Origin of the sequence: Buchnera aphidicola str. G002 (Myzus persicae), assembly GCF_000521565.1 — a bacterium.
In the GTDB taxonomy this organism is placed as follows: domain Bacteria; phylum Pseudomonadota; class Gammaproteobacteria; order Enterobacterales; family Enterobacteriaceae; genus Buchnera; species Buchnera aphidicola_C.
In genome coordinates, this window is the sequence record NZ_CP002701.1 from 519,041 (window position 1) to 634,383 (window position 115,343).

The following is a 115,343-nucleotide window of genomic DNA, read 5'->3' on the forward strand; positions in this document are numbered from 1 at the left end:
ACTAAAAAATTAATTCCTGTTAATGTCGTTCCAACACCAGAAATTTGCAGACTCCAAATCCAATAATCTACTCCTACACCTGGACTATATTTTATACCAGATAATGGAGGATAAGCTAACCAACCTGTTTGCGCAAATTCCCCAATTCCTAAAGATAAAGTTAATAATACTGCACTACTAGCATTTAACCAAAAACTTAAATTATTAAGAAAAGGAAAAGCTACATCACGAGCTCCAATTTGTAAAGGTACGACTAAGTTCATTAAACCAATTACAAGTGGCATAGCCACAAAAAAAATCATTATTACGCCATGTGCTGTAAATATTTGATCATAATGATGGGGTGGTAAAAATCCTTTATAACCAGCTGATGAAATTACTTGCTGGGTGCGCATGAGCATTGCATCAACAAAACCACGAAACAACATAATAAATGCAAGTATTCCATACATAATAGATATTTTTTTATGATCAACTGTAGTAAACCATTCTGACCATAAATACTGCCATTTTTGATAATAAGTAATACCTGATACAAGACATAATGCAATCATAATAATACCAATATAAGTCACCATTATAATTGGTTCATGATAAGGTATAACGTCAAATGTCAATTTTCCAAACATTTTATTATTTCTCCACCGTAGCATTTTTCATCAAAATTTTATTAATAGATTCTTTTTTGTTGATTTTTAAACAATGTACAGAAGATTGATAGATAATTTCATTAAATAAATTTTTTTTAACATTTGAAAAATATTCTACAGGATGATTTTCATCTGGACTAGATATTGCATTAAAAATTTTTATTGTGTTTAGTTTTTTAGATGAATTTGTTATTACTTTCAACCATTTTGTAAAAGTAGTGTTGTTTGATACAGATATTGCAGTAAACTTCATATTAGAAAAACCTCTACCGCTATAATTAGAAGATATTCCTTTATATTTTCCCGGACTATTAGAAATCAAATTTAATTTTGTTATCATTCCAGGCATAGCATATATCTGACTACCTAGAGAGGGAATAAAAAAAGCATTCATAACAGAATTAGAAGTAATTCGAAACTCTATAGGTCTATTGACTGGAAACATAATTTCATTAATCGTTGCAATATGATAATCTGGATAAATAAATAACCACTTCCAATCTAAAGCAATTGCATCTATTTTAAGAGGCTTATACAAAGATACTAGAGATTTTTTCGGTTCTAACTTATGACTATAATGCCAAGATAAAAATGCTAAAACAGAAACTATTAAAATTGGAATAGTCCAAACTACAATTTCTATTTTTTTTGAATCACACCAATTAGGTTTGTATATCTGATTGATATTAGTTGAACGATACTTAAATGAAAAATATAAAGTCATAAAAATTACAGGAACAATAACAAACAACATCATTATAAATGATATAAATATTAGTGAACACTCTTCTATAGCAATAAATCCATGAGGGTTTAATAAAAAACTATTGCATCCATTTAATATAAAAAACATTGAAATTAATGATAATATTTTAAAAAAATTATTATAATTTAAACATGTCATTAAAAAACCTTACTTAATATATTATCAAACATTTTAGATTCAAAAGTTTTAAAAACTATTTTAAATAAAATGTTATTTAAAAATATGTGGAAAAATTATACTTTTGATAAAAGTTAATAATTTGTGAAATAATTGAATTATTTTCTAAAAATTGATAAAATTTAAAATAAAAATTTTTAATCATCTTTCATTTTAAAAAAACTTTAATATGCCTTAAATAATTTAAAAAAAGGATTAAATATTTATTAATGATTCTAAAAAAAATAAAAAAACATTTAACTGATAGAATAAACGTACATTTTATTATTATTAATGATAACAGTTTGTTACATAATTACTCAAAAAAAGGTTTAACACATTTAACCATTACTATTATTAGCAACGATTTTATCAAACAAAAACTCATAACAAGACATCGTATGATTTTTTCTATTTTATCAGAAATAATAAAAGAAAAAATATATTCAATGACATTAAATACTTATACTCCTATAGAATGGGAATATAAAAAATATAAAAAAAATAATATTTCTCATTGTTTTAAAAAAAATAAAAGTTAAAAAATACTATAAAGAATTTATGAAAAATTAAAAAAATCACTATTTTTTATAAGAACTATAATAAAAAATATTGCTAAAATTTTTTAGAAGATAGAATATCTAAAATATACTCATAAAATAATTGTTTGAGGTAATAAGATGAAATTTTTTATAGAAAAAAATAAAGATGCAGGTCATCGCGTTACAATTAATATTCCAAAAATAATTGTTAATAATGCAATTTTTAGAGAACTTATAAAAATTAGTAAAAAAACAAATATGAATGGATTTAGAAAAGGAAAAATTCCAATAAAAGTTGTACAAAAAAAATATGGTGAAACAATTTATTATGATGTATTTAAAGAACTAATGCAAAAATTTTTTTATGAATTTATTCAGAAAGAAAAAATAAAAATAATTGGTTTGCCAAAATATTATATGAGTTCAAATTTAGATAAAGAAAAAGAATTCTTTGAATATTCTGTAAATTATGAACTATATCCACAATTTGAAATAAAAGATATAGAAAATATAAAAGTAACAAAAATTAATACTAACATTACCGAACATGACATTAAAAAAAAAATAGAAGAATACCAAATAAAAAACAACGTTTGGCATATAGTTAACCAACCGATTAAATCTTATGATCGTGTTACCATTAACTATAACATTTATGAAAAAAATAAAAAAATAAATAAATTTAACAGAGAAAACATCATCTTTATTGTATCTGATAATCAACTTTTATCCCTATTAAATCATAAAATAATTAATCATTTAACTAATGATATTATTTTTTTAAAAGTTAAACTTCATCCATATCATCCAGAAAAAGAATTACAAAATAAAGAAATTACATTCAAAATTAAAATAATAAAAATTGAAAAAAGACTATTACTAGAATCAGACGAAATAAGAAAAAAAGAAATATTCACTCAAAAAGATCATGAAAACATAAAATACAATCTTAAAAATCAAATTAATCAAATTATTCAAAATAATTTAGAAAAACAAATTATAGAAGAAATAGTTAAAAAAAATCCTATTTTACTACCTCCTCTGTTATTGAAAGAAGAAAAAGAAACTTTATACAAACAATTACAACAACAATATAAAGAAAATAACAATCTTTTAGAAAAAAAATATTATATAGATATAAAATTAAAAGCAAAAAAAAGATTATATAATAAAATAATTTTAGAAAAAGTTATTTCTGATAATCAATATTTTAAAAACGAAAAAAATATAGAAAACATAATTAAAAATATTACTTTAGATTACGAAAGAGAAATGAAAATACATGACTTATATAATAATAAAAGTGTAAAAAACATAATAAAAAACATAGCATTACAAAAACAAGCGCTGCATTGGCTAATAGAAAGAGTGAGCATTATCAAAAAAAATTGGACGTTTGATCAATTTATCAAACATAAATGGGAAAATGATGAAGAATTTTTTGCATAATATTTACTATACTGTCTTATCTTGAATAATTTAAAATATTTTAATATATTCATATTGATTTAAAAAATATCATATAATATAGAAAATATTCTTTAAAAATTCCATATTTGTTATGTTAAAAACGTCCAGTCTTTTCAGGAAAAAAACATGTTACAGAGTCACAATCAAAACATCAAAAAAAATTCTAATTCAATATTAATTCCTATGGTTATTGAGCAGCATTCTAGAGGAGAGCGTTCATATGATATATACTCGCGATTATTAAAAGAACGAATCATCTTTATCACAGGAAGTATAGAAGATAGTATGGCTAATAATATAGTTGCTCAAATATTATTTTTAGAAGCTGAAAACACAGAAAAAGATATCTTCTTATATATAAATTCTCCAGGAGGAATTATCACCTCAGGTATGTCTATTTATGACACAATGCAATTTGTTAAACCAGACATTAATACTATTTGTATCGGACAAGCATGTTCTATGGCAGCTCTATTATTAACATCTGGTACAAAAGGAAAAAGATTTTGTTTACCAAATTCTAAAGTTATGATTCATCAGCCGTTAGGTGGATACCAAGGACAAGCTTCAGATATTGCTATTCATGCACGCGAAATAATAAAAATGAAAAAAAAATTAAATAAATTAATGTCATATCATACTGGTCAATCTATAAAAAAAATAAATAAAGATACAGAACGTGATTGTTTTTTATCATCAGATGAATCTATTCAATATGGTTTAATTGATTGTATTTTAACTAAACGTCAATAAAAAATTATATACATTTCATAATATCTTTCGTTTATTAAAATATATGGAATCTATTTACTCAAAAAAGAAAAAATATAATAAGAATAAAAAAGAGGTCAAAATATGACAGACAAGAGTAAAGACAATTCTAATAAACTTCTTTATTGTTCTTTTTGCGGAAAAAATCAAAAAGAAGTACGAAAATTAATAGCTGGACCAACAGTATATATATGTGATGAATGTGTAAGATTATGTAATGATATTATTACTGAAGAAATTATTAAAAATAAAGCATTAGAAAAAGAGAATCAAATAAATTACTTACCAAAACCAGAAGAAATTAAAAAACATCTTGATAATTATGTAATTGGACAAGATCATACGAAAAAAGTACTATCTGTTGCGGTATATAATCATTACAAACGTCTACGTAATTTGAATCATTCAAATAGTGTTGAATTAGGTAAAAGTAATATTTTATTAATAGGACCTACTGGTAGTGGAAAAACCTTATTAGCTGAAACTCTCGCTAAATTATTAGATGTACCATTTACCATTGCAGATGCTACTACTCTGACTGAAGCAGGATACGTAGGAGAAGATGTTGAAAATGTCATACAAAAATTATTACAAAAATGTAAATACAATGTAAAAAAAGCAGAATTAGGTATTGTATATATAGACGAAATAGATAAAATAGCACGCAAATCTGATAATCCATCTATTACTAGAGATGTTTCTGGAGAAGGAGTACAACAAGCTTTATTAAAGTTGATTGAAGGAACGTTGGCATCTGTTCCTCCTCAAGGAGGTCGTAAACATCCACAGCAAGAATTTTTACAAGTCAATACTGCAAATATTTTATTTATCTGTGCCGGTGCTTTTTCAGAGTTATCCAGAATTATTTCTAAAAGACTTGAAAAAGGAACAGTTATTGGTTTTAATGCAATGATAGACAGAAAACAGAAAGAAATATCAGAAGAGGCATTATTAAAACTAGTAGAACCTAAAGATCTCATAAAATTTGGTCTTATTCCAGAATTTATTGGTCGGTTGCCTATAATTACTATATTAAATGAATTGAACGAAGATGCATTAGTTAAGATACTTTGTGAACCCAAAAATGCTTTAATTAAACAGTATCAAACATTATTTCAATTAGAAAAAGTACATCTTGAATTTAATAAAAAATCTATCTTATCTATTGCAAAAAAAGCAATGCATAAAAAAACAGGTGCAAGAGGATTAAGATCTATTGTGGAAAACATTTTGCTAGATGTAATGTACGAATTACCATCTATGACAAATATAGAAAAAGTATTGATTAATGAATCAGTTGTAACTACTAATTCGTCGCCAAAAATAATATATGGAAAAAACAAATCAAAAAAAGCATCAGGTGAATAAAAAAAAAGACATCCGATGATCTAAAAAATAAAAAAAGTAAATCACTTTTATTTTATCAAACGCTTAGCATAAAATGTCAAGCGACCATTCCGATATACTTGACTAATTTTACAGGTGTAACTGCATGTTTTATTACATCTTGCAGTTTTTAAATAAATAGCGGAAATTCAACTAAGAGAGAGCTCTATGAATTCTGAGCGTTCTGAACGCATTAAAATCCCCGTCTTGCCATTAAGAGATGTAGTAATATATCCTCATATGGTAATTCCATTATTTGTAGGCCGTAAAAAATCAATAAAATGCATTGAAACCTCTATGGATAATGATAAAAAAATCATGCTAATTGCACAAAAAGAAGCATCTAAAGACGAACCTACAAAAAATGATTTATTTAATATAGGAACTATTAGCTCCATTTTACAAATGTTAAAATTACCAGATGGTACAGTAAAAGTATTAGTAGAAGGATTGCAACGTGCCTGTATTAAAAACTTAGTAAATAATGGAGAACATTTTATTGCAGAAGTAGAATTAATTATTTCCCCTACTATTTTAGATAAAGAGCAAGAAGTATTAATTCGTACAACAATCAATCAATTTGAATCTTATATCAAACTTAACAAAAAAATTCCATCAGAAATTTTAAATACTCTAAATAACATTAAAAGCTCAGAAAGACTAGCAGATACTATCGCTGCTCATATGCCATTAAAATTAAATGACAAGCAATCAGTCTTAGAAATACAAAATATAAATGAAAGATTAGAATTTTTAATGGCTATTATGGAAACTGAAATAGATTTGCTACAAGTAGAAAAAAGAATTAGAAATCGTGTTAAAAAACAAATGGAAAAAAGTCAAAGAGAATACTATTTGAATGAACAAATAAAAGCTATTCAAAAAGAACTTGGTGACATGGATGAAATTCCAGATGAAAATAAAATTTTAAAACGAAAAATAAAAGCAGCAAAAATGCCCAAAGAAGCAAAAGAAAAAACAGAATCGGAGTTACAAAAATTAAAAATGATGTCTCCGATGTCTGCAGAAGCGACGGTAGTAAGAAGTTATATTGATTGGATGATACAAGTTCCATGGCATATTAGAACAAAAATCAAAAAAGACATTCAACAGGCAAAAAAAATTCTTGATATAGATCATTTCGGACTAGAAAAAGTTAAAGATAGAATTTTAGAATACTTAGCAGTACAAAGCCGAAAAAATAAAATAAAAGGTCCTATTTTATGTCTGATTGGTCCTCCAGGTGTAGGAAAAACATCTTTAGGAAAATCTATTGCAAGATCAACAGGTAGAAAATATGTCAGAATGGCTTTAGGAGGTATAAGAGACGAGGCCGAAATTAGAGGTCATAGACGCACATATATCGGTTCTATGCCAGGAAAACTCATTCAAAAAATGGCAAAAGCTAAAGTTAAAAATCCATTATTTTTATTAGACGAAATTGATAAAATGTCTTGTGATATCAGAGTCGATCCAGCATCTGCTTTGTTAGAAGTATTAGATCCTGAACAAAACATGACTTTTAATGATCATTACCTAGAAGTAGATTATGATTTATCTGATGTTATGTTTGTAGCAACTTCAAATTCTATGAACATACCTGCACCATTACTTGATCGCATGGAAATTATTCGTCTTTCTGGTTATACTGAAAATGAAAAATTAAATATCGCAAAACGATATCTCTATCCTAAACAAATAGAAAGAAATGGATTAAAAAAAGACGAATTAATTATTACTGATTCTGCCATAATCAGTATTATTCATTATTATACTCGTGAAGCAGGAGTCCGTAGTTTAGAACGTGAAATTTCTAAAATATGTCGAAAAGTAGTGAAAAACTTGTTATTAGATAAATTATTAAAACATGTAGAAATAAATAGTACTAATTTAAAAAAATATTTAGGAGTAAAACGTTTTGACTACGGAAAAACTAGTAATCAAAATCAAATTGGTCAGGTGATTGGATTAGCATGGACAGAAGTAGGTGGAGAATTACTGACAATTGAAACTGCTTGTGTATCAGGAAAGGGAAAACTAACTCATACAGGTTGTTTAGGTGAAGTCATGCAAGAATCTATTCAAGCAGCAGTAACTGTAGTGAGGTCTCAAGCTGATAAATTAGGGATTGAAAAAGATTTTTATGAAAAACATGATATTCATGTTCATGTTCCAGAAGGGGCAACACCAAAAGATGGACCTAGTGCAGGTATAGCTATGTGTACAGCTATAGTTTCATCATTAACAAAAAATCCTGTAAAATCGAATGTAGCGATGACAGGAGAAATAACATTACGAGGACAAGTCCTTCCTATCGGTGGATTAAAAGAAAAACTATTAGCAGCACATCGTGGAGGTATTCAAACAGTCTTAATTCCATATGAAAATAAACGTAATCTAGAAGAAATTCCAAAAAATATCATTGAAGGATTATTAATCTATCCTGTTAAACATATTGAAGAAGTTTTAAAATTAGCATTAGAGAATATACCTTATGTTTCAACACATAAAAAATAATATTATATAGCTAAATAAAACTTGGCTGACAAAAAAATTGTCAGCCTTTATATTTAAATAACGTTCTTTTTTTATATAATATTTTAAATATCTAGGATCGTCATATTATGACAAAATATTTCAAATTAAGATCAACTCATATTATAGTGAAATGTATTTTAGGAATGATTATTTTATCTTTAGTATTCAGTACTCTAAACATGTATAGAAATCAAGATTTTGAAAAATATATAGCAATAGTTAACGGTGAAAAAATTAGTTTTAAAACATTTCAAAATATGTATTTGATTGAAAAAGAAAAACAAAAAAAAATATTCGGAAAAAATTTTTTTAAATTAAGTCATAACAAAAAATTTATGAAAGAAACATATGATTATATTCTTTCTCAATTAATCAATAATGTTCTTTTAGAACAATATACAAAAAAAATGAAATTACACGTAAACGAATTTAAGATAAAAGAAATTATATTAAATTCTCCTATATTTCAGAAAGACAAAAAATTCAACAAAGAAAAATATTTTAATTATCTTGCATCTATAAATCTTAATAATCATGAATATATCAATATAATTAAAACAAAAATAAATACTCAAAACTTAATAAATACAATTGAAAAAACAAACTTTATTTTAGAAGATGAACAAAAAAATATTATCAATCTACTTTCTCAAGAAAGAAACATCAAACGAGCAACATTGAAAATTGACAGTTCTATTAATAAACAAAATGTTACTGATGCTGAATTAAAAAAATACTTCCATGAACATGAACATAATTTTTATATTCCCGAAAAATTTAAAATTAGTTTTGTTGAATTGAAATCGGATAATTTTAACACAAACTGTAGTAAACAAGAAATTTATCAATGGTATCTAAAAAATATTAAAAAATATTCAACAAAAGAAAAAAGAAAATATAGTATTATTCAAAGTAAAAATGAAACTGATGCAATATCAATATTATCTGAATTAAATCAAAAACCTGAAAATTTTTCAAAAATTGCCAAAGAGAAATCTACAGATCCTATATCATCAAAAAAAGGTGGAGATATTGGATGGATCTCAATTGATTTAATACCATATGAAATTAAAAATGCTAATTTAAATCGAAAAAAAGAAATATCTAACATTATTCCATTTCATAATAATTTCTTAATTATTAAATTAGACGATATTTTGTTTAGCAGGCAAAAAACAATAAATGAAGTATATAATACTATTAAAAAAGAAATAAAAAATAAAAAATCATTAGATTTATATAATAATTTAAAAAATCAAATATATGAAGTTATAAAAAAAAATCCAAATCAATTAAATTCAACTCTTATAAAGAGTAATATATTTTTTAAAGATACAAATTGGTTTGATAAAAATTCTATTCCTAAAGTATTAAACATTCCTATATTAAAAAAAGCAATTTTCAATAAAAAATTATTTAAAAAATATAATGGAAAAATAGAAACAAACTCTATTTTTTTTATTTTAAAAAACAATCAATCTTTTTTAATTAAGATTATAGATTTCCAAAATAGAAAAAAAGAAACATTTAACAATGTCAAAGAAAAAATAACACAAAAATTACAAATAATAAAAGCAATAAAAGAAAATAAAGTAAGATCAGAAAAAATTATTTTTGAATTAAAAAAAGGTAATACAAATTTGTTTAAACAATCAAAATTACATTTTGGAAAAACTGAAACTATATCCCGTTATAATGAACAACCTATTACGTCAATAGTATTTTCTTTGCCACATCCGAAAAAAGGAAAAAAAATATATGCTTTATATCAAGATAAAAATAAAAATTTTGTAATTATATTACTTCAAAAAGTTTATAATAAAAATTTTTCGAAAAAAGAAAAAAAAATTATTTTAGAATATTTAGAAAAAAACAATACTGAAATAATTTTTAATTCTATTCTTCGAAATCTTTATGAAAAATCAACGATAAAATATGGAGAAAAACAAGAAATATAAAATTACCATAAAAAAAGTTATTCGATCATAAATTTATTAATTAATCAATACGAATAACTTTATTAAATATATAAATATTTTTTATAATTTCATTTTTTGCTTAATACTATCCATATAATAAGAGCGATTTAAATGCCATTTATCAAATCCTTGTTTGCGAAGAATACACGCTTGACATTTATTGCAACCTTTTCCTTGAATACCATTATAACAAGTCACTGTATCATTTAAAATTATATCAATAGAATTCCAATAATCTGATAAAGCCCATATTTCTGATTTATTAAGATTCATTAAAGGTGTTAAAAATTTAATATTACAATTCATACCTATATTAATCACATTATTCATTTCTTGAATAAATTTATTTCTACAATCAGGATAACCAGAGAAATCTACTTCATTAACACCTAAAATTACTGAATTAATTTTATGACTATAGGCATATATAGAGGACAAAGTTAAAAATAAAATGTTACGACCAGGAACAAAAGTACTCGGTAAAATAGAATCTATTGGATGAATATCATTAATTAAAAATTTGTTATTAGTTAAACTACTCATAGAAATATTTTGTAAATATTTAATATCTAAAATTATATGATTTTTTATACCTAATTTATTTGATATTAAGAGAGAACAATCAATTTCAGATTTATGTAATTGATTGTAATCGAAGGTAATACAATGAATTTCGTCATATATATGCGTATAATGTATTAAACAAGTTGTTGAATCTTGTCCACCACTAAAAACTACTAATGCTTTTTTCATTTTTTTTATAAGTTTTGATTTTCAAGACTATATTCTTCTAAAAATTAATTTTTAACTTGAATATAAATAAAAAATCTTTTTGTAAAAATATTTTTATATTATCACATAAAATAAAATTATTTTTAATAAAACATGTTGTAGATAATAAAAAATTACAATATTAAAAAAAAATTATAAATATTTAACTTATAGGATTTTTGTTGTGAAATTGTTTAATCAATTAAGATGGTTTTTTATACGAGAATGGAAACGATATTTTGGAGCAATTTTACTATTAATAATAATTGCTATTTTACAATTATTACCTCCTAAAATAGTGGGGATGTTAATAGATTTAATTATAAAAGAAAAAATACATGGCATCCAAATATTACCATGGATTTCTATCATTCTTTTAGTCGCTATTATTGTATATATATTGCGCTATTTATGGAGAATACTATTATTTGGTGCTTCTTATCAATTAGCAACAGAATTACGAGTAAAATTTTATTCTTACTTTAGTCAACAGAGTCAAAAATTTTTTTTAAAAAATAAAACTGGAGATTTAATAGCAAGAGCAACAAATGATGTTGATCGTGTAGTTTTTGCTGCAGGAGAAGGTGTGTTAACACTAGTCGATTCATTAGTTATGGGATTGTCTGTTTTAGTTGTAATGAGTACTCAAATTAGTTTTTTATTAACAGTAATTTCTTTAATACCTATGCCAATAATGGCTATCTTAATTAAAAAATATGGACAAGAGTTACATGAAACTTTTCGTCATGCACAAGCTTCTTTTGCTTTATTAAATAATAAAACACAAGAAATATTAACAAGTATTCGTATGATTAGAGCCTTCGGATTAGAAAAAAATCAATCTGATAAATTTGATGAAATTGTAAATAATGCAGGAAAGAAAAATATGGAAGTAGCAAAAATAGATGCCCGATTTGATCCGGTTATTTATTTATCAGTAGCCTTTTCTAATTTATTAGCTATTATAGGCGGAGGATGGTTAGTATGGAATAATTATATCACCATAGGTCAATTAACTAGTTTTATAATGTATTTAGGATTAATGATTTGGCCAATGTTAGCATTAGCATGGATGTTTAATATAGTTGAAAGAGGTAGCGCTGCTTGGGATAGAATAAATTCAATTATCAATAAAGAATTATGTATTCAAGATGGCAAAAAAATACTTCCATCTTCTTCTGGTATATTAAAAGCTAATATTAATTTATTTTTTTATCCTAAAAATAACATCCCATCTTTAAAAGATATACACTTTATTCTAGAACCAGGAAAAACTTTAGGTATTTGTGGTCCTACAGGTTCAGGAAAAACTACTTTGTTAAAACTAATTCAAAGACAATTTAATATTAAAAAAGGTGATATTCTTTACCATTCTATCCCATTATCAAAATTAAAAATTGATAATTGGAGAAGTCGTATTGCAGTTGTAAATCAAACGTCTTTTTTATTTTCAGAAAGTATTGCAAACAACATTTCTTTAGGAAAACCTACTGCATCTCAAAAAGAAATTGAAAAGGTTGCAAAATTAGCAGATATACATAAAGATATTATCTATTTGCCAAGAGGATATGAAACTCAAGTAGGAGAACGTGGTGTAATGTTATCAGGTGGGCAAAAACAACGTATTTCTATTGCACGAGCATTGCTTTTAAATGCAGAAATATTAATATTAGATGATGCTTTATCTGCTGTTGATAGTCAAACAGAAAATAATATATTAAAAAATATTAATCAATGGAAAAAAAACGGACATTCTTTAATTATTACAGCACATCGTTTATCCGCATTAATTAATTCAGATGAAATTATAGTAATAAAAAATGGTTTAATTATACAAAGAGGAAATCACTCACAATTAAGTCAAGAAGAAAATTGGTATAAAGCTATGTATTATTATCAAAAATCAGAAATGGAACTTGAGGACAAATAAAAAATAGGTGAAAAATTTATAATATGAATCATTTAATCGAGTTTTGGCCAATTTTAAAGCGTTTACTAACTTATGTTATACCTTTTAAAAAGTCACTAATATTAGCATTTTTTTTACTTTTAAGTGGATCACTATCAGAAGTTTTAGGTCCTATTTTAATAAGCTATTTTATTAATAATATTTTATCTAAACATCAATTGCATTTTAAAATTATATTTCTAATAATAGTATTATATATACTATTGCAAATTTTATCAGTATTTTTTAATTATTTTCAAAGTATTTTGTTTAACAAAATAGCGGTAAAAACTATTAATAAATTACGTCAAGATGTAATGAATTCTGCATTAAGACAGCCTATCAGTCAATTTGATTCTCAACCAATCGGTCAAATGATTTCAAAAGTGACTAATGATACTGAAGCAGTAAAAGAATTATATGATACAGTAGCTCCTACTTTATTTAGAAGTATCGCATTAATTTTGGTGATATTATTTGCAATGTTTAGTCTAGAATGGCACATGGCGATAATAGCTTTATTTATTTTGCCATTAGTTATTATAATTATGTGCGTTTATCAATACTACAGCACTCCACTTTTAAGAAAAGTACGATACTATTTAGCTGAAATAAATAATAAATTTAATGAAACAATTAATGGTATCAATGTAATTCAACAATTTCGTCAACAAAATAGATTTGAAAAATATATAGAAAAAAGTAGTCAGTTACATTATATGGCACGTATGAAAATATTAAGATTAGATGGTATTTTATTAAGACCATTATTAAGTTTATTATCTGCTTTAGTATTATGTAACTTTATATTTTTATTTAGTTATTTCTCTATTGGAGCCTTTGAAGTAGGTATATTATACGCATTTATTACTTATCTTGGAAGACTAAATGAACCTTTGATTGCTATTACCATCCAACAAGCTATATTACAACAATCTATTGTCGCAGGAGAACGAATATTCTCACTTATAGATTCACCAAAACAAAAATATGGTAAAAACAAACAAACATTAAATAGTGGGGAAATACATATTGATAATCTTTGTTTTAATTATCAAAATGATACTAAAAATGTTCTTGAAAATATCAATATTAATATTCCTTCAAACAGTTTTATTGCATTTGTAGGACATACTGGTAGTGGTAAAAGCACTCTAGCAAATTTATTAATGGGATATTATCCTATAAAAACTGGTCAAATATATTTAGATGGAAAATCGATTGATTCAATCAGTCATACTGTTTTAAGAAAAAACATACTTATGGTACAACAAGATCCAATAGTTCTTTCAGATACTGTTTTTGAAAATATTACATTAGGAAGAAAAATATCTGAAGATCAAGTTTGGAAAATATTAGATACTGTATCTCTGACACCTTTAGTAAAATCTATGCCTAAAGGAATTTATTCTTTATTAGGAGAAGAAGGTAATAATTTATCTGTAGGTCAAAAACAATTATTAGCAATTGCTAGAATACTAGTTATGCATCCTAAAATACTGATATTAGATGAAGCAACTGCTAATATCGACTCCGGAACAGAACAATTAATTCAAAAAACGTTACTATCTATAAGAAAAAAATCTACCTTAGTTGTTATTGCACATAGACTTTCAACCATTATCGATGCAGATTTAATTGTTGTATTAAAACGAGGGAAAGTTGTTGAAATTGGTAAACATAAAAAATTATTAAAAAATAAAAGCTGTTATTGGAAAATGTATAAATTTCAACTGTCTAAAATTTAGGAGAATCTGTTAGCTGTATCAGAACACCTGTATTAGCTGATGTGGCTGCTTCCTTCCGAATCTGACCAAATATTCAATTTTACAGTGTTTGAGGCTAACAGAAAACTCCATTTTATATTTGATAAACTATATTTATTAGATCTATCAAAAGTTATTTTTATTAAAATTAAAAAGTACATTTTATATATAAAATTTAAAATTTACAACTAGTATTTATCATTAAAAATATTTTAAAAATAAATAAGAATACTTTCATAATATAATAAATATTGATAGCATAGTCTTTTTTATAAAATATTATATCATAATATATGAATTATCAAATATTAGCAAGAAAATGGCGTCCACAATCTTTTCAAGATATAATTGGTCAAGCTCATATTGTAACTGCCATCTCTAATGAATTATCTTTAAATCGTATTCATCATTCGTGGTTATTATCTGGTACACGAGGAGTTGGAAAAACTACAATTGCTCGATTATTAGCTAAAAGTTTAAATTGTCAAAAAGGTATTACAGCAAATCCTTGTAGAAAATGCATTATTTGTCAAGAAATAGAAAAAGGATTATGTCTAGATTTTCTAGAAATTGATGCTGCCTCTCGAACAAAAGTAGAAGACATACGAGAAATTTTAGATAATATTTATTATTCTCCAGTTAAAAGTCGTTTTAAAATATATTTAATTGATGAAGTTCATATGCTTTCTCGACATAGTTTTAATGCTTTACTTAAAACACTTGAAGAGCCACCTAAACATATAAAATTTATCTTAGCGACTACAGATATAGAAAAAATACCTAAAACTATTATTTCTCGTTGTTTATATTTTAAATTTAAAATACTTTCTGAAGAAAACATTTTTAATCTATTAACATATATTTTAAGAAAAGAATGTATTAAATTTGATAATAATTCTTTAAGAAAAATATCAAATCATGCTAAAGGAAGTATAAGAGATGCACTGAATTTATTAGAACATGGTATAAATTTAGGCAATGGAATTGTTAATATAAAAAATATAACAAACATGTTAGGAATTCCTGCTGAAAAACATTCTTTTTTATTAACTGATGCAGTTTTAAAAAAAGATGTAAAAAAAACAATGTTTTTATTAAATGAAATAAGTAATATAGGAGTAGAATGGGAAGAAGTTTTAATAGAAATGTTACATTTGTTATATCAAATTAATATGTCACAATCTTTACCACTAGAGTGGGAACAAAGTGTTACAGAAATTTATAAAAATGAAATTAAAAAAATAGGAAAAAATATTAACAAAAATAAAATTCAATTATGTTATCAAATATTAATAAATGGAAGAAAAGAATTAAAATTTTCGCCTAGTCAAAAAATAGGAGTCGAAATGACTTTGCTGCGTGCTATTGATAGCATATAAAGAATAAAAAACATCAAAAAAATTTTTCTCATTTACACTTTATAATAAAAATGATTACTCTAAATAAAAAAAAGACATGCAATAAAAACAAGATTTTCGACACAAATATCATTTTAAAAAATAGATTTGAATTATTACAAAATAAAAATAAGATTATATCTATTAAAAAAAATATTCAAAAAATACATTTGAATGAAAAAAAAATACGTTTGACATCTGAAAATTTTTTTTATCAATCAAAGATGTTAAAAAATGAAAAAAATGAAATAATTCTCAAAAAGATTCAAGAAATAGATCCTTGGTATAGAGAAATATATAAATTAAAAAATTTACCAAAAATAGTTCAAAAATTAGCTATACATACTTCATATAAAAATACTTTAAAATATTGGTATGTATTTTTAAATAAAAAAAATAAAGATTTAATAAAATATGATGCATGGATTATATTTAAAAAAGAGCTTAGTACAATAACAGAAAAAAAAATAAAACTAATTATAAAAAAAACAAAGATACTAAATATTTTAACTCCTTATGAATGGTTCAAAAAAATATATAAAGAAAGAACATTAAAAGAATATTTATTATTAATAAAAGATCCAAATATTCAGTTTTTTAAAAAAAATTTTAATGCCAAACTTAATAGAAAAAATGTTAATTTCATTTCAGTGTTATAAAAAATTTTTATCTTTATAATAGAGAGAATAAAAAACATGTTTACTAAAAACGGTTTAGGAAATTTAATGAAACAAGCACAACAAATGCAAGAAAAAATGGCAAAAATACAAGAAGAAATAGCAAAAATGGAAGTAACAGGAGAAGCTGGTGCTGGATTAGTTAAAGTCACTATTAATGGTGCACATAATTGTAGACGAGTAGAAGTAGATCCTAGTTTACTTAAAGATGATAAAGACATGTTAGAAGATTTAGCAGCAGCTGCATTCAATGATGCAGCACGAAGAATATCTGAAGTGCAAAAAAAGAAAATGTCTGATATATCTACAGGCATGCAACTTCCAACTGGTTTTAATATGCCTGTATAAATGATATATAAATACTAGATTTAAAAAATATAATTACGATTATAAAAGAGATGTTTTTATGAAAACAGAAAAAAAAGAAGTATATAATTTTCAATCAGAAGTTAAACAATTGTTGCATTTAATGATTCATTCCTTATATTCTAATAAAGAAATTTTTTTACGAGAATTAATATCTAATGCATCAGATGCAATTGATAAATTAAGATTTGAATCTCTATCATTACCAGAATTATATGAAAATGATAGTGATATGAAAATTCAAATATCTATTAATAAAGCACAAAGAACACTCATTATCAGTGATAATGGAATTGGGATGACACGACAAGAAACAATTGAAAATCTTGGAACTATTGCTAAATCAGGAACAAAATCTTTTCTGCAATCTTTAGAAAACAAACAAAATAAAAAAAATGAACTGATTGGAGAATTCGGAGTTGGTTTTTATTCATCTTTTATTGTATCAGAACAAGTATCTGTCAGAACTAGATTTGCTGGAACAAAAACAAATGAAGGAACATTATGGGAATCTTCAGGAGAAGGAAAATATAATATTACAAATATAAGTAAAAAAACAAAAGGAACCGAAATTACTTTATTCTTAAAAAAAGAAGAAGAAGAATTTTTAGAAATATGGCGGATTAAAAACATAATTAGTAAATACTCTGATCACATTACTGTACCAGTATACATTCAAAATTATGATGACAAAAATAAAACATATTTTTGGGAACAAATTAATAAAGCTAAAGCTTTATGGACAATGAGTCAATCTTCTATCACTGATGATGAATATAAAGATTTTTATAAACATTTAACTAATGATCAAAATAATCCACTCGTGTGGAGTCATAATCGAGTAGAAGGCAATCAAGAATACATTAGTTTATTATTTATTCCAGAAAAAGCAGCTTGGGATATATGGAATAGAGACAATAAACATGGTTTAAAACTATATGTAAAACGTGTTTACATTATGGATAACTATCAAGAATTTCTTCCTAGTTATTTACGATTCATTAGAGGATTAATTGATTCAAACGATTTACCTTTAAATGTTTCTAGAGAAATCTTACAAAATAACTCTATTACAGAAAATTTAAAAAAAGCACTGATTAAAAGATCATTAAATATGCTAGAAAAATTGTCTAAAAATTCTAAAGAGAAATATCAAATTTTTTGGAATCAATTTGGACTTATCTTTAAGGAAGGACCAGCAGAAGATCATGATAATTTAGCAAGAATTGCTAATCTTTTACGTTTTGCATCTATCAAAAATAATAGTGCGGAACAAAAAATATCATTAAAAGAATACGTAGATAGCATGAATTCACAACAAGAAAAAATATACTATATTACTGCAGATAGTTATGAAGCTGCAAAAAATAGTCCCCATTTAGAATTATTCAAGAAAAATAATATTGATGTTCTATTACTATCAGATCGAATTGATGAATGGATGATGAACTATCTTACTGATTTTGATGGGAAAAAATTTCAATCTATTAGCAAAGAAGATTTGTCTTTAAATAAATTAACTCAAGATAAAAAAATAAAAAATGATGAACTTTCAACAGAAATGATTGATTTTTTAAAAAAAGTTAAAAAAATACTAGGGGATAAAGTAAAAGACGTAAGATTAACGAATAGATTAACAGAAACACCATGCGTACTTTTAAGTGATTCTAATGAAATGACTACACAAATGGCAAAACTTTTTTCTGCAGCAGGACAATCTGTTCCAGAATTAAAATATATTTTTGAAATTAACCCAGAACATATGTTAATAAAAAAAGTGTCTTTAATACATGATGAAAAAAAATTAAACGAATGGATTAATTTACTATTAGATCAAGCACTATTAGCTGAAAAAGGTAACTTAGAAAATCCACATAAGTTTATTTCTAGAATGAATAAATTATTGATTCTTCCATAATAAAATATATGATTACTACTATACTAGTAGTAATCTTAAGATTAATAAATATGTATCTAACATTAAAATTAGATAAAATAAATAAGAAATCATCATGCGTATTATTTTACTAGGTGCACCTGGTACAGGAAAAGGAACACAAGGAAAGTTTATTACAGAAAAATATAATATTCCAAAAATATCTACAGGTGACATATTAAGAGAAAGCATCTATGCACAAGATACATTTGGGAAAATGATTCAAAAAACAGTTGAAAAGGGCAAATTAGTTTCTGATAAAATTGTTTGTGATTTAATTAAAATTAGAATTCAAAAAAAAGATTGTATTAATGGTTTTATATTAGATGGTTTTCCAAGAACTATTGAACAAGCTCATTATTTATCCAATAATAAAATTAAAATAGATTATGTTTTAGAATTCATAGTCCCATACAAATTAATATTAGAACGTATTTCAGGAAGGAGAATACATCTTCAATCAGGAAGAATATATCATATAAAATTTCATCCACCTAAAATTGAGAATCAAGATGATCTAACTGGAGAGTCATTAATTACAAGAGAAGATGACAAAAAAGAAAGTGTAGAAAAAAGATTAAAGGAATACGAAAAATTGACTCACTCAGTTGTTAATTATTATAAAAATCAAAAAAAAATAGGAAATATAAAATTTTTTAAAATTAATGGAATAAATTCATCATCAATTATTAAAAATCAAATAGAAGGAATATTAAAAAAACACTTTTAATGGATAACAAAAAAAATATAAAATATTTTGCGTTCTACAGGATTTGAACCTGTGACCTACGGCTTAGAAGGCCGTTGCTCTATCCAACTGAGCTAAGAACGCATAAATAATTATTATATTAAAATCTCAAACATTAATATAATATATATGAAACTAAATTGCTATTAATATTTTTTAATATCTCTAATAATCTGTAAATATATTAAACTAATCTCTTATATATTTATCTTTAATAATACATAAAAATTAATCGAGTTATTTACTAATGTCAGCAATAATTATAGATGGTAATAAAATATCAAAAAAAATACAATTGAATATTTTAAAAAAAGTTAATAAAAGAAAAAAAAATGGTAAAAAAATACCGGGATTAGCTATGATTTTAGTAGGGGAAAATACACCCTCTAAAATTTATGTAAACAAAAAAAAAATAGCATGTAAAAACGTTGGATTTTTTTCAGAATGTTGGAATTTTCCTGAAAACGCTAATGAAATTGATATACTAAATTTGATTAAACAATTAAATAATAACAAAAATATAGATGGAATTTTAATACAACTACCACTACCTCAACAAATTAACCATGTAAAAATTCTAAGTAGTATTAATCCAGATAAAGACGTAGATGGTTTTCATCCATATAATACAGGCTCTTTATGTCAAAGAACACCAAAGCTAAGAGCGTGTACACCCAAAGGTATTATAACCATGTTACAATATTATAATATTAAAACTCATGGATTACATGCCGTCATGGTCGGAGCATCGAACTTAGTTGGAAGACCTATGAGTCTAGAACTATTATTGGCAGGATGTACAACAACTGTTACACATAAATTTACTCATGACTTAAAAAAACATGTAGAAAATGCTGATTTATTAATTGTAGCAGTAGGTAAAGCAAAATTTTTAAAAGGGGAATGGATTAAAAAAGGCTCTATAGTTGTAGATGTTGGTATTAATCGTTTAAATAACGGGAATATAGTTGGTGATGTAGATTTTGAATCAGCATATTTAAAAGCATCTTATATCACACCTGTTCCTGGAGGTGTTGGTCCTATGACTGTGGCCACATTATTACAAAATACATTAGAAGCATGTGAAAAGTATCATGATCATTAATAAAAATAATATAATAGTTTTTTATTATTTTTTACGCCATATTGTTTTATCATGTAAATCTTCTAAAACTATATCTAAAGATAGAAGCGTTTTTCTTAAATTATCTGCTTCTTTCCATAATTTACACTGTCTAGCAATGTTTCTTTTATTTATTAAATATTCAATTTTTTTAATCATAGATTCAGTTAATCTAGATTTTTCTTGTAAAAAACTTTCTGGATCTTGTAATAAAAAACCTAAAGTATTAGCTAAATTTCGTAATATAAAAGATAATTTATTTGCTTTGAACATATTTTGTTTTTTTAAAAAATTAATTTCTTTTGCTAATTTAAAAAAAATAGAAAAAACTGTAGGAGTATTAAAATCATCATTCATCGCTTGATGAAAATCATCAATAAAATGACTGCCTTCAATAGTATCAGAATTTGGATTAGTATTATATAATGCTGTATATAAATATTTTAATGATGTATATGATTGTTGCAAATTTTTTTCAGAATAATCAATAGGATGTCGATAATGCGTTGATAGAAAAAAATAACGTAAAACTTCAGCATTATAGTTTTTTAAAACATCTCTAAGAAGATATACGTTACCTAAAGATTTAGACATTTTTTTATTATTGACCATTAAAACACCAGTATGCATCCAAAAATTTACTATTGATTTTTTATTAAAACATATCGATTGAGATCTTTCATTTTCATGATGAGGAAAAAGAAGATCAGATCCACCTCCATGAATATCTATAGAATTTTTAAAAAAAACACTAGTAATAGTACTACATTCAATATGCCAACCAGGACGGCCTTTTCCCCATGGAGAATGCCAAGAATGTTCTTCTTTTTTAGAATTTTTCCACAGAACAAAATCTAAAGGATTTTTTTTAAAATTATTTAATGGGACACGCGATCCAGATTTTAGTGATTTTAAAACTTGACCAGATAAAATTCCATAATAAGGATAACTATCCACGGAAAAAATAACATCATTTTTTTCATTTATATATGCATGTTGTTTTTTTAATAAAATGAGGATCATATTAATAATATGATTAATATGATTTGTAACACACGGTTCTTCATCAGGAGGTAAAATACCTAATGAAAAAAAATCTTTATGCATTTCTTTTATCATTGAAGAAGTTAAAACATTCAAATCAATTTTTTCTTTTATTGATTTTAAAACAATCTTATCATCAATATCAGTAATATTACGAATATATTTTACTTGAAAACCAGAATAACGCAAATAACGCATTATCATATCAAAAGCAACAAAGGTACGTCCATGACCAATATGACAAAAATCATATACCGTTACTCCGCATACATATAAATTAATCTTATTTTTTTCAATAGATTTAAAAATTTCTTTTTTTCTAGTAAGTGTATTAAAAATTTTTAACATGATGTATATCCTAAAAAAATATATTTATAGAAAATAACATAAAATATATTATTTTCTATATTATCAATATGTTAAACTGATAATTTATTATTTATTAGAAGCATTAATACAAGAATATTTTAAAAATCTTTTAATATGTTATATAGATCAAGTTGCTATTATTTAAATAAAAAATAGATTATACATTAACTTAATTATATAATTATTCAAATACTTTAAAAATTTTATTAAGAATCAATAAAAAATAGTTTTTTAACTATAGAATATTTTATTGTAAAAAACAAATATGGAATTCATCATGCAAACAAAATTAAGAGAAATGTTAAAATTCCCTTGTTTTTTTACTTATAAGATCATAGGCTTAGCTCAGCCTGAACTTATTGACCAAATAATAAAAGTCATTCAGATTCAGATTCCTGGCGATTACACACCTCAAGTTAAATCAAGTAACAGAGGCAATTATCTTTCTGTTTCTATTACAATATGTGCTAAAAATTTTGAACAAATTGAAATTTTATATCATGAAATTAGCAAAATTAATATAGTTAGAATGGTTTTATAAAAAATATTTTTTTAATATAGTACAGCCCTATTAAAGAGCCGTACTATAAATAACATATTTATATTTAATACAAAAAAAAAGATTTATTTGAATACTATTTTAAAACTTTTAAAAGCTTATAAACTGACTACATTAGCAGCAGATGGTCCTTTTGCTCCTTCGGTAATTTCGAATTCCACACTTTGACCTTCTGCTAAAGTTTTGAATCCATTGCTTTGTATAGCTGAAAAATGAACAAATACGTCCTTACTTCCATCTTCTGGTGTAATAAAACCAAAACCTTTAGATTCATTAAACCACTTCACATTACCTTTAATCTTGGACATCTATATTACCTTCACATAAAAAATATACTAAATTGAAAAAACAGATTTATAAATGATTTTTTTTGATAAATACTTAATCTAAAAAATCATTATTTAAAAAAAATTAAATTCTAAATAGATTAACATGTAAATGAGCTCTTAGCTAGAAAGTAATTTATTTTAAATACAAAAAAACCCGAAAAAAATTTCGGGTTTTTTTTGCCTGGATTGGACCTACTCTCACACGGGGAGACCCCGTACTACCATCGGCGTTGAAGCGTTTCACTTCTGAGTTCGGAATGGATTCAGGTGGTACCACTACACTATTTTTACCAGGCATTTTAATAAATTTTGTGTTATTAAAATACATTCATACAGTAATAAATTCAGTAAAACAAGCTTTTTTATTAAATTTATTTTAAAAACACCTCTGGTGTTGTAAGGTTAAGCCTCTTGGGTCATTAGTACTAGTTAGCTCAACATATTGCTATGCTTACACACCTAGCCTATCAACGTTGTAGTCTTCAACGTCCCTTCAGTAAACATTTCTGTTTCAGGGAAGATTCATCTTGGGGCAAGTTTCGTGCTTATATGCGTTCAGCGCTTATCTTTTCCGCATTTAGCTACCGGGCAATGCCATTGGCATGACAACCCGAACACCAGTGATGCGTCCACTTCGGTCCTCTCGTACTAGAAGCAGCCCCCCTCAATCTTCCAGCGCCCACGGCAGATAGGGACCGAACTGTCTCACGACGTTCTAAACCCAGCTCGCGTACCACTTTAAATGGCGAACAGCCATACCCTTGGGACCTGCTTCAGCCCCAGGATGTGATGAGCCGACATCGAGGTGCCAAACACCGCCGTCGATATGAACTCTTGGGCGGTATCAGCCTGTTATCCCCGGAGTACCTTTTATCCGTTGAGCGATGGCCCTTCCATTCAGAACCACCGGATCACTAAGACCTGCTTTCGCACCTGCTCGCGTTATCACGCTCACAGTCAAACTGGCTTATGCCTTTGCACTAACCTCACGATGTCCGACCGTGATTAGCCAATCTTCGTACTCCTCCGTTACTCTTTGGGAGGAGACCGCCCCAGTCAAACTACCCACCAGACACTGTCTCTGTACCGGATTACGGCACTAGGTTAGAATACCGAATTTTAAAGGGTGGTATTTCAAGTTTGGCTCCATTAAAACTGGCGTTTTAATTTCATAGCCTCCCACCTATCCTACACATTAAAATTTAGAATTCAGTGTCAAGCTATAGTAAAGGTTCACGGGGTCTTTCCGTCTTGCCGCGGATATACTGCATCTTCACAGCAATTTCAATTTCACTGAGTCCCAGGTGGAGACAGCCTGGCCATCATTACGCCATTCGTGCAGGTCGGAACTTACCCGACAAGGAATTTCGCTACCTTAGGACCGTTATAGTTACGGCCGCCGTTTACCGGGGCTTCAGTCTAGAGCTTTAAGTTTCCTTTGACTCCTTCGATTAACCTTCCGGCACCGGGCAGGCGTCACACCGTATACTTCCACTTTCGTGTTTGCACAGTGCTGTGTTTTTAATAAACAGTTGCAGCCAGCTGGTATCTTCGACTAGTTTCAGCTACAGAAGTAAATTCTTTTACTTAGTACTAGCGTGCCTTCTCCCGAAGTTACGGCACTATTTTGCCTAGTTCCTTCACCTGGGTTCTCTCAAGCGCCTTAGTATTCTCTACCTAACCACCTGTGTCGGTTTAGGGTACGATTTAATTTTACCTGATGCTTAGAGGCTTTTCTTGGAAGCGTGGTATTAGTTACTTCATCACCTTAATGATTCGTCGTCATGCCTCAGATTAAAGATAATCGGATTTGCCTAATTATCATACCTACACATTTAAACCAGGATAACCGTCACCTGGATAACCTAACCTTCTTCGTCCCCACTTCGCAGTAATATTAAGCACAGGAATATTAACCTGTTGTCCATCGACTACGCTTTTCAGCCTCGCCTTAGGGGTCGGCTTACCCTGCCCCGATTAACGTTGGACAGGAAACCTTGGTTTTTCGGCGAGCAGGTTTTTCACCTGCTTTATCGTTACTCATGTCAGCATTCGCACTTCTGATACCTCCAATATATTTTACAATATATCTTCATTGGCTTACAGAACGCTCCCCTACCCAGCAAAAAAATATAATATTTTTTGCTGCCGCAGCTTCGGTGCATAGTTTGAGCCCCGTTACATCTTCCGCGCAGGCCGACTTGACCAGTGAGCTATTACGCTTTCTTTAAATGATGGCTGCTTCTAAGCCAACATCCTGGCTGTTTATGCCTTCCCACATCGTTTCCCACTTAACTATGACTTTGGGACCTTAGCTGGCGGTCTGGGTTGTTTCCCTTTCCACAACGAACGTTAGCACCCGCTGTGTGTCTCCCGTGATAGCATTCTACGGTATTCGGAGTTTGCATCGGGTTGGTAAGCCGGGATGGCCCCCTAGCCGAAACAGTGCTCTACCCCCGTAGATGAATTCACGAGGCGCTACCTAAATAGCTTTCGGGGAGAACCAGCTATCTCCCGGTTTGATTGGCCTTTCACCCCTAGCCATAGGTCATCCGCTGATTTTTCAACATCAGTCGGTTCGGTCCTCCAGTTGGTTTTACCCAACCTTCAACCTGCCCGTGGCTAGATCACCGGGTTTCGGGTCTGTACCCTGAAACTTAACGCCTATTTAGGACTCGGTTTCCCTTCGGCTCCCCTATTCGGTTAACCTTGCTACAGAGTACAAGTCGCTGACCCATTATACAAAAGGTACGCAGTCACAAATTATTTTAAAAAATATGCTTCCACTGCTTGTACGTACACGGTTTCAGGTTCTATTTCACTCCCCTCGCCGGGGTTCTTTTCGCCTTTCCCTTACGGTACTAGTTCACTATCGGTCAGTCAGGAGTATTTAGCCTTGGAGGATGGTCCCCCCATATTCAAACAGGATTTCTCGTGTCCCGCTCTACTTTTTGAACTCACAATATAAATTATTTTGTATACTGGGCTATCACCTTGTATCGCTGAATTTTCCAAATCATTCTACTATAATTTAAATTGATGATGGTTCTGGGCTGCTCCCTTTTCGCTCGCCACTACTAGGGGAATCTCGGTTGATTTCTTTTCCTCAAGGTACTTAGATGTTTCAGTTCCCTTGGTTTGCTTTATTAATTTATTTAATTCAATTAATAATGATGCATTTAATTGCATCGGGTTTCCCCATTCGGATATCGACGGTTATTGCGCTTCATATCAGCTTACCGACGCTTTTCGCAGATTTGCACGTCCTTCATCGCCTCTGACTGCCAAGGCATTCACCATGTACGCTTATTTGCTTAACCTTACAACCCACAGGTGTTTTTCTAAAAATAAGTTATTTATGCTTGTTTTCCGAATTTTTAAAGAGCTTTGTTATTTTTTAATTTTAACTTATTTTAAAAGTTATCTTGAGAATAACATAATAATTTAAATTAGTATATATTTATTTCATAAATAATTTTTATTTATCGTCCCCTAGGGGATTTGAACCCCTGTTGCCGCCGTGAAAGGGCGATGTCCTAGACCTCTAGACGAAGGGGACTAGTTTTTTCTATATTTTTAAAATTATTGTTTTTTTATTAAATAACACTATAAATAATACAGATCGAAAAAAAAGAGTCAAGTATTTTCTTCTTTATTAGTAAAAAATTAAAATATTTATAAAAATACAATTACAAACTGTTAATATTTAATAAAAAAATCTTTTATATATTAAAATTTTTATTTAGATGATCAATAATATAATCTGTTTCTGGAAGCTTGTTATGCCATAAAAAAAAAGAATGAGCAGCCTGAAAAACTAACATGCCTATTCCATTAGAAAAAAAAGTAGCTCCTATTTTAATACACCAATTAATAAAAGGTGTGTTATCTTTTTGATAATTCATATCATAAAAAAAAGTATTAGAAGAAAGAAAAGATAAAGGAACAAAATTATCTTTTTTTTCAATATTTTTCGATGTTGCGTTAATAACTAAATCAAAATATTTTATTTGTGATGAAAATTGATCAAATATATTTATATTTCCATATTTATTAAATTGAAAAACTAATTTTTGAGCATTTGAGAAAGTTCTATTTGAAATAAATATTGAACAACCAAATGATAAAAGAGGAAAGATAACACCTTTTACTGCTCCACCAGCACCAATTATTAATATTGAATATTTTCTTTTTATAAAATTTAATCGAATTAAATCAGATAATAATCCTATACCATCTGTATTATCACCTAAAATACATGTATCATCTATTTTTTTTAATGTGTTAACAGATTGAGCAATTTTAGCTCTTTCAGTTAATTTATTAGAGAAAAGATAAGCTTGTTCTTTAAACGGTGCAGTAATATTAGCTCCTTGACCATTTTTTTTAAAAAAATTACATAAAACAAAAGCAAAATCACTGAACGAAACATTCACTGCTGTATAAATATGAAAAAAACCTGTTTGTTTTGAAAAAAAATGATGAATTTGAGGAGATTTACTATGATCAATAGGGTTTCCAAATAAAGCGTAATTAAATTTTTTATATTTAAACATTTCGGATCAATTTTCCATTAATAATATTAATTATCTGAGAAGGATTTTTTTCATTTCCTATCTTTCCATTTAACAATGGAAAATCTTTACCAAAATTTTTTAAAACTTCTTCACGAGTCATACATGGACTCATATTCGTAATATTAGCACTTGTAGATATTAAAGCTTTTCCAAAAGCATTACATAATTTTATTATGTCAATATGAGCACTTATACGAACGGCGACAGTATTAAATTTCCCAGTTAGCCAGTAAGGTACTCGCGGATGTGCTGGAAGTAAAAAAGTAAATGGACCAGGCCAATGAAAAAAAATTTTTTCTTTTTGTTTTTTTAATAAATTGTTTTCATTAATATACATTTTTATTTGATTAAAATCTGAAGCTACTAGTATGAATCCTTTTTCTATATTTCTTTTTTTTAAATATAATAATTTTTTTACAGCTTTCTCACTATTAGGATCACAACCGAGTCCAAACATAGATTCTGTAGGATATGCTATTACATTTTCACTATTTAGCATATACACACAATAAAGCAATGAATTTGGAAAATAATATTCTTCCATTAATGTTTTCTCACCATAAAAAAATTATATTATTTTTTTATTAAAATAAAATTTTTAATGAATTATTTCTGATTGAAAATTAAATAATAAATTTTCAAGTTTATGATAAATTTCTTTGCATCCCGGTACATTGAATAATACAATTAATATAATCCATTTTAAATCTTCAATATTTAATTCATTCACATCTAAATCCATAATTCTTTCAATAATCATTTCACGTGTGTCTAACTTTAATATTTCTAATTGTTCTAAAAAAAGTATGAAGCCACGACAATCAGAATTTAATTTAAAAGATTCTTCTAGCGTATAAATTCGAATTGAAATCTGATTAGATAATGAATTCATAGGAGAAATAATATTTTTTTTATAAGAAGATAAATTTTTTAACCAACGTAAAGCATCATAAATATCTTTTTGTTGAAATCCGATATCTGATAAATCATTTGTTAAACTGTCATAATCAATGGCAATTTTTGATTCACCATGTACATAATTTTCAAACAAATATATTAATATATCAAACATTACATCCTCAAACACATATTAAAAAATTTAAATATTTAGTAATATATTCTACATATAGATTTTTTATAAATATTATTAATATATATAACATGTAAAATATTGTGATGTATTGTAAATAAATTTTACTCAAAATTGTATTATCAAAAACAATACCTTTTTAAAAATAAAACGATAGTAAACTTTTAATTATAATAAAAAAGTTTATACTAATATATAAAATTCAATAATTTTACATTTAAATATATGTCTTTGTTAAAAATACTACATTATCCAGATGAACGTTTAAGATTGATTGCAAAACCTGTACATAAAATCAATAAACAAATACAAAATATTGTCAATGATATGATTGATACCATGCATCAAGAAGAAGGCATCGGTTTAGCAGCAATTCAAGTTAATATTCCCCTACAAATTATAGTTATTAGTAAAATAGAACAACAAAAAGATTATTTAATACTTATTAATCCAAAAATCATTAAAAAAGAAGGAAAGATTAGTATTGAAGAAGGATGTTTATCAATTCCAGAATATCGTGCTTTTGTACCAAGAGCGGATTATATAAAAGTTCAAGCAATAAATTTATATGGTCAAAAAATAGAAATAGAAGCACATTCTATAGTATCTATTTGTATACAACACGAGATAGATCATCTTAAAGGTAAACTTTTTATTGATTATTTATCACAGTTCAAGCAAGAAAGAATTAAAAAAAAATTACAAAAATCTGTGAAAAGAAATCAAAAAAAATATTAAAGGAATTAAGGAAATTTGAATAAATTAAAAATTATTTTTGCTGGAACTGCATATTTTTCTGCAGAACATCTAAAAGCATTAATTAATTCTTCACATAATATAATATTAGTCATTAGTCAGCCTGATCTTCCCTCTGGAAGAGGGCAGAAAATTATTTTTTCTCCTGTTAAAAAAATATCTATAAATAATAAAATTCCCATTTATCAACCCAAAGATTTAAATGATAAATGTTTTCAAAAAAAACTCTTGCAATTAAATGCAGACATTATGATAGTAGTATCTTATGGTCAAATAATACCAAAAAAAATTCTGACCATGTTTCCAAAAGGTTGCATTAATGTTCATGCATCACTATTACCTAGATGGAGGGGAGCAACTCCGATTCAATCAGCAATTTTATATGGTGATAAAGAAACAGGTATTAGTATTATTAAAATGAATGAAAAAATTGATTCCGGTACTATCATACATCAAATAAAATGTAATATATCAAGTCAAGATACTACTTATAGTTTATCTTTAAAACTAATAAAAATTGGAATTCAAGCATTATTCGAAGTCCTAGAAAAAATTATTAAAAATAAAATTGTTGAAAAAAAACAAAATCAAAAAAACGTAATTTTATCAAAAAAAATTTATAAAAAAGATGGACTCTTAAACTGGAATGATAAAGCTAAAAAATTAGAACGATTAATAAGAGCATTTAATCCTTGGCCTATTTGTTATTTTATAATAGAAAATCAATTAATTAAAGTATGGCAAGCAAAACTCGTTCCTCTAGAAAAAAAAAATTTTCATATAGGAGAAATTATATCAGCTAATGATGATGGAATTCAAATAAATACATCTTATCAAATATTAAAAATTGAAAAAATACAATTATCTGGAAAAAAAATTATGGATGTTAAAAATATACTTCTTTCAAAAAAGAAATTATTTAAAATTGGAACTATTATATAAAAAAATATCTTGTCTAAAACAGATAAGCAAACGGTATCTTTCCGTTTGCTATAAATTATTTTTTTACTAATAAAAATTATTATATTAAATATTTTTGCAAATATAGAGATCTTATTAAATTTTATTGTTCTATAATTTTTTCTTTTTTATTTTTTTTAACACGATCAACTAATTCAATATAAGCCATAGGAGCTTTATCACCAGATCGAAATCCGCATTTTAAAATACGTGTATAACCTCCTAATCTAGAAAAAAAAGAAGGTCCTAGTATCTTAAATAATTTTGATACGATTTCATTATCACGTACACGAGAAAAAATTAATCGTCTACGAGAAACTGTATCTATTTTAGATAGAGTTATCATAGGTTCGACAATACGACGTAGTTCTTTTGCTTTTGCTAACGTTGTTTTTATAATTTCGTGCATTAATAACGAGCATGCCATATTTTTTAACATAGCTTTAAGATGGCTACTATTTCGATTTAATTGACGACCACTTTTTCGATGTCGCATAAATTTATTCCTTTTTATTTCAATATTAATTTAACATTAGATAGACATTATTCATCAAGAATACTTGACGGCGGCCAATTTTCTAATCTCATACCAAGAGATAAATTACGAGAAGCTAATATATCTTTGATTTCAGTTAAAGATTTTTTACCTAAATTAGGCGTTTTTAAAAGTTCTACTTCAGTTCTTTGGACTAAATCACCAATATAATGTATAGCTTCTGCTTTTAGACAATTAGCAGAACGAACTGTTAATTCTAAATCATCTACTGGACGCAATAAAATTGGATCAAATTCAGGTTTTTCTTCTTTAATCTCAGGTTCTCGTACGTCTCTTAAATCAACAAAAGCTTCTAATTGTTCAGCTAAAATAGTGGCTGCACGTCTAATAGCTTCTTCTGGATCAATAGTTCCATTAGTTTCCATTTCAATAATTAATTTATCTAAATCTGTTCTTTGTTCTACACGTGCTGCTTCTACATTATAAGAAATTCGATCTATAGGACTATAACAAGCATCAACTAATAAACAACCTATTGGTCGTAAATCATCTTCAACATGTATTCTGGAAGAAGCAGGAATATAACCTCTTCCGCGTTGTACTTTTATTCTCATTTTAATTGAAGCATTCTCATATGTTAAGTTACAAATGACATGTTCTGGCTTGATAATTTCTACATCACCATCGTGTATAATATCTGCTGCAGTGACAGAACCAATTCCAGATTTATTTAATGTAAGAAAAACTTCATCTTTACCATATACTTTTACAGCCAATCCTTTTAAGTTTAACAATATTTCTAAAACATCTTCTTGTATTCCTTCTTTAGTACTATACTCATGAAGTACGCCATCTATCTCGACTTCAGTAACTGCACATCCTGGCATAGAAGAAAGAAGAATTCTGCGCAGCGCATTACCCAGTGTATGGCCAAAACCTCTTTCTAATGGTTCTAAAGTAACTTTAGTATGAGTATCACTAATTTGTTCAATATCAACTAACCGTGGTTTTAAAAAATCCATAATAGAATTCTGCATATGATCCTCTCTTTGAATAGTTAACTTTACTACTTGGAATAAAGTTCAACAATCAAGTATTCATTAATTTCTGCAGATAAATCGGATCGTTCAGGAACACGCTTAAAGACACCTTCCATTTTGTTTAAATTCACTTCTAACCAAATTGGTTTTTCTCTTTGCTCAACTAATTCTAAAGAAGCTTTTATTCGCGCTTGATTTTTAGATTTTTCTCTGATAGAAACTCGATCATTAGGAGAAATTTGATACGAAGCAATATTAACAATTTTATTATTAACTAAAATAGATTTATGATTGATTAATTGTCTTGATTCTGAACGAGTACAACCAAAACCCATACGATAGACTACATTATCTAATCTACTTTCTAGTAAAAGTAATAAATTTGCTCCAGTATTACCTTTTAGACGAGCTGCTGTTCTATAATATATTTTAAATTGACGTTCTAATACGCCATACAGACGACGCACTTTTTGTTTTTCACGTAATTGAATTGCATAATCAGATAATCTAGGTTTTCGAATACCATGTTGTCCTGGAGGCTGTTCTAATTTACATTTTGATTCTATTGAACGAAGTCCTGATTTTAAAAATAAATCAGTACCTTCACGTCGACTTAATTTTAATTTTGGACCTAAATATTTTGCCATTTTATTCTCCAATAATTCCTAAAAAATTAAACACGACGTTTTTTAGGAGGACGGCAACCATTATGAGGAATAGGTGTTACATCGGTAATATTAGTAATACGAAATCCTGCAGCATTTAAAGCTCTAATTGTAGATTCTCTGCCTGGCCCAGGACCTTTAACCATAACTTCTAAATTTTTAATCCCATAATCTTTTACTATTTCCGCACAACGTTCTGCTGCAATTTGAGCAGCAAAAGGTGTAGACTTTCGAGAACCTCTGAAACCAGAACCACCAGAAGTTGCCCAACCTAAAGCATTTCCTTGTCTATCAGTAATAGTTACAATAGTGTTATTGAAAGACGCATGAACATGAGCTATACCATCTAAAATTTGTTTCTTAACACGTTTACGTGTACGAACTACTGAATTTTTTACCATTATTAAGATTACCTAAATTATTTTTTTATTGGTTTTCGAGGACCTTTACAAGTTCTAGCATTAGTTTTAGTTCTTTGTCCATGAACTGGAAGACTACGACGATGACGTAATCCACGATAACAATTTAAATCAATTAAACGTTTAATATTTAAAGTTCTTTCTCTTCTTAAATCACCTTCAATCACATATTTCGAAACATTTATTCTTAATAATTCAATTTGTTCTTCATTTAAATCTATAATTTTAGATTTTTCAGGAATTCTTGCAATAGAACAAATTAATTTAGAACGTTTTTTACCAATTCCATATATAGCAGTTAATGCAATTATAGTATGCTTATGTTCTGGAATATTAATACCTGCAATACGTGCCATATTATAAATCCTATATATTTTATATAAATGATTTTATGAGTCTATAAAAAAATTATTAAATAATTTTATATTTTTGATAAAACATCAACCTTGACGCTGTTTATGTTTAGGATCATTAGTACAAATTACTCTTACAACATTATGTCTTTTTATAATTTTACAGTTTCGACAAAGTATTTTTACAGAAGCTTGTACCTTCATTTTTTTTCCTAAATATTTTTATGTTTTATTACTTAATTCAAATTAGCTTTTTTTAAAATAGAATCGTATTGACTAGACATAACTAATGTTTGAATTTGAGCAATAAAATCTATAATTACTACAACAACAATTAACAATGAAGTTCCACCAAAATAAAAAGGAACATTCATCGCACTTCTCATAAATTCTGGCATCAAACAAATAAAAGTAATATATAAAGAACCTACTAATGTTAATCGTAGCATGATCTTATTAATATATTTTGCTGTTTGTTCACCTGGTCTAATACCTGAAATAAATGCACCTGATTTTTTTAAATTATCTGCTGTTTCACGAGGATTAAAGACTAATCCTGTATAAAAAAAACAAAAAAATACTATTGCAGTTATATAAAAAATTAAGTATAAAAGTTGATTGGGTTGTAAATAAAATAATATAGTTTGTAACCATTGATATTGATTACTTATTTGACACCACGATATAATTGTTACAGGAAATAGAACAATACTAGAAGCAAAAATAGCCGGCATAACACCTGACATATTAATTTTTAAGGGCAAATGAGTACTTTGAGCAGAGTAAATACGACGACCTTTTTGACGCTGTGCATAATGTACAACAATTTTTCTTTGCGCACGTTCAATGAAAACGACAAGAAAAATCACTAAAAATATGAGTATTAAAATTAATAAAAAAGATAAAAAGTGCAAACTTCCTTGTCTTGTTTGTTCAATAGTATTACTGATAGCTGAAGGCAAACCTGCTATTATTCCTATACAAATAATAATTGAAATACCATTCCCAATACCACATTCTGTAATTAATTCTCCTAACCACATTAAAAACATGGTACCCGTTACCAAACTTATAACAGCAGTTAAATAAAAATAAAAATCAGCATGTATTATAATTGTATGCATACCTGTTATATTAGGAAGACTAGTAGAGATTCCAATAGATTGAATAAGAGCTAATATTAAAGTAGCATATCTAGTATATTGATTAATTTTATTACGTCCAGATTCACCTTCTTTTTTTATTTCAGACAAAGTTGGAGATACTAATGTTAACAATTGAATAATGATAGAAGCTGATATATATGGCATAATACCTAAAGAAAAAATAGAAGCACGACTTAAAGCACCACCAGAAAACATGTTAAACATATCAACAATAGTACCTTTTTGATCATTTAACATTCTTGATAAAATTGTAGTATCAATTCCAGGAATTGGAATAAAAGATCCAACACGAAAAACAATTAGAGCTATGATTACAAAAATAACTCTTTGTTTAAGCTCATTAATACTTCGACTAGTATTTTTAACATTTAATCCTAATTGTTTTATCATTTTTTATCATTTATCCTTCAATTCTACCACCAACTTTTTCAATTTCAAGACGAGCACCTTTTGTTACAAGTAGTCCTCGTATTATTAAAGAAACTGTTAACTTACCTGTAAGAATTATTTTGGCTTTTTTAATGTTTTTTTTAATAATATTTTCTTTTTTTAAAATATTAAGATCAATAATATTAGTAGATAAATTTGATATGTCTGATAAACGAATTTCTGTTTGAATATTTTTTTTTCGAGAACTAAAACCAAATTTAGGAAGTCTTCTATATAAAGGCATTTGACCTCCTTCAAAACCACGACGAATACTACTTCCTGATCTAGATTTCTGACCTTTATGGCCACGGCCAGATGTTTTACCAAAACCTGAACCAATACCACGACCTAATCGTTTAGGATTCTGACGTGCTCCACGCGCTGGAGAAAGAGTATTTAAATACATATTTTTATTCCTCTTGTATTTTTAAAATATAAGAAATTTTTTTTACCATCCCTCGGATGGAATCTGTATTATCACGTGTTACAGTATGTCCAATATATCTCAATCCAAGACCAATTAAAGTTTTCTTGTGACTGGGTATTCTTCCTATAGCACTTTTTATCTGAGTAATTTTTATTTTTTTCATTAGATAAAATTTATCCTAATATTTCTTCAACACGTTTATTTCTTTTAGCTGCAATCATTTCTGGAGATCTCATGTTTATTAAGCCATTCATAGTCGCTCGAACTACATTAATTGGATTAGTAGAGCCATAAGTTTTAGCTAATACATTATGAATGCCTGCTACTTCTAATACTGCACGCATTGCTCCACCTGCAATAATTCCTGTTCCATCAGATGCTGGTTTCATAAAAACACTTGATCCAGTATGAGAACCTTTTAAAGCATGTTGTAAAGTTTTATTGATCAATGGTATTGTGATCATATTTCGTCTAGCTTTTTCCATTGCTTTTTGAATAGCAGCAGGTACTTCACGAGCTTTTCCATAACCAAAACCTACTCGACCATCTCCGTTTCCCACTACAGTTAATGCTGTAAAAGAAAATATACGACCACCTTTAACAGTTTTTGAAACACGATTTACTGTAATTAATTTTTCTTGTAAATCACTATTATTTTTTTTTTCGATATTAGCCATTCTATCATTTCTACCTTAAAATTTTAGTCCAACTTCCCGTGCGGATTCTGCTAGAACTTGTATGCGACCATGATATTTGAAACCAGATCGATCAAAAGAGACATTATATATTCCTTTCGATAAAGCACGTTCTGCAATAATTTTACCTATCATTTGCGCTGCTGTTTTATTACCTGTATATTTTAAATTAGCACTTATATTTTTTTCTAAAGTAGAAGCAAATACTAATACTTTTGCTTCTATAGAAGAAATTATTTGAGCATATATATGACGTGAAGTTCGATGTACAACTAATCGAATAGCTTGGAGTTTTTTAATTTTACAGCGTGTTTTCATAGATCGACGTATACGAGAAATAATTTTATTTTTTTTAGATAAAGTCATTTTATTTCTTTTTGGCCTCTTTCATACGTACAATTTCATCTGAATAGCGAATACCTTTACCTTTATAAGGTTCTGGTCTTCGATAAGCACGTAAATTCGCAGCAATTTGTCCCACTAATTGCTTGTCTATTCCTTGAATAATAATTTCTGTTGGAGATGGATTTTCTGCATTAATATTTTTTGGCAAACAATATTTAATAGCATGAGAGTAACCTAACGACATACTAATTATATTATCTTTTGTAATAGAAACACGATATCCAACTCCAGAAAATTGTAGTTTTTTGCTAAATTTTTTAGAAACTCCTATAATCATAGAGTTGACTAATGCTCTTGCAGTTCCTGCTTGAGCCCAAGCATCAGAAAAAGATAATCGTGGTAAAAAAATTATTTTATGATTCAAATATTGTATTTTTACTGATTGATGAATAATGCGTGAAAGATCACCATATTTTCCTTTAATTAATATTTTTTGTGAATCTAATTGAACATTAATATTAGAAGGAACAACAATAGGACGTTTGGCAACACGAGACATTCTTATCCCTCCACACTAAGCTACATAACAAATAATTTCACCACCAAGACCTTCTTGACGAGCCATTCGGTCTGTCATAACTCCTTGAGAAGTAGAAATTACAGCTATTCCCAAACCAGCCATCACTTTAGGTAAATTGTTCTTTTTTTTATATATTCGTAAACTAGGACGACTGATGCGTTGAATTTTTTCGATTACTGGTTTTCCTTTAAAATATTTTAAAATTATTTGTAATTTTAATTGAGAGTCTCCTGTAATGTGAAAATCTTGAATATAACCCTCTTGTTGTAATAATCTAGTTATTGATTTTTTTAATTTAGAGGAAGGCATTGTAACAGAATATTTATTAGCTAATTGACCATTTCTAATCCGAGTTAACATATCTGATACTGGATCTTGCATACTCATTTTTTGACTCCAAATAGTAAAAACTATACCTTACCAACTTGCTTTTTTGAGACCAGGTATTTCACCTTTCATAGCAGCTTCTCTCACTTTAATACGACTTAATCCAAATTTACGTAAAAAAGCATGCGGTCGACCAGTTTGACGGCATCTGTTTCTTTGACGTGATGGACTAGAATCACGTGGAAAAGATTGCAATTTTAAAACAGCATTCCAGCGTTCCTCTTCTGAAAGAAGAATATTAGAAATAATGTTTTTTAATTCCATTCGTTGAATGTAAAATTTATTAGCTAATTTTACACGTTTGACTTCTCGTGCCTTCATTGATTGTTTAGCCATTGAATAACCTTGTATTATTTACGAAAAGGAAAATTAAAAGCAGATAATAATAAACGACCTTCATGATCAGATTTAGCTGTAGTTGTTATTGTGACATCTAATCCACGAACTCGATCAATTTTATCATAATCAATTTCAGGAAAAATAATTTGTTCACGTATTCCTAAACTATAATTTCCTTTACCGTCAAAAGAACTGCACGATAAACCACGAAAATCACGAATACGAGGAACAGCAATAATAATTAAACGCTCAAAAAAATCCCATTTCCTCTGACCACGTAATGTAACTTTACAACCAATAGGATAACCTTGACGAATTTTAAAACCAGCAACAGATTTTCGAGCTTTCGTAACTAATGGTTTTTGTCCGGATATAGCTGTTAAGTCTGAAATAGCATAATCTAAAATTTTTTTGTCAGCAGCAGCAGCTCCTACACCCATATTCAAAGTAATCTTATCAATTTTAGGAACCTGCATAATAGAACTATACTTTAATTGAAGCATAAGTTTTTTTATTACTTTTAATTTATAATAATCATATAGTGTTGCCATTATGTTACTCCTAACGATTAGATCGTTTTATTATTAGATTTAAAAAATCGAACTTTTTTACCTCCTTCAAATCTAAAACCAACACGATCAGCTTTATTAGATTCGGGATTTAAAATGGCAATATTTGATATTTGAATAGGTGCTTCTTTTTCTATAATTCCACCGTTTTTATTTTGAGATGGTACTGGTTTTTGATGTTTTTTTATTAAATTTACATCTTTAACAATAGCTTTTTTTGAAGATAAAATATTTTGAATAATGCTTTTTTTTCCTTTATCTTTACCAGTTAATATAATAACTTCATCATTACGACGTAATTTTGATGCCATTTTTTATTCCTTGACAATTTTATTATTAAAGAACTTCTGGTGCTAATGAAATAATCTTCATAAATTTTTCTGTTCTAAGTTCACGAGTAACAGGTCCAAAAATACGGGTACCAATAGGTTGCTCATTATTATTTAATACAACACAAGCATTTCTATCAAAACGAATAATAGAACCATCTGTTCTTCTTACACCTTTTTTAGTTCTTACAACTACTGCTTTAAGAACTTCTCCTTTTTTTACTTTTCCTCTTGGAATTGCTTCTTTAATTGTAATTTTAATAACATCACCAATGTTTGCATATCGGCGACGTGAACCACCTAATACTTTAATACACATCGCAGAACGCGCACCAGAATTATCAGCTACATGAAGAATTGTTTGTTCTTGAATCATATTTTAAAACTCCAAATTATTTTAATTGAAAATAGATATATTAAAAACTATTCATATAAAATAACTTTATTATAACACTGCTTCTATTCTATGAACAGAAAACATGAACAGACGTGAGTTTGATCATGTTTATAATTTTTTAAAAAATATTTTTTTCAATAATACGTACTAATACCCAAGATTTTGTTTTAGAAATTGGACGAGATTCTCGAATCTCTATTAAATCACCTATTGCACATTCATTTTTTTCATCATGAATATGTAATTTTGTTGTTCGTTTAATAAACTTTCCATAAATAGAATGTTTTATAAATCGTTCTATTGAAACAACAGCAGATTTTTCCATCTTATTACTAGTCACTCGACCTTGTAAAGTTCGAATATTTTCCATTATTTAATAACATCCTTTTCAGTTAATAAACTCTTTACTTGAGCGATATTTCGTCTTACTTTTCTTAATAAATGAGGTTGTTTTAATTTTCCTGAAACAGATTGCATCCGAAGATTAAATTGTTCTCGCAACAATTCTAACAACTCGATATTAAGAGCATTTCTATTTTTTTGTCGAAATAACATAATTGATTTCATTACATCACCATTTTATTAACAAAAGTAGTTTTAATAGGCAATTTTGCTGCAGCTAATTTAAAAGCTTCCCGAGACTCTTGTTCAGTCACTCCATCTAATTCATAAAGAATTTTACCTGGTTGTACTAAAGCGACCCAATATTCAACATTTCCTTTTCCTTTACCCATTCTTACTTCTAGCGGTTTTTGTGTGATAGGCTTATCAGGAAATATACGTATCCACATTTTTCCTTGTCTTTTAATACAACGAGTTATGGCTCTTCTTGCAGATTCAATTTGACGTGCGGTTAAACGTCCTCGATCAGTCGCTTGTAAACCAAAAGAACCAAAATTAACATTAGTACCAGAAGCTAATCCACGATTTCGACCTTTATGCATTTTCCGAAATTTAGTACGTTTTGGTTGCAACATTAATTACTTCTCCTTATTCTCTTACTTTATCTTTCTTACTTGCGATTTTTGCGATGTTGTTTTTTTGCTTGGACAGAAGGTTTTTCTAATTTTTCAATTTCTTCCATACCACCTAATATTTCACCTTTAAAAATCCAAACTTTAACACCGATTACACCATATGTTGTATGAGCTTCTGAAGTACTATAATCAATATTTGCACGCAGTGTATGTAAAGGAACTCTACCTTCTCTATACCATTCTCTACGAGCTATCTCTGCTCCTCCTAAACGACCACTGACTTCAACTTTGATACCTTTAGCACCTTGTCTCATTGCATTTTGTACGGATCTTTTCATAGCACGGCGAAACATGACTCTTCTTTCTAACTGAGAAGTAATACTGTCTGATACTAATTTAGCATCTAACTCAGGTTTACGTACTTCAGAAATATTTATTTGAACTGGTACACCAGTAATTTTAGCAATATTTAATCTTAATTTTTCTACATCTTCACCTTTTTTACCAATAACAATACCAGGTCTTGCTGTATAAATAGTGACGCGAATACTTTTTGCAGGTCTTTCAATAGTAATACGAGAAATAGATGCTTTTATTAATTCTTTTATTAAAAATTTACGAACTTTATAATCACTATCTAAATGATTAGCAAAATCTTTAGTATTTGCAAACCAAACAGAATTCCATTTTTTTATTATTCCTAGTCGCATGCCATTAGGATGTACTTTCTGACCCATTACTATTTCCCCTCAATATTAATGATCAGATACAATCACAGTAATATGACTCGTACGCTTTAAAATACGATCTGCACGTCCTTTAGCACGTGGCATCATTCTTTTCATTGTTGAACCTTCATTAACAAATATTTTTTTAATTCTTAATTTATCTATATCAGCACCATCATTATGTTCTGCATTAGCAATGGCTGATTCTAAGACTTTTTTTACTAAAACAGCTGCTTTTTTATTACTATAAGTTAAAATATTTAACGCTTGTGGTACTTTTTTCCCACGAACTAAATCGACAATTAAACGTATTTTTTGTGCAGAAGAACGTGCTTGACGATGTTGAGCTAAAGTTTCCATTAACTACTCCTCTCTTTTACTTTAACGTTTTTTTACTTTTTTATCAGCAGTATGTCCTCTATAAGTACGAGTTAAAGAAAATTCACCTAACTTATGACCAACCATTTCTTCTGTAATAAAAACAGGAATATGATTCCGGCCATTATGGATAGATATTGTTAAACCGACCATATTTGGAAATATTGTCGAACGTCTTGACCAAGTTTTAATCGGTTTTTTATCATTTGTCTTTACTGATTTTTCTACTTTTTGTAATAAACTGACATCAATAAAAGGACCTTTCTTAAGAGAACGTGGCATAAAATGATTTTCTCTCTAATAATTATTTTCTACGATGACGTAAAATAAATTTTTCAGTACGTTTATTTTTACGAGTTTTTTTACCTTTAGTTTGCATACCCCATGGAGTAACCGGATGTTTTCCAAAATTTCTTCCTTCACCACCTCCATGAGGATGATCAACAGGATTCATTGCTGTTCCACGTACAGTAGGACGTATTCCTATCCAACGTGATGCTCCAGCTTTCCCTAAAACTTTTAACATATGTTCAGAATTTCCTACTTCACCAATAGTTGCTTTACAATTAGACTGAATTTTTCTCATTTCACCAGAACGTAAACGTAAAGTAGCATATTCTTGATCACAAGCTACTAATTGTACATAACTTCCTGCTGAGCGAGCTATTTGTCCTCCTTTTCCAGGTTTCATCTCTACATTATGAATAAATGTACCGACTGGAATATTTTTAATTGGTAAAGCATTCCCTATTTTTATAGGAGAATGCGAACCTGATATAATAGTATCTCCTATTTTTAAATCCTTAGGAGCCAAAACATATCTTCTTTCACCGTCTTTATATAATATTAAAGCAATATTAGAAGAACGATTCGGATCATATTCAAATCTTTCTACTATAGCTTCGATATTATCTTTACTTCTTTTAAAATCTATAATACGATATGCCCTTTTATGTCCACCACCAATATGACGTGTAGTAATTCTACCATTATTATTACGCCCTCCACTTTTATTTTTTTTCTTTAAAAGCAGCGCATATGGTTTTCCTTTATACAATTCTGAATTTAGAATTTTCACCACATGGCGACGACCCGGAGATGTCGGTTTACATTTAACAATTGCCATTTTTTGTCCTCCGACTACTCTGTATTGCCAATGAAATCTAAATTATACCCTTTTTTTACCTTAATATAAGCTTTTTTCCAATTACTTTTCTCAATAGTACGATTAGATTGACGCTTCTTTTTACCTTTGACTTTTAATGTTCTTATACAATCAACTTCTATATCAAATATTTTTTTCACTGCACATTTTATTTCATATTTAGTAGCATTATTCAAAACTTTTAAAACAACAGTGTGAAATTTTTCTATAGATATAGATGATTTTTCAGAGATATGTGGAGAAAGTAGTATTTTGAGCAAACGTTCTTCAGCAATCATGAAAGTATTTCCTCTACTTTTTGCACTGCTTCTACAGTAATAATAACATGCTCAAAAGCAATTAAACTAACAGGATCTATAGAATTTACATCTTTCACATCTACTCCATACAAATTTCTAGATGCAAGAAATAAATTATTGTCTTTTTGATGAAGAATAATCAAAACATTTTTTAAATTTATATCCTGTAATTTCTCTACTAAGAGTTTTGTTTTAGGTAAAGCTAATGAAAAATTCTTAAATACAATTAATCTTTTTTGACGTATTAATTCAGAAAAAATACTTTTTAACGCACCACGATACATTTTTTTATTAACTTTTTGACTATATTCTTGCGGTTTTGCAGCAAATGTAACACCACCTGATCGCCAAATTGGACTCCGAAAAGATCCTGCACGTGCACGACCAGTACCTTTTTGACGCCATGGTTTTCTACCTGATCCAGAAACTTCAGCACGACTTTTTTGAGCTCTCGAACCTTGACGGGTAGATGCTGAATAAGCAATAACGACTTGATGAATTAGAGCTTTATTAAAATCACGGGCAAAAATGATTTCAGAAACACTAAGCATACTTTGTATGTCTTTAACTACTAATTCCATGCTTTACTCCTCACTGCTTTCAAACCTTAATAGCTGGTTTAACGATAAGATCACTACCGGTAGCACCGGGAACAGCACCTTTTACTAAAAGAAGATTTTTATTCTCATCTATATCTACTATCTGTAAACTTTGTATAGTAACGCGACTATTCCCTAGTTGTCCTGCCATTTTTTTTCCTTTAAAAACTCTACCCGGAGTTTGATTCTGTCCGATAGAACCAGGTACTCTATGAGATAAAGAATTCCCGTGTGTTGCATCTTGAGTATGAAAATTCCAACGTTTTACTGTTCCAGAAAAACCTTTTCCTTTGGAGATACCTGTAATATCAACTTTTTTTATATTATTAAAGAAATTAATTTTGATATTTTGACCTACTTGAAATTTTTTATCTGAGTTAATTTTAAATTCCCATAAACCACGACCAGGAGTAACTCCAGACTTTAGAAAGTGACCTGCTTTTGGCTTATTTAACCTATTTATTTTTTTTATACCAGTAGTTACTTGAATGGCACAGTAAAAATCAGTATTTATATTTTTTACTTGAGTAATTCGATTTTCTTGAAGTTCAATTACTGTAACAGGAATTGAAGAACCTTCTTTAGTAAAAATACGAGTCATACCAAGTTTTTTACCAATTAAACCAATCATGCTTTTGATACCTTAATTATATATATATAATCAACCTAAACTAATCTGTACATCTACACCTGCAGCAAGATCTAAACGCATGAGTGCATCAACAGTTTTTTCAGTAGGTTCTACTATATCAATTAAACGCTTATGTGTACGAATTTCATATTGATCACGTGCATCCTTATTTACATGTGGAGAAACTAAAATAGTAAAACGTTCTTTACGAGTTGGAAGAGGAATCGGTCCACGTACTTGTGCACCAGTTCTTTTTGCTGTTTCAACAATTTCTGTCGTTGATTGATCAATTAACCTGTGATCAAAAGCTTTTAAACGAATACGAATTCTTTGGTTCTGCATAAGCCAGAACTCCAATTATATACACACACTAAAAAATTAATCTTCTCTGAAATTTTATCTATATTCAAGAGTAGATATAATTAATAAAATTATATAACTCCTATATTAGGAGTATTTTTTAAAATATATGAATTTATATATTTAATAAAATTAGCTTGTCATAATATTTTATTTTTAAATAAATTAGCTAATATTATATATTAAAATAAAAAAAAAAAATATTTTTATTATATAAAAAATCAAGAAAAGAGCATTTTATACTCTTTTCTTAATAAACTCAACTAGATAATCAGTATAAAAAATTTTTTTAAATAGAAAAACATTAGATTAATACTTTCGAAACGACACCAGCTCCAACAGTACGACCTCCTTCACGAATAGCAAATCGTAACCCATCAGCCATAGCAATTGGATTAATTAAAGTAACAGTCATTTTTATATTATCTCCAGGCATAACCATTTCAATACCTTCTGGTAGTTCAATAGAACCTGTTACATCAGTAGTTCTAAAATAAAACTGAGGACGATATCCTTTAAAAAATGGAGTATGACGCCCCCCTTCTTCTTTAGATAAAACATACACTTCAGATTCAAATGTTGTATGTGGATGAATACTACCTGGCTTAGCTAAAACTTGACCTCTTTCAATTTCATCACGTTTTGTACCGCGAAGTAAAACACCTACATTTTCTCCAGCTCGACCTTCATCTAATAATTTTCTAAACATTTCTACACCGGTACAAGTTGTTTTCGTTGTTTTTTTAATTCCAACAATTTCTACTTCTTCACCAACTTTAATTATACCTTTTTCAACTCGTCCTGTGACTACAGTACCTCTTCCAGATATAGAAAAAACATCTTCTATTGGCAATAAAAAAGGCTGATCTATTGCTCGTTTAGGTTCAGGAATATAACTATCTAAAAATTTAGATAAATCAATAATTTTTGACTCCCATTCTGGATCTCCTTCTAAAGCTTTTAAAGCAGAACCCCGAATAATAGGAGTATCATCTCCAGGAAAATCATATTGTGTTAGTAAATCACGAACTTCCATTTCTACTAGTTCAAGTAATTCTTCGTCATCTACCATATCACATTTATTAAGAAATACAACAATATACGGCACACCAACTTGTCTTCCAAGTAAAATATGTTCACGTGTTTGAGGCATTGGACCATCTGTTGCTGCAACAACTAAAATAGCACCATCCATTTGGGCTGCACCAGTAATCATATTTTTTATATAATCTGCATGACCTGGACAATCTACATGAGCATAGTGTCTAAATTCAGTATCATACTCTACATGAGAAGTGTTAATTGTAATACCTCTTGCTTTTTCTTCTGGTGCATTATCAATTTGATCAAAAGCACGCGCAGAACCACCATATTTCTTTGATAAAACAGTTGTAATTGCTGCAGTTAAAGTTGTTTTCCCATGATCAACATGACCAATAGTTCCAACATTTATATGAGGTTTTAAACGCTGAAATTTTTCTTTAGACATAATTCTTATTCCTTAGATAAAATGTTTTGTATAAATAAAAATATTGTATACATTATAGAAAAAAACTGCTACTTTTCTCTTTTTTCAATGATAGACATAGAAATGCTGGAAGGTGCTTCTACATATTTTAAAAACTCCATAGAATAAGAAGCTCTACCTTGTGTTTGAGAACGCAAATCAGTAGCATAGCCAAACATTTCTGATAAAGGAACACAGGCACTAATGTTTTTACCTATTAATAAATCTTGCATTCCTTCGATAATACCTCTTCTGCGATTTAAATCACCTATGACATCTCCCATATAGTCATCTGGAGTTTCTACTTCTACTTTCATAATTGGCTCTAATAAAACTGGATGAGCTCTTTTAAAACCATTTTTAAATGCAATAGAAGCTGCTAATTTAAATGCTAATTCAGACGAATCAACATCATGATAAGAACCAAAATAAAGACGAACACCAATGTCTACTACAGGGTAACCAGCTAATGGACCATATTTTAATTGTTCTTGAATTCCTTTATCAATAGCAGAAATATATTCGCTAGGTATTACTCCTCCTTTAATATCATTAACAAATAAATATCCTGCACCTCCTGGCTCTAATGGAAATAATTCTATAACTACATGACCGTACTGACCTCTTCCACCTGATTGCTTAATATGTTTACCTTCAATATCTTCAACTTTATTTAAAATTGTTTCACGATATGCCACTTGAGGTTTTCCAACATTAGCATCAACACTAAATTCTCGTTTCATTCGATCAATAATAATTTCTAAATGTAATTCACCCATACCTGAAATAATAGTTTGATTAGATTCTTGATCAGTTTTTACTCTAAAAGAAGGATCTTCTTTTGCTAATCGATTTAAAGCTAGTCCCATTTTTTCTTGATCAATTTTAGTTTTAGGTTCTACAGAAATAGAAATTACTGGTTCTGGAAATTCCATACGTTCTAATATAATTGGTTGATTTAAATCACATAAAGTATCACCAGTAGTTACATCTTTTAACCCAATAGCTGCAGCAATATCACCTGCATATACTTCTTTTATCTCTTCTCTTTTATTGGCATGCATTTGAACAATTCTACCAAATCTTTCTCGTTGAGATTTTACTGAATTAAAAACAGTATCTCCAGATTTTACAACTCCTGAATACACACGGAAAAAAGTTAAATTACCTACAAATGGATCATTAGCAATTTTAAAAGCTAGAGCAGAAAAAGGTGCACTGTCATTTGAAATTCTAATAGCTGGAGTATTTGTATTATTATTTAAAACACCTTTAATATCTTGAATATCATTAGGAGCAGGTAAATATTCAATAATTGCATCTAACAAAGCTTGAACGCCTTTATTTTTGAAAGCAGAACCACAAGTAATTAATACAATTTCGTCATTTAATGCACGCTTTCGCAATGCAGACTTAATCTCAATCTCAGATAATTCTATACCATTTAAGTATTTTTCCACTAAATCTTCATTAGACTCAACTGCAGATTCAATTAAATTTTGATGCCATTTTCCTGCTAATACCGTCATTTCATCAGGAATATCAGAATAAGTGAATGTTAAACCCTGATCAGAATCTTTCCAATAAATAGCTTTCATTTTTATTAAATCTATCACACCAACAAAACTATCTTCTGTACCAATAGCTAGCTGCAAAGGAACAGGATTAGCACCGAGTCGTGTTTTAATTTGTTCAACTACTTTTAAAAAATTTGCACCCATGCGATCCATTTTGTTTATAAATGCTATACGAGGAACTTTATATTTATTTGCTTGACGCCATACAGTTTCTGATTGAGGTTGTACGCCACCTACTGCACAATAAACCATAACAGCACCATCTAAAACACGCATAGAACGCTCAACTTCTATAGTAAAATCTACATGACCAGGTGTATCAATAATATTAATTCTATGTCGTTCAAATTGTTTTGCCATACCACTCCAAAAAGTGGTAGTAGCTGCTGATGTAATAGTAATTCCTCTTTCTTGTTCTTGTTCCATCCAATCCATAGTAGCAGCACCGTCATGAACTTCACCAATCTTATGATTAATTCCTGTATAAAATAAGATCCTTTCAGTAGTAGTTGTTTTTCCTGCATCTATATGAGCGCTAATTCCAATATTACGATAGCGAGATATAGGAGTTGTACGAGACATTTTCTTTCTCTCATGTTTAGGTTTTTAAAATTTAGATAACTGTCTCAATAATTTTAGAATTATATATAAATAAAAATTATCATAATTTTACCAACGATAATGAGCAAATGCTTTGTTTGCTTCTGCCATTCTATGGACTTCTTCTCTTTTTTTTACTGCTGTGCCTTTATTTTCTATAGCATCATAAAGTTCATTTGATAAACGTAAAGACATAGATTTATCTGCACGTTTTCGTGCTGATTCTACAATCCAACGCATGGCTAATGCATTTCGACGTACTGGACGTACTTCAACTGGTACTTGGTATGTTGATCCACCAACACGACGAGATTTTACTTCTACAGTTGGGCGCACATGCTCTAAAGCTATTTCAAATGCTTCTAATTCTTTTTTGTCTGTACGTTTAGATAAGTTTTTTAAGGCAGTATAAACAATTACTTCAGCAATCGATTTTTTACCATCTATCATAAGAATATTAATAAACTTAGCTAGTAGTTCTGAAGAAAACTTTGGATCTGGTAGAATTTTACGAGTGCTAATAATACGACGACGTGGCATAAAGACTCCTTTAAAATAATTATATAAATAACTATACGAGTTATTATAAAAATAATAATATTTTATATTTTAGGTTTTTTAACTCCGTATTTAGAACGACCTTTCTTGCGCTCTTTAACACCTGCACAATCTAATGCACCTCTTACAATATGATATCTTACTCCAGGTAAATCTTTCACACGACCTCCTCGTATCAAAATTACAGAATGTTCCTGTAAATTATGACCTTCGCCACCAATATAGGCTGTTACTTCAAAACCATTTGTTAATCTTACACGACACACTTTACGTAATGCCGAATTAGGTTTCTTAGGTGTAGTAGTATAAACTCTAATACAAACACCTCTTTTTTGAGGACTTCCATTTAATGCGGGAACATTACTTTTAATAACTTTACGTAAACGAGGTTTACGGACCAATTGATTGACTGTGGCCATAAAAACTCCTATTTTATAATTGATTTTATGGAAAATTATCGACATAATATAAAAGAAAAAGTTTTACTATTTATGCAGATTTTTTAAGATTGGATGTAATTTTTAACCATAACCTAGTATTTTTTACCAAGCCATCTGTTTTTGATGTTTTAATGTCAATGAAACGAAATGAATATAACTTATTAAGATAAACTTACTTGAAATGTTTTTATGAATTCCGCGAGCATAAACATCTTCTTTTATAATATACAACTTAGCTGAAGACATAACTATATTTTTTAAAAAAATATTATCTTTTAATCCAATAAGCACACCGTCTTGAAGCGCCAAAAAATCATCTGATGTTCTTAACATACTTATAACAAGATCAATATTTATTTCAAAAGGAGATTTCATTAAAGTATGTAACATGTTTTTATACACCTTAAAAATTAATAATTGCATCATGACTATCTAATTTTAAACGTAAAAAATATGAATTTAATATATCTATTTTTAATATAAAATTTTCATTGCAATTAAATCCTCTTTTTATTAATGATGCTTCACAACAATAAAAATTTTTAATATCATAAAAAGATAATATAGAAAAAGAAGATGTATAATTACGTGCTAAAATATTATCTGAATGATAACTTTTCATTAACTGTAAAACACCATCACCAATAAAAAATAAACTAATGTTATTTAGAATTGCAGAAATACCAAAAACGGCATCAAGTCCTTCTCTACCAAAACTTGTTCCATGGGGGGAACGAGAAAAAACAAAAGCAATTTTTTCCATTATAAGAAGTGTACCTAATTAAAATTGTATTATACGATCACATATTTTTATAGAATGAGCTAATTCTATCAATCCACTTAATTCAAAACAAAAGGCTAAATTACCTTTTTGAACATTTAAATTCATTTTTTTTTCGTCTTCTATAATACCTCTTCTAAGAGCTGCACTATTGCATACATATAATTTTACTTGATGTTGTCTATTTAATTTTTGCCATGCTTCAATTAAATTAAACTCATCACTTGCTGGTTGAGTCATGTTATTAGCATTAAGAACACCGTCGCAATAAAAAAAAACACTATATAATGTATGTTTTGTTTTGACTAAAGATTGACAAAAAAGAAAAGCAGTACTTGCGTTTTGCGTTCCATAAGCTGCACCTGTAACTAATATTGTGTAATTCATATTTAAATTTTTATACTAAGAAGAACGTTTAAAATAATTTTTAATGATATTTATAAAATTAATTTTTACTAATAAATATACTATTCTATGTTTATAACATCTAATAATTCTATATCAAAAATTAAAGTCGAGTTACTCGGAATCCCATTAACACCTCTTTCTCCATAACCTAAATGAGGAGGAATAACTAATTTCACTTTACCTCCTTTTTTAATATATTTTAATCCTTCTTGCCAACCTAATATGACATCTTTCAATACTAATGATACAGGTTTTCCTCTTTTATAAGAATTATCAAATTCTATCCCGTCAATTAATTTTCCAATATAATGAACAGTAATTTTTGTATCATTAGTTAAAATTTCACCTTCTCCTTCTTTTTCTACAAGATATAAAAGACCACTAGATGTTTTTTTTACTCCCTTAATTTTAGAAAAATTTTTCATATATACTTCTCCTTTCATAAAATTTTCTTTTGCACTTTTTGCAAATTGAATTTTATTAGCATTTTTTAATTTTTCTTCTAATTCTTTTAAAATCACTGAAATTTCTTGATGTGATAATTTTAAATTACCAGAAATTGCATCTTGCACTCCCTTTAACAGATTTTCTTTATCTAATTTTATGCCTATTTTTTTTTGTGTTTCAAAAGATTGATTCACATAATCTCCTAATGAAACACCTAAAGAATAACTTAATTTTTCATTATTATTTTTAAATATATTATTCGTTTTCAAAGAAGATTGAATGTGAATATTATTCAAAGATGTTTCTTGAGAAAACGATTTTGGAATATATAATATTATACATAGTAATATTATTCTTTTAAGAAGTAAAAAAATCATTTGTTGCTCCAAGAAAACTTCTATAAAATATTATATCTTTCATTAAAAAGTATAATTTTTTCAAAATGAATTCGATCAAAAGCTAATAAAATTTTTTTTAGTATGCTAACTAATTAACATTGATATTTTTATAAAAAAATTTTATGATAGATATTGATATCTATAAATATATCTAAAATATAATGAAATAGTATTGAAAAATACTATTTCATTATTTACACATAACATTTTTCTAAAGCATGATAAAAACGTTGCATACCTTCAACAATATCAATCTTATTAATAATTAATGACGGTGCTAGACGAATAACATTATGACCAGCTGTAAGAAAAATTACACCTTCTAATAAAGCAGAATTTAATATTTTATGTATTTTATTAGAACAATGTGATTTTAATACAATACCTATTAACAAACCACGACCTCGTATCTCTTCAAATAATTGAAAACGTTTATTAATAATATTTAGTTCATAAACGATTTCTTTAAATTTCTTTTCAACTCCAGATAAAACTTTTTTCGTATCAATAATATTAATAACAGATTCTGCTACAGAACAAGCTAAAGGATTTCCTCCATATGTAGTACCATGAATACCTGGCTTTATAATAGATACAATTTTATTTGTAGTTAACATTGCACTTATTGGAAAACCTCCACCTAAAGATTTTGCAAGAGTTAGAATATCTGGAATAATATTGTAATGTTGATAAGAAAATAACTTTCCAGTTCTACCAACTCCAGTTTGTATTTCATCAAAAATTAACAGTGCATCGTACTTATTACATAATTCACGTAATTCTTCTATAAATGAAATTGTGGCAGGTATGACACCTCCTTCTCCTTGTATTAATTCTACGACTATTGCACAAGTATCGTTATCAATTATATTCTTAACAGTATCAATATCATTAAATAAAGCATGTGTTATTCCTAAAGGTTTTGGACCAAAATTATTAGAATATTTTTCTTGACCACCAACAGAAACAGTAAAAAACGTACGTCCGTGAAAGGAATTATAGAAAGAAATAATTTTATTTTTTTTTGCGTGATGTGTTTGAGATGCATAATAACGTGCTAGTTTAAAAGCGGCTTCATTGGCTTCTGCACCAGAATTAGCAAAAAAAACTCGTGTTGCAAAGCTAGAAGAAATTAATTTTTTAGCTAATCTAAGAGCTGGTTCATTAGTAAAAACATTACTTAAATGCCATAACTTTTTACTTTGTTTTTTTAAAGTTTTATTGAGTACAGGATGACAGTGACCTAGAGATGTAACTGCAATACCTCCAGAAAAATCAATATATTCTTTTCCGGTCTGATCCCAAAGACGACTCCCTTTTCCCCGTACAGGAACAAAGGGAAGAGGACTATAAACAGGCAAAATTAATTCGTCAAAACTATTTCGTGTCATTAATACTTTTTTTGATATCATTAAATTTCCTAAAAAGTATTTGTTATGATAAAAAACTCTTATAATAATATTTTGATAAACATTTTTAAATATTACTTAAAAAGTGTAAAGTTTTATTTTCATGACTATAATTCTTTAATTTGATATTAAAAATTAAAAAAGAATTTTAAGTTTTTAAAGTAAAATATACATTATATTGAAAAAAAATTAAACTTATTTTATTTATAATTTTCTAAAAAATATTTTGTAAAATATCAGGTGATATATTTAAATTTATGAAAATATAATTAAATGTTACATTATATTTTATAAATTTTAAAATCTATAAAAAAGGTAATAAAAATGACTAATATAAATAAAATAGGTCTCACATGGATTAGTTTTTTTTCATATGCATTTACAGGTGGATTAGTTGTAGTTACAGGAATTATTATGGGAAATATTGCTGATTATTTTCATTTATCCGTATCTAAAATGAGCAATATATTTACTTTTTTAAATGCAGGAATATTAATAGCAATTTTATTAAATTCTTGGTTAATAGAAACTATATCATTAAAAAAACAATTAATATTTGGTTTTTTTTTAACAGTTATAGCTATAGTAGGAATTGTTTATAGTCATAGTGTTTTTATATTTTCAATTAATATGTTTATACTTGGTTTAGTAAGTGGAATTACTATGTCAATTGGCACATTTCTGATCACTTATCTATATTCAGGATCAAAAAGAGGCTCTAAATTATTATTAACTGATTCCTTTTTTAGTATGTCTGGTATGATTTTTCCTATTGTTAGCGCCTATTTTTTAGAAAAAAAAATTATTTGGTATTGGACCTATATCTCTATAGGAGGAATATATTTATTAATTCTTATTTTATCAATAATCTTTCATTTTCCAAAATTAAAAAATAATACTCATCAGCATGAAAAAGTAAAAGAAAATTGGAATCTTAATATAATATTATTATCAATTTCAGCATTACTTTATATATTAGGACAATTAGGTTTTATTTCTTGGGTACCACAATACGCTACTGAAATTATCAATATTGATATTAAAAAAACTGGCAATTTAGTTAGTAGTTTTTGGATGTCTTATATGATCGGTATGTGGTTTTTTAGTTTTATCATTAAATTTTTTAGCTTACACCGTATATTTATATTTCTAACAGGTATTTCTTCTATTCTTATGTATTTTTTTATACACATCCAAAATTATATATTTTTACAATGTATTATTGTTAGTCTAGGTTTTTTTTCTAGTGCTATCTATACTATAATTATAACATTAGCCTCATTACAAACAAAAAATCCTTCACCAAAATTAATTAATTTAATTTTATTGTTTGGAACTATAGGAACTTTACTTACATTTATTGTAACTAGTCCTATTGTTGAGAAAAAAGGATTATATACGACTTTATTTAGTGCCAATATATTTTATGGTGTAGTATTTTTACTATCTATATTAATTTATATTAATACAAAATATAGAAAGAATTTTATATAAAATATTTTTCCAAATGTATTAATCTAATTTTATTTTTAAAAAATAAACTAGAAAAAATATTTCTGGTTTATTTAAAAAAAGAAAACAATCCTAATTTAGAATATATGTTCTGTATCGTTTTTTCGGATTTTAATTGTGCTTTTATTGCTCCCTCATAAGCTATTTTTTTTAAATAAGATTCATCACTACGATATTTAATATAAGATTTTTGTAATTTAGATAAAAAATTAGACAAATGAGTTGCAACCATATTTTTGAATTCAGCATACATTACACCTTCTAATTCTTTTGATAAAACGTTAATTTCTTTATTAGTAATAGCAGAAAATATTTCTAATAAATTTGAAATTCCTGGTTTTTTTTCTATATCATAATATATTTTAGATAATTTTTCAGAATCGGTAACAGCATTTTTTATTTTTAAAATAACATCTGATATATCATCTAATAAAAAAATAACATTTTTTTTATTAATATCAGATTTAGACATTTTTTTTCTTGGTTCTAATAAACTCATTATCTTTGAACCATATTGACTAATTAAAGGTGTAGGTAATGTAAATATTTTTCCATATAACGCATTAACACGATGAGCTATTTTCCGTGTTAATTCTAAATGTTGTTTTTGATCTTGTCCTACTGGAACAAAATTAGTTTGATATAATAGAATATCTGACGCCATCAAAATAGGATAATTAAATAAACCTACATTTGTTTTTTTTATATAATTATTTTCTGTTATTCTTTTAATTTTAAATTGGGTCATTCGAAGTAATTCTGAAAATTGACTAAAACAATTTAAAATCCAATTTAATTGACTATGTTGATAAACATGCGATTGAACAAAAATAATACTTTTATTTGGATCTACTCCACAAGCTAAATAAAAAGATAACGTATCTAATATTGATTCTTTTAAAGAAAAATTTTTTTTTTGTATAGTCAGAGAATGTAAATCTGCAATACAATATAAGCATTCATAATCATTTTGCATTTGAGACCAATGACGCATAGTGCCTATATAATTTCCAATAGTTAATTTTCCAGATGGCTGTACGGCACTGAATAAAATCGGTTTATGAAAAATCATTTTACATCCTGTATCAAAAATATTAATGAATAGATCTTGAATGAGCATGCTTCAATTCTTTTCTAATTTTTTTAATTATAAGATCATAATTAGAATATTTAAATAATCCAGACCCTATAACAAAAGAATTTGCACCAGAAAATGCTATTTCAGCAATATTATCTAATTTGACGCCACCATCTACCTGCAGAATAATATCTAAAAAATTCTTATCGATAATTTTTCTTACTTGACGTAGTTTATTAAACGTCGATGGTAAAAAAGACTGATTTCCAAATCCTGGATTTACTGACATTAAAAGAATTAAATCTAGTTTTTCTAATATATAATCAAGAAAATTAAGTGGTGTAGTAGGATTTAGTGCAAGTCCAGCTTTACATCCAGATTCTTTAATCAGCTGTAGTGTTCTTTCAATATGTTCTGTCGCTTCGGGATGAAAAGTAATAAAAGTAGCTCCAGCTTTAGCAAACTGAGGAATCAAGTTATCTACTGGTTTCACCATTAAATGTACATCAATCGGTGCTATTATATTATAATTACGTAATGATTCTAAAATCATTGGACCCATTGTTAAATTAGGTACATAGTGATTATCCATAACATCAAAATGTATTAAATCACCACCTGCATCTATTACTTTTTGTGTATCTTCTCCTAAACGCGCAAAATCAGCAGATAAAATTGATGGAGCTAAAAAAAATTTTTTCATCTTAATTTTCCTTTCTTTATTACAAATTAGTTATATCTAGAATCTAAAAAGATAATGTCCCTACTAAATATAAAGATAATATCTTGCATTATTTTTTTAACTTTAAATACTACAACACATAGAATGTTTAGATTTTACAATATATAAAAAATCTTTTTGATTCAACTAATATGTTAATGAAATATTGGATTTAATACCAGAAAAGGAATAGATATTTTTAAAATAAATTCTATAATTGATACTAGTCTTTCATACTTATAAAAAATTAAAATGATTATAGTTATATCATAGTTTAAAAAAAATAATTTAAATTCTTTTTTTTAAATTATATCAATATCATTTATTATGATAAAATCTTAATTTAAATAGAAAATAAGCAATTTTTTTGAAAACTATTTAGACTGCTATAAAATAGCAGTAGAATAAAAAAATAAAAGTATAATTTATTAGATATAAAAAGAAAAAAATCTTTTACAGTCAATTAAACATTATCACTATAAGTATTAAAAAAATATGGTTCTCATTAGAAAAAATTAATTTAATACGCAGTTACAAAAAATTTTAAGATAAACATCTCACATTAAATTGTATCGTTCTATCTATTTTGAAAAAAATTTTTTCTTGAAACAAGTTTACATATTTTATTTTTTAAAAATTTAAAAAATATTAAAATATTTATATCGTTATTTTTACTTCCTATAGTTTTATTTTTATAAAAAATATTAATTAAAAAATAAAATATGTAATTTCTGAAAAGAATAAAACTATAAGAGCAAAAAAATAATTATAAAAAAAATATATATAAAAATTTTATTAATTTGAAAAAATAAAAAGATTATTGAGAATCTTTAATCGCGGTTAAAATGATATTTTTATCTACATTACTATAAATTTCTGCTTTTCCAATAGATAATGGTAAAACTAATCTAATTTCTCCTGAGATTACTTTTTTATCTCTCATCATATAGGGAATATATGAAGCTGCCGACATATTTTTTGGTCCTTTTACTGGCAAACCTGTTCTTTTTAACAACATAAGTATTCTTTTAAAATCTGATTTTTTCAAATACCCAAGTAATTCTGAAGTACGAGCAGACATGATCATACCTACTGATATAGCTTCTCCATGTAACCAATTACCATATCCAGCATGAACTTCAATCGCATGACCATAAGTATGACCTAAATTTAACAATGCTCGAAAATTATTTTCTCTTTCATCAAGAGAAATTAATTTAGCTTTTAGTTCGCAGCATTTTTTTATACAATAAGATATTGATTTATAATCAAGTGATAAAACGGTTTCAATATTCTCTTCTAACCAAGAAAAAAAATTTTCATCAAAAATAATCGCGTATTTAATTACTTCTGCCATACCAGATACTAACTCATTATACGGTAGTGTTTTTAAACAATCAATATCAATAATAACAGAAGATGGTTGCCAAAAAGAACCAATCATATTTTTACCAAGTAAATGATTAACAGATGTTTTTCCACCAATCGAAGCATCAACTTGAGATAACAGTGTAGTTGGAATTTGAATAAAACGCACACCTCTTTGATAAACTGATGCTGCAAATCCAGTTAAATCGCCTATTACTCCTCCACCTAATGCGATTAAAGTTGTGTCACGAGAATGCTTTTTTTCTAATAAAGCAGAAATAATTAATTCCATTTCATTTAATGATTTATACTGTTCTCCATCAGAAAGAATCACTTGATCTATTTTTATTCCAGATTTTCTTAAATGATAAAAAACTTTATCTTTTAGAAGATTAGCTAATGTTTTGTTCGTGACTAACATAGCTTGATTTCCAGGCTTCAAAGGCCAGAAGATATTATCTTCTTGAATAATTCCAGCACCTATACTAATAGGATAACTACGTTTTCCTAGAATAACTTTTAACTGTTCCACAATTTTTTACACTCCATTAATTGTTTGTTTGAAGCAGTTTATTATATTTTTTCTAATAAACGAATTATATTAAATGCTACAGATTTAGCACTTTGTTCATCAGTTTGAACTGTTATATCGGCAATTTCTTTGTATAAAGGATTTCTTTCATAGGCTAAATTTTCTAATATAATACGGTTGGAAGTAGAAACTTGTAATAATGGTCTCTTCTTGTCTCTTTGAGTGCGTAATAATTGTTTCTCAATAGTAGTTTCTAAATAAATAACAATACCACGAGCTGAAAGAAAGTTGCGAGTTTCCTTAAATTTAACTGAACCTCCACCTGTCGCAAGTACAATACCTTGTTTTTTAGTTAATTCATTAATAATTTTTCGTTCTCTAATACGAAAACCATTTTCACCTTCTACATCAAAAACCCAACTTATATCAGCACCCGTACGCTTTTCAATCTCTTGATCAGAATCAAAAAATTCCATATTAAGTTGTTGAGATAATTGACGACCAATAGTACTTTTTCCAGCACCCATAGGTCCAATTAGAAAGATGTTTCGTTTTTCTGCCATGTTTTTATTACTAAGATAATTCGTTAATAATACCAGTGCTCAGCATATTTTGCTGGCACGACATAAATAAAAATTCAAATTAGAATAAAATTAATTTTTAAAGAAATAATATATATGTTTTCACATATATTAAAAATATTTAATTTTTATATTCTATTAATAAATTGATTCTAAATGAAGACTGTAAATATATTTTAAAAAATTTCTTTTATAATTGTTTCATTAATAAATTTTATCCTTTAAGTTAATTAAAAAAATTTTAAAACATTCTATCAGAATCTAGATAATTTTTTCTATCTTTCTTCTTTAAAATATATATATTTTATATTTTTTTAATCTATAGAAAACTTTATTATCAATATTTAATTTACTTTAATGAAGCAAAAAACTTGACGTATTTATTTTTTTTAGTTTAAAATATTAAACTAAATGCAAAAATTTTTTTTAGTATAACACATAAATATACATGGTGAGATGTCCGAGAGGCTTAAGGAACACGCCTGGAAAGCGTGTATACGGCAACGTATCAAGGGTTCGAATCCCTTTCTCACCAAAATTTTTATATTACTTTTACTATAAAAAATACTTATTTTATTAATAAAGCTGACTCTAAAGCTATTTTAATCATATTATTAAAACTTAATTCTCTATCTTTTGATGAAAGACTCTCTCCATTTAAAATATGATCCGAAACGGTACATATAGATAAAGCTTTTGCTTTTAATTCTGCTGCTACTCCATATATTCCAGAAGTCTCCATGTCTATAGCTAAAATATTGTATTTTTTTAAAATATCTAACATTTTTTTATCGTCATTATAAAACGAATCTGTTGTAAAAAAATTACCAACACAAACTTTTATCTTCATTTTTTTTATAACTTCTACAGCCTGACAAATCATGTCAAAATCAGCGATTGCAGAAAAATCATGATTATTAAATTTTATTCTATTAAATTTAGAATCAGTCGATGCACCCATACATATAACTACATCACGTAGTGATATGTCATCTCTTAAAGTACCACAAGTTCCTATACGAATAATTTTTTTTACATTATATTCTAAAATTAATTCTCTAACATAAAGAGATGCTGATGGTATTCCTATACCATGACTCATCACCGAAATTTTTTTATTTTTAAAAAATCCAGTATAAGCTAACATTAAGCGAGTTTTATTAATTTGAATACAATCATCTAAATATTTTTCAGCAATATATTTTGCTCGCACAGGATCACCTGGCATAAGCACTATATCTGAAAAATCGTTTTTTTTACTATCAATATGAGGTGTAGGCACAAATTTTTTCCTTTTTTATTTACATGATATAACAGCATTTATAAGATTTAAAGCATGTTTTGACCATATGACATATTAGATAATAAAAAATACTTAGCAATAGTTTGTCCTATATCAGCAAAAGTTTTACGATGACCCAAAAAATGTGTTTTAATACCTGGTGAATAAATTAATATAGGAATATTTTCTCGAGTATGATCTGTTCCTGTCCAAGTTGGATCACATCCATGATCTGCTGTTAAAATTAATAAATCTGTTTTTTTTACTAAATTAATAATTTTAGATAATTTATCGTCAAAAAACTCTAAACCTTTAGCGTATCCAGAAATATCTCGACGATGACCCCAATTTGAATCAAAATCTACTAAATTAGTAAATATAAGAGTATTATTTTTAGAACGTTTTATTTCGTTAATAGTAGAATTACATAATTCATCTAAACCAGTAGCTTTTATATTTTTACTTATTCCTATTCCACCATAGATATCAGAAGTTTTGCCAATTGCGATTACTAGTCCTTGTTTCTCATTTATTAGTTTTTCTAATACTGTTGTAGAAAAAGGTTTTATTGAAAAATCACGTCTATTACCAGTACGCTTAAAATTATATTTGTCATTTCCAATAAATGGTCTTGCAATAACTCTAGCCACTTTATATTCATACTTATCTAAAATAGTACGAATGATTTTACATAATTGATAAAGATTTGATAAACCAAAAAAAACTTCATGACATGCCACTTGTAAAACAGAATCAGATGAAGTATATAAAATAGGTTGTCTTGTTTTAATATGTTCTTCTCCTAAAGAATTTATGATATCAGTTCCTGATGCGTGGCAATTTCCAATACAACCTATTAATTGAGCTTCTTGTATAATTTTTTTTAAAAGTATATCAGGAAAACTATTATGTTTTTTTTTAAAATAACACCAATCATCTAAAACTGGTACTCCTGAAATTTCCCAATGTCCTGAAGTAGTATCTTTTCCAGAAGAAATTTCACTAGCAAAACCATAACTGGCAATAATATCTTTTCTTTTATCAAGTCCTAAAGGATAGTTTCCTGTAGATTTTTTATATGCTTCTGCTATTCCTAATTTAATTAAATTAGGAATATTTAAAATACCTTCTCGACCTATATTAGCTTGACCTAAAAAACACTTTTCAGCTATATGTCCAAATGTATCTGCACCAATGTCATTAAATTTATGAGCATCAGAACTAAAACCTATACCAAAAGAATCTAACACAATTAAAAAAATTCGTTTCATTATTAAATATCCAGAAATTATTTTTTTAAAAAATAACTATTTTATTTTGAAAGTATTACTGTTCTCTAATATTATCAAAAAAAATATCAGAATTTTTATTCATAACTATTTTTAAATTAGCTTGACTAGGGGCTAAATATATTAAACTATCTGAACTATCATAAGCTAAAAAAGAATTATAGTGTTTTATAAAATTATTAATACTACTATGCTTATCAGATCTAATCCAACGTGCAAGAACAATATTAATTTTTTTATATATAGCATCTACATTATACTCAATTCTTAAACGTTCTATCACAACATCAAATTGTAATATTCCAATAGCTCCTAAAATTAAATTATTATTAGTTATCGGGCGAAAAACTTGAATAGCTCCTTCCTCTGATAGCTGAATCAAACCTTTTATTAATTGTTTTTGTTTAAGAGGGTTTTTTAAATAAATACAACGAAATATCTCTGGAGAAAAACTAGGTATGCCAACAAAATTAATTTCTTCTCCTTCAGTAAAAGTATCTCCAATTTTAATGGTTCCATGATTATGTAATCCTATTACATCTCCCGGATAAGCGTTTTCTATAGACAATCGATCTCCTGCTAAAAAAGAAAATACATTAGAAATTGTTATGTCTTTTTTAGTTCGTACATGTCTTAATTTCATCCCTTTTTTATATTGTCCGGAAACAATTCTCATGAAAGCTATTCTATCACGGTGTTTTAAATCCATATTAGCTTGAATTTTAAATATAAAACCCGTAAAATTTTTTTCTTCAGGCTTAACTATACGTTTGTTACTTTTGCGGTATAGAGGAGGTGGTGCCCATGTAATCAAACTACTTAATAAGTGATCAATGCCAAAATTTCCAAGTGCACTACCAAAAAAAACAGGTGTTAACATACCTTTTAAAAAATTTTGATTATTAAATTTAGGATATATACTAATAATTAATTCTAATTCTTGATATATTTGTTGTGATAAATCTATTCCAATATATTTATTTAAAAAAACATCAGATAAATTAGAATATTTTTGAAAATCTATAAAAAAATTTTTTTTTAGGTCCTTGTTTTTATACAAATAAATTATTTTATCAGCAATATGATAAACCCCTCTGAAATTTTGACCACAACTAATAGGCCACGTAATAGGAATACAATTTAAATTTAATTCTTTTTCAATTTCATCTAAAAGTTCTATTGGTTCTCGACTATCACGGTCTAATTTATTAATAAAAGTAATAATTGGAGTATTATGAATACGTGTGACATCTATTAATTTTTTTGTTCTTTCTTCTATACCTTTAGCTGCATCAATAACAACCACACAACAATCTACAGCAGTCATAATACGATATGTATCTTCTGAAAAATCTTCGTGTCCAGGAGTATCTAATAAATTTATTAAAATATTTTTATATTTAAATTGCATTACAGAAGTAGTTACTGAAATACCTCGTTGCTTTTCAATACTCATCCAGTCTGATTTAGCATATTTTCCATTTCCTCTACCTTTAATTGTGCCAGAAGTACGAATGATCTTTCCAAATAATAACATTTTTTCAGTAATAGTAGTTTTTCCAGCATCAGGATGAGAAATTATAGCAAAAGTTCTTCTTTTACTACATTCCTGTTTATAATTTAAGTTAAACATATATACGCTCATTTAAAGTATTTTATATCAAAAATATAATTTATTTTATTAAAAAAATAGTTTCAAAAATATATTTAATAAGATCTCATTATAAGTAATCTTGATTTATTTTAAAAAAACAGTAAAATTATAAAAATTTATAATGTAAATTATATCTATAATACTTATTATTTATTTTTATATTTTAAAAAAGTAGTTTTTATTATAAAACTCTTTCTTACAATTTGTGAAATTTTAAAAATCATATCAAAACATTTTCAATAAATAATAAAAAGAGTTTTTGAAATGAAAAAAAAATTTATATATATTGCATATACTGGTGGCACTATTGGTATGAAAAAATCTAAATATGGATATATTCCTGTTTCTGGATATCTTCAAAAAAAACTTATGAAAATGCCTGAATTTCATAGTCCAGAAATGCCATATTTTACAATAGAAGAATATCGACCATTAATTGATTCTTCTAATATGACACCAACAGAATGGCAAGTGATTGCTGATGATATTGAAAAAAATTATTATAAATATGACGGGTTTGTTATTCTTCATGGAACAGATACAATGGCATATACAGCCTCGGCTTTATCATTCATATTAGAAAATTTAGAAAAACCAGTGATTATAACAGGTTCACAAATACCTTTATCAGAAATTCGTTCTGATGGTCGTCAAAATCTATTACATTCTCTTTTAATGGCAGCAAATCATCCTATTAATGAAGTTACTTTGTTTTTTAATTATAAATTATATAGAGGAAATAGAACTACTAAATCACATGCTGATGGTTTTGATGCTTTTTCTTCTCCTAATTTAGATCCATTATTAGAAGTAGGGGTAAATATTCGTTATCTATATAAAGAAAAATTACATAATGATCATAAAAAGTTAAAAGTGTATCGAATAACACCTCAACCTATTAGTATAATTACTATTTATCCCGGAATTTCTACAAAAGTAATTCGAAATTTTTTATTATACCCAGTAAAAGCATTGATCTTATGTACATATGGCATAGGAAATGCCCCTCAAAATAGAGATTTTTTAAAAGAATTATATTTAGCCTGTAAAAAAAACATCATTATTATTAATTTAACACAATGTGCTTTCGGAAGAGTAAATATGAACGGATACGCAACAGGAAATTCGCTAATAAAATTAGGTGTTATTAGTGGTTATGATTTAACAATAGAAGCTGCTTTAACAAAGTTACATTTTTTATTAAGTCAAAATATTTCAAAAGAAAAAATTTGTTTTCAAATGCAAAATAATTTGCGTGGTGAACTTACACCCATTTAAATTTAATGTTTAAATTTAATAAAATGAATGTTTTCCATGTAAATGATCTGTTTCATCGTATATTTTTTTTATTTCAGGGAAAGAAGCTAATAATTTTGTTTCTACTGTCTCTTTTAAAGTTAAACCAATCATCGAACATCCATTACAACCACCACTAAATTGTATTGTAGCAACTCCTTTATCACTGATTCCAATTAAATTAATTTTTCCTCCATGCATAGATAACTGAGGATTTATTTCTGTGTTTAAAAAATAATTTACTTTTTCTTCTAATGAGAATGACTTTTTAGAAAAATTATTTTTAGAAAAATTGTTTTTAGCATATGGTGCTTTTAAAGTGAGTTGGGAACCAAGATTATCAATTACAAGATCAATTTCTGAATTTTTCAAATAAGGAATAATATTTTTATTGACGTAAATAAAAAATTTATCATATTTTAATGCGATGTCTACTTCTTCTACTTCCTCTTCTGGACAATATGCTACTCCACATTCTGCATCAACTGTTCCAGGATTAATAATAAATACACGAATTTGAGTACCGTTAGGTTCTTTTGATAAAAGTGATTGAAAATGTTTTTGTGCTTTTTTAGAAACAGTAATCATAAAATTTTTTAAATAAATATTTAATTAATCATTAATTTTACTAATTTCTTAAAAAGAATACAAGAAGATTTCAAATAAAATATAAAATTAATTTATCCCTCAAAATATATTATATATATTTGTATATAATGAAAAAAATTGAAATATTTACATAATAACATATATCATGCGGCCCCGAAAATGGGGCTTTTCAATTAATGAAATTTTTTTAAAATATTATATATTAAAAAGGAATATCATCATCAAAATCTAATTCTGAAATAGAATCAACCGATTCTTTGTTTGATGTATATGGTTCTGTGTTTTTAGTAAAATCTGATTTATCTGTTTTTTTGATTTTTACTGAATGTATATTATTGTCATGTGTTAATGTTTTATTAGTATTAGTATTAGTATTAGTATTAGAGTTCCGACTACCTAGCATTTGCATTGTACCTCCAATATTTACAACAATTTCTGTAGTGTAGCGTTCTAAACCATTTTGATCCTGCCATTTTCTAGTTTGCAATGATCCTTCAATATATACTTGAGAACCTTTTCGAAGATATTCGCCTGCAATTTCAGCTAATTTACCAAATAAAACTATTCTATGCCATTCAGTTTTTTCTTTATTTTCTCCAGTATTTTTATCTTTCCAATTTTCTGAAGTTGCTAATGTCATATTCACTACCGCATTACCATTAGGCATATAACGAACTTCAGGATCTTGACCTAAATGCCCAATCAGAATAACTTTATTTACACCTCTACTAGCCATAATAAAACTCCATTTTTTTATTTAATAAAAAGATAATACATTTTATAGATTTTAATTATACATGGTAAAAATTTTATTTAGTATGATTCCCAGGATAAAAAATGGTATATTATTTTTTAATTCTTTTGAATTCTAATTTAAAATTTATACATATCATAAAAATTTAGAAAATTTAATAGTTTTAAATTTAAAATATCATGATGAACATTAATTTTATTTAATTTAAAAAAAATAATCGTAATCCAATCAAGAAATAAATTTATGAAAAAAAAATTATATAATAATGACTTTTTAAAATAATTATTTCTTATTAAATATATGTATGAAAATAAAAAATTTTTTTATACATATATAATATATTAATTAAAAAAACTTTGATAATTTTTTAACTTTATTTTCTAGATAGAAAAAACAAAAAAAACATTAAAATAGGACTTAAATAGATTAGTCCGGAGATAGTGTATTATTGCAATATTACGATATAATTTCATAGAGATTAACTAAATAATGGTATATGCAATAAATATGGCTAAAAATAAATTATATTTACATCAAATTAATAGATTAAAGATTCCACCACATTCTCTAGAAGCAGAACAATCTGTATTAGGCGGTTTGATGTTAGATAATGAACAATGGGATACAGTTTCAGAACATGTTGTTGCCGATGATTTTTTTAGTAAGCCTCATCGTTTAATATTTCAAGAAATGCAAAAACTTCTTGATTTAGGATATCCTATTGATTTAATAACCCTATCTGAATCTTTAGAACAAAAAGGTAAGTTAGAAAGCGTAGGTAGATTTTCTTATTTAGCTGAACTGTCAAAAAACACTCCTAGCACAGCAAATATTACTGCATATGCAGACATAGTAAGAGAACGTGCAATAGTCAGAGAAATGATATTAGTAGCAAATAAAATAGCTAATGCTGGATATGACACGCAAGGACGAAAAAGTGAAGAACTACTAGATTATGCAGAATCTAGTGTATTCAAAATTGCAGAAAAACGTTTTAAAAAAGACTCAGGTCCTAAAAACGTAGAACAAATACTTGATGAAACTGTGGCTAGTATAGAAAAATTATTTCTATCACCACATGATGGAGTAACTGGAATTAATACAGGATACCAAGATTTAAATAAAAAAACGTCAGGTTTACAACGTTCTGAACTAATTATTATTGCCGCAAGACCATCTATGGGAAAAACAACATTTGCAATGAATTTATGTGAAAATGCTGCAATGCTTTATGATAAACCAGTATTAATTTTTAGTTTAGAAATGCCAGGAGAACAAATTATGATGCGGATGTTAGCATCATTATCTAGAGTTAATCAAGCACGAATTCGTACTGGACAACTAAACGATGAAGATTGGTCACGCATGTCTGGTACTATTAACGTACTACTTAAAAAAAAGAATATATATATTGATGACTCTTCAGCATTAACTCCTAATGAAGTTCGTTCAAGAGCTCGTCGTATTTACCGTGAAAATAACGGGCTAACTTTAATAATGGTAGATTATTTACAACTAATGAGAGTACCATCTCTATCTGAAAATCGTACACTAGAAATTGCAGAAATATCTAGGACTCTAAAAGCACTTGCAAAAGAATTGCAAGTACCAGTTATTGCACTCTCACAACTGAACCGTTCTTTAGAACAAAGATCTGATAAAAGACCTGTCAATTCAGATTTACGTGAATCAGGTTCTTTGGAACAAGATGCTGACTTAATAATGTTCATATATCGCGATGAAATTTATCATGAAAATAGTGATTTCAAAGGAATAGCAGAAATTATAATAGGAAAACAAAGAAATGGTCCTATTGGCACAGTTTGTTTGACTTTCAATGGACACTGGTCTAGATTTGATAATTATTCAGGACCTAAATATGATTAAATATAACATAATTTATAAAATTTTTAATAAACCATTTTATTGTTCAATTATTTGTAAAACGACGAGATAAATTATAATAATCAAAAAATATTTTTTTAATTATTTAATAATAAAAAAATTGATTCTTTTTTAAATAAATTATTTAAATATTCAAAAAATATTAAATTTTATCAAATTACAATTTATAAAAATAAGTTTATCAATATATTTTAAAAAATAATAAAATAATTAAAATAATATTATTTTAGCTTTGAATATATAACTATATTAAGAAATTTAATGAATTTAAAAAAATTTTTTATTTATAATAAACAATTATTCAATTAATAAGGATAAATATATGCATAAAAAAATAAATTTAAAAATAGGAATAGTTATGGATTCGCTTAAATTTATCAATATAAATAAAGATTCAAGTTTTGCAATTTTACTAGAAGCACAAAAAAGAGAGCATATAATTTTTTACATAGAAATGAACGATCTGTATTTAAGAAAAGGACATGCATATGCAAGAACTCGTTTAATTAAATTAAAAAAAAATATAACAGAATGGTATAAAGTAATTGAAGAAAAAAATATTCTTTTGAGTACTTTGGATGTTATTTTAATGCGAAAAGATCCTCCATTTAATGCTGAATTTGTTTATTCAACATATATTTTAGAACGTGCAGAAGAAACAGGAGTATTAGTGATTAACAAGCCCCAAAGCTTACGAGATTGTAATGAAAAAATGTATATATCATGTTTTCCTGAACTAATTGCTGACACTCTAGTCACAAGAAGTTATTTTAAAATACGTGAATTTTGGCAAAAAAATCAAGATATTATCATAAAACCATTAGATGGAATGGGAGGAACCAGTGTTTTTCATATTAAAAAAAATGATCCTAATTTTTCAGTAATTATTGAAACGATAACAAATTATGAAACAAAATATTGTATGGTTCAAACTTATTTACCTGAAATAAAATTAGGTGATAAAAGAATTTTACTTGTAAATGGAAAACCTATCCCTTGGTGTTTAGCTAGAATTCCATCACCAGGAGAAACAAGAGCAAATTTAGCTGCAGGAGGAAAAGGAAAAGTACAAGAACTTAGTAAAACAGACTGGAAAATAGCAAATCATTTATCACCTATTTTAAGAAAAAAAGGTTTAATTTTTGTAGGATTAGATATAATTGGAGATAAATTAACAGAAATAAATGTGACAAGTCCAACATGTATTTGTGAAATTGAATCAGAAAAAAATATTTCTATTACTGGTATGTTATTAGATTATATTGAAAAAACTATACGATAGAGAGAATAAAATGATAGTAATTGGTTTCGATTATGGTTTAAAAAAAATTGGAGTAGCAGTTGGAGAAAATATTACTAAAAAAGCTAGACCTATAAGTGTCTTAAACGCAAAAAATGGATATCCAAATTGGAATATTATTAAAAATCTTTTTGAATATTGGGAACCTAAATTTATAATTGTCGGACTACCATTAAATATAGATGGAACAAAACAAAACATAACAAATCAATCAGAAAAATTTGCTTATTTATTAAAATGTAAATTCAATATTTTAACAAAAATGCATGATGAACGCTTAACTACTGTAGAAGCTAAATCAATTATTTTTAAAAAAAGAGGTTTTAAAGCATTACAAAAAAAAGAAACTCATTCTTTATCTGCAGCAATTATATTAGAAAGTTGGTTAGATCAAAATCTATCTAAAATATAATTATATTACAAAAAGAGAAAATATGAAAAATATTCATCTAAATTTTAATAACGTAAAAAAAAAATAGAAAAAATTATTAAAGAAAATAATCTTTCTTCAAAAAAAATAACTATTATAGCAGCAACTAAAAACCAGAATATCAACATAATTAAAAAAGCAATATCGATTGGAATTAAAGAATTTGGAGAAAATTATATACAAGAAAGTATTGTAAAAATACAAGAATTAAAAAATTACAAAAATATTGTTTGGCATTTTATTGGTAAAATACAATCTAAAAAAACTAAAATCATTGCTAAAAATTTTGATTGGTGTCAAACTATTGATCGAAATAAAATTGCTATTTTATTAAACCAATATAGACCAAAAAATTTACTTCCAATAAACGTATTAATACAAATTAATATTTCTCAAGAAGAAAATAAAAATGGTATTAGTATTCAAGATTATCAAAAATTAGCTGAATTAATTAATGTATTGCCTAATCTTAATTTAAGAGGAATTATGGCTATGCCTGAAATAAAAAAAAATGTAATAGATAATCAAATTCAATATAAAAAAATCAAAATTATATTTGAAAAATTAAAAAAACAATATGCTTCAATAGATACTTTGTCATTAGGAACTAGCTTAGATATTAAAGAATCTTTACTAGCTCATAGTAATATGATAAGAATTGGACAGTCTCTTTTTAATAGATAAAAAATAAAAATATTATTATGTTTAAATTATCACCCATTAGTATCTATATCCATATTCCTTGGTGCTTAAAAAAATGTGGATACTGCGATTTTTATTCGTATGTAAGTAAAGAAATTATTCCTGAAAAAAAATATATTGACAATTTGTTAAAAGATTTAGAAAAAGACTTATTACTGATTGAAAAAAGAAAAATTAATACTATTTTTATAGGTGGTGGTACACCTAGTTTGTTAAATAAAGAATCCATTAAAAAATTAATTTACGGTATTAAAGAAAGAGCATTTGTTTCTCATAAAGCTGAAATTAGTATAGAAGCTAATCCTAAAACATTAGAGTTTCAACGGTTTGTAGATTATAAAAATGCTGGTATTAATCGTTTTTCTTTGGGTATTCAAACTTTTCATACACATTTATTAAAAAAAATAGAACGAACATATGATTCTCAAGAAGCAATAAATATCATTAAAGAAACAAAAAAAATTATTCATAATCTTAATTTAGATTTAATGTATGGTTTACCTAATCAACGTTTAGAAGATGCTTTATTAGATTTACAATATGCTATTAGATATAATCCATCCCATATATCATGGTATCAATTTACTATAGAACCGAATACATCTTTTTATGCTCAGAAACCAAAACTTCCTAATGATGATATGATTTTTAAAATACTCATACAAGGAGAAAAATTATTAAAAAAATCAGGATATAAAAAATATGAAATATCTTCATATTCAAAAAAAAACTATGAATGTCAACACAATCTGAATTATTGGAATTTTGGAGATTATATAGGAATAGGTTGTGGTGCACATGGTAAAATTACTCAAAAAAATGGGAAAATGATTAGAACTATTAAAAACAAAAACATAAATGACTTTTTAAATGGAAACTATCTTAGTTCTAGAAATGTTATTTCTCAAAAAGATAAAATTTTTGAATATTTTATGAATGTTTTTAGATTATATAAGCCTGTTTTTAAAAAACACTTTAGAGAAAAAACAAATCTAAATGAGATTGTTATTGAAAAAAGTATTCAAAAAGCAATACAAAGTGGTTTTTTAATAAATAAAATCAATTATTGGAACACGACCAAAAAAGGAAAAAATTTTTTAAACTTATTATTAGAAATTTTTCTAAAATAAATTTATTTTATTATTCTTTCAGTTGAAATACTAAATCAAAAATTTTTTTACCTTGGACAAGTGCTTTTTGTTCAAATTTTGTCATAATACGAGAAATAGGTTGTTTAATATAATTATTATTTTTTGATAAATTAATATAATTTTTAATATTTTTTATTTCTTGTAATATATAAAAAGCATATTCTTTTGAATCAGTAACTATATGTAGTATTCCATTCATCATTATTTTCGTAGAAATAATTTTTAAAAAATTACTTTGTAAAAGTCTTCTTTTATGATGGCGTTTTTTTTCCCAAGGATCCGGGAAAAAAATCTGTACTTTTAACAAAGTCTTATTCATAATCATATGATGAAAAACTTCAGTTGCATCATGATAAATAATTCTTAAATTTTGAATTTTAGAAATGTAAGAAAAATGTAAACAAGATCCTATTCCTGATTTATATACTTCTATTCCGAGAAAATTTTTATCAGGATAATTAATTGCATTTTTAACTAAAGATTCTCCTGAACCAAAACCAATTTCCAATACTACTGGAGAATTAGAATTAAACGTAGATAAAAAATCTAATTCTTTTAGTTGAAAATCAATTCCCATTAAAGACCAATATTTTTGAATTGAATTTAATTGAGATTGTGTAACACGACTTGTTCGGCATACAAAACTACGAATTTGGCGTAAAATAGTACCATTTTGATCATACTGATGTATTAGAATGTTATTTTTCATATTCACTTAAATTTTTATTTGTACTGAATAAATTTAGATTTAATTTTAATTTAAAATATTAATATTTTTTAATACACATCTATCATTTTTTAAAAAATGGTTTTTATTATTATGACAATATATCTTTTTTCACAATTAGTTCTAAATTGGTACCACAAAAATGGTAGAAAAAATTTACCGTGGCAAAAAAATAAAACATTATACACTGTTTGGATATCTGAGATAATGTTACAACAAACTACAGTTAAATCTGTTATTCCATATTTTGAAAAATTTATATCAACTTTTCCTAGCATAAAATCTATATATCATAATAAATTAGATAAAATATTATATTTATGGAGTGGTCTTGGATATTATAATAGAGCTAGAAATATTTATAAATCAGCTCAAATAATTAATATACAATATCAAGGAATCTTTCCTAATAATTTTTTAGATGTAATTAAATTACCAGGAATAGGAAGATCTACAGCAGGTGCTATTTTATCTTTATCCTTAAATTTTTTTTATCCTATTTTAGATGGTAATGTAAAAAGAATTTTAATTCGATATTATGGAATTAAAGGAGCCTTAAGAGATAAAAAAATAGAAAAACAATTATGGTATATGAGTGAACTAATCACACCGATACATAATACTGGAAAATTTAACCAAGCAATAATGGATATAGGGTCGTTAATTTGCACTTCCGTACAACCTAAATGTAATATTTGTCCATTACATAAAAGATGTATTGCAAAAATAGAACAAAAATGGGAAAATTATCCTTTAAAAAACATAAAAAAAATACGTCCTAAAAAAAAATATTGGTTTGTTTTAATAAAATTAAATAATACTTTTTGGATGGAAAAAAATACAAAAAAAGAAATTTGGAAAAATTTATTTTGTTTTCCAAATTTTGATACTGAAGAAATGGCTTTAAATTGGCTCAAAGAAAAAAATATTTACAAGAATGAATATAAAAAAATAATACCATTTATTCACTATTTTAGTCATTTTATTTTAGACATTAATCCAATTTTAATTCAATTATCTTCTCATTTAGAACTTTATGAAAAAAAAAACATAGGTCTGTGGTATAATTTAAAAAAACCACAACATATAGGATTACCAAAACCTGTACAAAAGATACTTGAAAAATTTAAAAAAGATATTTTTTAAAAGGGAGTATTAAAAAAAATGAATCGTATAATTTTTTGTACATTTTTAAAAGAAAAATCTGAAGGTCAAGATTTTCAATGTTATCCAGGAAAAATAGGAGAAAAAATATATAATGAAATTTCTAAAAAAGCATGGAAAAAATGGATAGTACAACAAACTATTTTAATCAACGAAAACAAACTTAACATGTCAAATGTTAAAGATCGTAAAAAATTAGAAAAACATATGAAATTATTTTTATTTAAAAAATAAAAAATGATAAAAAATCTTTTAAAAGATATAAAAATATTTATTTCAATACCATATTTTTCACTTGACAAAAAAATTTAATACAGTGCTTATATTTGATTCTGGCGTCGGCGGCTTATCTATATTAGAAGATATAAAAAAAACATTGCCAAATATAAAGTATATTTATATCCTAGATAATGAAGCTTTTCCTTATGGAAATAAAACAAAATGTTTTATTATTCAAAGAAGTATAAAAATAATTAAGACAATAAAAAAAAACTATCCTATTAGTATCACTATAATAGCTTGCAATACAGCTAGTACTGTAGCATTATCTATTTTGAGAAAAACATTTAATTTTCCTATTATTGGTATCTTTCCAGACATAAAACATGCTGAAAAAATAAGCCAAAATAAAATTATTGGTTTAATTGCTACTCAAGCTACCATTAATTCAAGTTATATAAAGAAAAGAACAAATAAAAAAAATCCTAACAAAAACATTCAAATAATAAGTACAAATAAATTAGCTGTAATAGCAGAAAAAAAAATAAGAGGTTTAATAATTTCAAAAATAGAATTAAAAAAAATTTTTCAAAAATGGATCGATCTTACAATACAGCCCGATACAATCATATTAGGCTGTACTCACTTTTTGCTATTAAAAAAAGAAATAAAAGAAATTTTATATAAATCTATTTATTTCGTGGACTCTAAAGATAAGATTATACAAAATGTTAAAAAACATTTTAATCGATTTAATATAGATCAAAAAATAAAAGATAATATTTTTTTATATTCAAAAAATAATATAGAACTAAAAAAATTGTTATTTTTTTTAAAAAAATATAATTTTAAAGAAATAAATTATCTTAAATTAATTTCTTCATGAACTAAATATTGATATTTTTGAAAAACATAATCTAATAAATTATTCAACAACAAAACTTTTTCTAAATCAGAAGAATATTCTTTTAATAAATCGCTAATTTTATTTTTATATTTTTGTAAAGCATCAGGTTCTAAAATTTGCAAGCAATGTTTTAACCATGTTTTTTTTTCATTACGATTCAATGTATGAAAAAAATTACGAGCACGATAACGAAAAAAAAGAGTCTTCAAACGAAAATCTTGAAAATCAAAATAAATTTTTTCTAAAAAAATTGGTTCAGAATCTCTAATTTTTTTAATATTTTTTTTATCATGTAGATTGAAAAAAGAATTATATAGTTGCAAGTCTACATCTAAAAAATTTTTATCATAATTTTCTTGAGAAAAAATAATCTGAATATTTTTAATAAATTGTCTATTGTTTTTAACAAATTCAATTCTATTATTATGTAATTGCCTATCAAATTTTAATCGTTTCTGATCTTTTTCACGAATTGCTTGTATAGGAGCTAAAATAGGACAACGATTTAAATATAATAATACTATTCCTAAATCAAATAAATTTTTTATATTATTCTGAGAATATGAGATATTTTTTAAAAATAATATTAACTTTTCTATGTCTTTAAATAAATCAAGAGCAATTAATATATTTCTATTATTTTTATGCCATGTTATAGGAAGAATACAACTCATATTTTTACGAATACTACCAAAGCAACCAGAAACATAAATTATTGATTTAAATGTATTTACATCAATTAATTTATATAATTGATTTTTTTTTCTATTTTTTAAAAAAAAATCAAATAATTTTGGTTGTGTTTTTTTAATCAATTTTGCTATTTCAATAGTCGCATATACATCTGACATCGCATCATGTGCATTTAAATGTCTCAGATTATTAGCGGAAGTTAAATCAGAGAGTTTAAAACTAGTTAATCCTAGTTCATTTTTAGGCCATCTGATGCCATTAGGTCTTAAAGCATAACACGCTCGTATTAGGTTTAATAAATCCCAACGAGAATTGCCATTTTTCCAACTCCATTCATAGGGATCAAAAAAATTTCGATAAAATATATTTCTCGTAATTTCATCGTCGAAACTAATATTATTATAACCCACGATACAAGTATTAGATACTGTTAAAATATCATGTATCTTTTTAGAAAAATTATATTCATTAGTTCCATATTTTTGTGTATATTGAGGAGTAATATGAGTAATTAAAATAGAATGCGGATCAGGTAAATAATCATCAGATGGATAACAATAAAAACATTTTGGTTGCTCAATTATATTTAAATTAATATCTGTTCTAATACATGCAAATTGAGCAGGTTTATCAGATGCAGGATTTAAACCAAAAGTTTCATAATCATAAAATAAAAAAGTAGGTTTATTTTTTTTTGAAAGTATCATTTTTTTGAATTTAATAATTGAATAAAATTTTAAACTACTTAAACATTATTTCTATTCAAATAAAACATAAAATAAAGAAAAAAGGATTTAAACATGTCTGATACAAAAAAATCATTTAAAAATGTCTTAGAATTCGTACATAAATTTAGAAGAAAAAATAAAATTAAAAGAGAAATTTGTGATATTGAAAAAAAAATTAGAGATAATCAAAAAAGAATATTACTTCTTGATAATCTTAGTCAATATATTACACCAGATATGAATTATGAAGAAATTAAAAAAATAATTTTTATGATGAAAAGTGATTATGAAGACAGAGTAGATGATTATATTGTTAAAAATGCAGAACTATCAAAAGAAAAAAGGAGTTTATCTAAAGATTTAAAATTAATTATAGATTAATATTATTTTAAAAAATTTTATCTCCTCTGACTGGATTCGAACCAGTGACATACGGATTAACAGTCCGCCGTTCTACCAACTGAACTACAGAGGAATATAGATACATATATACCAAAAATTTATATATCTGTCAAATATATATATCGAAATATAAAATTTTATTTTAAAAAATATAAAATTTTTAAAAGAACTATAGATTATTAGAAAAAATTGATTTATAGTAATAAATATAATAAAAAATACGGCCCTTTAGCTCAGTGGTAAGAGCAGGCGACTCATAATCGCTTGGTCGCTGGTTCAAATCCAGCAGGGGCCATTAAAATAAAACTTAATTTCTACACATTATCTAATAAAAATAAATATCATGCTAATTTTAAATATCAATTAAAATATTAATATTTACTATAACATTCTAAATTTTTTATGATGAACTAGGATTTAATTTTTATGAACTGGAAAAAAGAATTTATTGATTTTTCTTTCAAAAAAAAAGCGTTAAAATTTGGTAGTTTTATATTAAAATCAGGACGAACCAGTCCCTATTTTTTTAATTCAGGTTTATTATCTAGTGGTAAAGACATTATTAAAATCGGTGTACTTTACGCACATTCTATCATAGATTCTAAAATAGAATTCGATATATTATTTGGAGCAGCATATAAAGGTATTCCAATTGTTGTCGCAACTTCTATCGCTCTAAAAAATTTCTATAATTTAAATATTCCGTATGTTTTTAATAGAAAAGAGAAAAAAAAATATGGAGAAAAAGGAGATTTAATTGGTCAAAAAATTCAAAATAAAAAAATTATTATTTTAGATGATGTGGTCACATCGGGCACTGCAATACATTATTCTATTAATATTTTAGAGGAAAAAAAAGCTCATATCTCCTCTATATTTGTTCTTTTAGACCGAAAAGAAAAAGGAAAAAGAAATTTACATACTATTCATCACTTGAAAAATAAAAACAGTTATAAAATCAACTCAATAATTACTATTGAAGATCTTATATCTTATTTGTTAGAAGAAAATAAATTAAAAAAACATGTACCAGAATTAATAAAATATCGTGAAAAATATGGGATCTATTAATATCAAAAATTCTATCTTAAGAAACACCGGAATGACCAAAACCTTTTTCAGCACGTTTAGTTAAATCAAATTCTTCTACTACAGAAAAACATGGTTTGATAATTGGAATAAAAACTATTTGTGCCACTCTATCACTTGGATTAACATAAAAATCTTTTTGACTACGATTCCAAAGAGATACCATTAATTGACCTTGATAATCAGAATCGATTAAACCAACTAAATTACCTAGTACAATTCCTTTTTTATGACCGAGTCCAGATCGAGGTAAAATAATTGCTGTAATATAAGGATTCTCAATGTATATAGCAATTCCAGTTGGAATTAAAATAGTTTCATTCGCTTTTAATTTTATTTTTTTTTCTAAACAGGCTCTAAGATCCAGACCGGATGATCCTGAAGTTGAATACGTAGGCAATGAAAAATTTTTTTTTCCATGTAAATTTAAAATTTTTACTTTAATATTATTCATCATAAAATTATATTTTTCTTAATCAACAAAAATGTAATAAAAAAAAGTTAAAATACAGACACACAAAACCCGGGATTGAGAAAAGAAGAACGAGAAGATAATGAATAATTGAGTTCTACACCTTGCCAGGTTTGAACTTTTCCACCAGCTGCAACAACAATAGCATGACCAGCTGCAGTATCCCAAATATTAGTGTTTCCAAATCTTGGATAAATTTGTCCTATTCCTTCGGCAATTAAACAAAATTTTAATGAAGAACCTAAACTTTTTAACTGATAATCTTTAATATTTGCTAAATAATCTTTCAATTCTTTATCAGGATGTGAACGACTAGTTATGATAACCAGATATTTCGAATGAGATACCGTAATTTTTTCTTTTATACCTATTTTTTTTTCTTTCCAAGCTTTTTGCTTGTAAGAAGAATACAAAACATCAAAAAAAGGAGCATATATTACCCCTAATACAGGTATATCGTCTTCAATTAAGCTAATATTGACTGTAAACTCACCATTTTTTTTTAAAAATTCTTTAGTTCCATCTAATGGATCAATCAGCCAATAACGTTTCCAATGACGACAAAAATCAAGATTATATATTTCTTCTTCAGAAATAATAGGAATATTCGGATTAATTGAAAACAGTCCTTTTTTGATTATATTGTGAGCTTCATGATCAACATTAGTTATCGGTGTATTATCTAATTTATAAGCAACATTTATAGATTCTTTTGAATTATAAAATTTCATAATAACACTGCCCGCATGACGAGCTAATTTACAAACTTTGTTTAACATGAATATGCCATATTTTTTATAGTAATTAGAAATACATTATTAAAAATTAATTTTTTGAGATAATATTTACTATAAAACTAACTTGTATCTCATTATGTGGTTGAAAAATAACTTGATGTTCTCCAACTTTACGTAACAAACCATTAGGCAACCGAATTTCTTTTTTATTTATTTTTACACCTAACGATATCATTTCTTTAAGAATGTTTCTAATACCAACTGAACCAAATATTTTACCTTCTTTTCCTACTTTAGAAAAAATTGTGATAGATTTTATGTTTTTTATTTTTTCAGCACGTGTTTGTGCTATAAGTAATTTGCTAGTGTTTTCTTTTTCTAATTCGATACGTTGAGCTTCAAAAGATTCAACATTTTTTTTATTCGCTAGAATTGCTTTACCTTTCGGAATTAAAAAATTTCTTGCATAACCAGACTTAACGTTAATAATTGAACCAGAACTGCCTAATTTACGAATTTGACAAAGAAGTATAACTTCCATTATTTGTTATTCTCTCTCTGGATTTTAATAAAAAATAAAATTATATTAATGATGTTGATCAGTATACGGTAATAGAGCAAGATAACGAGCTCTTTTAATTGCTCTTGATAATTGCCTTTGATACTTTGCTCGAGTACCAGTAATACGACTAGGAACAATTTTACCACTTTCTGTAATATAATTTTTTAAAATAGCTATATCTTTATAATCTATTTCTTGTATATTTTCAGCAGTAAAACGACAAAATTTTCGACGACGGAAATAACGTGCCATTTTTTTCCCTTTAAAAAACAGTAACAATAAAAGAAATTTTTATGATTAAAAATAAAATTGAGATGTTTAAAAAAATAATATAGAAATATAATTTATAATAAAGTCTATTTTTTTTCTTTCTTATCATCTTTTAATTTCATGATGGGAGATAATTCAGTTATTGCATTTTTCATACATATAATAATATTTCTAAGAATAAAATTATTAAAACGAAATTCTGTTTCTAAAATATTAATAGTCTGAGGAAGCACTTCTATATTCATCAGAATATAATGAGCTTTATGTAATTTATTAATAGAATAAGATAGTTGGCGCCTACCCCAATCTTCTAATCTATGTACGATACCAGAATTTTGATGAATAATTTTTTTATATTTTTCAATAAGGGAAGGTACTTGATCACTTTGATCAGGATGAATCATAAATATTATTTCATAATGACGCATAAAAAATGCGCTCCTTTTGGTTTTAGCTTCCTTACAAGATGATTTATACTTATTTTCTAAGGAAGCAAGGAATTTTTTTAAATTATTAAAAATGATATATTTATATAATATTTTACTTTTTTAAAAAAATCAATACAATTTAATTTTTTAGCAATAAAATACTTTTTAACTCTATATCAAAGATAATTCTATTTTTCTTTCATTTAAATTAACAGAATAAACTTTTACTTTTAAAATATCACCAAGACAATAAGTATTTTTATTAGATTTTCCGATTAATTTAAGACCTAAAGCATCAAAATAATAATAATCATCTTCTAAAGAAGCGATACGAACTAATCCCTCAATAAAAAATTGATTTAAACGAACAAAAAATCCGAACGAAGTGACATTAGAAATCACACCAGTAAATATGTCACCTATTTTTTTATACATAAAATCACATTTCAACCAATCAATTACGTCTCGATTCGCTTCATCTGCACGTCTTTCAGTCATGGAACAGTGTTGTCCTATTTTTTTCATTTCAAATATATTATATAAACAAGAATCACAATCTTTATAAGAAAGTGATTTCTTTTCTGATAATAAACATTTTATTACTCTATGTAGTACTAAATCAGGATAGCGTCTAATAGGTGATGTAAAATGAACATAACTATATAAAGATAAACCAAAATGACCACAATTATTTGGTGAATAAACAGCTTGTTGCATAGAACGTAATAATATTGTTTGAATCATTTCATATTCAGGACGATTAGAAATATTTTTTAATAAATTTGAATAATGTATAGATTCTGGTATTTCTCCTCCTAATAACGACAGACCTAATTCTTTTAAAAACGAACGAAAAGTAACAATATTATTTTTTTTGGGAGGATTGTGATTGCGAAATAAAACAGGATGATTATATTTTTGAACAAAAGAAGCAGAAGCTATATTTGCTAAAATCATACATGATTCAATAAATTTATGCGCATCATTTCTAATATCTTGATAAATATTTTTAATTCTTAAATTAGAATCTAAAACAAATTTAGCTACTATATTTTCAAAATAGATACCTTTTTTAGAAATGTTATCTCTATTAAAAACTTTCTGTAAATATGATAAATTTTCAATATCTTTCAAGAATTTTTTGTATTTAGAACGCAAAAAAATATCGCCATTCCAAATTTTAAAAATTTCATTATATGTAAACCTTCCATGAGAACATATTACTGCTTCATAATGTTTATAGCTAATTAATTCTCCTGTATTAGATAAATTCATTTCGCATATCAAACATAGACGTTCTTTAAAAGGATTTAAAGAACATAAATCTGTAGAAATTTTTTCTGGTAACATAGGAACAACTAATGAAGGAAAATATACAGATGTACCTCTTTCTAAAGCAGCTTTATCTAATGCAGTATTGGGTTTAACATAGTAACTAACATCTGCAATTGCTACTAATAAATTCCAACCTTCTTCTGAATTGTTTTTTTTTTTACAAAAAACAGCGTCATCAAAATCACGAGCATCTTCATCATCAATAGTAAAAAAAGGAATATGTCTCATATCTATACGATTTTTAAAATCACATAAATTAATTTTATGACTAATTTGAGATAATTGCTTTTGAGCATCTTCGGACCAAAAAGATGGAATAGAATGTTTTCGCAATGCTATATCTATAGCTAAATTAGTACCCATTTCTTTTCCAAGAACTTCTACTATTAATCCTTCTGCTTTATTGTTTCTTGTAGGATGTTTTTTTAACTTTACAACTACAATCGATCCTATCGAAATATTTTCTCTATGTGAAAATATAAGAATCTTGAAATTAAAACGAGTATCATCTGGCACTACAAATTTTATTTTATTTTTTGAAAAATATCTACCTACAATTAAAGAATCATTCGCCTTAAGTATTTTTAAAAATTTTGCTGAATTACGTCCTTTTCTATCAGAATTTACAATATAAGCTAAAATAACATCACCGTGAATACAAAATTTCATTTGTTCTGATGAAAGCCATAGGTCATCTTGTGATGTTTCTATTCGAAGAAAACCGTAACCATCTTTATGTCCTATAACTTTTCCTTGTACTACTTTGATATTATCAGGATTAATATAGCAACGATTTTTAGTATATATAATTTGACCATCTCGTTCCATTGCTCTTAATCTTCGACGTAATGCTTTTTTTTCTTCTTGATGAATAATACCAAATTTTCTTTCTATTTTTTTTTGACTAATTAAATCTTGACATTTTTTAAGCCAAGATGAGATGTATTCTCGGCTTGGAATAGAATTTTTATATTTTTTAGCTTCTCGTTTTTGGTAGGGATCTACTACCATATTTACTTCTCCATTTATATCATTTCATAGTTATATTATATTTCAATTAAATAAATTTAATTATATGAATTGATGAAAATAATATCAAAACGATCAGGACCTGTAGAAATTAAATCAATAGGAATTTGCGTGATTTCTTCTATGCGACTAATATAATTACGTGCTGCATAAGGTAAATCTTCTAATTTTTTGATACCTAAAGTTTTTTTCTTCCATCCAGGATGAATTTCATATATAGGTGTTATATTTTCCCAATCATCTATACTAGGATATTTGATAATTTCTGATGTATGATTGTTTTTATAAGATATACAAATTTTTATTTCATCTAAACCATCTAAAACATCTAATTTTGTTATACATAATGCAGATAAAGAATTAATTTTTACTGCACGACATAAAGATACTGTATCTAACCAACCAGTACGTCTTTTTCTACCAGTTGTTGAACCAAATTCATTTCCTTTATGAGAAAGATGTTTATCTATATTATTGAATAGCTCACTAGGAAACGGACCATAACCAACTCGTGTAGAATATGCTTTAGTAACGCCAAGGATATAATCTAAATTTTTAGGACCAACCCCTGTACCTGTTATTACACCTCCAATAGTACTATTAGAAGAAGTCACATATGGATATGTTCCATGGTCAATATCTAAAAAACTACCTTGTGCTCCTTCAAAAACAATTTTTTTCTTATCTGCAATAGCTTGATGTAAAATAGCAGTAGTATCTTGAATCATATCATATAGAAAATCTATTGTCGGTAATAAATCTCTTAAAATTATTTTATAATCAATAGATTTTTGATGATAGAAAGACACTAATTGATGATTATAGTAATCTACTATTTTTTCTAAACGTATTGCTAATTTTTTTTCATCTTTTAAATCACTCAAACGCAATGCTCGACGCGCTACTTTATCTTCATACGCTGGTCCAATACCTCTTCCAGTTGTACCTAATGCATTAATACCCAATTTTTTTTCACGTGCTACATCCATATCAATATGATATTGCAAGATTAAAGGAGAAGCATGAGAAAGAATTAAACGATTATTAATAGAAATACTACGTTTTTCTAACATTTTAATTTCTTTCATTAACTCTAATGGAGACACAACTACACCATTAGCAATGATCCCTATAACATTATCATGCAATATTCCAGATGGAATCAAATGAAGAATAATTTTTTCTCCGTTAACAACTAAGGTATGACCAGCGTTATGTCCTCCTTGATATCTTACAACATATGCACTATCCTGAGTCAAGGAATCTACTATTTTTCCTTTTCCCTCATCTCCCCATTGAGTTCCTAAAATCACAATATTTTTCTTCATTTTTTATGCCTATTTTCTCAATCTTAATTTGAGTTTTACTATCAAAAATGTATTATTTTTCAATAGCGATCATTTTATTAATATATTTAAAAAATTCACTATCGGAACTGAGCAACATAAGATTCTCATTTTTTTTAAAACTATTCTCATAAGCACGTAAACTTCGAATAAAATAATAAAAATAAGGTTCTTTACTAAAATTTTCTGCAAATATTTTTGTAACTTTAGCTTCTCCTTTTCCTTTAATAATTAAAGCTTCTTTTTTGGCTTCTGATAATATTATAGATACCTTATAATCTGCTGTTGCACGTAATTTTTCAGCTTTTTCTTGTCCTTGAGAACGTTGACTTCTAGCTACTGCTTCTCTTTCCGCTCTCATACGATTATATATAGCATCAGAAACTTCAACAGGTAAATTAATTTGTTTAATACGAACGTCTACAACTTGAATCCCTAATGCATTCATACTATTTACATTAATTAAAGATGTATTTTCTAAATTAATAGTTCCTCGATTTAAAGAATTAAGAACATCTGTGGTTAATCTTCCTCTTGAATCAGTAACAATTTCTTTGACATTAAGACAACCTATTTCAGAACGTAATCTATCACTAAATTTTCTTTTTAATAATACTTCAGCTTGAAAAATATCACCTCCACCTGTCGCAAGATAATAACGACTAAAATCATTTATCCGCCATTTTATATAAGAGTCAACAATTAAGTCTTTTTTCTCTTTTGTTACAAAACGATCTGCTTGGTTATCCATAGTATGAATACGTGCATCTAACATTTTCACTGTTTCTAAAAATGGAAATTTAAAATGTAATCCAGGAGTATATACTAAAGTTTTTTGTTCATTGTTTCTTAAAACACGACCAAATTGAAGAACAATTCCACGTTCTCCTTCTTTCACAATAAAAAAAGAAGAAGAAAATAAAAAAAATAAAATACTTGATAGACAAATTAATACTTTTCTCATATTCATTTTCTCTCTGAATTTTTAAGATCACTTCGTATAGAATTAATACGGCGTTGTTCTAAAACACTTTTAGGAGATAATGAAGGAAAATAATCAATAGATTTATCTTTCTTGACAGAATAAGGATTATTTTCATTAAAAGTAATATTCTTTATAGTTTTCTTATTAATTGATTTCATATTAGAAAAAAATTTATCTAAAGTTACAAAAAAAATTGCACTATTTTTTTTGTCTATAAATATTTTTTTATTTTTACTTAACAGTCGCTCCATAGATTCTATATATAAACGTTTTAAAGTTATCTTTTTAGCTTTTCTATATTCAGGCAAAATTTTAGAAAAACGATCAACTTCTCCTTGAGCTTCTAAAATAATACGCGATGAATATGCTCGTGCTTCCTCTAATATCCTTTGGGCTTGACCATAAGCTTTAGGTTCTACTTCATTGGAATAAGCTTCAGCTTCACGCACATATTGTTCACGATTTTCACGAGCGGCAATTGCATCGTCAAAAGCTGCTTTAACTTCTTCTGGAGGTCTAGCTGTTTGAAAATTAACATCTAATATTGTTATTCCCATTTTATATGGTTTAATTGTTTCTTCAATTACTTTTTGAGTATCACTACGAACTAAAGTTCGACCTTCTGTTAATACTCGATCCATAGTTGAATGACCAATTACACCCCTTAAGGCGCTATCTGTTGCTTGTCGTAGACTATCATCTGGATAACAAACAGAAAATAGATAATCAGCAGGATTAGTTATTTTATATTGTACGTTCATTTCTACATGTACCACATTTTCATCTGAAGTTAACATAACCCCGGAAGTTGCTAATTCACGTACAGTTTCAACATTTACAGCTTTTACCTCATTAATAAAAATTGGTCGCCAATTTAATCCTGGTTGAACTAAATAACTAAATTTACCAAAACTAGTTACAACACCGCGTTCAGCTTCTTTAATAGTATAGAACCCACTCATGGACCAAATAAAAAAACTTATACACGATATGATTATCAAAGGATGAATTGACTTTTTTGGTGGAACTGAAGAATGAGTAGTGTTAATAAAAATATTTTTTATATAACAAAAAAAATATTTTATATCTAATCGATTTATTTTTTTTTGATTCTTATTGTCTGGACGGTTTTTATTATCACTGTTCTTATCCCCCCATGGATCAAGTTCAGGTTTATTATCGTTTGGTTTATTCCAGACCATTTTGTACCTCGTTTATTAGTTTTTACTATAATCACTTTAAAAAAATACTTTCATCATTAAATGTATATATAATAAAATTATATAAAAAGTATAAATACAAATAATATATTTTATATACTACAAAAGTAAAACTCTATTTTTATATATATTACTAAATTTAAATATATTCTTTACTTATTTTTTGAAGTTTATTTAATATCTGATCAATCAAAATATTAATACAAGAATTAGATAATATGATATGAAGATTTTTCCATCTTTTTAACCATGTTAATTGATTTTTAGCTAGTTTCCTTGTTGCGTAAATTATTTTATGTACCATTTCCTGGTAACTAATTTTATATTCAAGATATTCCCACATTTGGCGATATCCTATACAGTGAATAGAAGGCAAATGTCTATGTAAATCTCCTCTAAAAAAAAGTATTTCTACTTCTTCTTGAAAACCTAACATTAACATTTTTTTAATACGAAGTTCAATTCTATTATTTAACCATTCTTTACTTGGCGGCATCATTGAAAATTGTGCAATATTATAAGGGAATTGATAATTTTTATTTTTTTTCAGTTCTGTTAAATTTTTTCCAGAAAGATAAAATACTTCTAAAGCTCTTAATATTCTGTAAAAATCATTTTTATGAATTCGATTGGCAGAGATAGGATCTATTATTTTTAATTTTTTATATAAAAATTCTTTTTTGTGATATTTTTGTAGTAAATATTCACGCACTTTAATATTAGCTGCTGGCAGAAAAGATAATCCATGTAATAATACATTGTAATAAAACATTGTTCCACCAACAAGAAAAGGTATTTTTCCTAGTTCGATAACTTTATTAATTTCTTTTAGAGCATCTTTTTGAAATTCTGCTGCTGAATAATATTCAATTGGATCTTTAATATTTAATAAACGATGCGGATGATTATATAAATCAAAAAAACTCGGTTTAGCAGTTCCTATGTTCATTCCTCGATAAATTAATGCAGAGTCTACACTAATGAGTTCGATTGGCAAATATCTTCTAAGATGAATAGCAAGTTGACTCTTTCCACTTGCTGTTGGACCCATTAAAAAAATAACTAATGGCAGTTTTTTTTTATTATTAAAATTCATATTTTTAACATACATAATGCCGTATTAATATTAACTTTTTGCAATAGTTTTGCTGGAGGATTTTTTAACAATAAAGGATAGTAGTATTCTAATTCTAATAATATTGATATAGCATTAGGATAATTCCAATTTTTTAATTCGATAAAAACATTAATATAAAACCAATTAATGACATCTTCAACTAATATTATTTTTTTAAAAAACAAAAATAAAAAAAATTTTGATATTAATATATCAATATTTTTTTTTTGAAAAAAAGAAGGAATAGAATTTAAAATAATATATTTTTTTTTAAAAATTAACTTAAATCCAAATTTTAATAAAACTTCTTTATTTTTAAGTAAAATCATGTATTCTTGATTTTTAAAATTAATTTTAATATTAGTCAAAAAAGATTCAGGTATTATTTTTTTTTGAATATTGTTTATTAATTTTTTTTTCTTAATAATTCCTTTAGCAACAGGAAATGAAATCAATAAAAAATTATCATTATGATAAATTAACCCGTAGTAATTACGAATAATTATTAATAATCTTCCAAAACAACAAGAATACTCTTTTAAATAGGTATCATATTTACAAATTTTATCTTTTTTTTTTATTGTATTTATATTTTTGGAAAAAATTTTATTTTTAGAAAAATAAGAAGATATTAATACAAAAAAATTAAGATAAAAGGATTCTGAACTATATAATTCTTTTTTTTCATATACTTGAAAATCATTTTTATTAAATAAAGTATTTTTTAAGAAAATTTTATTTTTTAATTTTGCTAAATAAAATAAAATAGATTCATAAATAAATACATAAATTTCATTGGAATTATTAAATTTAATTTTATTTTTAGTAGGGTGAATGTAAGTAATAATTTTATTGCATGGCATCGTTAAATATAAAATAAAAGATATATTTTTATTTGCTTCTATTTTAGAATAAGCGGAACGAATCGCATTTAAAATAAGATTATTACGGATACATCTATTATTAACATAAATATATCTAATATTCTCTAGTCTTTCAGGAAAATGAGGAAGTGATATCCAACCACATAATAATAAATTATTTATTTTTGATTTTATTTTTATCATTTTGTTGATATCGATTTTGCCAAAAATATCTTGCAATCGATGAATTTTATCAGATTTTTTCTTTATTGCATTGTATTTAGCAATTAATTTTTTATTATGTTTAAGTGAAAAATTTATATGAAAATGAGATAAAGCTATTTTTCTAAATATTTCACAAATTTTCAAAAACTCTAATTTTTCATTTTTTATAAATTTTAGACGTACTGGTATATTATAAAATAAATTTTCTACTATAATTGTAGTACCTTTCGGATGCGCTATGGGTTGCAAGATGATATCTTGATTATCCATAAAATTTTCTGAATATATTTTCCAACCAAGATCATTTGATTGATAAGAAGAAATTAAAGTTAATCTTGACACGGCTCTGATGCTAGCTAAAGCTTCTCCTCTAAATCCAAAAGTTCGGAGGTCATCTAAATCTGATAATGAACTAATTTTACTAGTAGCATGATGTGATATTGCAAGTAATAATTCTTCTTTACAGATTCCACAACCATCATCTTGTAAGACAATAGATTGAAGACCATTTTTTTCAATTTCTATGTTAATATTTTTAGAACCAGCATCTATACTATTTTCCATAAGTTCTTTAATTACAGAAACAGGTCGTTCAATAATCTCTCCAGAAGAAATTTGGCTGGATAAATTAGATGGTAATATTTGAATAGGCATTACCTAGTTCTCTAAATTAATTTAATATAATTTGTAAAAAATAATTATTTTTTATGATAAATATTTTTAAAAAATATATTCAAAACATAAATATCGAATTCATATAATAGTTTTTAAAATAGACATATATTCTGAAATAATAGAATATACCTCTGGGCTATTTTCTGATAAATGACAAATTTCAATTAAAGTTTTTTTAATACCTTTTCTTTTTATTAAAGAAGAAATTTTTATGGATTCTAAGTCATTTTGATTTTGGTAGTGAAATGCAGCTGCAACACCTTTTGCTAAATTTATATAAGGCAGTTTGTATTCAATACTACCTAATAAAGGTTTAATTAAACGTTCTTCTTTTCCTAATTTTTGCAACGGATTTCGTGCTATACGTTCGAGAGTATCTGATAAGAATGGATTTTCAAAACGAAAAAAAATCTTATTAATATAGGATAAATGATCTTTTTTATTGAAATTATGACGTTTGATAAGAACAGCTCCACTTTCTTCCATAGCTAAGCGTACAATAGGACGTATTGTTTTATCTACAATAGCATCATGTATTGTTTTATGTTTTTTTATTAAACCTAAATATGCAGCAATCGCATGTCCAGTATTAAGAGTTAGTAACTTTCTTTCTATAAAAGGGTTTAAATTATTGCTTAATTTCATCCCAATTATATTTGGTATACTTCCTTTAAACTGATTTGAATTAACAATCCATTCCTTAAATTCTTCAACCATTAAAAATAAATTATTTTTATCGTGATTTATTACAGGTATGATTGTATCAATACTACAATCTACAAAACCAATATATCTGTCTAAATAGTCATGATACTTTGTACATATTTTTTCAAGTACAGCTTTTTTTAAAGCAGAACTTGCCTGAACTTTATTTTCACAAGCAATAATATTAAGTGGCTTAATAGATTCTTTTTTAATTTTTAATATAATTCCATCTGCAAGAATTGAAGCTAATTTATTTAAAGCAAGAGGTCCAACTGCAGTAGTAATTAAACTAACTGAAGCAATTATTTCTTTAGTTTTGATATCATTAAAATTTATTGCACTAACTTTTGTAACGTTAACAACATAGTTTTTATTTTTTCCGATTATTCTAACAGAATATTCTTTATTATTATTTATAGTATCTACTATATTTTGATTAATATCAGAAAAAATTACATTAAAACCGGATTCTGATAATGTTTTTCCAATAAAACCACGTCCAATATTTCCTGCTCCAAAATGGAGTGCTTTCATAATCAATTCCACTAAAAATTTTACATGAAAATTCAATAAAAAAACTATTTTTTTTCAATATTTAAAAGTGATAAGACTTCTTTTATGTCAGTTGTTTGAGAAAGTCTTCTAATCGTATCTTTATCATCTAATGCATTAGTAATATTACTTACGACCATAATATGTTCATTGTTCTTAGCTGCAATACCAATGACAAGATATGCAATATCATCTAGTTCTTCTCCAAAATGAACACCTTTTGGAAATTGACAAAAAATTATACCTGTTTTTAAAACAGAATTTTTTCCTTCAATAGTTCCATGGGGTAAGGCTATTGATTCCCCTAACCAAGTAGATGCTATTTTTTCTCTTTCTATCATTGAATTAATATAATCAAACTTAACATAGCCTTGTTTTACTAAATGTTTACCGACAATATTAATTGCTTCTTCTTTATTAGTTGCATATTGATTTAATAAAATATTTTTCTCAGTTAACTGAAATAAATTATTTTTTATATTTTTATGATTTATATTTAAAGAAGTAGTAACATGATTATCTAAAAGAACTATATTTTCTCTTAATTTTTTTATTAAATTATCATAAAAACTATTATTAAGAAAGTTTTTTAAAGATATATGATGAGCATGAGGAGCATATTTTTTAGCTCGATGAGTTAAGTTTTGATGTGTAATTATTAAATCTGCATTCTTAGGTAATAAATTAATTGCCATATTTAACACAGAAATGTTAGTTAAATTAGCATTTTTTATTTTTTTACGCAAAATACTAGCACCCATTGCACTTGATCCCATACCAGCATCACAGGCAACTATAATAGTTTTTATATTTTTAAAAAAAGTAGATGTGACATCATGATAGTCATTTTTTAATGTTTCAGAATTCAAAAAATTTTTATTTTTTTTAACAATTTTTTGATTATTTTTACTAGCTATATAGAAATTAAATTTTAATAATAAAGAAGCACTAATAAAAGAAATTATAAAAGAAGAAAAAATAGCAATCATATTAGAAAAATACAAACCTTTCGGGGTCATCGTTAAAATAGATAGAATAGAACCTGGTGATACTGCAGAAATAACACCTCCATCTAATACAACAAGCATAAAAATACCTGTCATACCACCTAAAATTAGAGCAATTATTAATTTTGGTTTCATTAAAACATAAGGAAAATAAATTTCATGAACACCTCCTAAAAATTCAATTATTGCTGCTCCTCCTGATGATTTACGTAATTCTCCTTTTCCGAAAAAAAACCATGCTATTAACACACCTAATCCTGGACCGGGATTCGATTCAATTAAAAAAAATATAGAGCGATGGTTGTCTGATGCATCTTGAATACCTAGTGGAGAAAAAATTCCATGATTGATTGCATTATTTAAAAAAAATATTTTAGCTGGTTCTATAACAATAGAAATAAAAGGTAATAAATTCTGAGATACGATAACTTTTATTAAACTTTCTAAAACATGAGAAATCCATTCTATAAATGGGCCAATAGTAAAAAAAGAAATTATTGCTAATAATATTCCAAATATAGCAATAGAAAAGTTATTTACTAACATTTCAAAACCATTTTTTACTTTATTTTCTATTTTTTTATCAAAATACTTTATGATCCAACCACCTAATGGTCCTGAAATCATGGCACCTAATAACATTGGTATATTAGTACTTGTAATAACTCCTATAGTAGTTATACTTCCAACTAATCCTCCTCTATCACCAGAAATTAAGCGACCACCAGTATATCCAATTAAAATAGGTAAAAGATAAAAAATAACAGGTGATATCAATTGTTCTAAAATTTTATTAGGTTGCCATCCTAATGGTATAAATAAAGCTGTCATAATCCCCCATGTAATAAAAATACTTATATTTGGCATGATCATATTACTTAGAAATTGACCAAAATTTTGTATTTTTAATTTAATTAATGTGAACATAATTAGCACCTATATACGAAAAAATTAGAATGATAAAATAATTTTTTAACAAAACATTAATTTCATCTTTGATGAGATATCAATATGCAACTAAAATATATTGTTTTTTCAAATTTTTTAATAAATGTTTCAGTTTAAATATATAATAAATTTAGAATATTAAAATTTTTATATTACAAAAGATTTATAAAAATTAATAAGACCTTGAGTAGAAGAATCATAATTTTTTTCTTGAGTATTATTATTTAAATAATCATAAATACTTTTTGATAACTCTTTTCCTATTTCCACACCCCATTGATCAAAACTAAAAATATTTAATATATAACCTTGTACAAAGATTTTATGTTCATATAAAGCAATTAACGCTCCTAAATTATAAGGAGTTATTTTGCGAATTAAAATGGAATTAGTAGGCTGATTTCCTTGACATATTTGAAAAGGTAAAATTTTATTAATATTTTTTCTATTTTGTCCTGATGATATTAACTCATTTAATAGTGTCACTTGAGATTTACCAAAAGCCAATGCTTGTGTTTGAGCTAAAAAATTAGATACTAGTTTTAAATGATGGTCACCTATGTCATTATGTGAAAAAATCGGAGCAATAAAGTCACACGGAATTAATTTAGTTCCTTGATGTATCAATTGATAAAATGCATGTTGACCGTTTGTACCCGGTTCACCCCAAATAATAGGACCAGTTTGATAAAATATTTTTTTTCCATTTCTATTAATTGATTTACCATTAGATTCCATATTAGATTGTTGAAAATATGCAGAAAAACGATGCATATATTGATCATATGGCAATATAGTTTCCGTTTCAGAACCAAAAAAATTAGTATACCAAATACTAATCAAAGCTAATAATATCGGTATATTTTTATTATATTCAGTATCATAAAAATGATTATCCATAGAATGAGCACCATCTAAAAAATTCTCAAAATTATTAAATCCGATTGATAATATAATAGATAAACCTGCTGACGACCATAAAGAAAAACGACCACCAACCCAATCCCAAAATTGAAAGATATTATTAATATTTATACCAAAATTTAAAGCATTTTTAATATTAGTAGATAAAGCAAAAAAATGTTTATCTAAAGTATTTATATCTTTAGAAAAATGCAAAAACCATTTTTTGGCACTACAAGCGTTAGTTATTGTTTCGTCTGTTGTAAATGTTTTAGAAGCTATTAAAAAAATTGTTTTTTCAGGATTAATTTTTTTTAAAACTTCACTAAGATGAGTACCATCTATGTTAGAAACGTAGTGCATATTTAAATGGTTTTTATATGGTCGTAATGATTCAGTAACCATATATGGACCTAAATCAGATCCACCAATACCAATATTTACAACATCAGAAATAACTTTTCCTGTATAACCTTTCCATTCTCCATTAATAATCGAATCAGAAAAATTCTTCATTTTTTCTAGTATATTATTAACATCTATCATAACATTAGAATTATTTACTATAACAGGATCATTACTTCTATTTCGCAAGGCTGTATGTAATACAGAACGGTCTTCTGTTTTATTGATTTTAGCTCCAGAAAACATTAATTTTATAGCAGATTTTACATCTACTTCTTTAGCTAAGTTTAATAAATATATTAATGTATCATCATTAATGCGATTTTTTGAAAAATCAATTAACATTTCTTCTTGAAAAATAATTGAAAATTTTTCAAAACGATTTATATCTGATGAAAAAAAATCTCTTAAATGAATATTTTTTATTTTTTCAAAATGATTTTTTAAATCTTTATAAGATTTAGTTTTATCAAAATTAATATTTTTCATTAAAAATTTATCTCGTTTGAATATACAATAAATGTTGTATTATATGACAAATAAAAAATTTTATATTTAAAAATATAAGATCGTTTAAGTCATTTTTATACTTTTTTAAAAAAGACGATTTATTTATTCCTTTAATATAAATATTTTCACTTTTTAAAAATATTTACCAGAAAATATATCTATTATATAATTGTATATAATATAAAAAAGAAATAAAAAAAAGAACACGATATCAAATTAATTATATAATTAGCTTTACATATAAAAATTCTAAATATTTTTGGAAAATATATGAAATTTAATAAAAAAAATCTAATCTGGATTGATTTAGAAATGACTGGACTTAATCCAAATATACATCGTATTATTGAAATTGCCACATTGATTACAGACACTGATTTAAATATAATTTCAGAAGGTCCAATAATTCCTATACATCAAACAAAAAAAAACATTTCAATAATGAATGCGTGGAACACTATGATTCATACAAATAACGGGTTAATTAAACGAGTAGAAAAGAGTTCATATAATGAGCATCAAGCAGAAATTGAAACAATACTTTTTTTAAAAAAATGGGTCCCTATTCAATCATCACCAATTTGTGGTAATAGTGTTGGTCAAGATCGAAGATTTTTATTTCAATATATGCCCACACTAGAAAATTATTTTCATTATAGATGTATAGACGTTAGTACGATTAAAGAATTAGCTATCCGTTGGAATCCTAAAATCTATCATAAATTAAAAAAAAATAGCAAACATAGTGCACTAGAAGATATTTATGAATCTATAATGGAACTAAATTTTTATAGAAAAAATTTTCTTAAATTTCAATAAGAATAATTTTTTATCAAAGAAAGCTTGAAAAATATGTTTTATATATATAAGATATAATCTTATATAATAACTAATTATAAAAATGTAAATTTTGCGGGAATAGCTCAGTTGGTAGAGCACAACCTTGCCAAGGTTGGGGTCGCGAGTTCGAGTCTCGTTTCCCGCTCCAATTATACTCTCTTTTTTTAAAAAAAATTAAACAACTTATGCAAAAAGACTTTCTTTAATAAATTAAAAGAGTCACTTTCAAAATAAATATATAAAAATAAAAATGTTAAGGAAAGAAATATGTTTTCTTTTAATTTTTACAAACGTATAATATTTTTTATTTTTTTTACTACATTTCCTATTCCATCAAGTAATCATACAAATGATATCGTGTTAAAAAGAAAAAATGATAAAAAAACAAACCTAGTATCATATATAAAAAAAAAGAAAATAAAAATATTCAAGCATTTTATTCTTCTGAAAAAATAAAATTAATAAAGAAAAAAATTGATTTATCAAAAAAAATTGTCATCGCAATAGACGCAGGGCACGGAGGTCAGGATCCAGGTGCAATAGGACATACTGGATTACAAGAAAAAAAAGTTAATATTGAAATAGCACTTAAATTACAGAAATTACTAAATAATAATAGAATGTTTAATGCTATTCTAACACGAAATAATGACTCTTATCTTTCACTAAAAAAAAGAAAACAATTTCTTACAAAAAATCACATAGATTTATTACTTTCTATTCATGTAGACTCTGCTCGAGAACAGTATGTATCAGGAGCATCCGTATGGATTATTTCTCATAGTAGAATAAATCGTGAAATTAATAATTATTTAAAAAATCAAAAATCAATTGTATATTTTTCTAAAAATATTCAAAAAATTTTCAATGAAAATAAATATGATGTGTTTTTAAAAAAAACTATTCTTGATTTACAATCTCACAACTTTCAAAAAATAGAATTAGATTTATCTCAACACATCTTTGAACAGCTTACAAAAAATATAAAACTACATAAGATATATCTAAATTATGCTAGTTTAGGAATATTAAGTTGTATTAACATACCTTCTATATTAATCGAAACTGGTTTTATTACTAATTTTGCAGAAGAAAAAAAATTAAAAACAAAAGATTATCAAAATAAAATAGCTCAATCTATTTATTTGGCTTTAAAAAATTATTTTTAAAATACAAATTTTTCTTTAAAAAAATAAAGATAAAAAATATTTTTTTATATTTTAAGCACCTAAATATATAATTCTTAGATGCTTAAATTGATAGTCTTTATACTATTTTTTTTTTCGTAAATTTAAAACGTTTTTTAAATCTTTCAACACGGCCTCCAGTGTCAATAACTCTTTGTTTTCCTGTATAGAATGGATGACATTTTGCGCATATATCTAAATTTAGATTATGATTGATAGTAGAAAAAACTTCAATTATGTTTCCACAAGAACAAGTAGCTGTTATCTTAGAATAATGGGGATGAATTTTTTTCTTCATAAAAAATATTCCTAAATTGATTAAAAACATCTATCCTATTATACAATTATTACTATATTAATAGTAAAAAAATAACAATTTATATTCTAATAGATTAATAATATATAAAAAAAATAATATGTATAATGATAAAAATAAAATTAATTCAATATATTTTAAAAAAAAACATAAAAAAAATTATAAATTACATATATGTATATTTTTAATTTCAACAATAATGTTTATTTTTTTTTTCTTTTTTAATGTAAATATAAAATGTTTTTCTAAAAAAAAAACAAACTTTGTCCATCAAAGTAAAAATACAAATCCATTACCTCCTAAACCAAAAGAAAAATGGAAATATATTCAAATATTAAAAAATTTATAAACAGGTACTATATTTAAAAAAAAATAAATTGAATAATTAATATTTCATACAGTAGAAAATTATTTTATTTGAATTATTTTAAATAAAAAAACAAAGAGCAATATTGGTATTTTAAAAAAAATAGAACATTCTATTTTAAATAAAAAATAATTTTTTATAGAAAAATAGAAATATATAAAAATAAAAACGTTATATTAAAGAGGCTTTTCTTGTGACAACAATATTAAGTGTAAGATTAAAAAACAAAGTAGTAATTGGAGGTGATGGACAGGCAACTTTAGGCAATACTATTATGAAAAGTAATGTTAAAAAAATTAGATCTCTTTATCATGAAAAAGTAATTGCTGGTTTTGCAGGAGGAACCGCAGATGCATTTACTTTATTTGAAATGTTTGAGAAAAAATTAGGAATGTATCAAGGTCATTTACAACGTGCAGCCATTGAATTAGCAAAAGATTGGCGATCTGATAGAATGTTACGAAAACTAGAAGCTTTATTAGCAGTAGCGGACAAAGATACTTCGTTAATTATTACAGGAACTGGAGATGTTATACAACCTGAAGATGATTTAATCGCTATCGGATCAGGAGGATCTTATGCTCAATCTTCTGCTAAAGCTTTAATAGAAAATACTGATTTAAACGCTCTTCAAATTGTAGAAAAATCTTTGAATATTGCAGCAAATATTTGTATCTATACAAATCATACTTTTACTATAAAAGAACTATTTTCAGAAAAATAAGGAATATCTCTATGTCTGAAATGACTCCTCCTCAAATTGTTTCTGAACTTGATAAATTTATTATTGGTCAAGAAAAAGCAAAAAGAGCTGTATCTATTGCATTAAGAAATCGTTGGCGTCGTATGCAATTGAATAGTGAATTACGACATGAAATTACTCCTAAAAATATTTTAATGATTGGACCCACAGGAGTAGGAAAAACAGAAATTGCAAGACGCTTGGCAAAATTAGCTAATTCTCCTTTTATTAAAGTAGAAGCAACTAAATTTACTGAAGTAGGATATGTTGGAAAAGAGGTAGATTCAATTATTCGTGATTTAACTGATGCTGCAATCAAAATGATACGAATAAAAAATATCGAAAAAAATAAAATTCGTGTAGAAGAAATAGTAGAAGAAAAAATATTAGATGTTCTTGTTCCTACACCTAATAAAAATGTCACAGAAAAAGAAAAAAATGAAAGTTTATTAAAAACTATTCAAATATTTCGAAAAAAATTGAGAGAAGGTGTTTTAGATGAAAAAGAAATAGAAATCAATGTATTAGCTACCACTATGGGTGTTGAAATAATGGCTCCTCCAGGTATGGAGGAATTAACTAGTCAATTACAATCTTTATTTCAAAATTTAGGAGGACAGAAAAAAAATAATCGACGTCTTAAAATAAAAGATGCTATTAAAATATTAACAGAAGAAGAAGCCGCTAAATTAATAAATCAAGAGGAAATTAAAAAAGAAGCAATAAATGCAGTAGAACAGAATGGTATAGTTTTTATTGACGAAATTGATAAAATATGCAAAAGAGGTGATTCTTCTGGTCCAGATATTTCTCGAGAAGGTGTTCAAAGAGATTTATTACCACTAGTTGAAGGTTGTACCGTATCAACTAAACATGGAATGGTTAAAACAGATCACATTTTATTTATTGCATCAGGTGCCTTTCAAACATCTACTCCTTCTGATTTAATTCCTGAATTACAAGGACGGCTTCCCATTAAAGTCGAATTACAAGCATTAACTATTGATGATTTCGAAAGAATTTTAACTGAACCTAAAGCCTCTCTTACTTCACAATATCAAGCACTTATGGAAACAGAAGGTGTTCATATAAAATTTACAAAAGAAGGTATACGTAATATTGCAGAAGCAGCTTGGAAAGTAAATGAATCTATGGAAAATATTGGAGCTCGTCGATTACATACAGTATTAGAAAAATTAATGGAAGATATCTCTTTTAATGCAACTGAAAATCATGGTAATACAATTAAAATTGATTCAAGTTATGTAGCAAAACATTTAAATCAATTAATATCTAACGAAGATCTTAGTCGTTTTATTTTATAGTTAATTTTCAAAATATTTATCCATTATTATATTCATCTAAAATGGATGAATATTTTTATTAACGATAAAATTAATAATGATTAATTTTAAAATTACTATTGAAAAAAAAAAATAAAACCTTATATGAAAGAAGAAAGTTTTTTTTATAATTATTTTTTAAAATTTTGAAATTTTTTCTTTTAACAAGAAAAAAAAGGAGTATTTTATGTCTTATCGTTCTCTTTCATTTGTTCCAAGTTTTAATGACCATGATATTTTTTCAAATAGATTTAATCAAATTGACAAAATGTTTAGTACTTTAACAGGAGAAAAACCAATATCTGATACACCAGTCTATAATCTTTGCCAAACAAATGAAACAGAATATGAATTAACACTTAGCATTCCTGGATATGAAGAAAAAGAATTAGATATATCTGTACATAACAGTCAATTGTCTATTAAAGGAAGAAAAGAAAAACAGAAAGAACAAAATAACAATAATAAAGAGACTATTAAATATTTACATAAAGGGATAATTTTTAATAATTTTTCTCTAAGCTTTAATTTAGATCATAAGGTTAAAGTAAAAAAAGCAGAGCTATCTTTAGGTTTATTAAAATTGTATTTTGAATGTAGTATTCCAGAAGAAGAGAAACCTAAAAAAATTTCTATTAATACTCCAAATGATATTAAAAACATTGATAAAAAATAAAATTGAAAAGTAATTCTAACAAAATATTAATAATTTTTTTAAATAAAAAATCATTGTACTGACGTGTGATAAGTACAATGATTTAAAAAATTATCATTGGGAAAACATAATGAATTCATGGATTAACGCAGATGTTTTAACAATAAACAAGTGGACTAATAACTTATTTAGTCTTATTTTAAAAGCTCCTATAGAACCTTTCCATGCTGGACAATTTACTAAGTTAGCTTTATATGATAAACACGATTTGTCTAATAGAAAAAAAATTCAAAGAGCTTATTCATATGTGAATGCTCCTTCTGATAAAAATTTAGAAATTTATATTGTTCGAGTATTAAATGGAAAACTAAGCAATTTACTATATAATTTAAAAAATGGCGATAAAGTTTTTATTAAAAAACAATCATTTGGTTTTTTTATTATAGATGAAGTACCAGATTGTGAAACTTTATGGATGTTTGCTACAGGAACTGCTATAGGTCCATATTGTTCTATTTTAAAAGAAGGGAAAAATCTAAATAGATTTAATAATATTGTTTTAGTACATGCAGTAAAATATCATAATGAATTAACTTATCTACCTTTAATGAAAACACTTTCTCAAAAATATAATGGAAAATTAAAGATACAAACTATTGTTAGCAGAGAAAAACATAAAAAATCTTTAACTGGTAGGATTCCTTTTTTATTAAAAAATAAAATATTAGAAAAAAAAATCGGTTTATCAATGAATGTTCAAAATTCACACGTTATGTTGTGTGGCAATCCTAATATGGTAAAAGATACATATTTATTATTAAAAAATGATAGAAATATGCAAAAACATCTGCGTCGTAAAAAAGGTAATATTACAATGGAAAATTATTGGTAAAATAATTTTATATAATTTAACAACGATCTAATGAGAAAGACATAACCTTACTAATATTTTTTTCTTTTAAAATTAACATGATTAATCGATCTAAACCTACTGCTACTCCTGCACAAGGAGGTAACCCATGAGATAAAGCATTTAAAAAACACTCATCTATTTTTTGTATTGGAAGATTCATTGAAAGACGTTTTTTATTATCTTTTAAAAAACGATTCTTCTGTTCATCAAAATCTGTTAGTTCATAAAAACCATTTCCTAACTCTACACCTTTAAAAAATAATTCGAATCTTTCTGATACACGAGAATCTTTTAAATTAACTGCTGCAAGAGATGCTTGTGATATAGGAAAATGATAAACAAATAAGGGTTGTTCTTTTCCTAAATTAGGTTCTATTTCTAATGTAAATAATAATTGTATAAATTTATTTAAATCATCTTCTAGATAAGTTAAGTGTTCTAATTTTAATTTTTTAGATATTTGACGAAGTTCTGATAAATTAGTATTTAAAGGATCTATCTTTAAAAAATCTATAAATAAATTTTGATAAGAAATCTTATCTGATTTTTTACATTGTAAGATTATTTGAAGAAATTCATCAACTTCTGAAATTAATTTTTTCATTGAATAAGAAGGTTGATACCATTCTAAAATAGTAAATTCTGGATTATGATATCTACCTAGTTCTTCATTTCTAAAACTATGACAAATTTGGTAAATAGGTCCACTTTCTGCTGCTAACAGACGTTTCATATGATATTCTGGACTAGTAATTAACCATAGTGGAAATTTATTAATATGATCTAATGTAGAATAATGAGTTTGAAAAGATACTAGATTTACATCAGTAACTGTTGAACGAGATAAAATAGGTGTTTCTACTTCTAGAACATTTCGTTTTAAAAAAAACAAACGAATATTAGAAATAATTTTAGATCTTTTAATTAAGTTTTGAATTGAAGCACTAGGTTTCCAAATATTTTTTTCATTCATATTGATTTTTTCTTTAAAAATTTATTATTAATGAATAAAAAACAGAATATTTTATCTAAAAAAAACTATTCTATATTTATAAAATAAGTCTTTAATAAACTACTGATAAATAAAATAAATGATGAATAAAACTGCAATATATCCAGGTACATTTGATCCAATTACATATGGGCACTTAGATATTATAACACGTGCAACAAAAATATTTGATAGTATAACCATTGCAATTTCTAATAATTTGAAAAAAAAACCTATTTTTAATTTAAAAGAACGTATCGAGCTAACACGAAAAGCTACATTGCATCTCAAAAACGTGAAAAAAATACTCGGATTTAATGATTTATTAGCTAATTTAGCTAAAAAAGAAAAAACTAATGTGTTAATTAGAGGAGTTAGAACAATATTTGATTTTGATTATGAAATAAAATTAGCTGCTATAAACAAACAAATTTATCCAGATTTAGATAGTATTTTTTTACTCTCTTCTAAAGAAGTTTCTTTTATATCTTCATCTTTCGTTAAAGAAATTGCAAAATATAAAGGGAACATAAAACCATATCTTCCTAAAGCAGTTCATTGTGCATTATTAGAAAAGCTTAATGATGTTTCCATTAAGTAAAAATAATTTTCTATAAAAAATAATAGGGTATTTTCTATACCCTATTATTTTTTTAATGATAAAAACTAATTTATTTTTTTATAACATGTGAATATTTCATTATTGGTAAATTATTTGGAGGAATAACAATAGTTGCACGTATTCCGAGAGATTTATATTTTGGAATATAATTTTTATTCTTCATATCTAAATCTGATAAATTAGTAGCTACCAATTTAATTGAACCGTCATTTAAGTTAGTTATTTTATAAATATTTCTAGAATTTTTTATTTGATATTCATTAATTTCTGGATTTTCAGAAACTAATTGAAGATAAGATTGATATAAAAATTTTTGATTAGCATATGTAGAAATTAATTTTTGAAACTTAATGTTTGGCATTATTTTTTTAAAATCTTGAATCATTTTTGTTCGATTATTTAAAGGAATCAAATTATCATTAACAATAAAAAGAGATGGATAAGAGTCATTCATAAATTTTTTATCTAATTCATTAGAAAATTTCGAATTTTCATATTCTTTTTGAAAATGTTTGATTGTTAATCTAATATTTTTTAATGAATTTAATTGATCTGACACTTCCCATGAATCGTTATTAATGAAATTATTATAATAAGCTTCTTGAACACTTTTATTCATTCTTTCTTTAAATTTCTTATCTATTTGTAAAATATTTTTTCTTCCTTGTAAATCAAAATTTTCATCCAATCTTTTTAAAGGATAAAAATTATTTTCATTATTAGGTTTAGGTATAAAAGTAAATAGATCAGGAAAAGAACTTTGATATTCAGGATGTTTTGGGTTATTATTTAATTCGTTAATAATTTTTATTTTTCCTTGATATCGAATCTTATCAATAATTGCTCTCATAAATATTTTTGAAGACTCAATAGTTCTTTTAAGTTCTTCAACATGTTCAGCCAAAGAAACAATCGATTCTTCATTTGAGTTTGCTGGTGTACTATCTGAAAAAAATATTTTTTTCATAGTTGTACCATCAAATAGTTTGATAGTTTCTGTTTTTATAGTTTGATATGTTGTAATAACTTTATTTTTTATTTTTTCGAGAATATCTTGAGTAATTTCAATAATATTAAAATCAAAAATTTTTTTACTAGAAAAGTCTAATTTATTATTTAGGAAGTTTGTAGAGGAATTGTCAGGAATTTTTTTTTCATTAATAGATTTTGCAAACTAGTATAATTTTTTTTATCAACAATATTTTTGCTATCTTTTTCAAATAAATAAATATTTTTTATATCATATTTTTTCAAAATCTTTTTTTCTCTATATTTTTCTAAAGCACGTAGTAAAACTATAGAATCTTCATATGATTTTTTTAAATTTATTAGATTTTCTTTATACTTTGAAAAATCAACTTTTTTATCTGAATTATTTTTAGTGACGTTTTTTTTTCTATTTAGTATTTTTTGAATCTGTTTTAAATCAATTTTTATTCTATCAATAGGTTTTTCTTGTATTTTATCTGTTGAATTGAATAATAGATGAGATGACATAATGTTTTTGTCCTTTTTTAATTTACTATTTTTAATTGAATAAAATTTTATATAAATGTAAATTAAATTTATATAACAGAAATAATCGTTTAAATTTTTTGTTTTGTTTTTTTTGCTTTAAAATCTTACAAAGTTAATTTTTATATATTTTTATTAATATATAAAGAAACAGCAAATTATATTTTAATAGAATTTTTTAAAAAGTCAAATATTAATTGTAAAAATAAAAAATATGAAAATATACTTAGTATTTCAAAGCTATAACGAAAGAATAGATAATTTAATTCATTCGCTTAATTTAGAACATGATGAAACATGTCCAGTAGGTCTAATAATAAATCAGGATTCATTAGAATTATATAATCGTGAAAATCCTTATAAAAAATCTATAAAAGTAGATTTTACTTCAAAAAAAAATAATTATAGATGCTATAATTTTAATAAAAAAAATGAAATTTTATATAAAGCAATAGGAATCAAAAAATCCTATTTCCCTACTGTTCTAGATGCAACTGCAGGATTAGGTAATGATGCTTTTATAATTTCTTTTTTAGGGTGTAAAGTTATTATGATTGAACGTCATCCAATAGTTGCAGCTTTATTACAAGATGGTTTAGAAAGGGGCTATAAAGATAAAAAAATAGGATATTGGTTAAAAGAAAGATTACATTTAATTTTAGATGATAGTATTCATCTATTAAAAACAGCTATTTTTAGACCAGATGTCGTTTATTTAGATCCAATGTATCCTGTAAATAAAAAAAAAGCTCTACCAAAAAAAGAGATGCAAATTTTTAGGAAATTAATAGGTCGTGATAATGATTCTAAAAAATTATTAAAAATTGCTCAAAAGATAGCAAGAAAAAGAGTAGTTGTAAAACGTCCTTGTTATGCCAAATCTTTATCTGAAGAAAAAGTAAATTTTGTAATATTAGGAAAAAAACATCGTTTTGATATATACAATCCTCGCTAAATAAAACAGGAGTACATATTTTTTACACGTACCCCTATTAAAAATATTATTGATATTCTATATATTAATGTTTATATTAAGAAACGTTTATATTAAGAATAATGCAATCCAATATAAAAAACTAGATAATAAAATTGAAACAGGTAAAGTCAATATCCATGCTAACGCAATGTTTTTAATAGTATTCATTTGAATTCCATCACCATCAATTAACATAGTACCTGCTACAGAAGATGAAAGAATATGCGTAGTAGAAACTGGTATTCCTGTATAACTTGCTATTCCAATAGATAAAGACGCTGTAATTTGAGCCGACATAGCTTGTGCATATGTCATTCTTTTTTTACCTATTTTTTCACCAATAGTAATTACTATACGTTTCCATCCTATCATAGTTCCTATTGACAAAGATAAAGCAACAATTAATATAATCCACATGGGTGCATACTCGATAGTTCGAAGTATATCTTTTTTACTCTTTACTAAAAAATATTTATCTTGAGAATTAATGTCAGAATCGTTAATTGTTTGATCAATATTATCAGAAATACATAGTAAAAAATGACGTAATTGAAATCTTTTTTTAATATTTAGTGTATTGTAATTATATGTATTTTTTAATAACAATTTAGTTTTCTTGATATTTTTCATAATTTCATTAAAGGAATTATTTATTTCTAAAGGATGAACTGTTTTTTTATTATGTATATTTTTTAAAAAATTTATATTATTTTTTAAATAATACTTTTCTAAATCATTAATTCTATTTTTTGTGCACATAATTTCATGTTTATTAGCATTTAAATTAACTAAAAAAGAAGCAGGAACAATTCCTATTAAAACCAACATTATTAATCCAATACCTTTTTGTCCATCATTTGCCCCATGAGCGTAGCTTACTCCAATAGATGATAAAATTAATGCCATTCGAATTAAAAATGGCGGATTTTTTTTTCCATCTATTTTTTCACGTTCTAATGGTGTCATATGAATACGATCAAATATTTTATTATTTTTTAAATAAAAACGTAATAAAAAAATCAAACTTCCTGCAACTATTAATCCCACAATCGGAGAAAAAATAAGGGATAAAAAAACATTTGTCATTTTAGGAATATTTAATGCATCTACTAAAGATGAACCTGTAACTATTGCGTTAGTTAAACCTATTCCTATAATTGCTCCAATAAGAGAATGTGAGCTTGATGCGGGTAAACAAAAATACCAAGTAGATAAATTCCAAAGTATTGCTGCTAATAACATAGAAAAAACCATAGCAAGAGCATTTTTTGAACTAGTGTTTAATAATAAATCATTGGGTAATAAATGTACAATTGCATAAGCAACAGTTAATCCTCCAAGTAAAACACCTAGAAAGTTAAATATACCAGACATTATAACTGCAATATGTGCAGACATTGCTCGTGTATAAATTAAAGTAGATACTGCATTAGCTGTATCATGAAAACCATTAATAGCTTCATAAAATAAAACAAAAAATAAAGCTAAAAAAATAAATAAACTATGATTCAAATCAGAATAAGAAAATAAATATAGCATAATCTTTAAGCCGTTTTGATGAATTGAACTAAGCTTATTATCTGTGAGAAACTATGTCTGAGGAAAGTAAAATATAAATATTATTTATATAATACTATTTATGATAGTATTTTTATAGAAAAATATAAAAATATTATATTATTTTTTTTTTAGTTTTAAAGATAAAAAAATTCCTAACAATAACATTGTTAAAATAAAAATAGAAATTCCATACCATTTAAAATGAAACCAAAAAAATCCACCAAATGTACCAAATACACTTGAACCTAAATAGTAAAAAAATAAATATAAAGATGTAGCTTGAACTTTTGAAGTTTTTGTACAAGAACCAACCCAACTGCTCGCAATAGAATGTGATGCGAAAAAACCACCAGAAAATACTATTAAACCTAAAATAATTATTAATAATTGATCAAATTGTGTAATGAAAACACCCGTAATCATTAAAAGTAATGATAATATAAGGATATCATTTCGATTATATTTATTTATTAAAATACCAGCTTTAGGAGAACTGTATACTCCTGTTAAATAAATAATAGATAGTAATCCTATACTAGATTGAGAAAGAAAAAATGGTTCTAGTATTAAACGATAACCAATATAATTAAAAATAGTTACAAAACTACCCATTAGTATAAAACCTATAAAAAAAAGAAAAAATAATGTCGGATTCCTTAATTGTGAGTAAAAACGTTTTAAAAATTTAGGAAAATCAATAGGAAGAGAATAAAAATTTTTAGAAGAGGGTAGAAGATATAAAAAAAAACAAGAAGATATTAGAGAAAATATTCCAATTACACCTAATGAAATATTCCAAGAAAACTTTTCAGATAAAATACTGCTTATAAGTCTTCCTGAGCATCCACCAATAGTATTTCCACTAATATATAGTCCTATACAAAAAGATAAAGAATCAGGGTGTACTTCTTCACTAATATATGTCATAGCAACGGCAACTACACCACTCAATGCTAAACCAGTTAAAGCACGTAATAATACAATAGTCGTCCAACTAGTCATCATTGAGCATATTATTGTTAATATTGCCGCCATAAATAAAGAAATAGACATAATTGATTTTCTACCTATTATGTCAGATAATGGTGCAGTAAATAGCATTCCTAATGCCATCATTCCAGTGGCAGCAGAAAGAGACAGGCTACTTTCTGCTGGTGTTAAGTAAAATTGTTTAGAAAATATTGGTAAAATAGATTGTACACAGTACAAAATAGAAAAAGTAGAAAAACCACCTGAAAAAAGAGCTAAAAATACTTGATTAAATTTTTTTGTATTTTTCTTTATATATTGTTTTTTTTTTAATATTTCTTGTTTGTCTTTTAATAATATCAAAATATTATTCCTTTTTTAATAAAAAAGTTTTTTTATATATATATATAACCGTCATAAACATGTTCTGCAGGTCCTGTCATGTAAAGTGGTTGGCCAAAACCTTCCCATTCTATAATTAACTTTCCACCTAATAAATCTACTTCAACAATATTAGAAAGTATATTTTGTGCGATACCTATTGAAACTGCAGCACAAGCACCACTACCACAAGATTGAGTTTCACCTACATCACGTTCGTGCACTCTTAATTTAATATAGTTTTTATTTATAATCTCCATAAAACCTATGTTTATACCGTGTGAAAAAACTTTATTTTTTTTAATTTGATGACTGATAATATTTACAGGAGCATTATTAATTGATTGAACTTTAATAACACAATGAGGATTTCCGATTGATACTATACTGCATATTAAACTTTTATTTAAAAGTTTTATTGAAAAATTTTTATATTCAACATTTTCAGATAAGTAAAGATTATGTATTTGAAAATTAGGTTCTTTCATATTAACTTTAATCATATTATTAGACATAAGTTCAATAATTAAAGATCTTGTTTTAGTTTTTACTAGAATTCTTTTTTTATTAGTTAGTTTTTTTAATATAACAAAAAGACCAAAACATCGAGCACCATTTCCACATTGTTCAACTTCATTTCCGTTCGAATTAAAAATTCGATAATTAAAATCATATAAAGGATTTTCTGTTTTTTCTACAATTAATAATTGATCAAAACCAATTCCAGTATATCTATTAGATAATTCTTTTATTATTAAAGATGATGGACAAAAATTTTGATTGATACAATCAATAACCATAAAATCATTTTTTAAACCATGCATTTTAGAAAAATAAACTTTTTTTTTATATTTGTAATGTGAAATCATTTTTTTCCTACTAATTATTTTTTTTAAAATAAAAAAAGTTATTTATAATAATATAAAAAAATTAATTTATATTCATATATTAATTTTATAAATTAATATTAATGATATTAAGTTTATCATTTTATTTTTTAAATTTGTTATAATGAATTTTAAAAATAAGGAAATGTCCATGAAAGAAATCACCATTAAAAAAAAGGTTCATAATTTTTATATATTAGTAAATGATTTATTTTCTAAAATAGAAGACAATTTAAACTTATACGATAATGATATTGATATTGATTATGTAATTCAAGATTATGTTATGACTATTACTTTTTTTAATAAAAGTGTCATTATTATTAATAAACAAGAATCACTAGAACAAATATGGTTAGCTACAACAGTAAATGGATATCATTTTAATTATAAGGAAAATAAATGGATTTGTAATCGTACTTATAAAAATTTTTGGGAAATATTTCAACATGCATGTTCTATTCAATCTAATCAAGATTTAATTTTTTATAAATGATGATATTTAAAAAATTTATATATAAATATAAAAAATATGATAAGGTTTTGTATCTTTTTAAATTTAAATATTCTTTAAAATATATCTATAATTAAGAATGAATAGTAATATGCAAAATAAAACGTTAAGAATTGCTACTAGAAAAAGTCCTTTAGCTTTAGAACAAACAAAATATGTTCAAAAAAAAATACTATCTTTATATCCAGATTTAAATATAAAATTAGTACCTATTGTGACTCATGGAGATAATATTTTAAATAAATCTCTTTCAAAAATTGGAGGTAAAGGATTATTTATAAAAGAATTAGAACGTGCTCTTCTTGAAAATAAAGCAGATATTGCCATTCATTCTATGAAAGATCTTCCGGTGAATATTACAAAAGAATTGTGTTTGGTCAGTATATGTAAAAGAGGAAATCCTTTAGATACATTAATATCTAATAATTATAGATCAATTAATCAATTACCTAAAGGTGCTATAATTGGAACATCTAGTTTGAGAAGACAATGTCAATTAATTACTTATCGACCAGATTTGATTGTTACTCCTTTGAGAGGTAACGTAGAAACCAGAATAGCCAAGTTAGACCAAGGACAATATGATGCTATTATACTTGCTACTGAAGGATTAAATAGATTAAGTTTAAAGCATCGGATTACTCAAATAATACCAGCTGAATTATCTCTTCCTTCATGTGGTCAAGGTGCAATTGGCATACAATCTAGAATACATGATAAAAAAGTTTTATTTTTTTTATCACATCTTAATCATATCAATACTTTTATTGAAATAAATGCAGAAAGAGCGTTTTGTAGAAAATTAGAATCAGGTTGTCAGATTCCTATTGGTAGCTATGCTATTTTAAAAAAAAATAAAATTTGGTTAAGGGGATTAATAGGTTCACCGAATGGTAAAATAATATTAAGAGGAGAAAGAATAGGCTGGTATGATACAGGAGAAAAAATGGGATATTCGCTTGCTGATGAATTACTCCGAAATGGTGCTAAAAATATTCTTAATAACCTTAATATAAAACAATCTTATTGTATATGAAAATATTAGTTATGCGACCTTCACCTGTAGGAGAAGAGTTAGTAAAAAATCTTAATAAAATAGGTGTACCTTCTTGGCATTTTTCTTTATTTGATTTTTTTCCTAGTTTAAGTGCTATAAGTTTATCACAAAACATTAATGAATTATATACATCTAATGTTATTCTTGTTTTTTCTAAAAATGCTATTTATTACACAAATTTATATTTTAAAAAAAATAATTTACAATGGCCATCTCATGTAAAATATTATGCTATTGGAAAAAGTACAGCTAATGTTCTTTATAGATATATTAAAAAAAAAATTATTTTTCCTAAAAAAAGAGAAAATAGCGAAAATTTGTTAAGAATTTTATATAAAAAAGTATCAAAAAAAGACAAAATTGTTTTACTACAAGGTGAAAATGGAAGAAAATTAATAGAAATAAATTTAAAAAAATCAGGTTTTAAAGTTTGTATTGTAGAATGTTATAAAAGAGTTTTAAAAAAAATAAACGGTACAATAGAAAGTAAAAAATGGCGTTTATATCAAATAAATAGTTTAGTTGTAACTAGCAGTGAAATTTTATATCAATTAACAACTATTATTTCTGAAACAGATCAAATAGAATGGCTATTTAAATGTAAAATTTTCGTTGTTGGCAGAAGATTATCAAAAATAGCACAAAAATTAGGTTGGAAAGATATAGTGGTATGTAGATATGCTGATAATGAACACTTATTTAAAATTATTCAAAATCAATTTTTAAATCATTAATTTTTTTGGTCGGCGAAAGAGGATTTGAACCTCTGACCTACTGGTCCCAAACCAGTTGCGCTACCAAGCTGCGCTATTCGCCGAATTTAAATATTTTTGGGTGGCTAATGGGATTTGAACCCATGACCACTGGAATCACAATCCAGCACTCTACCAGCTGAGCTATAGCCACCAATTTAAAATTTTTCTATAATAATAAAAAAGTGCGCTCGACAGGACTTGAACCTGACACCTCTACCTTCGGAGGGTAGTGCTCTATCCAAATGAGCTACGAGCGCGCATTAGTATAAAACAAATTAGATTTTAAGATTAATAATCTTTCTTGTCCAGCTTTTTTTTGTAAATTTAGATAAAAAACAAGAATGATTATAATTGATAATATATATAGATTGTAAAAATTTAAAATTTAGGAACGTTTCATCATATCAAAAAATTCATCGTTAGTTTTTGTCATAGCAAGTTTATTAAGTAAAAATTCCATTGCGTCTATTTCACTCATAGGATGAATAATTTTTCTAAGAATCCACATTTTTTGAAGTTCTTCTGGCAAAGTTAATAATTCTTCTTTTCTAGTGCCAGAACGATTATAATCAATAGCTGGAAAAACACGTTTTTCTGCAATTTTTCTAGATAATGGCAATTCCATATTGCCTGTTCCTTTAAATTCTTCATAAATGACTTCATCCATTTTTGAACCTGTATCAACTAATGCAGTGGCAATAATTGTTAAACTGCCTCCTTCTTCTACATTACGTGCAGCACCAAAAAATCGCTTAGGTCTATGTAAAGCATTAGCATCAACACCTCCTGTTAAAACTTTTCCTGAAGCTGGTACGACTGTATTATAAGCACGCGCTAAACGGGTAATCGAATCAAGTAAAATAATTACATCTTTCTTATGTTCTACTAATCTTTTTGCTTTTTCAATGACCATTTCAGCTACTTGTACATGTCTTGATGCAGGTTCATCAAAAGTAGAAGCAACAACTTCTCCTTTAACTAATCTTTGCATTTCAGTAACTTCTTCTGGTCTTTCATCAATTAATAGTACCATTAAAACACAGTCTGGATGATTGTAAGCAATGCTTTGTGCAATATTTTGAAGCAATATTGTTTTTCCAGCTTTAGGAGGAGCTACAATTAAACCACGTTGCCCACGTCCAATAGGAGATGCTAAATCTAATACTCTTGCTGTTAAATCTTCAGTTGAACCGTTTCCTCGTTCCATTCGTAATCTAGAATTTGCATGTAATGGTGTTAAATTTTCAAATAATATTTTACTCCTTGCATTTTCAGGCTTATCATAATTGACTTCATTGACTTTCAGTAAAGCGAAATATCTTTCACCTTCTTTAGGAGGCCTTATCTTTCCAGAAATAGTATCACCTGTACGTAAATTAAATCTACGGATTTGACTGGGTGAAACATAAATGTCATCTGGACCTGCTAAATAAGAACTGTCAGCAGAACGCAAAAAACCAAATCCATCTTGTAGTATTTCTAAAACTCCGTCTCCAAATATATCTTCTCCACTTTTTGCATGTTGTTTAAGGATGGCAAAAATAATATCTTGTTTACGCATACGCGCTAAATTTTCCAACCCCATTTTTTCACCAAGAGTAATTAATTCAGAAACTGGCATATTTTTAAGTGCGGTAAGATTCATAATGGTGGGTTCTTAGTAAAATCGGGGTAAATCTCGAAATAAAAATTATGACATAATATTAAAATTTACTTATGTTTATTTAATAAATTTTAAATAAAATTGAATTTTTAATGTTTTAAATTAACTGTTTTAAAGTAGTTTTAGTTAATATTTTCATCTAAAAATTTTTTAAGTTGTAATTTAGAAAGCGCTCCTACTTTAGTAGAAAGAACTTGTCCATCATGAAATAATAATAATGTAGGAATACTTCTAATTGAATATATTGGGGCAGTATTAGGCTGTTCTTCAATATTTATTTTTCCAATAATTAGTTTCTCATTATATTCTTCTGCTATTTCCTCTAAAATAGGTGCTAAAATTTTGCAAGGATTACACCATGGAGCCCAAAAATCTATTAATGCAAATCCTTTTTTTTCTAAAACTTTTTCTTTGAAATTTTGATCGGTGAGTGTTATTATTTTGTTCATTTTGATACATTTACTCAATATTAAGAAATTTAAAATAAATTAAATTTAAATTTTTTTATAATTTAAAAGTATATATTCTTATAATATCATTTTTAAAAAATTTTTAAAACTAAAATTAAAAAAAAGATTGAAAATTTTATTTTTTATGTTTTTTTAATATTTTTTTAAAATGGTATATTTTTAATTTATTTTGTTCTCTCATTTTTAAAGATTTTTGTGAAAAAATATTTTGATTCCATTTTAAATCTTCTTTAGGTAATTCGAATAAAAATCTACTAGGCGACATATCTAAAACTTGACCATATTGTATTCGCTGATCACAATAAGTAAAAAATAATTGTTTTTTTGCTCTAGTAATTCCAACATAAGTTAATCTTCTTTCTTCTTCTATATTATTATCATTAATACTTTTGTGGTTAGGCAAAATTCCTTCACACATACCAATAATAAAAACTGAAGGAAATTCTAATCCTTTAGAAGCGTGCAATGTCATTAATTGTACTTTATCTTCATAGTTATTATTTTTGATATTTTTATCAGAAATATCACGTAGTGTCATGCGAGTTACAATTTGACTTAAAGTCATAGGTTTTTCAAATTCATCTCCTTGAAGCATATTTTTAATCCATTTTGACAAAGTATGAATATTATTAATACTATTTTTGATTTTATTAGGTTCTTTTAAAATTTTAGATAACCATTTTTCATATTGGATATCATTAATAATATTATCTAGAATTTTAAAAGGTTTTAAATAGAACAATTGCGTAGTTTTTTTTATCCAAAAAGTGAATTTTTTTATTTTATTTATTGTTACTTCTCTTAAGATACTTTTCATTTCTATATCATTACTAGCTTCAAAAAAACTTTTATTATTTTTAATAGCCCATTTTTCTAGTTTTTTTAACGTAACTATTCCTATTTTCCGAGCAGGCGTATTAATAATTCTCATAAAAGCACAATTATCATTTGGATTAATTATAACACGTAAATAACTTAATAAATCTTTAATTTCTGGTCGAGAGAAAAATGATGAATTTTCTGAAATATTATATGGAATATTTTCTTTTATTAAAACTTTTTCAATAATTCGAGACTGATAATTGCCTCGATATAGAATAGCATAATCTTGATATTTTGCTTTTTTTGAAGAGTATTGTTCTGAAATTTTTTTAGCTATTTTTTCTGCTTCATTTTCTTCATTTATACCTACAATAACTTCAATTAATTTTCCATATTTTAATTTAGAAAATAATTTTTTTTCTAAGTGATGTAGATTATTAGAAATAAGACTATTGGCAGCTTTTAATATTCTACCTGAAGAACGGTAATTGTGTTCCATTTTAATAATTTTTAAATTTGGAAAATCTTTCTTTAATGCAAAAATATTTTTAGGATTTGCTCCTCTCCAAGAATAAATAGACTGATCATCATCCCCTACTAATGTAAAATTAGAATCACTTCTAGTAAGCATTTTTATAAATTCATATTGACTATTATTAGTATCTTGATATTCATCGACTAACAAGTAAGAAATTTTTTTTTGCCAGCGTTTTTTGATGTTTGTATTTTTTTTTAATAATATTGTGGGTACACAAATTAAATCATCAAAATCTAATATATTAGATTCATATAAATAAGTATTATATTTTTTATAAATAGATGCGAATTTTATTTCTAAATGAGAACGTGCTAATAACTGAACTTGTTCAGGAGTATAAAACTTATTTTTCCAATAAGAAATCATATTACTTATTTTTTTAAAAAAATTTATATTATTTTCTGTTTCTTGATTACATATCTTTTTTAATAATGTTATTTGATCTTTTTCATCAAAAAGAGTAAAATTAGAATTTAATTCTAATGCATCAATTTCTTGTTTGATAATTTCTAATCCTAATGAATGAAAGGTAGAAATAATCATTTTTTTTATTTCTATGGTGTTTAAGTATTCTGAGAGACGAACTCGCATTTCATAAGCTGATTTATTAGTAAAAGTTACAGCAGTAATATTATTCGCTTGATATTGACAATGATTTATTAAATAAATTATTTTATTGATAATAACTTTAGTTTTTCCAGAACCAGCCCCTGCTAATATTAAACAGGGACCATTAATAAATTTAATAGCATTTTTTTGAGCACAGTTAAGAGACATAAAATATCAATAATGTTAGAATTTAAAAAGTTTTTATTTAATTTTTTAAAGATTTAATTTTGTTTGACTTATTATTTTGCAACTGTAATTGTTTTCATTTTTTTCATATAAGATCGTAGTTTACGACCGATAATTTCTACTGGATGATTGCGAATACTTTCATTTACTTTCTGTAGTTCAATATTATTTACTATATTACAAATAAGTGGACAACCTATATCAGTTTTTTGAATATTATCCGTAAAACTTTTTAGAATAGGATATGCAGATTCAGAAAAAAGATAACTACCATATTCAGCTGTATCTGAAATAACTACATTCATTTCATATAATTTTTTTCTTGCAATAGTATTTGCTATTAATGGTAATTCATGTAATGATTCATAATAAGCAGATTCTTCTATAATTCCAGTCTCAACCATTTTTTCAAAAGATAATTCAATACCAGCTTTTAATATTGCCACCATGAAGGTACCATGATCATAATATTCTTGTTCTGATATTTTACCTTTATAAAATGGGGCTTGTTCAAAAGATGTGTTTTTTGTCTCATATCTCCAATGTAATAATTTTTTATCTTTATTTTTCCAGTCTTCCATCATTTCTGTTGAAAATTTTCCTGAAATAATATCGTCCATGTGTTTTTGAAATAAAGGAGATAATATTTTTTTAATTTTTTGAGAAAGATTATAAGCTCTTATTTTAGATGAATTTGATAATCTATCCATCATTAAAGTAATACCGCCGTGTTTTAAAGATTCGGTAATAGTTTCCCATCCATATTGTACTAATTTTCCTGAGTAATCTGGGTCATATTTTTCTTTAATTAATTTTTCATAACATACTAATGAAGCTGTTTGAAGCATACCACATAAAATAGTTTGTTCACCCATTAAATCAGATTTTACTTCAGCTACAAAAGACGATTCAAGTACGCCTGCACGATGTCCTCCGGTAGAAAAAGCCCATGCTTTTGCTAATTCTAATCCTATATTTTGAAGATCATTTTCATGATGTACAGCAATTAGTGTTGGAACACCAAATCCTCTTTTATATTCTTCTCGCACTTCTGTTCCAGGACATTTAGGAGCGACCATAATAACAGTGATATCTTTTCTAATTTTTTCGCCAATTTCAACAATATTAAATCCATGTGAATAACCTAAACAAGCATTTTTTTTCATTAATGTTTGTAATTCTTTTACAACATTACTATGCTGTTTATCAGGAGTTAAATTAATAACTAAATCAGCATTTGGTATAAGTGATTCGTAGTCTCCTACCTTAAAGTCATTTTGAGTTGCATTAATCCAAGATGGATTTTTATTTAAAATACTATTTTTTTTAAGCGCATACGAAATATTTAAACCGGCATCTCTCATATTTAAACCTTGATTTAAACCTTGAGCACCACAACCGACAATAACTATATTTTTATTTTTTAAAATATCGTTTTTTTTATTAAATTCTTTTTTTTTCATAAAACGACATTTTTTTATTTGATTAATTTTTTGATGAAAATTT

Annotated in this window: 121 protein-coding genes, 9 tRNA genes, 2 rRNA genes and 1 other RNA gene (2 of these 133 running past the window's edge); 43 read left to right on the forward strand and 90 right to left on the reverse strand. The window is 26.0% G+C overall.

Features of this window, described 5'->3' with window-relative positions; genetic code table 11:
* A protein-coding gene (cyoB, locus tag BUMPG002_RS02395) for a cytochrome o ubiquinol oxidase subunit I (RefSeq protein ID WP_025369095.1) crosses the window boundary here: on the reverse strand, nt 1–629 show its start. Its footprint begins 1,369 nt before the window's first position; the window shows 629 of its 1,998 coding nt (coding positions 1–629); the start codon lies at nt 627–629; its stop codon lies off the left edge, out of view.
* Between the two features lie 4 nt (nt 630–633).
* Nucleotides 634–1,554: a ubiquinol oxidase subunit II gene (gene cyoA, locus BUMPG002_RS02400; RefSeq protein WP_025369096.1), complete on the reverse strand. Its 921-nt coding sequence runs from the start codon at nt 1,552–1,554 to the stop codon at nt 634–636.
* A gap of 248 nt (nt 1,555–1,802) precedes the next feature.
* Here cyoA and BUMPG002_RS02405 point away from each other — a divergent pair, with 248 nt between their 5' ends.
* The 6 genes from BUMPG002_RS02405 to ppiD all read left to right on the forward strand — a co-directional run bounded on the left by BUMPG002_RS02405 (nt 1,803) and on the right by ppiD (nt 10,237).
* The gene (locus BUMPG002_RS02405) at nt 1,803–2,114 is read left to right on the forward strand and encodes a BolA family protein (RefSeq protein ID WP_025369097.1); all 312 of its coding nucleotides are present in this window, start codon (nt 1,803–1,805) and stop codon (nt 2,112–2,114) included.
* Between the two features lie 138 nt (nt 2,115–2,252).
* The gene (gene tig / locus BUMPG002_RS02410; RefSeq protein WP_025369098.1) at nt 2,253–3,563 is read left to right on the forward strand and encodes a trigger factor; all 1,311 of its coding nucleotides are present in this window, start codon (nt 2,253–2,255) and stop codon (nt 3,561–3,563) included.
* Between the two features lie 147 nt (nt 3,564–3,710).
* The gene (gene clpP, locus BUMPG002_RS02415) at nt 3,711–4,337 is read left to right on the forward strand and encodes an ATP-dependent Clp endopeptidase proteolytic subunit ClpP (protein WP_025384595.1); all 627 of its coding nucleotides are present in this window, start codon (nt 3,711–3,713) and stop codon (nt 4,335–4,337) included.
* Nucleotides 4,338–4,439: 102 nt separating this feature from the next.
* Nucleotides 4,440–5,723: an ATP-dependent protease ATP-binding subunit ClpX gene (gene clpX / locus BUMPG002_RS02420; protein WP_025369100.1), complete on the forward strand. Its 1,284-nt coding sequence runs from the start codon at nt 4,440–4,442 to the stop codon at nt 5,721–5,723.
* A 186-nt stretch (nt 5,724–5,909) separates the two neighbouring features.
* Nucleotides 5,910–8,258 carry an endopeptidase La gene (lon, locus tag BUMPG002_RS02425; RefSeq protein ID WP_025384596.1) on the forward strand — a complete coding sequence of 783 codons (2,349 nt, stop codon included), beginning with the start codon at nt 5,910–5,912 and terminating at the stop codon, nt 8,256–8,258.
* A gap of 107 nt (nt 8,259–8,365) precedes the next feature.
* Nucleotides 8,366–10,237: a peptidylprolyl isomerase gene (ppiD, locus tag BUMPG002_RS02430; protein WP_025369102.1), complete on the forward strand. Its 1,872-nt coding sequence runs from the start codon at nt 8,366–8,368 to the stop codon at nt 10,235–10,237.
* 81 nt (nt 10,238–10,318) lie between these two features.
* Here the strand turns inward: ppiD and queC are convergent, their stop codons facing one another.
* The gene (gene queC / locus BUMPG002_RS02435) at nt 10,319–11,011 is read right to left on the reverse strand and encodes a 7-cyano-7-deazaguanine synthase QueC (protein WP_025369103.1); all 693 of its coding nucleotides are present in this window, start codon (nt 11,009–11,011) and stop codon (nt 10,319–10,321) included.
* Between the two features lie 202 nt (nt 11,012–11,213).
* On the opposite strand from queC, the gene BUMPG002_RS02440 reads away from it, so the two are divergent.
* Together BUMPG002_RS02440 and BUMPG002_RS02445 are read left to right on the forward strand one after the other, a co-directional pair.
* A complete protein-coding gene (locus tag BUMPG002_RS02440; RefSeq protein WP_025369104.1) occupies nt 11,214–12,959 on the forward strand; it encodes a SmdA family multidrug ABC transporter permease/ATP-binding protein in 1,746 nt (581 codons plus the stop codon).
* A gap of 23 nt (nt 12,960–12,982) precedes the next feature.
* Nucleotides 12,983–14,725: a SmdB family multidrug efflux ABC transporter permease/ATP-binding protein gene (locus BUMPG002_RS02445; RefSeq protein ID WP_025369105.1), complete on the forward strand. Its 1,743-nt coding sequence runs from the start codon at nt 12,983–12,985 to the stop codon at nt 14,723–14,725.
* 4 nt (nt 14,726–14,729) lie between these two features.
* On the opposite strand, the gene ffs is transcribed toward BUMPG002_RS02445, so the two are convergent.
* Nucleotides 14,730–14,825: signal recognition particle sRNA small type (gene ffs, locus BUMPG002_RS03205), an RNA gene on the reverse strand.
* Nucleotides 14,826–15,036: 211 nt separating this feature from the next.
* Here ffs and dnaX point away from each other — a divergent pair.
* The 5 genes from dnaX to adk all read left to right on the forward strand — a co-directional run bounded on the left by dnaX (nt 15,037) and on the right by adk (nt 19,849).
* Nucleotides 15,037–16,122 carry a DNA polymerase III subunit gamma/tau gene (gene dnaX / locus BUMPG002_RS02450; RefSeq protein ID WP_044006144.1) on the forward strand — a complete coding sequence of 362 codons (1,086 nt, stop codon included), beginning with the start codon at nt 15,037–15,039 and terminating at the stop codon, nt 16,120–16,122.
* A 50-nt stretch (nt 16,123–16,172) separates the two neighbouring features.
* On the forward strand, nt 16,173–16,799 hold the full coding sequence (locus BUMPG002_RS02455) for a DNA polymerase III subunit gamma/tau C-terminal domain-containing protein (protein ID WP_044006145.1): 627 nt from the start codon (nt 16,173–16,175) through the stop codon (nt 16,797–16,799).
* 36 nt (nt 16,800–16,835) lie between these two features.
* Nucleotides 16,836–17,165 carry a YbaB/EbfC family nucleoid-associated protein gene (locus BUMPG002_RS02460; RefSeq protein WP_025369106.1) on the forward strand — a complete coding sequence of 110 codons (330 nt, stop codon included), beginning with the start codon at nt 16,836–16,838 and terminating at the stop codon, nt 17,163–17,165.
* A 58-nt stretch (nt 17,166–17,223) separates the two neighbouring features.
* Nucleotides 17,224–19,101 (forward strand): molecular chaperone HtpG, encoded by a 1,878-nt coding sequence (gene htpG, locus BUMPG002_RS02465; protein WP_025369107.1) that lies wholly within the window; start codon nt 17,224–17,226, stop codon nt 19,099–19,101.
* Nucleotides 19,102–19,195: 94 nt separating this feature from the next.
* On the forward strand, nt 19,196–19,849 hold the full coding sequence (gene adk, locus BUMPG002_RS02470; RefSeq protein WP_025369108.1) for an adenylate kinase: 654 nt from the start codon (nt 19,196–19,198) through the stop codon (nt 19,847–19,849).
* A 28-nt stretch (nt 19,850–19,877) separates the two neighbouring features.
* Here the strand turns inward: adk and BUMPG002_RS02475 are convergent.
* Nucleotides 19,878–19,951 (reverse strand) — tRNA-Arg (locus BUMPG002_RS02475).
* Nucleotides 19,952–20,114: 163 nt separating this feature from the next.
* Between BUMPG002_RS02475 and folD the strand changes: the two genes are divergently transcribed.
* The gene (gene folD, locus BUMPG002_RS02480; RefSeq protein ID WP_025369109.1) at nt 20,115–20,972 is read left to right on the forward strand and encodes a bifunctional methylenetetrahydrofolate dehydrogenase/methenyltetrahydrofolate cyclohydrolase FolD; all 858 of its coding nucleotides are present in this window, start codon (nt 20,115–20,117) and stop codon (nt 20,970–20,972) included.
* Nucleotides 20,973–20,996: 24 nt separating this feature from the next.
* On the opposite strand, the gene cysS is transcribed toward folD, so the two are convergent.
* Nucleotides 20,997–22,382, reverse strand: a complete 1,386-nt coding sequence (gene cysS, locus BUMPG002_RS02485) for a cysteine--tRNA ligase (protein ID WP_025369110.1) — start codon at nt 22,380–22,382, stop codon at nt 20,997–20,999.
* A gap of 298 nt (nt 22,383–22,680) precedes the next feature.
* Here cysS and ybeD point away from each other — a divergent pair, with 298 nt between their 5' ends.
* A complete protein-coding gene (ybeD, locus tag BUMPG002_RS02490) occupies nt 22,681–22,944 on the forward strand; it encodes a DUF493 family protein YbeD (protein ID WP_025369111.1) in 264 nt (87 codons plus the stop codon).
* Between the two features lie 116 nt (nt 22,945–23,060).
* On the opposite strand, the gene cspE is transcribed toward ybeD, so the two are convergent.
* From cspE to BUMPG002_RS02525, 7 genes are all read right to left on the reverse strand, one after another.
* Nucleotides 23,061–23,270, reverse strand: coding sequence for a transcription antiterminator/RNA stability regulator CspE (gene cspE, locus BUMPG002_RS02495; protein WP_025369112.1), 210 nt, complete (start codon nt 23,268–23,270; stop codon nt 23,061–23,063).
* Nucleotides 23,271–23,470: 200 nt separating this feature from the next.
* Nucleotides 23,471–23,586: ribosomal RNA gene (gene rrf, locus BUMPG002_RS02500) — 5S ribosomal RNA — on the reverse strand.
* Nucleotides 23,587–23,689: 103 nt separating this feature from the next.
* Nucleotides 23,690–26,611: ribosomal RNA gene (locus BUMPG002_RS02505) — 23S ribosomal RNA — on the reverse strand.
* A gap of 166 nt (nt 26,612–26,777) precedes the next feature.
* A tRNA-Glu gene (locus tag BUMPG002_RS02510) sits at nt 26,778–26,850 on the reverse strand.
* Between the two features lie 163 nt (nt 26,851–27,013).
* Nucleotides 27,014–27,847 (reverse strand): shikimate dehydrogenase, encoded by an 834-nt coding sequence (gene aroE, locus BUMPG002_RS02515; RefSeq protein WP_025369113.1) that lies wholly within the window; start codon nt 27,845–27,847, stop codon nt 27,014–27,016.
* Nucleotides 27,840–28,367, reverse strand: coding sequence for a Sua5/YciO/YrdC/YwlC family protein (locus BUMPG002_RS02520; RefSeq protein WP_143269456.1), 528 nt, complete (start codon nt 28,365–28,367; stop codon nt 27,840–27,842). The genes aroE and BUMPG002_RS02520 overlap by 8 nt, the downstream gene beginning before the upstream one ends.
* A 99-nt stretch (nt 28,368–28,466) precedes the next feature.
* The gene (locus BUMPG002_RS02525) at nt 28,467–28,940 is read right to left on the reverse strand and encodes a DUF494 family protein (RefSeq protein ID WP_025369115.1); all 474 of its coding nucleotides are present in this window, start codon (nt 28,938–28,940) and stop codon (nt 28,467–28,469) included.
* A 243-nt stretch (nt 28,941–29,183) separates the two neighbouring features.
* Here BUMPG002_RS02525 and def point away from each other — a divergent pair, with 243 nt between their 5' ends.
* Both def and fmt read left to right on the forward strand, forming a co-directional pair.
* Complete coding sequence (gene def / locus BUMPG002_RS02530) at nt 29,184–29,696, forward strand: peptide deformylase (RefSeq protein WP_025369116.1); 513 nt, start codon at nt 29,184–29,186, stop codon at nt 29,694–29,696.
* Between the two features lie 15 nt (nt 29,697–29,711).
* Nucleotides 29,712–30,656 (forward strand): methionyl-tRNA formyltransferase, encoded by a 945-nt coding sequence (fmt, locus tag BUMPG002_RS02535; RefSeq protein ID WP_025384598.1) that lies wholly within the window; start codon nt 29,712–29,714, stop codon nt 30,654–30,656.
* Nucleotides 30,657–30,777: 121 nt separating this feature from the next.
* Here fmt and rplQ read toward each other — a convergent pair whose 3' ends face one another.
* The 37 genes from rplQ to BUMPG002_RS02720 form a co-directional block, all read right to left on the reverse strand.
* On the reverse strand, nt 30,778–31,170 hold the full coding sequence (gene rplQ, locus BUMPG002_RS02540) for a 50S ribosomal protein L17 (RefSeq protein ID WP_025369118.1): 393 nt from the start codon (nt 31,168–31,170) through the stop codon (nt 30,778–30,780).
* Nucleotides 31,171–31,217: 47 nt separating this feature from the next.
* Nucleotides 31,218–32,207, reverse strand: coding sequence for a DNA-directed RNA polymerase subunit alpha (locus tag BUMPG002_RS02545; protein ID WP_025369119.1), 990 nt, complete (start codon nt 32,205–32,207; stop codon nt 31,218–31,220).
* Between the two features lie 29 nt (nt 32,208–32,236).
* Nucleotides 32,237–32,857 (reverse strand): 30S ribosomal protein S4, encoded by a 621-nt coding sequence (gene rpsD / locus BUMPG002_RS02550; protein WP_025369120.1) that lies wholly within the window; start codon nt 32,855–32,857, stop codon nt 32,237–32,239.
* A 26-nt stretch (nt 32,858–32,883) separates the two neighbouring features.
* On the reverse strand, nt 32,884–33,276 hold the full coding sequence (gene rpsK, locus BUMPG002_RS02555) for a 30S ribosomal protein S11 (RefSeq protein ID WP_025369121.1): 393 nt from the start codon (nt 33,274–33,276) through the stop codon (nt 32,884–32,886).
* A gap of 17 nt (nt 33,277–33,293) precedes the next feature.
* Nucleotides 33,294–33,650 carry a 30S ribosomal protein S13 gene (gene rpsM, locus BUMPG002_RS02560; protein ID WP_025369122.1) on the reverse strand — a complete coding sequence of 119 codons (357 nt, stop codon included), beginning with the start codon at nt 33,648–33,650 and terminating at the stop codon, nt 33,294–33,296.
* Between the two features lie 84 nt (nt 33,651–33,734).
* On the reverse strand, nt 33,735–33,851 hold the full coding sequence (rpmJ, locus tag BUMPG002_RS02565) for a 50S ribosomal protein L36 (RefSeq protein ID WP_025369123.1): 117 nt from the start codon (nt 33,849–33,851) through the stop codon (nt 33,735–33,737).
* A gap of 32 nt (nt 33,852–33,883) precedes the next feature.
* Nucleotides 33,884–35,203 (reverse strand): preprotein translocase subunit SecY, encoded by a 1,320-nt coding sequence (secY, locus tag BUMPG002_RS02570; protein WP_025369124.1) that lies wholly within the window; start codon nt 35,201–35,203, stop codon nt 33,884–33,886.
* Between the two features lie 10 nt (nt 35,204–35,213).
* Nucleotides 35,214–35,648 (reverse strand): 50S ribosomal protein L15, encoded by a 435-nt coding sequence (gene rplO / locus BUMPG002_RS02575; protein ID WP_025369125.1) that lies wholly within the window; start codon nt 35,646–35,648, stop codon nt 35,214–35,216.
* Between the two features lie 4 nt (nt 35,649–35,652).
* A complete protein-coding gene (gene rpmD / locus BUMPG002_RS02580; RefSeq protein WP_025369126.1) occupies nt 35,653–35,832 on the reverse strand; it encodes a 50S ribosomal protein L30 in 180 nt (59 codons plus the stop codon).
* Nucleotides 35,833–35,842: 10 nt separating this feature from the next.
* Nucleotides 35,843–36,346 (reverse strand): 30S ribosomal protein S5, encoded by a 504-nt coding sequence (gene rpsE / locus BUMPG002_RS02585; RefSeq protein ID WP_025369127.1) that lies wholly within the window; start codon nt 36,344–36,346, stop codon nt 35,843–35,845.
* Between the two features lie 15 nt (nt 36,347–36,361).
* Complete coding sequence (gene rplR / locus BUMPG002_RS02590) at nt 36,362–36,730, reverse strand: 50S ribosomal protein L18 (RefSeq protein ID WP_025369128.1); 369 nt, start codon at nt 36,728–36,730, stop codon at nt 36,362–36,364.
* Between the two features lies 1 nt (nt 36,731).
* Nucleotides 36,732–37,268 (reverse strand): 50S ribosomal protein L6, encoded by a 537-nt coding sequence (gene rplF / locus BUMPG002_RS02595; RefSeq protein WP_025369129.1) that lies wholly within the window; start codon nt 37,266–37,268, stop codon nt 36,732–36,734.
* Between the two features lie 15 nt (nt 37,269–37,283).
* Nucleotides 37,284–37,676: a 30S ribosomal protein S8 gene (gene rpsH / locus BUMPG002_RS02600; protein ID WP_025369130.1), complete on the reverse strand. Its 393-nt coding sequence runs from the start codon at nt 37,674–37,676 to the stop codon at nt 37,284–37,286.
* Between the two features lie 30 nt (nt 37,677–37,706).
* Nucleotides 37,707–38,012: a 30S ribosomal protein S14 gene (rpsN, locus tag BUMPG002_RS02605; protein ID WP_025369131.1), complete on the reverse strand. Its 306-nt coding sequence runs from the start codon at nt 38,010–38,012 to the stop codon at nt 37,707–37,709.
* A 14-nt stretch (nt 38,013–38,026) separates the two neighbouring features.
* Nucleotides 38,027–38,566, reverse strand: coding sequence for a 50S ribosomal protein L5 (gene rplE / locus BUMPG002_RS02610; RefSeq protein ID WP_025369132.1), 540 nt, complete (start codon nt 38,564–38,566; stop codon nt 38,027–38,029).
* Nucleotides 38,567–38,583: 17 nt separating this feature from the next.
* Nucleotides 38,584–38,895, reverse strand: coding sequence for a 50S ribosomal protein L24 (rplX, locus tag BUMPG002_RS02615; RefSeq protein WP_025369133.1), 312 nt, complete (start codon nt 38,893–38,895; stop codon nt 38,584–38,586).
* 25 nt (nt 38,896–38,920) lie between these two features.
* Nucleotides 38,921–39,289, reverse strand: a complete 369-nt coding sequence (gene rplN / locus BUMPG002_RS02620) for a 50S ribosomal protein L14 (RefSeq protein ID WP_025369134.1) — start codon at nt 39,287–39,289, stop codon at nt 38,921–38,923.
* A gap of 139 nt (nt 39,290–39,428) precedes the next feature.
* Nucleotides 39,429–39,683, reverse strand: coding sequence for a 30S ribosomal protein S17 (gene rpsQ / locus BUMPG002_RS02625; RefSeq protein WP_025369135.1), 255 nt, complete (start codon nt 39,681–39,683; stop codon nt 39,429–39,431).
* Nucleotides 39,680–39,877 (reverse strand): 50S ribosomal protein L29, encoded by a 198-nt coding sequence (gene rpmC, locus BUMPG002_RS02630; RefSeq protein WP_025369136.1) that lies wholly within the window; start codon nt 39,875–39,877, stop codon nt 39,680–39,682. The genes rpsQ and rpmC overlap by 4 nt, the downstream gene beginning before the upstream one ends.
* Nucleotides 39,877–40,287 (reverse strand): 50S ribosomal protein L16, encoded by a 411-nt coding sequence (gene rplP, locus BUMPG002_RS02635; protein ID WP_025369137.1) that lies wholly within the window; start codon nt 40,285–40,287, stop codon nt 39,877–39,879. The genes rpmC and rplP overlap by 1 nt, the downstream gene beginning before the upstream one ends.
* Before the next feature lie 35 nt (nt 40,288–40,322).
* Complete coding sequence (rpsC, locus tag BUMPG002_RS02640) at nt 40,323–41,024, reverse strand: 30S ribosomal protein S3 (protein ID WP_025369138.1); 702 nt, start codon at nt 41,022–41,024, stop codon at nt 40,323–40,325.
* Between the two features lie 18 nt (nt 41,025–41,042).
* Nucleotides 41,043–41,375 (reverse strand): 50S ribosomal protein L22, encoded by a 333-nt coding sequence (gene rplV, locus BUMPG002_RS03240; RefSeq protein WP_025369139.1) that lies wholly within the window; start codon nt 41,373–41,375, stop codon nt 41,043–41,045.
* A gap of 21 nt (nt 41,376–41,396) precedes the next feature.
* Nucleotides 41,397–41,675, reverse strand: coding sequence for a 30S ribosomal protein S19 (gene rpsS / locus BUMPG002_RS03245; protein ID WP_025369140.1), 279 nt, complete (start codon nt 41,673–41,675; stop codon nt 41,397–41,399).
* A 22-nt stretch (nt 41,676–41,697) separates the two neighbouring features.
* Nucleotides 41,698–42,519, reverse strand: a complete 822-nt coding sequence (gene rplB, locus BUMPG002_RS02655) for a 50S ribosomal protein L2 (protein WP_025369141.1) — start codon at nt 42,517–42,519, stop codon at nt 41,698–41,700.
* 14 nt (nt 42,520–42,533) lie between these two features.
* Entirely contained in the window at nt 42,534–42,836 is a 303-nt protein-coding gene (gene rplW, locus BUMPG002_RS02660; protein ID WP_025369142.1) for a 50S ribosomal protein L23, read from the reverse strand.
* Nucleotides 42,833–43,438, reverse strand: a complete 606-nt coding sequence (rplD, locus tag BUMPG002_RS02665) for a 50S ribosomal protein L4 (protein WP_025369143.1) — start codon at nt 43,436–43,438, stop codon at nt 42,833–42,835. The genes rplW and rplD overlap by 4 nt, the downstream gene beginning before the upstream one ends.
* A gap of 19 nt (nt 43,439–43,457) precedes the next feature.
* Nucleotides 43,458–44,087 carry a 50S ribosomal protein L3 gene (rplC, locus tag BUMPG002_RS02670; protein ID WP_025369144.1) on the reverse strand — a complete coding sequence of 210 codons (630 nt, stop codon included), beginning with the start codon at nt 44,085–44,087 and terminating at the stop codon, nt 43,458–43,460.
* A gap of 30 nt (nt 44,088–44,117) precedes the next feature.
* The gene (gene rpsJ, locus BUMPG002_RS02675; RefSeq protein WP_009874476.1) at nt 44,118–44,429 is read right to left on the reverse strand and encodes a 30S ribosomal protein S10; all 312 of its coding nucleotides are present in this window, start codon (nt 44,427–44,429) and stop codon (nt 44,118–44,120) included.
* A 322-nt stretch (nt 44,430–44,751) separates the two neighbouring features.
* A complete protein-coding gene (gene tuf / locus BUMPG002_RS02680; RefSeq protein WP_025369145.1) occupies nt 44,752–45,936 on the reverse strand; it encodes an elongation factor Tu in 1,185 nt (394 codons plus the stop codon).
* 68 nt (nt 45,937–46,004) lie between these two features.
* Nucleotides 46,005–48,113, reverse strand: coding sequence for an elongation factor G (fusA, locus tag BUMPG002_RS02685; protein ID WP_025369146.1), 2,109 nt, complete (start codon nt 48,111–48,113; stop codon nt 46,005–46,007).
* Between the two features lie 87 nt (nt 48,114–48,200).
* Nucleotides 48,201–48,671 (reverse strand): 30S ribosomal protein S7, encoded by a 471-nt coding sequence (rpsG, locus tag BUMPG002_RS02690; RefSeq protein ID WP_025369147.1) that lies wholly within the window; start codon nt 48,669–48,671, stop codon nt 48,201–48,203.
* Between the two features lie 62 nt (nt 48,672–48,733).
* Nucleotides 48,734–49,108 (reverse strand): 30S ribosomal protein S12, encoded by a 375-nt coding sequence (gene rpsL / locus BUMPG002_RS02695; RefSeq protein ID WP_025369148.1) that lies wholly within the window; start codon nt 49,106–49,108, stop codon nt 48,734–48,736.
* Between the two features lie 123 nt (nt 49,109–49,231).
* A complete protein-coding gene (tusB, locus tag BUMPG002_RS02700; protein WP_025369149.1) occupies nt 49,232–49,519 on the reverse strand; it encodes a sulfurtransferase complex subunit TusB in 288 nt (95 codons plus the stop codon).
* Between the two features lie 13 nt (nt 49,520–49,532).
* Complete coding sequence (tusC, locus tag BUMPG002_RS02705) at nt 49,533–49,892, reverse strand: sulfurtransferase complex subunit TusC (protein ID WP_025369150.1); 360 nt, start codon at nt 49,890–49,892, stop codon at nt 49,533–49,535.
* Nucleotides 49,893–49,910: 18 nt separating this feature from the next.
* Entirely contained in the window at nt 49,911–50,297 is a 387-nt protein-coding gene (gene tusD, locus BUMPG002_RS02710; protein WP_025369151.1) for a sulfurtransferase complex subunit TusD, read from the reverse strand.
* Between the two features lie 80 nt (nt 50,298–50,377).
* Complete coding sequence (gene fkpA / locus BUMPG002_RS02715) at nt 50,378–51,142, reverse strand: FKBP-type peptidyl-prolyl cis-trans isomerase (RefSeq protein WP_025369152.1); 765 nt, start codon at nt 51,140–51,142, stop codon at nt 50,378–50,380.
* A 215-nt stretch (nt 51,143–51,357) separates the two neighbouring features.
* Entirely contained in the window at nt 51,358–52,575 is a 1,218-nt protein-coding gene (locus BUMPG002_RS02720; protein ID WP_025369153.1) for an aspartate aminotransferase family protein, read from the reverse strand.
* Between the two features lie 321 nt (nt 52,576–52,896).
* Here BUMPG002_RS02720 and tsgA point away from each other — a divergent pair, with 321 nt between their 5' ends.
* On the forward strand, nt 52,897–54,066 hold the full coding sequence (gene tsgA, locus BUMPG002_RS02725) for an MFS transporter TsgA (protein ID WP_025404230.1): 1,170 nt from the start codon (nt 52,897–52,899) through the stop codon (nt 54,064–54,066).
* A 67-nt stretch (nt 54,067–54,133) separates the two neighbouring features.
* On the opposite strand, the gene trpS is transcribed toward tsgA, so the two are convergent.
* The 4 genes from trpS to aroK form a co-directional block, all read right to left on the reverse strand.
* The gene (trpS, locus tag BUMPG002_RS02730; RefSeq protein ID WP_025369155.1) at nt 54,134–55,156 is read right to left on the reverse strand and encodes a tryptophan--tRNA ligase; all 1,023 of its coding nucleotides are present in this window, start codon (nt 55,154–55,156) and stop codon (nt 54,134–54,136) included.
* A gap of 22 nt (nt 55,157–55,178) precedes the next feature.
* A complete protein-coding gene (gene rpe / locus BUMPG002_RS02735; protein WP_025369156.1) occupies nt 55,179–55,865 on the reverse strand; it encodes a ribulose-phosphate 3-epimerase in 687 nt (228 codons plus the stop codon).
* Between the two features lie 835 nt (nt 55,866–56,700).
* Nucleotides 56,701–57,783, reverse strand: coding sequence for a 3-dehydroquinate synthase (gene aroB, locus BUMPG002_RS02740; RefSeq protein ID WP_025369157.1), 1,083 nt, complete (start codon nt 57,781–57,783; stop codon nt 56,701–56,703).
* Between the two features lie 41 nt (nt 57,784–57,824).
* Nucleotides 57,825–58,346 carry a shikimate kinase AroK gene (gene aroK / locus BUMPG002_RS02745; protein WP_025369158.1) on the reverse strand — a complete coding sequence of 174 codons (522 nt, stop codon included), beginning with the start codon at nt 58,344–58,346 and terminating at the stop codon, nt 57,825–57,827.
* Nucleotides 58,347–58,814: 468 nt separating this feature from the next.
* On the opposite strand from aroK, the gene BUMPG002_RS02750 reads away from it, so the two are divergent.
* Nucleotides 58,815–58,899 (forward strand) — tRNA-Ser (locus tag BUMPG002_RS02750).
* A gap of 33 nt (nt 58,900–58,932) precedes the next feature.
* Here BUMPG002_RS02750 and deoD read toward each other — a convergent pair.
* From deoD to BUMPG002_RS02765, 3 genes are read right to left on the reverse strand one after another with little or no spacing between them, the layout of a single operon-like run.
* Complete coding sequence (gene deoD, locus BUMPG002_RS02755; RefSeq protein ID WP_025369159.1) at nt 58,933–59,646, reverse strand: purine-nucleoside phosphorylase; 714 nt, start codon at nt 59,644–59,646, stop codon at nt 58,933–58,935.
* 47 nt (nt 59,647–59,693) lie between these two features.
* Complete coding sequence (locus BUMPG002_RS02760) at nt 59,694–60,917, reverse strand: phosphopentomutase (protein WP_025369160.1); 1,224 nt, start codon at nt 60,915–60,917, stop codon at nt 59,694–59,696.
* A 55-nt stretch (nt 60,918–60,972) separates the two neighbouring features.
* The gene (locus BUMPG002_RS02765) at nt 60,973–62,568 is read right to left on the reverse strand and encodes a peptide chain release factor 3 (RefSeq protein ID WP_025369161.1); all 1,596 of its coding nucleotides are present in this window, start codon (nt 62,566–62,568) and stop codon (nt 60,973–60,975) included.
* Nucleotides 62,569–62,853: 285 nt separating this feature from the next.
* On the opposite strand from BUMPG002_RS02765, the gene ansA reads away from it, so the two are divergent.
* A complete protein-coding gene (gene ansA / locus BUMPG002_RS02770; RefSeq protein ID WP_025369162.1) occupies nt 62,854–63,867 on the forward strand; it encodes an asparaginase in 1,014 nt (337 codons plus the stop codon).
* 15 nt (nt 63,868–63,882) lie between these two features.
* Here ansA and BUMPG002_RS02775 read toward each other — a convergent pair whose 3' ends face one another.
* Both BUMPG002_RS02775 and BUMPG002_RS02780 read right to left on the reverse strand, forming a co-directional pair.
* On the reverse strand, nt 63,883–64,473 hold the full coding sequence (locus BUMPG002_RS02775) for an NfuA family Fe-S biogenesis protein (protein WP_025369163.1): 591 nt from the start codon (nt 64,471–64,473) through the stop codon (nt 63,883–63,885).
* Nucleotides 64,474–64,696: 223 nt separating this feature from the next.
* Nucleotides 64,697–65,230 (reverse strand): single-stranded DNA-binding protein, encoded by a 534-nt coding sequence (locus BUMPG002_RS02780; RefSeq protein ID WP_025369164.1) that lies wholly within the window; start codon nt 65,228–65,230, stop codon nt 64,697–64,699.
* 507 nt (nt 65,231–65,737) lie between these two features.
* Here BUMPG002_RS02780 and dnaB point away from each other — a divergent pair.
* The 5 genes from dnaB (at nt 65,738) to hemW (ending at nt 70,715) form a co-directional block, all read left to right on the forward strand.
* Nucleotides 65,738–67,135, forward strand: coding sequence for a replicative DNA helicase (dnaB, locus tag BUMPG002_RS02785; RefSeq protein ID WP_025369165.1), 1,398 nt, complete (start codon nt 65,738–65,740; stop codon nt 67,133–67,135).
* A 340-nt stretch (nt 67,136–67,475) separates the two neighbouring features.
* Nucleotides 67,476–68,435 (forward strand): glutathione synthase, encoded by a 960-nt coding sequence (gene gshB / locus BUMPG002_RS02790; RefSeq protein ID WP_025404231.1) that lies wholly within the window; start codon nt 67,476–67,478, stop codon nt 68,433–68,435.
* Between the two features lie 10 nt (nt 68,436–68,445).
* Nucleotides 68,446–68,865 carry a Holliday junction resolvase RuvX gene (gene ruvX / locus BUMPG002_RS02795; protein WP_025369167.1) on the forward strand — a complete coding sequence of 140 codons (420 nt, stop codon included), beginning with the start codon at nt 68,446–68,448 and terminating at the stop codon, nt 68,863–68,865.
* A 114-nt stretch (nt 68,866–68,979) separates the two neighbouring features.
* Complete coding sequence (locus BUMPG002_RS02800; protein WP_235065621.1) at nt 68,980–69,567, forward strand: YggS family pyridoxal phosphate-dependent enzyme; 588 nt, start codon at nt 68,980–68,982, stop codon at nt 69,565–69,567.
* A 17-nt stretch (nt 69,568–69,584) separates the two neighbouring features.
* The gene (hemW, locus tag BUMPG002_RS02805) at nt 69,585–70,715 is read left to right on the forward strand and encodes a radical SAM family heme chaperone HemW (protein WP_025369169.1); all 1,131 of its coding nucleotides are present in this window, start codon (nt 69,585–69,587) and stop codon (nt 70,713–70,715) included.
* Between the two features lie 10 nt (nt 70,716–70,725).
* Here the strand turns inward: hemW and trmB are convergent, their stop codons facing one another.
* Nucleotides 70,726–71,445 carry a tRNA (guanosine(46)-N7)-methyltransferase TrmB gene (trmB, locus tag BUMPG002_RS02810; protein WP_025369170.1) on the reverse strand — a complete coding sequence of 240 codons (720 nt, stop codon included), beginning with the start codon at nt 71,443–71,445 and terminating at the stop codon, nt 70,726–70,728.
* 111 nt (nt 71,446–71,556) lie between these two features.
* Here trmB and mutY point away from each other — a divergent pair, with 111 nt between their 5' ends.
* From mutY to murI, 3 genes are all read left to right on the forward strand, one after another.
* Entirely contained in the window at nt 71,557–72,609 is a 1,053-nt protein-coding gene (mutY, locus tag BUMPG002_RS02815; RefSeq protein ID WP_025369171.1) for an A/G-specific adenine glycosylase, read from the forward strand.
* Nucleotides 72,610–72,627: 18 nt separating this feature from the next.
* Nucleotides 72,628–72,861 carry an oxidative damage protection protein gene (locus BUMPG002_RS02820; protein ID WP_025369172.1) on the forward strand — a complete coding sequence of 78 codons (234 nt, stop codon included), beginning with the start codon at nt 72,628–72,630 and terminating at the stop codon, nt 72,859–72,861.
* Nucleotides 72,862–72,943: 82 nt separating this feature from the next.
* Nucleotides 72,944–73,732, forward strand: coding sequence for a glutamate racemase (murI, locus tag BUMPG002_RS02825; protein WP_025369173.1), 789 nt, complete (start codon nt 72,944–72,946; stop codon nt 73,730–73,732).
* Here murI and sbcB read toward each other — a convergent pair.
* On the reverse strand, nt 73,708–75,153 hold the full coding sequence (gene sbcB, locus BUMPG002_RS02830; RefSeq protein WP_025384599.1) for an exodeoxyribonuclease I: 1,446 nt from the start codon (nt 75,151–75,153) through the stop codon (nt 73,708–73,710). The two genes, murI and sbcB, sit on opposite strands and share 25 nt — an antisense overlap.
* Before the next feature lie 93 nt (nt 75,154–75,246).
* Between sbcB and BUMPG002_RS02835 the strand changes: the two genes are divergently transcribed.
* Nucleotides 75,247–75,555, forward strand: coding sequence for a DUF496 family protein (locus BUMPG002_RS02835; protein ID WP_025369175.1), 309 nt, complete (start codon nt 75,247–75,249; stop codon nt 75,553–75,555).
* A gap of 21 nt (nt 75,556–75,576) precedes the next feature.
* Here BUMPG002_RS02835 and BUMPG002_RS02840 read toward each other — a convergent pair.
* Nucleotides 75,577–75,649, reverse strand: a tRNA-Asn gene (locus BUMPG002_RS02840).
* 149 nt (nt 75,650–75,798) lie between these two features.
* On the opposite strand from BUMPG002_RS02840, the gene BUMPG002_RS02845 reads away from it, so the two are divergent.
* Together BUMPG002_RS02845 and pyrE are read left to right on the forward strand one after the other, a co-directional pair.
* Nucleotides 75,799–75,871 (forward strand) — tRNA-Ile (locus BUMPG002_RS02845).
* 131 nt (nt 75,872–76,002) lie between these two features.
* Nucleotides 76,003–76,647 carry an orotate phosphoribosyltransferase gene (pyrE, locus tag BUMPG002_RS02850; protein ID WP_025369176.1) on the forward strand — a complete coding sequence of 215 codons (645 nt, stop codon included), beginning with the start codon at nt 76,003–76,005 and terminating at the stop codon, nt 76,645–76,647.
* Nucleotides 76,648–76,663: 16 nt separating this feature from the next.
* Here the strand turns inward: pyrE and dut are convergent, their stop codons facing one another.
* The 14 genes from dut to pgi form a co-directional block, all read right to left on the reverse strand.
* A complete protein-coding gene (dut, locus tag BUMPG002_RS02855) occupies nt 76,664–77,122 on the reverse strand; it encodes a dUTP diphosphatase (protein WP_044010859.1) in 459 nt (152 codons plus the stop codon).
* Nucleotides 77,123–77,166: 44 nt separating this feature from the next.
* A complete protein-coding gene (cysQ, locus tag BUMPG002_RS02860) occupies nt 77,167–77,916 on the reverse strand; it encodes a 3'(2'),5'-bisphosphate nucleotidase CysQ (RefSeq protein ID WP_025384601.1) in 750 nt (249 codons plus the stop codon).
* Nucleotides 77,917–77,962: 46 nt separating this feature from the next.
* Nucleotides 77,963–78,415, reverse strand: a complete 453-nt coding sequence (rplI, locus tag BUMPG002_RS02865; RefSeq protein ID WP_025369179.1) for a 50S ribosomal protein L9 — start codon at nt 78,413–78,415, stop codon at nt 77,963–77,965.
* A gap of 45 nt (nt 78,416–78,460) precedes the next feature.
* On the reverse strand, nt 78,461–78,688 hold the full coding sequence (gene rpsR, locus BUMPG002_RS02870) for a 30S ribosomal protein S18 (RefSeq protein ID WP_025369180.1): 228 nt from the start codon (nt 78,686–78,688) through the stop codon (nt 78,461–78,463).
* A 104-nt stretch (nt 78,689–78,792) separates the two neighbouring features.
* A complete protein-coding gene (gene rpsF, locus BUMPG002_RS02875) occupies nt 78,793–79,134 on the reverse strand; it encodes a 30S ribosomal protein S6 (RefSeq protein WP_025369181.1) in 342 nt (113 codons plus the stop codon).
* Nucleotides 79,135–79,305: 171 nt separating this feature from the next.
* Nucleotides 79,306–81,480: a ribonuclease R gene (gene rnr / locus BUMPG002_RS02880; protein WP_044006147.1), complete on the reverse strand. Its 2,175-nt coding sequence runs from the start codon at nt 81,478–81,480 to the stop codon at nt 79,306–79,308.
* 56 nt (nt 81,481–81,536) lie between these two features.
* Complete coding sequence (locus tag BUMPG002_RS02885) at nt 81,537–82,826, reverse strand: adenylosuccinate synthase (RefSeq protein ID WP_025369182.1); 1,290 nt, start codon at nt 82,824–82,826, stop codon at nt 81,537–81,539.
* 52 nt (nt 82,827–82,878) lie between these two features.
* Nucleotides 82,879–83,808, reverse strand: a complete 930-nt coding sequence (hflC, locus tag BUMPG002_RS02890) for a protease modulator HflC (protein ID WP_025369183.1) — start codon at nt 83,806–83,808, stop codon at nt 82,879–82,881.
* A 2-nt stretch (nt 83,809–83,810) separates the two neighbouring features.
* Nucleotides 83,811–85,031 (reverse strand): FtsH protease activity modulator HflK, encoded by a 1,221-nt coding sequence (gene hflK / locus BUMPG002_RS02895; RefSeq protein WP_025369184.1) that lies wholly within the window; start codon nt 85,029–85,031, stop codon nt 83,811–83,813.
* A 157-nt stretch (nt 85,032–85,188) separates the two neighbouring features.
* Nucleotides 85,189–86,100, reverse strand: a complete 912-nt coding sequence (gene miaA / locus BUMPG002_RS02900; RefSeq protein WP_025369185.1) for a tRNA (adenosine(37)-N6)-dimethylallyltransferase MiaA — start codon at nt 86,098–86,100, stop codon at nt 85,189–85,191.
* A 41-nt stretch (nt 86,101–86,141) separates the two neighbouring features.
* Nucleotides 86,142–87,908, reverse strand: coding sequence for a DNA mismatch repair endonuclease MutL (gene mutL, locus BUMPG002_RS02905; RefSeq protein WP_025404232.1), 1,767 nt, complete (start codon nt 87,906–87,908; stop codon nt 86,142–86,144).
* Between the two features lie 99 nt (nt 87,909–88,007).
* Complete coding sequence (locus BUMPG002_RS02910; RefSeq protein ID WP_025369187.1) at nt 88,008–89,168, reverse strand: mannitol-1-phosphate 5-dehydrogenase; 1,161 nt, start codon at nt 89,166–89,168, stop codon at nt 88,008–88,010.
* Nucleotides 89,169–89,212: 44 nt separating this feature from the next.
* A complete protein-coding gene (locus BUMPG002_RS02915) occupies nt 89,213–91,120 on the reverse strand; it encodes a PTS mannitol transporter subunit IICBA (protein WP_025384602.1) in 1,908 nt (635 codons plus the stop codon).
* 168 nt (nt 91,121–91,288) lie between these two features.
* Nucleotides 91,289–92,938 carry a glucose-6-phosphate isomerase gene (gene pgi / locus BUMPG002_RS02920; protein WP_025369189.1) on the reverse strand — a complete coding sequence of 550 codons (1,650 nt, stop codon included), beginning with the start codon at nt 92,936–92,938 and terminating at the stop codon, nt 91,289–91,291.
* A gap of 291 nt (nt 92,939–93,229) precedes the next feature.
* Here pgi and orn point away from each other — a divergent pair, with 291 nt between their 5' ends.
* The 3 genes from orn to BUMPG002_RS02940 all read left to right on the forward strand — a co-directional run bounded on the left by orn (nt 93,230) and on the right by BUMPG002_RS02940 (nt 94,968).
* A complete protein-coding gene (gene orn / locus BUMPG002_RS02925; protein ID WP_044006148.1) occupies nt 93,230–93,778 on the forward strand; it encodes an oligoribonuclease in 549 nt (182 codons plus the stop codon).
* A gap of 93 nt (nt 93,779–93,871) precedes the next feature.
* Nucleotides 93,872–93,947: transfer RNA gene (locus tag BUMPG002_RS02930), tRNA-Gly, on the forward strand.
* A gap of 325 nt (nt 93,948–94,272) precedes the next feature.
* Complete coding sequence (locus tag BUMPG002_RS02940; RefSeq protein WP_044006149.1) at nt 94,273–94,968, forward strand: N-acetylmuramoyl-L-alanine amidase; 696 nt, start codon at nt 94,273–94,275, stop codon at nt 94,966–94,968.
* A gap of 97 nt (nt 94,969–95,065) precedes the next feature.
* Here the strand turns inward: BUMPG002_RS02940 and rpmE are convergent, their stop codons facing one another.
* Nucleotides 95,066–95,284, reverse strand: a complete 219-nt coding sequence (gene rpmE / locus BUMPG002_RS02945) for a 50S ribosomal protein L31 (RefSeq protein WP_025369191.1) — start codon at nt 95,282–95,284, stop codon at nt 95,066–95,068.
* A 578-nt stretch (nt 95,285–95,862) separates the two neighbouring features.
* Here rpmE and hslV point away from each other — a divergent pair.
* The 4 genes from hslV to BUMPG002_RS02970 all read left to right on the forward strand — a co-directional run bounded on the left by hslV (nt 95,863) and on the right by BUMPG002_RS02970 (nt 99,301).
* The gene (hslV, locus tag BUMPG002_RS02955; RefSeq protein WP_025369192.1) at nt 95,863–96,393 is read left to right on the forward strand and encodes an ATP-dependent protease subunit HslV; all 531 of its coding nucleotides are present in this window, start codon (nt 95,863–95,865) and stop codon (nt 96,391–96,393) included.
* Nucleotides 96,394–96,404: 11 nt separating this feature from the next.
* The gene (gene hslU / locus BUMPG002_RS02960; RefSeq protein WP_025369193.1) at nt 96,405–97,736 is read left to right on the forward strand and encodes an HslU--HslV peptidase ATPase subunit; all 1,332 of its coding nucleotides are present in this window, start codon (nt 96,405–96,407) and stop codon (nt 97,734–97,736) included.
* 205 nt (nt 97,737–97,941) lie between these two features.
* Nucleotides 97,942–98,430 (forward strand): Hsp20 family protein, encoded by a 489-nt coding sequence (locus BUMPG002_RS02965; protein WP_025369194.1) that lies wholly within the window; start codon nt 97,942–97,944, stop codon nt 98,428–98,430.
* 109 nt (nt 98,431–98,539) lie between these two features.
* Nucleotides 98,540–99,301 (forward strand): ferredoxin--NADP(+) reductase, encoded by a 762-nt coding sequence (locus tag BUMPG002_RS02970; protein ID WP_025369195.1) that lies wholly within the window; start codon nt 98,540–98,542, stop codon nt 99,299–99,301.
* Nucleotides 99,302–99,317: 16 nt separating this feature from the next.
* On the opposite strand, the gene epmA is transcribed toward BUMPG002_RS02970, so the two are convergent.
* A complete protein-coding gene (gene epmA / locus BUMPG002_RS02975) occupies nt 99,318–100,295 on the reverse strand; it encodes an elongation factor P--(R)-beta-lysine ligase (protein WP_025369196.1) in 978 nt (325 codons plus the stop codon).
* 121 nt (nt 100,296–100,416) lie between these two features.
* On the opposite strand from epmA, the gene coaD reads away from it, so the two are divergent.
* On the forward strand, nt 100,417–100,914 hold the full coding sequence (coaD, locus tag BUMPG002_RS02980; RefSeq protein WP_025369197.1) for a pantetheine-phosphate adenylyltransferase: 498 nt from the start codon (nt 100,417–100,419) through the stop codon (nt 100,912–100,914).
* A gap of 70 nt (nt 100,915–100,984) precedes the next feature.
* Here the strand turns inward: coaD and BUMPG002_RS03270 are convergent, their stop codons facing one another.
* The gene (locus tag BUMPG002_RS03270) at nt 100,985–101,902 is read right to left on the reverse strand and encodes a hypothetical protein (RefSeq protein WP_235065608.1); all 918 of its coding nucleotides are present in this window, start codon (nt 101,900–101,902) and stop codon (nt 100,985–100,987) included.
* Nucleotides 101,903–102,051: 149 nt separating this feature from the next.
* A complete protein-coding gene (locus tag BUMPG002_RS02990) occupies nt 102,052–102,432 on the reverse strand; it encodes a hypothetical protein (RefSeq protein WP_025369199.1) in 381 nt (126 codons plus the stop codon).
* 232 nt (nt 102,433–102,664) lie between these two features.
* Here BUMPG002_RS02990 and BUMPG002_RS02995 point away from each other — a divergent pair, with 232 nt between their 5' ends.
* A complete protein-coding gene (locus BUMPG002_RS02995) occupies nt 102,665–103,405 on the forward strand; it encodes a class I SAM-dependent methyltransferase (RefSeq protein WP_025369200.1) in 741 nt (246 codons plus the stop codon).
* A gap of 87 nt (nt 103,406–103,492) precedes the next feature.
* Here BUMPG002_RS02995 and BUMPG002_RS03000 read toward each other — a convergent pair whose 3' ends face one another.
* The 3 genes from BUMPG002_RS03000 to dapF form a co-directional block, all read right to left on the reverse strand.
* Nucleotides 103,493–104,965, reverse strand: coding sequence for an inorganic phosphate transporter (locus tag BUMPG002_RS03000; protein ID WP_025369201.1), 1,473 nt, complete (start codon nt 104,963–104,965; stop codon nt 103,493–103,495).
* Between the two features lie 138 nt (nt 104,966–105,103).
* A complete protein-coding gene (locus tag BUMPG002_RS03005) occupies nt 105,104–106,318 on the reverse strand; it encodes an MFS transporter (protein WP_025369202.1) in 1,215 nt (404 codons plus the stop codon).
* A 32-nt stretch (nt 106,319–106,350) separates the two neighbouring features.
* Complete coding sequence (gene dapF / locus BUMPG002_RS03010; protein WP_025369203.1) at nt 106,351–107,205, reverse strand: diaminopimelate epimerase; 855 nt, start codon at nt 107,203–107,205, stop codon at nt 106,351–106,353.
* A gap of 169 nt (nt 107,206–107,374) precedes the next feature.
* Between dapF and cyaY the strand changes: the two genes are divergently transcribed.
* The 3 genes from cyaY (at nt 107,375) to BUMPG002_RS03215 (ending at nt 109,528) form a co-directional block, all read left to right on the forward strand.
* Nucleotides 107,375–107,719, forward strand: a complete 345-nt coding sequence (gene cyaY, locus BUMPG002_RS03015) for an iron donor protein CyaY (RefSeq protein ID WP_025369204.1) — start codon at nt 107,375–107,377, stop codon at nt 107,717–107,719.
* Nucleotides 107,720–107,828: 109 nt separating this feature from the next.
* Entirely contained in the window at nt 107,829–108,773 is a 945-nt protein-coding gene (hemC, locus tag BUMPG002_RS03020) for a hydroxymethylbilane synthase (RefSeq protein ID WP_025369205.1), read from the forward strand.
* Nucleotides 108,770–109,528 carry a uroporphyrinogen-III synthase gene (locus BUMPG002_RS03215; RefSeq protein ID WP_025369206.1) on the forward strand — a complete coding sequence of 253 codons (759 nt, stop codon included), beginning with the start codon at nt 108,770–108,772 and terminating at the stop codon, nt 109,526–109,528. Before hemC ends, BUMPG002_RS03215 begins: the two co-directional genes overlap by 4 nt.
* Before the next feature lie 6 nt (nt 109,529–109,534).
* On the opposite strand, the gene BUMPG002_RS03030 is transcribed toward BUMPG002_RS03215, so the two are convergent.
* The 7 genes from BUMPG002_RS03030 to ilvC all read right to left on the reverse strand — a co-directional run.
* Nucleotides 109,535–109,611, reverse strand: a tRNA-Pro gene (locus tag BUMPG002_RS03030).
* A gap of 16 nt (nt 109,612–109,627) precedes the next feature.
* A tRNA-His gene (locus BUMPG002_RS03035) sits at nt 109,628–109,700 on the reverse strand.
* Between the two features lie 32 nt (nt 109,701–109,732).
* Nucleotides 109,733–109,806: transfer RNA gene (locus BUMPG002_RS03040), tRNA-Arg, on the reverse strand.
* Nucleotides 109,807–109,934: 128 nt separating this feature from the next.
* Nucleotides 109,935–111,194, reverse strand: coding sequence for a transcription termination factor Rho (gene rho, locus BUMPG002_RS03045; RefSeq protein ID WP_025369207.1), 1,260 nt, complete (start codon nt 111,192–111,194; stop codon nt 109,935–109,937).
* Nucleotides 111,195–111,334: 140 nt separating this feature from the next.
* The gene (gene trxA, locus BUMPG002_RS03050) at nt 111,335–111,661 is read right to left on the reverse strand and encodes a thioredoxin TrxA (protein WP_025369208.1); all 327 of its coding nucleotides are present in this window, start codon (nt 111,659–111,661) and stop codon (nt 111,335–111,337) included.
* A 136-nt stretch (nt 111,662–111,797) separates the two neighbouring features.
* Nucleotides 111,798–113,819, reverse strand: a complete 2,022-nt coding sequence (gene rep, locus BUMPG002_RS03055) for a DNA helicase Rep (protein ID WP_025404233.1) — start codon at nt 113,817–113,819, stop codon at nt 111,798–111,800.
* 71 nt (nt 113,820–113,890) lie between these two features.
* On the reverse strand, nt 113,891–115,343 hold the 3' portion of the coding sequence (ilvC, locus tag BUMPG002_RS03060; RefSeq protein WP_025369210.1) for a ketol-acid reductoisomerase. It continues 20 nt past the right edge of the window; only the last 1,453 of its 1,473 coding nucleotides appear in the window; the start codon falls outside the window, past its right edge; it ends in the stop codon at nt 113,891–113,893.

What these genes read in the sequence shown, in the direction of transcription:
- ansA (WP_025369162.1), top strand. Translation starts at nt 62,854, where the DNA reads ATGAAAAAAAAATTTATATATATTGCATATACTGGTGGCACTATTGGT.
- BUMPG002_RS02720 (WP_025369153.1), bottom strand. Translation starts at nt 52,575, where the DNA reads ATGATATCAAAAAAAGTATTAATGACACGAAATAGTTTTGACGAATTA.
- BUMPG002_RS02820 (WP_025369172.1), top strand. Translation starts at nt 72,628, where the DNA reads ATGAATCGTATAATTTTTTGTACATTTTTAAAAGAAAAATCTGAAGGT.
- queC (WP_025369103.1), bottom strand. Translation starts at nt 11,011, where the DNA reads ATGAAAAAAGCATTAGTAGTTTTTAGTGGTGGACAAGATTCAACAACT.
- rpsR (WP_025369180.1), bottom strand. Translation starts at nt 78,688, where the DNA reads ATGGCACGTTATTTCCGTCGTCGAAAATTTTGTCGTTTTACTGCTGAA.
- rpsH (WP_025369130.1), bottom strand. Translation starts at nt 37,676, where the DNA reads ATGAGTATGCAAGATCCAGTATCAGATATGTTAACTCGGATTAGAAAT.
- orn (WP_044006148.1), top strand. Translation starts at nt 93,230, where the DNA reads ATGAAATTTAATAAAAAAAATCTAATCTGGATTGATTTAGAAATGACT.
- htpG (WP_025369107.1), top strand. Translation starts at nt 17,224, where the DNA reads ATGAAAACAGAAAAAAAAGAAGTATATAATTTTCAATCAGAAGTTAAA.
- rplW (WP_025369142.1), bottom strand. Translation starts at nt 42,836, where the DNA reads ATGATTGCTGAAGAACGTTTGCTCAAAATACTACTTTCTCCACATATC.
- BUMPG002_RS02990 (WP_025369199.1), bottom strand. Translation starts at nt 102,432, where the DNA reads ATGTCATCTCATCTATTATTCAATTCAACAGATAAAATACAAGAAAAA.
- BUMPG002_RS02885 (WP_025369182.1), bottom strand. Translation starts at nt 82,826, where the DNA reads ATGAAGAAAAATATTGTGATTTTAGGAACTCAATGGGGAGATGAGGGA.
- BUMPG002_RS02520 (WP_143269456.1), bottom strand. Translation starts at nt 28,367, where the DNA reads ATGCTAAATAGTGAAAATGTAATAGCATATCCTACAGAATCTATGTTT.
- aroE (WP_025369113.1), bottom strand. Translation starts at nt 27,847, where the DNA reads ATGTTTAAATATAAAAAATTTAATTACGCTTTATTTGGAAACCCTATT.
- BUMPG002_RS02970 (WP_025369195.1), top strand. Translation starts at nt 98,540, where the DNA reads ATGAATTCATGGATTAACGCAGATGTTTTAACAATAAACAAGTGGACT.
- BUMPG002_RS02915 (WP_025384602.1), bottom strand. Translation starts at nt 91,120, where the DNA reads ATGTTCACATTAATTAAATTAAAAATACAAAATTTTGGTCAATTTCTA.
- rplV (WP_025369139.1), bottom strand. Translation starts at nt 41,375, where the DNA reads ATGGAAACTTTAGCTCAACATCGTCAAGCACGTTCTTCTGCACAAAAA.
- aroK (WP_025369158.1), bottom strand. Translation starts at nt 58,346, where the DNA reads ATGGCAGAAAAACGAAACATCTTTCTAATTGGACCTATGGGTGCTGGA.
- BUMPG002_RS02965 (WP_025369194.1), top strand. Translation starts at nt 97,942, where the DNA reads ATGTCTTATCGTTCTCTTTCATTTGTTCCAAGTTTTAATGACCATGAT.
- rpsC (WP_025369138.1), bottom strand. Translation starts at nt 41,024, where the DNA reads ATGGGTCAGAAAGTACATCCTAATGGCATGCGACTAGGAATAATAAAA.
- tusB (WP_025369149.1), bottom strand. Translation starts at nt 49,519, where the DNA reads ATGTTACATACTTTAATGAAATCTCCTTTTGAAATAAATATTGATCTT.
- rplF (WP_025369129.1), bottom strand. Translation starts at nt 37,268, where the DNA reads ATGTCTCGTGTTGCCAAACGTCCTATTGTTGTTCCTTCTAATATTAAT.
- rplE (WP_025369132.1), bottom strand. Translation starts at nt 38,566, where the DNA reads ATGGCAACACTATATGATTATTATAAATTAAAAGTAATAAAAAAACTT.
- epmA (WP_025369196.1), bottom strand. Translation starts at nt 100,295, where the DNA reads ATGAATGAAAAAAATATTTGGAAACCTAGTGCTTCAATTCAAAACTTA.
- mutL (WP_025404232.1), bottom strand. Translation starts at nt 87,908, where the DNA reads ATGCCTATTCAAATATTACCATCTAATTTATCCAGCCAAATTTCTTCT.
- BUMPG002_RS02780 (WP_025369164.1), bottom strand. Translation starts at nt 65,230, where the DNA reads ATGGCTAGTAGAGGTGTAAATAAAGTTATTCTGATTGGGCATTTAGGT.
- rep (WP_025404233.1), bottom strand. Translation starts at nt 113,819, where the DNA reads ATGTCTCTTAACTGTGCTCAAAAAAATGCTATTAAATTTATTAATGGT.
- hflK (WP_025369184.1), bottom strand. Translation starts at nt 85,031, where the DNA reads ATGGTCTGGAATAAACCAAACGATAATAAACCTGAACTTGATCCATGG.
- rplX (WP_025369133.1), bottom strand. Translation starts at nt 38,895, where the DNA reads ATGGCATCAAAATTACGTCGTAATGATGAAGTTATTATATTAACTGGT.
- rplN (WP_025369134.1), bottom strand. Translation starts at nt 39,289, where the DNA reads ATGATTCAAGAACAAACAATTCTTCATGTAGCTGATAATTCTGGTGCG.
- trpS (WP_025369155.1), bottom strand. Translation starts at nt 55,156, where the DNA reads ATGATTTTTCATAAACCGATTTTATTCAGTGCCGTACAGCCATCTGGA.
- clpP (WP_025384595.1), top strand. Translation starts at nt 3,711, where the DNA reads ATGTTACAGAGTCACAATCAAAACATCAAAAAAAATTCTAATTCAATA.
- rpsE (WP_025369127.1), bottom strand. Translation starts at nt 36,346, where the DNA reads ATGGCTAATATCGAAAAAAAAAATAATAGTGATTTACAAGAAAAATTA.
- rplQ (WP_025369118.1), bottom strand. Translation starts at nt 31,170, where the DNA reads ATGCGACATCGAAAAAGTGGTCGTCAATTAAATCGAAATAGTAGCCAT.
- rpsS (WP_025369140.1), bottom strand. Translation starts at nt 41,675, where the DNA reads ATGCCACGTTCTCTTAAGAAAGGTCCTTTTATTGATGTCAGTTTATTA.
- BUMPG002_RS03270 (WP_235065608.1), bottom strand. Translation starts at nt 101,902, where the DNA reads ATGAAAAAAATATTTTTTTCAGATAGTACACCAGCAAACTCAAATGAA.
- rpsJ (WP_009874476.1), bottom strand. Translation starts at nt 44,429, where the DNA reads ATGCAGAACCAAAGAATTCGTATTCGTTTAAAAGCTTTTGATCACAGG.
- rplB (WP_025369141.1), bottom strand. Translation starts at nt 42,519, where the DNA reads ATGGCAATTGTTAAATGTAAACCGACATCTCCGGGTCGTCGCCATGTG.
- hemW (WP_025369169.1), top strand. Translation starts at nt 69,585, where the DNA reads ATGTTTAAATTATCACCCATTAGTATCTATATCCATATTCCTTGGTGC.
- rnr (WP_044006147.1), bottom strand. Translation starts at nt 81,480, where the DNA reads ATGGTAGTAGATCCCTACCAAAAACGAGAAGCTAAAAAATATAAAAAT.
- hflC (WP_025369183.1), bottom strand. Translation starts at nt 83,808, where the DNA reads ATGAGAAAAGTATTAATTTGTCTATCAAGTATTTTATTTTTTTTATTT.
- BUMPG002_RS02995 (WP_025369200.1), top strand. Translation starts at nt 102,665, where the DNA reads ATGAAAATATACTTAGTATTTCAAAGCTATAACGAAAGAATAGATAAT.
- rplR (WP_025369128.1), bottom strand. Translation starts at nt 36,730, where the DNA reads ATGACTTTATCTAAAAAAAATAAAATTATTTCTCGTATACGTCGATCT.
- dut (WP_044010859.1), bottom strand. Translation starts at nt 77,122, where the DNA reads ATGATGAATAATATTAAAGTAAAAATTTTAAATTTACATGGAAAAAAA.
- BUMPG002_RS02760 (WP_025369160.1), bottom strand. Translation starts at nt 60,917, where the DNA reads ATGAAACGAATTTTTTTAATTGTGTTAGATTCTTTTGGTATAGGTTTT.
- rplI (WP_025369179.1), bottom strand. Translation starts at nt 78,415, where the DNA reads ATGGAAGTTATACTTCTTTGTCAAATTCGTAAATTAGGCAGTTCTGGT.
- clpX (WP_025369100.1), top strand. Translation starts at nt 4,440, where the DNA reads ATGACAGACAAGAGTAAAGACAATTCTAATAAACTTCTTTATTGTTCT.
- rpsL (WP_025369148.1), bottom strand. Translation starts at nt 49,108, where the DNA reads ATGGCCACAGTCAATCAATTGGTCCGTAAACCTCGTTTACGTAAAGTT.
- BUMPG002_RS02765 (WP_025369161.1), bottom strand. Translation starts at nt 62,568, where the DNA reads ATGTTTAACTTAAATTATAAACAGGAATGTAGTAAAAGAAGAACTTTT.
- lon (WP_025384596.1), top strand. Translation starts at nt 5,910, where the DNA reads ATGAATTCTGAGCGTTCTGAACGCATTAAAATCCCCGTCTTGCCATTA.
- dnaX (WP_044006144.1), top strand. Translation starts at nt 15,037, where the DNA reads ATGAATTATCAAATATTAGCAAGAAAATGGCGTCCACAATCTTTTCAA.
- rpe (WP_025369156.1), bottom strand. Translation starts at nt 55,865, where the DNA reads ATGAAAAAATTTTTTTTAGCTCCATCAATTTTATCTGCTGATTTTGCG.
- tuf (WP_025369145.1), bottom strand. Translation starts at nt 45,936, where the DNA reads ATGTCTAAAGAAAAATTTCAGCGTTTAAAACCTCATATAAATGTTGGA.
- BUMPG002_RS02545 (WP_025369119.1), bottom strand. Translation starts at nt 32,207, where the DNA reads ATGCAGAATTCTATTATGGATTTTTTAAAACCACGGTTAGTTGATATT.
- tusC (WP_025369150.1), bottom strand. Translation starts at nt 49,892, where the DNA reads ATGGAAAAAATTGCTTTTGTTTTTTCTCGTTCCCCCCATGGAACAAGT.
- def (WP_025369116.1), top strand. Translation starts at nt 29,184, where the DNA reads ATGTCTTTGTTAAAAATACTACATTATCCAGATGAACGTTTAAGATTG.
- rplC (WP_025369144.1), bottom strand. Translation starts at nt 44,087, where the DNA reads ATGATTGGTTTAATTGGTAAAAAACTTGGTATGACTCGTATTTTTACT.
- rpsK (WP_025369121.1), bottom strand. Translation starts at nt 33,276, where the DNA reads ATGGTAAAAAATTCAGTAGTTCGTACACGTAAACGTGTTAAGAAACAA.
- folD (WP_025369109.1), top strand. Translation starts at nt 20,115, where the DNA reads ATGTCAGCAATAATTATAGATGGTAATAAAATATCAAAAAAAATACAA.
- hslU (WP_025369193.1), top strand. Translation starts at nt 96,405, where the DNA reads ATGTCTGAAATGACTCCTCCTCAAATTGTTTCTGAACTTGATAAATTT.
- BUMPG002_RS02405 (WP_025369097.1), top strand. Translation starts at nt 1,803, where the DNA reads ATGATTCTAAAAAAAATAAAAAAACATTTAACTGATAGAATAAACGTA.
- tusD (WP_025369151.1), bottom strand. Translation starts at nt 50,297, where the DNA reads ATGAATTACACAATATTAGTTACAGGTGCAGCTTATGGAACGCAAAAC.
- rpsD (WP_025369120.1), bottom strand. Translation starts at nt 32,857, where the DNA reads ATGGCAAAATATTTAGGTCCAAAATTAAAATTAAGTCGACGTGAAGGT.
- gshB (WP_025404231.1), top strand. Translation starts at nt 67,476, where the DNA reads ATGCATAAAAAAATAAATTTAAAAATAGGAATAGTTATGGATTCGCTT.
- ybeD (WP_025369111.1), top strand. Translation starts at nt 22,681, where the DNA reads ATGCAAACAAAATTAAGAGAAATGTTAAAATTCCCTTGTTTTTTTACT.
- adk (WP_025369108.1), top strand. Translation starts at nt 19,196, where the DNA reads ATGCGTATTATTTTACTAGGTGCACCTGGTACAGGAAAAGGAACACAA.
- rpsM (WP_025369122.1), bottom strand. Translation starts at nt 33,650, where the DNA reads ATGGCACGTATTGCAGGTATTAATATTCCAGAACATAAGCATACTATA.
- BUMPG002_RS02525 (WP_025369115.1), bottom strand. Translation starts at nt 28,940, where the DNA reads ATGTTTGATATATTAATATATTTGTTTGAAAATTATGTACATGGTGAA.
- dapF (WP_025369203.1), bottom strand. Translation starts at nt 107,205, where the DNA reads ATGATTTCACATTACAAATATAAAAAAAAAGTTTATTTTTCTAAAATG.
- tsgA (WP_025404230.1), top strand. Translation starts at nt 52,897, where the DNA reads ATGACTAATATAAATAAAATAGGTCTCACATGGATTAGTTTTTTTTCA.
- coaD (WP_025369197.1), top strand. Translation starts at nt 100,417, where the DNA reads ATGAATAAAACTGCAATATATCCAGGTACATTTGATCCAATTACATAT.
- cyoA (WP_025369096.1), bottom strand. Translation starts at nt 1,554, where the DNA reads ATGACATGTTTAAATTATAATAATTTTTTTAAAATATTATCATTAATT.
- cyaY (WP_025369204.1), top strand. Translation starts at nt 107,375, where the DNA reads ATGAAAGAAATCACCATTAAAAAAAAGGTTCATAATTTTTATATATTA.
- rpsF (WP_025369181.1), bottom strand. Translation starts at nt 79,134, where the DNA reads ATGCGTCATTATGAAATAATATTTATGATTCATCCTGATCAAAGTGAT.
- miaA (WP_025369185.1), bottom strand. Translation starts at nt 86,100, where the DNA reads ATGGGTCCAACAGCAAGTGGAAAGAGTCAACTTGCTATTCATCTTAGA.
- BUMPG002_RS02445 (WP_025369105.1), top strand. Translation starts at nt 12,983, where the DNA reads ATGAATCATTTAATCGAGTTTTGGCCAATTTTAAAGCGTTTACTAACT.
- ppiD (WP_025369102.1), top strand. Translation starts at nt 8,366, where the DNA reads ATGACAAAATATTTCAAATTAAGATCAACTCATATTATAGTGAAATGT.
- mutY (WP_025369171.1), top strand. Translation starts at nt 71,557, where the DNA reads ATGACAATATATCTTTTTTCACAATTAGTTCTAAATTGGTACCACAAA.
- pgi (WP_025369189.1), bottom strand. Translation starts at nt 92,938, where the DNA reads ATGAAAAATATTAATTTTGATAAAACTAAATCTTATAAAGATTTAAAA.
- ruvX (WP_025369167.1), top strand. Translation starts at nt 68,446, where the DNA reads ATGATAGTAATTGGTTTCGATTATGGTTTAAAAAAAATTGGAGTAGCA.
- rpsN (WP_025369131.1), bottom strand. Translation starts at nt 38,012, where the DNA reads ATGGCTAAACAATCAATGAAGGCACGAGAAGTCAAACGTGTAAAATTA.
- cysS (WP_025369110.1), bottom strand. Translation starts at nt 22,382, where the DNA reads ATGTTAAAAATTTTTAATACACTTACTAGAAAAAAAGAAATTTTTAAA.
- rplD (WP_025369143.1), bottom strand. Translation starts at nt 43,438, where the DNA reads ATGGAATTAGTAGTTAAAGACATACAAAGTATGCTTAGTGTTTCTGAA.
- cspE (WP_025369112.1), bottom strand. Translation starts at nt 23,270, where the DNA reads ATGTCCAAGATTAAAGGTAATGTGAAGTGGTTTAATGAATCTAAAGGT.
- BUMPG002_RS03000 (WP_025369201.1), bottom strand. Translation starts at nt 104,965, where the DNA reads ATGCTATATTTATTTTCTTATTCTGATTTGAATCATAGTTTATTTATT.
- pyrE (WP_025369176.1), top strand. Translation starts at nt 76,003, where the DNA reads ATGAACTGGAAAAAAGAATTTATTGATTTTTCTTTCAAAAAAAAAGCG.
- rpmC (WP_025369136.1), bottom strand. Translation starts at nt 39,877, where the DNA reads ATGAAATCAATTATGTTATTTCGACAAAAAAATAGAAATGCTCTTAAT.
- hemC (WP_025369205.1), top strand. Translation starts at nt 107,829, where the DNA reads ATGCAAAATAAAACGTTAAGAATTGCTACTAGAAAAAGTCCTTTAGCT.
- BUMPG002_RS03215 (WP_025369206.1), top strand. Translation starts at nt 108,770, where the DNA reads ATGAAAATATTAGTTATGCGACCTTCACCTGTAGGAGAAGAGTTAGTA.
- rplP (WP_025369137.1), bottom strand. Translation starts at nt 40,287, where the DNA reads ATGTTGCAACCAAAACGTACTAAATTTCGGAAAATGCATAAAGGTCGA.
- BUMPG002_RS02460 (WP_025369106.1), top strand. Translation starts at nt 16,836, where the DNA reads ATGTTTACTAAAAACGGTTTAGGAAATTTAATGAAACAAGCACAACAA.
- trxA (WP_025369208.1), bottom strand. Translation starts at nt 111,661, where the DNA reads ATGAACAAAATAATAACACTCACCGATCAAAATTTCAAAGAAAAAGTT.
- BUMPG002_RS02455 (WP_044006145.1), top strand. Translation starts at nt 16,173, where the DNA reads ATGATTACTCTAAATAAAAAAAAGACATGCAATAAAAACAAGATTTTC.
- dnaB (WP_025369165.1), top strand. Translation starts at nt 65,738, where the DNA reads ATGGTATATGCAATAAATATGGCTAAAAATAAATTATATTTACATCAA.
- rho (WP_025369207.1), bottom strand. Translation starts at nt 111,194, where the DNA reads ATGAATCTTACCGCACTTAAAAATATGCCAGTTTCTGAATTAATTACT.
- tig (WP_025369098.1), top strand. Translation starts at nt 2,253, where the DNA reads ATGAAATTTTTTATAGAAAAAAATAAAGATGCAGGTCATCGCGTTACA.
- BUMPG002_RS02775 (WP_025369163.1), bottom strand. Translation starts at nt 64,473, where the DNA reads ATGATTACTGTTTCTAAAAAAGCACAAAAACATTTTCAATCACTTTTA.
- BUMPG002_RS02910 (WP_025369187.1), bottom strand. Translation starts at nt 89,168, where the DNA reads ATGAAAGCACTCCATTTTGGAGCAGGAAATATTGGACGTGGTTTTATT.
- BUMPG002_RS02835 (WP_025369175.1), top strand. Translation starts at nt 75,247, where the DNA reads ATGTCTGATACAAAAAAATCATTTAAAAATGTCTTAGAATTCGTACAT.
- fkpA (WP_025369152.1), bottom strand. Translation starts at nt 51,142, where the DNA reads ATGATTTTTTTACTTCTTAAAAGAATAATATTACTATGTATAATATTA.
- cysQ (WP_025384601.1), bottom strand. Translation starts at nt 77,916, where the DNA reads ATGTTAAACAAAGTTTGTAAATTAGCTCGTCATGCGGGCAGTGTTATT.
- trmB (WP_025369170.1), bottom strand. Translation starts at nt 71,445, where the DNA reads ATGAAAAATAACATTCTAATACATCAGTATGATCAAAATGGTACTATT.
- rplO (WP_025369125.1), bottom strand. Translation starts at nt 35,648, where the DNA reads ATGTATTTAAATACTCTTTCTCCAGCGCGTGGAGCACGTCAGAATCCT.
- secY (WP_025369124.1), bottom strand. Translation starts at nt 35,203, where the DNA reads ATGATAAAACAATTAGGATTAAATGTTAAAAATACTAGTCGAAGTATT.
- rpmJ (WP_025369123.1), bottom strand. Translation starts at nt 33,851, where the DNA reads ATGAAGGTACAAGCTTCTGTAAAAATACTTTGTCGAAACTGTAAAATT.
- sbcB (WP_025384599.1), bottom strand. Translation starts at nt 75,153, where the DNA reads ATGATACTTTCAAAAAAAAATAAACCTACTTTTTTATTTTATGATTAT.
- rpmD (WP_025369126.1), bottom strand. Translation starts at nt 35,832, where the DNA reads ATGAAAAAAATAAAAATTACTCAGATAAAAAGTGCTATAGGAAGAATA.
- rpmE (WP_025369191.1), bottom strand. Translation starts at nt 95,284, where the DNA reads ATGAAGAAAAAAATTCATCCCCATTATTCTAAGATAACAGCTACTTGT.
- fusA (WP_025369146.1), bottom strand. Translation starts at nt 48,113, where the DNA reads ATGTCTCGTACAACTCCTATATCTCGCTATCGTAATATTGGAATTAGC.
- rpsG (WP_025369147.1), bottom strand. Translation starts at nt 48,671, where the DNA reads ATGCCACGTCGTCGTATTATTAGCACTCGTAAAATTCTACCAGATCCA.